Origin of the sequence: Microbacterium testaceum, assembly GCF_006539145.1 — a bacterium.
GTDB classification, from domain to species: domain Bacteria; phylum Actinomycetota; class Actinomycetes; order Actinomycetales; family Microbacteriaceae; genus Microbacterium; species Microbacterium testaceum.
In genome coordinates this window covers 54,338-169,680 of sequence record NZ_BJML01000006.1, presented here as the reverse complement: position 1 = coordinate 169,680, position 115,343 = coordinate 54,338, and the positions used below count along the sequence as shown (strand labels likewise).

The following is a 115,343-nucleotide window of genomic DNA, read 5'->3' as shown; positions in this document are numbered from 1 at the left end:
GCCGGCCAGGCGTCGCCGCGGGCCACGGCATCCCCGGCGCGCGCTCCGAACACCGCTCCTTCGAGAAGCGAATTGGATGCCAGACGGTTCGCCCCGTGCACGCCGGTGCGGGCCGTCTCGCCGACCGCGTACAGTCCGGGCAGCGTGGTGCGTCCGTCGAGGTCGGTGACGATGCCGCCCATGAGGTAGTGCGCCGCCGGGGTCACGGGGATCGGATCGCGGCCCCAATCGAGCCCGCGCTCGTGCACCGCTGCGTCGATCGTGGGAAAGCGCTGGGCGAGTCGTTCGCGGCCGATGGCGGTGGCATCCAGCCGGACGGGGCGACCGCCCTGCGCGGCCATCGCGCGGGCGTTCGCGCGAGCGACGACGTCACGCGGAGCGAGTTCGCCGTCGGGGTGGGAGTCGAAGACGAACCGTCGACCGGCATCGTCGATCAGGACGGCGCCCTCTCCGCGGACGGCCTCCGAGACCAGGAACGGGATGCCGTCGGCCAGCGCAGTGGGGTGGAACTGCACGAACTCCAGGTCGTCGACAGCCGCCCCCGCGCGAAGAGCCGCGGCGACTCCGTCGCCTGTCGCGCCGAGGGGGTTGGTGGTGTGGGCGTAAAGCTGTCCCGCGCCCCCGGTGGCCAGGATCACCGCGTCGGCGTCGAGGCGCTCCCCGCCATCGAGCTCGATGCCGCTGATGCGGCCGTCCATGACCACCACATCGCGGAGGAGGGCGTGCTCGCGCACCTCGATCCCCGCGGCGCGCACGGACGCGCCGAGAGCAGCCTGGATCGCGGCACCTGTCGCGTCGCCTCCGGCGTGCAGCACGCGGGGGACCGCATGAGCGGCCTCGAGGCCCCGGGAGAAGTCGCCATCGGCAGCGCGGTCGAAGACGACTCCGCGTGCCAGGAGTTCGGCGATGCGCTCCGGGCCATCGCCGACCAGGACGTCGACGGCGGCGGGATCGTTCAGTCCCGCGCCGGCGGTGATCGTGTCGGCCGCGTGCGAAGCCACCGTGTCGGCCGCGCTGGTCACGGCGGCGATCCCGCCCTGCGCCCAGCGCGTGTTCGTGTCGGGCAGGGCGCCCTTGGTCACGACCGTGACACGGCATCCGTTCTCGGAAGCGTGCAGCGCCGCCGTGAGACCGGCGATGCCGCTGCCCACCACGACGACGGCGGTCACTTCACCGCGCCGTTCGGCTTCGCGGCGAGCATGCGCTCGAGCGCGACGGTGGCGGGCTCGGCGACATCGGCCGGTACCGTGATGCGGTTGACGACGGTGCCGTCGACGAGCGACTCGAGCACCCACGCGAGGTAACCCGGGTGGATTCGATACATCGTCGAGCACGGGCAGACGACGGGGTCGAGACAGAAGATCTCGTGCTGGGGGTACTGGGCGGCGAGGCGCTGCACGAGGTTGATCTCCGTGCCGATCGCGAAGGTCGTCGGCTCGGTCGCCGCTGCGATCGCCTTGCGGATGATGTCTGTCGAGCCTGCCTCGTCGGCGGCATCGACCACGTCCATCGGGCATTCCGGGTGCACGATCACGCGGACGCCGGGGTGATCGGCGCGAGCCCTGTCGATCTGGTCGACCGTGAAGCGGCGGTGCACCGAGCAGAATCCGTGCCACAGGATCACGCGGCTCTCGACGATCTCGGCGTCGGAGGAGCCGCCGAGGGGTTTCCTCGGGTTCCACATCGGCATCTGCTCGAGGGGCACGCCCATTGCCTTGGCGGTGTTCCGGCCCAGGTGCTGATCGGGGAAGAAGAGCACCCGGCGTCCGCGCGCGAACGCCCACTCGAGCACCGTGCGGGCATTGGACGAGGTGCAGACGATTCCGCCGTGGCGGCCCACGAAACCCTTGATGGCGGCGCTGGAATTCATGTAGGTCACCGGGATCACGGGAACCAGGCCCTCGGCATCCGGGGTCTCGAGATCGCCCAGCACGTCCGCGAGCTGCTCCCAGCACTCTTCGATCTGGTCGATGTCGGCCATGTCGGCCATGGAGCAGCCCGCCGCGAGGTTCGGGAGGATCACGGCCTGCTCGGGGTGCGAGAGCAGGTCGGCGGTCTCGGCCATGAAGTGCACGCCGCAGAACACGATGGCCTCGGCCTCGGGGCGGTCCTTCGCGGCGTTCGCGAGCTGGAAGGAGTCGCCCACGTAGTCGGCGTGGCGCACGACCTCTTCGCGCTGGTAGAAGTGCCCCAGCACCACGACCCGGTCGCCCAGCGTCTCTTTCGCCGCACGGATGCGGGCGTCGAGGTCGTCGTCGGAGGCGTCGCGGTACCGCTGCGGCAACTCGCCCTGGCGCGGGGCGCCGGTGGGGATGACGTCGCCCATCGATGAGCCGGGGCCGTAGCCGGGGCGTGTGTCGAAGTCCCAGGGCCCGACCGCGAGGTCGGTGGTGCAGGTGGCGTCGGTGGAGGCGCCGGCGACGATCGCCTGGATTGCGTGGTCGACGCTGGGGTCGATCGCGGGACGGGGCTGCAGGGTGAGGGGTGTGGCGGACATGGGCGTTCCGATCAGTGACGGGACGGGAGCGGGCCGCGGTCGGCGAGCTCCACATCGCGGTTGTAGCGGTACAGGCGAGCGGGGCGATGGCTTCCGGTGCGGAAGCGCTCGGTCGGGATGAGCGTGTCGGAGGTGTCGACCTGGCGGCGGAAGTTCGCCGGATCCAGGCGCTTGCCCAGGATCGTCTCGTTCACCTCGCGCAGATCGGCGAGGGTGAACTCGTCGGGGAGCAGCCCGTGCGCGATGCGGCTGTAGCCGACCTTGTTGCGCAGGCGCCAGAGCGTGTACTCGACGATGTCGTTGTGGTCGAACGCCAGCGGCGGGAGATCGTTCGCGTCGAACCACTCCACGTTCTCGGGCGCGTCGCCCTCTCGCGCGTGGGCGGCGACCTGCGCGTCGACCTCGTCGGAGCGCAGCAGAGCCCAGTACACGATCGACACCACGCGCGTGGGCGAGCGGTCCACGGCCCCGAAGGCGTAGAGCTGCTCGAGATAGCTGGGGGTGAGGCCCGTCGTCTCGGCGAGGGTGCGGGATGCCGCGGTGTCGAGCTCTTCGGTCGCATCGAGCCAGCCGCCGGGCAGGGCCCACCGTCCATCGAACGGGTCGCGCGTGCGGCGGACCAGGGGGAGCGACAGGACGGGCTCGTCGTGTTCGTCGCGTCGGACGCTGAAGATCACGGTCGACACCGCGACGCGCACGCCGGCATCGCGGGACTCGGGGTGAGGGGTTCTTGTCATGGTGACCATATCTCCGGAACAGATCTTAGTGTCATTCCGACTCGAAGGGCGAATTCCAGACGAGCCCGTCTGGATCGGGGCGGATCGTGCGGTGCGGGGCGTGAAATCACCGCCCCGAACGTCGGACGCGCCTCGAACCGGTGCGCGCCGCGGATGCGCGGCGGCCGGCTCGGCCCGCGCGTCGAAAGGGTTCTCTCAGACGGGCGTCCTAGCCTCGAAGCGAACACAGGAGGTCGGATGCCGATCGTCGACATCGCCCTGATCGCCCTTCTGGCGGTCGCACTCGCCGTGGGTCTGTCCCGGGGCTTTCTCGCCACCGTCGGCTTCTTCGCGGGCCTCGCGCTCGGTGCCGTCGCCGCGTACTGGGCGCTGCCGTTCGTCGGTCAGTGGGTCACCGACCTCGCGTGGCGCGGACCCGCCATGATCGGCGCCGGGATCGCGCTCCTCGTGATCGGCTCGGGTCTCGGCAGTGCCGTGGGCGGCTTCTTCCGTCGTGGTGCCGACCGCATCAAGCTGCGCGTCCCCGAGCGCCTCCTCGGCGGGGTCGTCAACGTCGCGGCCGCCGCCCTCACGATCTCGTTCGTCGCCGGCTCACTCACCCCGGTGGGAGTCCCCGTCGTCTCCGCCGCACTCGGCTCCTCGGCCGTGGTGCGCACGATCGACGACCTCACGCCCGCTCCCGTGCGCGGTGCGCTCGCCGACCTGCGAGGAACGATCTTCGCCGACGGCATCCCTCGTCTGGGCGAGCTCATCCAGATCGGTCCGGTTCCCACGACCCCGAGCATCGCCCTCGACGACCCCGCTCTCACCCAGGCCGCGCAGTCGGTCGCCCGGATCTCGGGCACCGCGTATGCGTGCGGCATCACTTCGAGCGGCTCGGGCTTCGTCGTGGCCGAGAACCGCGTCGTCACCAACGCGCACGTCGTCGCGGGGGTCGATACTCCGCTCGTGGAGCTCCCCGGGCGTCCGGCCCGCGAAGGCCGCGTCGTCTACTTCGACCCGATCGACGACATCGCCGTCATCTCGGTCGATCAATTGGATGCCGCGGCTCTGCCGATCGCGCAGACCCTCGCCGTGGGCGCGCCCGCCGTCGTCCAGGGCTACCCGGGTGGAGGGCCGTTCACCTCGGGGAGCGCGCAGATCCTCTCGGAGGGCACGGTTCCGGTCCCCGACATCTACGACGATTCGCGGGCTCCGCGCGACATCTACGCGCTGGCCGGCATCGTGCGCCCGGGCAACTCGGGCGGTCCGCTGCTGACCACCTCGGGTCAGGTCGCGGGTATCGTGTTCGCCCGCTCCGACACCGACGACGACGTCGGCTATGCGATGACCCCGACTGAGCTGGAACCGGTGATGGCGCAGATGGGCTCGTTGTCGGCGCCCGTGGCGTCCGGGAACTGCACGCGCGGCTGAGCCGCCTCCGCGCCTCGGGCGGTGGGGAGGCCAATGCGCCGCCCGCTTCGGCGAGCGCTCTCTGCCCCGCCGGCGACGAGGGCCGTCGGCCGTGGGGCGGGTGAAATTTCCCTCTGGCGCCCCGTGTCGCTGCGTCATCTGTCTATGCTCCTGCGCATGGGGGACATCTCGATATCCGTCGATGAGGTGCGGCGGGTGGCGGCGAAGATGGTCGATGTCGTGCCCGGTGAGCCCGATGTCTGGGGCTTCTCCGTCGCCGACCAGCCCGACCTGAACCTCGCCCTGGCGGAGTTCGTCGGGTGCATGAACGACTGCACCGCCGAACGTCGCCGCGGTGTCCAGGCGCTCGCGGCGGGGCTACGCGAGGTCGCGGACATGTTCGAGAGCCTGGACGCCAGCGCCCAGGCCGACGTTCGAGCGCTGGGCGCCGTCGAGGGGTGGGTCATCGAGTGACTGCCGAACTCGGTGATACGCGAGACCCATCCGCCCTCATCCCCGGCGATGTCGCCGCTCTGTATCGGGCGATCTCCGCGTGGCGGGTGCGTGAGCAGAACGCCGACGAGGTCGGGGCAGCGCTCCGGACGATGCAGGCGGTCGCGGACTGGACCGGCGAAGCGGCCGACGCCTACGGGACGCGTGTCGGGGCTGTGGCGTCCGGCTGGTCCGCCATGGCGGCCGCCTTCCGGCGCGGTGGATCGGCACTCGAAGACGTCGCCGCCGCGATCGACGCTGCACGGGCAAGGGCCGGAGACGCCGTCGACCTGTGGGACCGAGCCGACGCGCTCGACGCTGCGGCTTTCCAAGAGCCACCCGCCACGCCCACCGGTTGGCTCGGGCCGGACCGACGAGCGTTCCTGGGCTCCGGACCGCGAGCAGAGGCCAGGGTGGTCCTCGCGGATGCGCGTGCGGCACTCCGCGATGCCGCGCAAAGGGCGGCTGCCGTGCTTCGCGCCGCCATCGCCGTGCCCGGCCTGGGCGCCGACGAGTGGGCGGCTCTCCTGACGGGTTGTGCGAATCCCGGCCAGGTGCTCGACGCTCTCGCCGGCGCGGACGCCGGGAGTCTGGCCGCTCTTCTGCGGGCCCGCCCGAACCTCGCCGGGATTCTCGCCCGGGCAGAGCCGGCGGCCGTCGCACCGTGGTGGGCGCACCTGGACGCGGCGCAGAAAAACGCGCTCATCCACGCCGCCCCGGCGATCATCGGCAGCCTCGGGGGAGTCGCCTACGCCGCTCGCGACGAGGCGAACCGCATCTGGCTCGAGGACCAGCTCGCAGACGCGCGCGCAGCGCTGGCCGAGGCGGAGAAGCCACCGACATACGGCGAGATCGTCGGGGGACAGGCCGCCGCCGAGGCGTATGCCGAGCGGCTCGATCGTGCGCGTTCTCGGGTGGAGGGTCTTGAGAACATCCAGTCGTCGCTGACGCCACCTGCCGGCGGCGCCCCTCGGCACCTCATCACTCTCACGGGGGACTCGCCCCCTCTCGCCGCGATATCCATCGGCGATCTCGACACCGCGGACAACATCACGTACGCGGTGCCCGGCATGGGAACCACGACCGAGGGGATGGGGAACTGGACGCGCGCCTCCCAAAACCTCGCCGATCTCCAGGACCAGATGGATCCGGGGAGAGCACACGCAGTGGTGGCGTGGGTGGGATATCAGACGCCTCCCGTGCCCATCATCGAGGGCGGTTTCGACGTCATGGGCACCGCTTTCGCAGAGAGAGGCGCGGACAACCTCGCCCGTGACCTCTCTGCCCTCGAGGTTCTGCATCCGGGGGCGCAAGTGAACGTGGTAGCCCACTCCTACGGGACGACCACTTCATCTATCGCGCTGACCCGTGACGACGTGCATGTGGACTCGTACGTCACTCTGGGTTCAGCCGGGCTCCCGCCAGAGATCGACTCGGCGACCGACCTGCACGCGGAGGCTGTCTTCTCGGGGCAGGCGCAAGATGTGTGGGCCGTCGACCCCGCGGGCGGCGACCAGTGGGCGTGGACGGGACGTCTATCCCCACTGCACCCTGTGGACCCGGTGAGCCCTGGTTTCGGCTCTCATGATTTCAGTGTTGCGGGAGGCGCAGGCCTCGAACCGGTAACGGATCACGGCGTGCTCACATCGAGCGGGAACGGTTACCTTGATACGCGCACCGAGTCGCTGAGAAACGTGGTGCTCGCGACGACGGGACAAGGCGACGGGGTTTCGCCATACGTTGCGCCCGGCCCAACGCCCCTCCAGAAAGCACTCATCGAAGGATTGACACATGGCAGAGGGTTATAGCTCGCGCGCGCAGCGAGTATCGCTAGCGCTCCTGCTGTCGAGTGTGCTGCTCGTTGTCTCGGCATGCGGCACGTCAAAGGAGGCGGAGATGAGTCCAGACGAAGCGCGAAACGCACTCGTCAGCACGATAGAGGCCAGTGCGGCCCAGCTCGATGTCGCGGGGTGGTCTCGGAGCCACGCGCCAGAGGTTGGAGACTGCGGGGCGCGGGCCGGGATGCGAGCGAACTACTCGTTCACATACGGTGCTCCGGCCCCTGAGGGCCATCACGAAGCAGATGCACGGGCGGTGGCCGACTACTGGCGGTCTTTAGGTATGGACGTGCGTCTCGTGGAAAGTCCCGCATACGTGGTTTACGGAAGCGGCGGACCCGTCGAGGGGCTTACCTTCTCCACAGGACCTGGCAACTACTTCATAGCCGGCGAATCGCTTTGCGCATCCGGCGATGCCGATGAGCTCCGCAAGCAGGACAACGGCTGAACATCGCACGTCCCGCGCCCGAGCTCCGCTAGGCTGACCCCACAAGTCCACACCGGCCCCATGATCGATGCGGGAGAGCTCCGGCGAACGCAGCCGGACACCGAAGGAGCAAGCCTCCCCGCCAATCTCTCAGGTACGCGTACCGCGTCGATCGGGCCACTCTGGAAAGAGACCCGGATGCACCGTCCCGGGTCCGCCGACGGTGAAAGCCCGCGCTCGATTCGACCGCACGGGTGAAACTCTCAGGTCCATGACAGAGGGGGAGTTCTCCAGGCGTCGTCCGACGTCTGTCCGTCATCGCGAACGGCAGAACTCATGACCGAAACCCCCGCTCCACCGCGCACGTCGCCGCTGAACGATCGACACGAGGCCCTCGGCGCCTCGTTCACCGACTTCGGCGGCTGGAACATGCCCGTGCGCTACACCTCCGACCTCGCCGAGCACCACGCGGTGCGCACGGCCGCGGGGCTGTTCGACATCTCGCACATGGCGGAGTTCCGCGTCGAGGGTGAGGCCGCGCCCGCGTTCCTCGACTACGTGCTCGCCGGGCGACTGTCGACCATGAAGATCGGTAAGGCGAAGTACTCGCTGGTGCTCGCCGAGAGCGGCGGCATCGTCGACGACGTCATCGTCTACCGCACGGGGGAGCAGAGCTTCCTCGTCATCTCCAATGCCGGTAATCGGGATGCCGTGGCCTCGGCCTTCGATCTGGCGCGGCGCACGTTCCCCGAGGCGCCGCTCGTCGACGACGTCACCGACGACTACGCCCTCATCGCTCTTCAGGGGCCCGAGGCGCGCGGCATCCTGAGCTCCACCCCGGGGGTGCAGATCACCGGCACCGCTCTCGACGAGCTCGGCTACTACGCCTGGACCGAGGGGACGTTCGAGGGCGCACCGCTGTTCGTCGCCCGCACCGGCTACACCGGCGAAGACGGATACGAACTCATGATCCCCACCGCGCAGGCCGCCGCGCTGTGGGACGCCGCGCTCGCCGCGGGCGCTGCTCACGGTCTCGTGCCGTGTGGCCTCGCTGCGCGTGACACTCTCCGCCTCGAGGCGGGCATGCCGCTGTACGGTCACGAGCTCTCGCGCGACATCGTCCCCGCCCAGGCGGGCCTCGGTCGCGTCGTCGCCGCCGACAAAGAGGCGTTCGTCGGGAAAGACGGGCTGTCCTCGGGCCCCGCCGACGCCCCCGTGCTCGTCGGTCTCGTCTCTGCGGGGCGTCGCGCGGGTCGCGCCGGCTACGCCGTGCTGCACGGGGACGAGACCGTCGGCGAAATCACCAGCGGGGCCCTTAGCCCCACCCTCGGCCACCCCGTCGCGATGGCTTTCGTCGCCCCCGCGGCATCCGAACCCGGAACCGAACTGACTATCGACGTGCGCGGGACCCGCATCCCCGCGACCGTCACCGCCCTTCCCTTCTATCGGAGAAACGCATGACCGACCTCACCGCCCTCAGCTACACGTCCGAGCACGAGTGGATCGCCCTCGACGGCGACATCGCGACGGTCGGCATCACCGACTTCGCCGCCGACAAGCTCGGCGACGTCGTCTTCGTCGAGCTCCCCGGCGCCGACTCCGCGGTCACCGCAGGCGACGTCTGCGGCGAGATCGAGTCGACCAAGTCGGTCGGCGAGCTCTACGCGCCCCTGAGCGGCACCGTCGTCGAGGTGAACGACGCGGTCGTCGACGACCCCTCCCTGGTCAACGCCGAGCCCTTCGACGGAGGCTGGCTCATCAAGATCCGCGTCGACGGCGAGCTCCCCGCCGACCTGCTCGACCGTGCCGCCTACGAGGAGCTCACCGCGTGAGCACTCTTCTTCCTCCGCGCACCGACGCGGGAACGCCCGCGGTGTTCGTCGACCGCCACATCGGCGTCGACGCGGCGGCCCAGGCCCGCATGCTCGAGACCGTCGGCTACGACAGCGTCGAGGCGCTCGTCGAGACCGCCGTGCCGGCATCCATCCACGTCCAGCCCCGTGCGACCAGCTCGATCCCGCCCGCGGCGACCGAGGCCGAGGCGCTCGCAGAGCTCCGCGAGCTCGCCACCGCGAACCGCTCGGCGCGGCCGCTGATCGGCCTCGGCTACTACGACACGTTCACCCCGTCGGTGATCGCGCGGAACGTGCTCGAGAACCCGTCCTGGTACACGGCCTACACGCCGTACCAGCCCGAGATCTCGCAGGGCCGGCTCGAGGCGCTCATCAACTTCCAGACGATGGTCACCGATCTGACGGGCCTCGCCACCGCGAACGCCTCGATGCTCGACGAGTCCACCGCGGTCGTCGAGGGAATGCTCGTGGCCCGTCGCGCCTCGAAGGCGAAGACCGATGTCTTCCTCGTCGACGTCGACGCCCTGCCGCAGACCAAGGCCCTGCTGCACCACCGTGCCGCGGCCGTCGGCATCCGCATCGAAGAGACCGCGTTCGCGGGCGAGCTGCCCGAGGCGTTCGGCGCCTTCGTGCAGTACCCGGGCGCGACAGGACGCGTCTGGGACTTCTCGACCGTCGCCGAGACGGTGCACGCGAAGGGCGGTCTCGTCGTCGCCGCGGCCGACCTGCTCGCGCTCACCCTGCTGCGCTCACCGGGCGCTCTCGGCGCCGATGTCGCGGTCGGCACGACCCAGCGCTTCGGTGTGCCGCTCGGCTTCGGCGGCCCCCACGCCGGTTACATGGCCGTGCGGGCGGGCCTCGAGCGTCAGCTGCCGGGCCGTCTCGTCGGAGTGTCCCAGGATGCCGTCGGCGCCCCCGCCTACCGCCTCTCGCTGCAGACGCGCGAGCAGCACATCCGCCGCGAGAAGGCGACCTCGAACATCTGCACCGCCCAGGTGCTCCTCGCCGTCATGGCCGCGATGTACGCCGTTTACCACGGACCCGACGGCCTCCGAGCGATCGCGACGCGGGTCGCGCAGAAGGCCGATGCCCTGGCATCCGCTCTCCGCTCGTACGACCTGACCCTCGGGAGCGACGCGTTCTTCGACACCGTTCGCGTGCTCGTTCCCGGGCGCGCGCAGGACGTGGTCGACCGCGCCCGCGAGGGGGGATATCAGCTGCTCTGGGTCGACGATGCGACGGTGGGCGTCTCGGTGGATGAGACGACGACGGATGCCGACATCTCGGCCGTGCTGAACGCTTTCGGTCTGGCCGGCGGCGAGCTGCCCGTGGGCGAAGCGCTGCGCGGCGTCGACGGCGCCCTTCACCGTGACGACGAGTACCTCACCCACCCCGTCTTCCACACGCACCACAGCGAGACGGCGATGATGCGCTACCTCAAGTCGCTCGCCGATCGCGACTACGCGCTCGACCGCGGCATGATCCCGCTGGGCTCGTGCACGATGAAGCTCAACGCGGCCACCGAGATGGCGGCGGTGTCGTGGCCGGAGTTCTCGCGCGTGCACCCGTTCGCGCCCGAGGCCGACGTGCACGGCTACCTCGAGATGATCGACCAGCTCGAGCGCTGGCTCGCCGAGGTGACCGGCTACGATGCGGTGTCGCTGCAGCCGAATGCCGGTTCGCAGGGTGAGCTCGCGGGCTTGCTCGCGATCCGCGGCTACCACCTCGCGAACGGCGACACCGAGCGCACGGTGTGCCTCATCCCGTCGTCGGCCCACGGCACGAACGCCGCCTCCGCGATCCTCGCGGGCATGAAGGTCGTCGTCGTCGCCTGCGACGAGGCGGGTAACGTCGACCTCGTCGACCTGCGCGCGAAGATCGCCCAGCACGCGGAGACGCTCTCGGCCCTGATGATCACCTACCCTTCGACGCACGGGGTGTACGAGCACGATGTGCTCGAGATCACGCAGGCTGTGCACGACGCCGGCGGACAGGTGTACGTCGACGGTGCCAACCTCAACGCCCTGCTCGGCTTCGCTCGGTTCGGCGACTTGGGCGGCGACGTGTCGCACCTGAACCTCCACAAGACGTTCGCGATCCCGCACGGCGGCGGCGGACCCGGTGTCGGTCCGGTGGCGGCGAAAGCGCATCTCGCGCCGTACCTGCCCTCGCACCCGTTCTCGCAGCGCGCCGACCACGCCGGGGGGACGTTCGACGGCGGTCCGGTCTCGGCTGCCCCGCACGGCTCGGCCGGAATCCTGCCCATCTCATGGGCGTACGTGCGCATGATGGGCGCCGAGGGGCTCCGCCAGGCCACGGCCGCGGCGGTGCTTTCGGCCAACTACATCGCCACGCGCCTGCGCGAGCACTACCCGGTGCTGTACGCGGGCGAGGGCGGTCTGGTCGCGCACGAGTGCATCCTCGACCTGCGTCCGCTCAGGGAGCAGACGGGTGTCACGGTCGACGACGTGGCCAAGCGCCTCATCGACTACGGCTTCCACGCGCCCACGATGTCGTTCCCGGTCGCCGGCACCCTGATGGTCGAGCCCACCGAGAGCGAGGACCTCGCCGAGCTGGATCGCTTCGTGGATGCCATGATCGCCATCAAGCACGAGGCCCTCGCCGTCGCGGCTGGCGAGTGGCCCGCCGACGACAACCCCCTCGTGAACGCTCCGCACACGGCGGAGACCGTGGTCGTGGGGGAGTGGGACCACCCGTACTCTCGCGAGACCGCCGTGTACCCCGTCCGCTCGCTGATCCGCGGCAAGTACTGGCCTCCCGTGCGCCGCATCGACCAGGCCTACGGCGACCGCAACCTGGTCTGCTCGTGCCCGCCGCCGGAGGCGTTCGCCTGACCCGCGCGCGGCGTCGACTCCCGGCATCCGGGGTTCGGCGCCGCGCTCGTCTCGCTCCTTTCGCGGACCCGTTGATCTCGCGAGACTGCATCCCGCCGACAAGTGCGTTGCAGCGTGACGAAGGTTTGTCAGCGGGATGCAGCCTCGCGGCCCGCGAAACATCGCCCCGGCGGACAGAGCCGGACCGGTGCCCGCAGGAGACCGGGAGATCCTCAGGAGGCGTTTAGTAAAGTGCCCCTGTGCACCACGGGCTGAACGACGTTCCTCGACCGACTCGACGCCGTGGCGGGCCGGGACGCGTGATCGCGCTCCTCGTCGCCGCAGGGCTCGCGCTGGCCGGTTGCTCGGCTGCCGACCCCGCGCCCGAGCCGGCGAAGGAGCAGCGCACGAGTCTGACGGTCGGTGTCGTCGGTTCCCTCACGAGCTTCAACGCGGCCAGCGCTACGGGCGACACGGCCGCCAACCGGGCGGTGTCAGCTCTCCTCGACGAGAAGCTCGGATCGCTGGACGGAAACCTGCAGGTCGTGCCGAACAACGGCCTCGGCCGCATCACGCGCGTCGAAGGCGACCCGCTCACCGTGAGCTACGAGCTGTTCTCAGACCGCGTGTGGTCGGACGGCACTCCGGTGACGCTCGACGATCTCCTGTTCGGGTGGGCCGTCACCTCGCATTTCTTCGACGACGCCACCTACGACGCGAACGGCCAGCTGGTCTCGGGCACGCGCTACTTCGACACCGCGCTGCCCGCGGATCCCAACGCTCGTACGACGCGGCCCCGTCTCGACCGGGCGAACGACACGCTCACGCTCACCTACGACCAGCCGTTCGCCGACTGGAATCGCCAATGGCTGCTCGACCGTCCCGTGCACGTCGTCGCGCAGCGCGCGGGCGTCAGCGTCAAGGACCTGCTCACCGCGATCCTCACCGTGCCCGAGGGCGACCCGCAGGCGCCGGTCGCGCCGAACCCCGTGCTGGCCGCCGCCGCTCAGGCATGGAACACCGGTTTCGACGTCGCACCGGGGACCACCCCCGATCCCGCGGGCGTCGTCTCCTCGGGCCCGTGGACCGTCTCGGAGATCACGGCCGACACCCTCCAGCTCGCTCGACGCGACAGCTACCAGGGCGCGCATTTTCCGGGCCTCGAAGGCCTCACCGTCCGGTTCTTCCCGGATCGAGCCGCGCAGTTGTCGGCTCTCGAAGCGGGGACGGTGGATGTGGCCAACGTCGGCGACCTCGACGTCGCGGAGCAGAAGACGCTGACCGATGCGGGCTTCACCGTCCAGGTAGGGCCGACGTCAGAGACGCTGCAGCTGCGGTTCGCCACGACGACGGCATCCGATCTTCGTCAGGCGACGACTCTGTCGCTCGACCGTTCATCCCTCGTCCAAGACGTGCTCGGGGCCGTCCGTCCCAACGCGCAGCCGCTGCAGTCCTTCCTCTCCTCGCCGGCGACCGGCCAGCTCTACAACGATCTCGTGTCGGGGAACGGCGCTCCTGGGACCGGAGCCGACGTGAACGCCGCCCGCTCCGCCCTGAACGACCGGGCGGCCGTGCTTCGAGTGGCCTACGACACCACCGATCCCACGTCTTCGCTGGTGTTCCCGCGGATCGTGTCGATGGCCGCCAAGGCGGGCATCGCCGTTCGAGCCGCCACGGCGACGGAGATTCCGGATGCCACCCTCTCGTGGGTCGGCGAGGACGAGAGCCTCTATCGTTCGGCCCGCGACCGCATCGCGGAGGGCATCGACGGGGGAGACACCCAGGAGCTCTTCGACGACCTCACCACGCACACCGATCCCGTCGACGTGCTGTCGGAGGCGAAGCTCATCGACCGGTCGCTGTTCGCCGCGTACGCGGGAGTGCCGCTCTTGGAGCGCACGGGCGCCGTGGTCAGCGCAGCGGGCGTCGGGGGAGTGACCTACACCTCCGAGCCCAACGGGCTGCCGCCGGCGTTCTGGACCTGGTCGCCGCCTCAGTCCTGACTCTCAGGAGCTCGGAGACGGCGCGGGGGTGGGAGCGAAGATCCCTGGCCACCACGCTGCCGCGAGGGGGTATCCGACGAAGGCGACGATGTCGATGATCGTGTGTGCGACCACCAGGGGCATCACGCGACCCCATCGCTTGTAGCACCAGCCGAAGACCAGCCCCATCACGACGTTGCCGAGTGCAGAGGGCCATCCCTGGTAGAGGTGGTAGCTACCCCGCAGGAGGGCCGTCGAGACGATGATCCCCGTCCACGACCAGCCGAGACGACGCAGGCGGTCGAAGAGGAACCCGAGGAAGATGACCTCCTCGGTGAGGCCGGCTCGCAGTGCCGCGAGGACGAGCAGCGCGATGACCCACCACGACGAGTCCAGGGGAGCGGGGATGACCGCGATGCTCTGCCCGAGTGCCCGGCCGATCGCGTACACGCCGATCCCGGGGGCGCCGATGAGAACCACCAGCAGCAGCCCGCGCGCGGCGTCGCCGCCGAAGCGTCGGAAATCGAGGCCGATGCGGCGCAGGGCGTTGCTCGTCGGTTCCCAGAGCAGATAGACGGCCAGGGCCACGAGGGCCAGCGAGAAGAAGATGTCGAGGAACTGGTAGATGGCGTCCCACAGCGGCTCGGCGCTGCGTGAGGGGTTCAGCTGCGTCTGCTGCTGCGAGATGGGCGCACGCGTCGCCGCACGCACGAAGGAGACGACCGAGTAGATCGCGGACTGACCGACGCTGACGAGCAGCACGATGGCGATCTCCCACCCGAGCCGGCGTCGCCGGTAGGTCTCCGTGCGCGCGATGGCGGGAGGATACGTCCAGTCTGCGCCGCCGCGTGACCGGGCCGGCTTGTCAGATTGCTCCATGGAGAGCCTCTCGAGTAAATGCTGTGTAACGTTTTTCAGAGGAGTTTGGGGCACCTGGGTAAACGTGCCTAGTGTGTTCTCATCCTGCCCGACGGATCTTTCCCGCGCCTTGTGCTGCGCGAAAGCCCTGCATGGGCGACGATCATCCCTTCCCTGGAGGAACTGTGAAGCGCAACAAGATTGCCCTCTCCGGCCTCGCCCTGCTGGGAGCTGTCGGGCTTATGCTCGCCGGCTGCTCGGGCGGCGGAGACAACGGCGGCGGCTCGTCATCGGGCGGCGACGCCACGGCGATCATTCGGACGAACGGCTCCGAGCCGCAGAACCCGCTGATCCCCACCAACACCAACGAGGTCGGTGGAGGAAAGATCCTCGACTCGATCTTCGCGGGTCTGGTCTACTACGACGGAACCGGCGCCCCGGTCAACGACATGGCCGAGTCCATCGTCACCAACGACCCCCAGAACCTCACGGTCACCCTGAAGAAGGGCCAGAAGTTCACGGACGGCACCGAGGTCAAGGCCGACAACTTCATCAAGGCGTGGAACTACGGCGCCCAGCTCTCGAACAACCAGGTCAGCAGCTCGTTCTTCGAGGACATCGTGGGCTTCAGCTACGACGCTGACTCCGAGCTCACCGGTCTCCAGAAGGTCGACGACTACACCTTCACGATCGCTCTGTCGAAGCCGGCCGCCGACTTCGCGCTGCGCCTGGGCTACTCGGCGTTCTTCCCGCTGCCCGACGTCGCGTTCAACGACATGGCCGCCTTCGGTGAGAACCCCATCGGCAACGGCCCCTACAAGCTCAAGGGCGAGGGTGCCTGGCAGCACAACGTGCAGATCGACCTCGTCAAGAACGACGACTACCAGGGCGGTCGCACGGTTGAGAACGGTGGTCTGTCGATCATCTTCTACGCCACCCAGGATGCCGCGTACGCCGACCTGCTCGGCGGCAACGTCGACGTGATCGACGGGGTTCCCTCGTCGTCGCTGGCCACGTTCCAGTCCGACCTGGGGGACCGCGCGGTCAACCAGCCGGCAGCGATCTTCCAGTCGTTCACGATCCCCGAGCGTCTCGCGCACTTCAGCGGCGAAGAGGGCAAGCTCCGTCGTCAGGCCATCTCGATGGCCATCAACCGCGACGAGATCACCAAGACGATCTTCCAGGGCTCGCGCACCCCGGCCAGCGACTTCACCTCGCCGGTCATCGCGGGCTGGTCGGACTCGCTCTCGGGCGCCGACGTGCTGAAGTTCAACGCGGACAAGGCGAAGCAGCTGTGGGCCCAGGCCGACGCCATCTCGCCCTGGAGCGGCTCGCTCCAGATCGCCTACAACGCCGACGGTGGACACCAGTCCTGGGTCGACGCGGTGACGAACTCGCTGAAGAACACGCTCGGCATCGACTCCTCGGGCGCGCCCTACCCGACGTTCAAGGAACTGCGCTCGGCGGTCACCAACCGCAGCATCGAGACCACGTTCCGTTCGGGCTGGCAGGCCGACTACCCCGGTGCGTACAACTTCCTCGCGCCGCTGTACGCCACGGGCGCCTCGTCGAACGACGGTGACTACTCGAACCCGGAGTTCGACGCGCAGATCACGGCCGGCATCGCCGAGACCGACCTCGAGGCGCAGAACGCCGACTTCGCCAAGGCTCAGGAGATCCTGCTGAAGGACCTCCCGGCCATCCCGCTCTGGTACTCGAACGTCACCGGCGGCTACGCCGAGGGCGTCAACAACGTCCAGTTCGGGTGGAACTCGGTTCCGCTGTACTACGAGATTACGAAGTAACCCTTCCGATCTCACCCGCGAGGCGGTGACGGATTCGTCACCGCCTCGCGGTCTGCCAGCCAGGCCTCATCACGACGTGTGATAAAACGGCACGGGTCCTTTCGCGGTCCATGCCCCCCCTGAAAACGTCGGATGAGGCGTTTCCCACGTTCGAAAAGAGAGCGGATGCTCGGCTACATCCTCAGACGTCTGCTGCAGGTCCTCCCCGTGTTCTTCGGGGCCACCCTGCTGATCTACTTCATGGTCTTCGCCATGCCGGGGGACCCGATCCTCGGTCTCTTCGGCGACAAGACCCCTGCGCCCCAGGTCGTCGAAGCCCTGCGCGCGCAGTACCACCTCGACCAGCCCTTCATCGTCCAGTACTTCCTGTACATCGGCGGGATCTTCCGGGGCGACCTCGGCACCACCTTCTCGGGTCAGTCCGTCAACGAGGTGCTCGCACGCACGCTCCCCGTGACCGGTCGCCTCGCGGTGATGGCCCTGGCCATCGAGCTCGTCCTCGCTGTGGTGGTCGGCACCATCTCGGCCATCCGCAAGGGCAAGCTGTTCGACAACGTCGCGCTCATCGTGGCCCTGTTGTTCGTCGCCCTGCCGATCTTCGTGGCATGCTTCCTCGCTCAGTACTTCCTGGCCATCCAGCTCGGCTGGTTCAAACCCACCGTGGGTGCCCAGAACAACTGGGGCGACCTGTGGTTGCCCGCCATCGTGCTCGGCTTCAGCCTCTTCGCCACGAGCATGCGCCTGATGCGCGGCTCGGTCATCGACACGCTGAACCAGGACTGGGTGCGTACCGCCTACAGCAAGGGCTTGTCGCGTCGCCGCGTCATCCCCGTGCACGTGCTGCGCAACTCTCTCATCCCGGTCATCACGAACTCCGCGACGAACTTCGGGGTGCTCCTCGTCGGCGCCACCGTCACCGAGGGCATCTTCAACATCCCCGGTGTCGGCAACACGCTGTACCAGGCCACCATCCGCGGCGAGGGACCCACGGTCGTTTCGTTCGTGACCGTCTTCGTCATCATCTACGTGCTGGTCAACCTCGTCGTCGACCTCCTGTACGGCCTCCTGGACCCGAGGATCCGCTATGTCAAGTAGTCAGTTCCCGGCGCCGCACTATGTCGCGCCGATCAAGACCGAGACCATCTCGGTCGACGCCGTTCGCGTCGCCGCCCGTAAGAGCAACCTCTGGCTCGACGCGTGGCGCGACCTCCGTCGCCGCCCCACGTTCTGGATCGCGCTGGCCGTCATGGCCGTCGTCATCCTGATGGCCGTGTGGCCGACGCTGTTCACCCAGGTGCCGCCCAACAACGACTGCCAGCTGTCCAACAGCAACGCCGGTCCCGCCTCGGGCCACATCCTGGGCTTCACGTTCCAGGGGTGTGACACCTTCTCCCGCATCGTGTGGGGAGCGCGTACGTCGCTGTCGGTCGGTCTGCTCGCGACCGCGATCGGCACGATCATCGGCCTGATCATGGGTGCGCTGTCGGGCTTCTACGGCGGATGGCTCGACGCGGTCATCTCGCGCGTCGGCGACATCTTCTTCTCGATTCCCTACATCCTCGCGGCCATCGTCGTGATGAGCGTGTTCTCGCAGTACCGCAACGTCGTCACCCTGGCGTTCGCGATCGGCGGGTTCGCGTGGGCGTCGACGGCGCGCGTGGTGCGCGCCGAGGTACTGCGCGTGCGTCAGGCCGACTACGTCGCGGCCTCGCAGGCGCTCGGTCAGACGCGTTTCCGCACGCTGCTGACGCACGTCATCCCGAACGCGATCGCCCCTCTGCTCGTGGTCACCACGATCAGCCTCGCGGCGGCCATCGTCGCGGAGGCGACGCTGTCGTTCCTCGGTGTCGGCCTGGGCGGCGACACCATGTCGTGGGGTAACGACATCAGTCAGGCGCAGCAGTCCTTGCGTATCGCGCCGCTGGCCCTGATCTGGCCGTCTGTCGCCCTGACGGTCACGGTGCTGGCCTTCATCCTGCTGGGCGAGCTCATCCGAGACGCCATCGACCCGAGAGCGAGGGCCCGCCGATGAGCGACGCCACCATGACGCCGCTGCTGTCCGTGCGCGACCTGAAGGTCGCGTTCGAGGGAGAAGGCGGTACGCGCGAGGTCCTGCACGGAGTCAGCCTCGACGTGTATCCCGGTCAGACCGTCGCCATCGTGGGTGAGTCCGGTTCGGGCAAGTCGACGACCGCGTCTGCGGTCATCGGTCTGCTCCCCGGCACCGGACACGTCACCGCCGGCAGCATCACCCTCGACGGGCGCGAGCTGACCGACCTCAGCCAGACGCAGTTCGAGTCGGTACGCGGCAGGGACATCGGCTACGTCCCGCAGGACCCGATGTCGAACCTGAACCCCGTGTGGAGCATCGGCTTCCAGGTCAAGGAGGCGATCCGCGCGAACGGCATCGCCACCGGCCGCAAAGAGGTCGAGCAGCGCGCGATCGAGGTGCTGAAGCAGGCCGGTCTCGCCGACGCCGAGCGTCGACTGCACCAGTACCCGCACCAGTTCTCGGGCGGTATGCGCCAGCGCGCGCTCATCGGTATCGGCCTCGCGGCCGACCCGAAGCTGCTGATCGCCGACGAGCCGACCTCGGCTCTCGACGTCACCGTGCAGCGCGTCATCCTCGACCACATGGCATCCCTCACTCGCGAGCGGGGCACCTCGGTGCTGCTCATCACGCACGACCTGGGGCTCGCCGCGGAGCGCGCCGACACGATCGTCGTGATGAACCAGGGCGAGATCGTCGAGTCGGGTCCCAGCCGCGAGATCCTCGAGAACCCGCAGCACCCGTACACGCAGCGACTGGTGGCGGCCGCCCCCAGCATCGCTTCGCAGCGCATCCAGGCGAAGGTGGAGGACCGCGGCATCCTGCGCGAGTCCGACATCGACGCTCCCGCGACGGTCAAGGTCACCGACCTCGTCAAGGAGTACAAGATCCGCCAGGGCGGGTTCCGCAGCGAGCAGTTCCGCGCCGTCGACGGGGTCTCGTTCGAGATCCCGCGTGGCAAGACGCTCGCCCTCGTCGGCGAGTCGGGCTCCGGCAAGTCGACGATCGCGAAGATGGTGCTCAAACTCGAGGAACCCACCTCGGGCTCGATCGAGGTCGACGGCGTCAACACCGGCAAGCTGAACGCGAAGGACACCTTCAACCTCCGCCGCCGCATGCAGCCGGTCTTCCAGGATCCGTACGGCTCGCTCGACCCGCTCCGCAGCATCGGCAACCTGATCGCGGAGCCGCTCAACATCCACAAGGTGGGTGACGGTGCCTCGCGCCGCGCCCGTGTGGAAGAGCTGCTCGAGCAGGTCGCTTTGCCGCAGGAGCTGGCATCCCGCTATCCGAACGAGCTGTCCGGCGGACAGCGTCAGCGCGTCGCCATCGCGCGTGCGCTCGCGCTCAAGCCCGACATCCTCGTGCTCGACGAGGCCGTCTCGGCTCTCGACGTGCTCGTGCAGGCGCAGATCCTCCAGCTGCTGGCGGAGCTGCAGTCCGAGCTGGGGCTGACGTACCTGTTCATCACGCACGACCTCGCCGTCGTCCGCGTCGCCGCCGACCTGGTGTGCGTCATGGAGCGCGGCAAACTCGTGGAGCAGGGCACGGTCGACGAGATCTTCGCCCAGCCGTCGCAGGAGTACACGCAGCGCCTGCTCGACGCCATTCCCGGCGCCTCGCTCTCACTGGGCGGCGCGTGACACGCGACGAGCGCTTTCGGGGCGCGGAGCACCCACGGGTGTTCCGCGCCCCGTCGTCGATCGTGGGCCTGATCGTCGGCGCGGTGCTCGCGGTCGTGCTCTTGGGGGATGCCGCGCTCCGCGCCGGCGTCGGCGAGATGCTCCTGCTGGCGCCGTGGGTGCTGTTGGCGCTGTGGGCCGTCTACGCCCTGCTCTTCGCCCCTCACGTGCGCATCGATGCCGATGGCATCCGCATCCACAATCCGCTGCGCGTCGTCGACGTCGCCTGGGCGCGTGTCGCCGATATCGACATGCGCTGGCAGCTCGAGATCCGTACCGACGAGCCGCGCGTCGTGAAGGCGTTCGGCGGCCCCGTCGCGGGGCGTCCCGGCCGACCGCCGCTGCGTCGCGACGACTCACGGGGTCGTCGCGAGCCTCCCGCGATCCGTGATCTGCAGCTCATTCAGGAGGCGTGGGAGACCGCGCGCCGCACTGCCTCGAAGAGCGGTGTCGTGCGCCGCTCGTGGGACATTCCCTCGGTCATTTCCCTGCTGGTTCTGATCTGCTGGGTTATCATCGCTTTGTTCATCTCAGGCGGTCTCGGCTGAGCGCGATGCTGCGCTCGATGGAGACCGTGGTGACAAAGCGCCATGTAAGAGCTTTGTTACGGTCGTGAAAAGTGTGTTCCCCCGGCACGCGTTTCATGGGAAGCCGACGTAGGGTCGCTGAAGATCCTTAGCCAGGCAAACGAATAGGCGGGGATCTCGAAGGCGAGAGGACCACCCATGATGCTGACCCCCGATGTGTTCCGGACGGGCTCGCGCACCTCATGACGCTGTACGTTCTACGACGGTTCGTGAACTACGCCGTTCTGAGCCTGCTGGCGACGTGCCTGGCGTACGTGCTCGGTAGCGCTCTGCTGCGACCCCAGGACCGCTTCTACGGTATGAACCCGCGTCCCCCTCAGGAGTCGATCGTCGCGAGCCTGGATGCTCTCGGCGCCAACCCCGACGTGCCGATCCTCGTGCGGTTGTGGAACTGGCTCGTGAACCTGTTCACGAAGTTCTCGCTCGGCAACACGATCGGCGGCCAGGATGTCATGACCGAGATCGCGACGCGCGCCGGAACCAGCCTTCGTCTTCTGCTGATCGGATCGCTGATCGGTGCCGTCGTTGGTGTCCTCATCGGGGTGTGGGGAGCGGTGCGCCAGTACCGTGCCACCGATCAGGTGACGACCTATGCCTCGTACCTCGTCTTCGCGACGCCGACCTTCGTCATCGGCGTTCTCCTGATGATCGGTGCGACCAACCTCAACAACGCCGCGGGCACTCAGCTCATCCGCTTCACGGGGGAGTACACCGCGGGGGTCGAGGGGTTCTGGCCGATGGTCGCCGACCGCGCGGTGCACCTGTTGCTGCCGACCCTCGCGCTGGTGCTCATCAGCGCCGCGTCGTACTCGCGGTACCAGCGCAGCATGATGCTCGACGTGCTTGGGGCCGACTACATCCGCACGGCCCGCGCGAAGGGATTGCCGCGCACCCAGGCGCTCTTCCGCCACGGGGTGCGCATCGCGCTCATCCCGATGTCCACCTTCTTCGCCTACAGCTTCGGCACCCTGATCGCCGGTTCCACCATGCTCGAGATCGTCTTCTCGTGGCGAGGCATGGGGCAGTTCCAGCTCAACGCCGTCACCCAGCAGGACATCAACGCCGTGGCGGGTTCGACCCTGTTCGTCGCCGTGCTGGTGCTGCTGTCGTCGACTCTGTCCGAGGTGCTCTACGCCGCACTCGACCCGAGAGTGAGGAGCTGACATGACCATGCAGGAAGAGGCCCTCGACGGATCGCTCGTCGCCACCAGCCCTGTCACCCGCGACCGCAAGCCGCTCTCGCGCGGAGCGCTCGTCCGCTCGCGCCTGCGCAAGATGCCGCGCTTCTGGGTGGGGGCGAGCATCCTCGTCTTCATCGTGCTCTGGGCCTTCGTCGGCCCGCTGCTGTACCCCTACGACGCGACCCAGCGCGATTTCCTCAACGTCGGTCTCGGGCCCACCCAACTGCACTGGTTCGGCACCAACGGCATCGGTCAGGACATCTACGCCCAAACCCTCGTGGGTCTGCAGAAGTCGCTCATCATCGGCGCCCTCGCCGGTATCGGCGCCACGCTGATCGCGGCGGCCGTGGGTTCGCTCGCCGGCTACCTCGGCGGCAAGATCGACGCGGTCATCGGGTGGCTCATCCACCTTCTGCTCGTCATCCCGTCGTTCTTCATCCTCGTGCTGCTGAGCCCGCTGACACGCGGCCTGTCGTGGCTGGCGCTGACGTTCTTCCTCGCGGTGTTCAGCTGGATGATCCTCGCCCAGGTCGTGCGCAACCAGACGCGGTCGCTGCGCAACCGCGATTTCGTCCGCGCGGCGCGCTACATGGGCATGCCGACCCGGCAGATCCTGGGCCGCCACATCATTCCCAACATCGCGTCGCTGCTCATCATCGACGCAACCCTCGGCATCGTCTCGGCCATCATGGCCGAGACCTCGCTCAGCTACTTCGGCTTCGGCGTCCAGGCGCCCGACGTCTCGCTCGGCACACTGCTCGCGTCGGGCACGTCGGCCGCGGTGACCCGCCCGTGGCTGTTCGTGTACCCCGCCGGCGTGCTGATCGTGCTGCTCCTGGCCATCAGCCTCATCGGCGACGCCCTGCGCGACGCCATCGACCCCACCTCGGGAGCGAACCGTGACTGACACCCGATCCGCCACCATGCTGTCCTCGACCGGCCGCTCGCCGCTGCTGTCGGTCCGCGACCTCAGCGTCACTTTCCCGCAGCGTGACGGCGCTCCGGTCCGTGCGGTCCGCGGCATCTCGTACGACGTGCACGAGGGCGAGTTCCTCGGAATCGTGGGGGAGTCCGGCTCCGGGAAGAGCGTGTCGTCGCTCGCCGTGATGGGGCTGCTGCCCTCGAACGCGCAGGTCGAGGGCGACATCCTCTACGATGGGCGCTCCCTGCTCGGGATGAACGACGGGCAGCTGTCGAAGATCCGCGGCGCCGAGCTGGCGATGGTCTTCCAGGACCCCCTGTCGGCACTGACCCCGGTCTACACGGTCGGCGACCAGATCTCCGAGGGACTCCGTCTGCACGATCGCGCTCTGAGCGCCCAGGCGGCGCAGGCCCGCAGCGTCGAGCTGCTCAAGCTCGTCGGCATCCCGGATGCCGAGCGTCGGGCCCGCGCGTACCCCCACGAGTTCTCGGGCGGTATGCGTCAACGCGCGATGATCGCCATGGCGATCGCGAACGACCCGCGCGTGATCATCGCCGACGAGCCGACGACGGCTCTCGACGTCACCATTCAGGCGCAGATCCTCGAGGTGCTGCAGAAGGCCCGGGAGGTGACGGGCGCCGCCGTGGTGCTCATCACGCACGACCTGGGCGTCGTCGCCGGTCACGCCGACCGTGTCGCGGTCATGTACGCCGGCAAGCTCGTCGAGCGAGGGACGGTCGACGAGATCTTCCACGATCCGCACATGCCGTACACGGTGGGCCTGCTGCGCTCGGTGCCGAACATGCAGACCGCGGGTTCGCACAGACTGGTCCCGCTCGAGGGGCGCCCGCCGTCCCTCGCCGCCCTCCCGAAGGGGTGCCCGTTCGCCGCGCGCTGCCCGATCGCGATCGACGCGTGCCACGACATCGAGCCCGTCCTGGAGGTCCACGGGACGGTGCCCGACCATGTCGCGGCGTGCATCCGCTCCGGTGAGATCGCCTCCGGCGCCCTTGCGCGGCCCGATATCTTCCCGCGACCCGAGGCGCTGGGTGAGATCCCGCCGCTGCGCCCCGACGTGACCCCCGCCGTCGAGGTCACCGACCTCGTAAAGCATTTCCCGCTCATGAAGGGCTCGGTCTTCCCTCGTCGCGTCGGCACGGTCCGCGCCGTCGACGGCATCTCGTTCTCGATCCAACCGGGTCGCACGATGGGCCTGGTGGGGGAGTCCGGCTGCGGCAAGACCACGACGATCCTCGAGATCATGGAGATGGTCGCCCCGCAGAGCGGCAGCATCCGCATCAACGGCACCGACGTGGCCACGGTGAGCCGCAAGGACAAGGCCGTGCTGCGCAAGGGCATCCAGATCGTGTTCCAGGACCCGATGGGCGCGATCGACCCGCGCCTGCCGGTGGGCGAGGTGATCACCGAGCCCCTGCTGGTCCAGGGCGTGCCGCGTGCGGAGCGCGACCGCAAGATGCGCGAGCTGCTCGATCTCGTCGGGCTGGACCCGAACATGTCGGACCGGTACCCGCACGAGTTCTCGGGCGGGCAGCGTCAGCGCATCGGCATCGCGCGGGCTCTGGCGACCGACCCCGCGGTCGTCGTCCTCGACGAGCCGGTCTCGGCGCTCGACGTGTCGATCCAGGCCGGTGTGATCAACCTGCTCGAAGACCTGAAGGAGCGACTCGGGCTCTCGTTCCTGTTCGTCGCGCACGACCTCGCGGTGGTGCGTCAGATCGCGGACGACGTCTCGGTCATGTACCTCGGACGCATCGTCGAACAGGGCCCCGTCGACGAGGTGTTCGACGACCCACGGCATCCGTACACCAAGGCCCTCATCTCGGCGGCTCCCATCCCGGATCCGCGCATCGAGCGTGCGCGTACGCGCATCCTGCTCGACGGCGACCTTCCGAGTCCCACGCAGGAGATCTCGGGATGCCGTTTCCGCACGCGGTGCCCGCTCTACCGCCTGCTGCCCGACGCCGACCGGCGCCGGTGCGACAACGACGACCCGGGCTTGCGCACCCAGGCGCACTCCCAGGTGGCGTGCCACTACGCCGAACGGTCCGACCTCGTCCTCGAGACGGTGTCGGCCGGCTCCCCCCGAACGTCCCCGACCGACGGCACCATGTCGCCGGGGGCCCTCCCCGATCACCAACGAGAGGATTGATCACATGAGAATGCGTAAAGCGAAGGCCCTCAGCGCTCTCGCGCTGCTGAGCGCCGCCGCCCTGGCGATCGCCGGGTGCGCGCCGGGCAACACCGCCGCTCCGTCGGCGAACCCCGAGGATCAGAACTCGCTGCCGTCGACCGCGTGGGTGCGCGCCGACGCCTCCGACGTCAAGGACGGCGGCACGCTGACTCTCGCGGTCGACTCCATGCCCGTGAACTGGAACAACTTCCAGATCGATGGCAACGAGGCCAACACGAACAACATCGTCGCCGCGATGCAGGGTGGGCCCATCCGCATCGGCGAGGACGGCAAGCCGATCGTCGATCAGAACTACGCCTCCTCCGTCGAGCTGACCAGTTCGGACCCCCAGAAGGTCGAGATCAAGCTCAACCCGGATGCCAAGTGGGAAGACGGCACGCCCATCACGGTGGCCGACTACCAGGCGACCTGGAAGGCCAACAACGGCAGCAACCCCGCGTACGTGGTCATCTCGACCACCGGGTGGGACCAGATCTCGTCCGTCGAGCAGGGCACCGACCAGTTCGACGTCGTCATCACCTTCTCGTCGGTGTTCGCCGACTGGCAGAGCCTGTTCGGCCAGGTGCTGCCCGCGAGCGTCGCCAACGACCCGAACACCTTCAACACCGGGTACCTCACCAAGGCGCTCCCGTCCTCGGGCCCCTTCAAGCTCGCGAGCTTCGACTCGACGGCCGGTGTCGCGACGCTCGAGCCGAACCCCAACTGGTGGGGCGCCAAGCCCAAGCTCGACTCGGTCGTCTTCCGCGCCGTGAGCCAGGCCCAGCAGGGCACCTCGTTCAGCAACGGTGAGATCGACGCGCTGAACATCAGCTCCAACGCCGATCTCTACCAGACGGCCCAGAACGTCCCGGGTGCCGAGATCCAGGCGTCCAACGGTCTGACCTGGACGCACATCACCATGCGCGCCTCGAGCGGACCGCTCGCCGACGTCAACGTCCGCAAGGCCGTGGCATCCATCGTCAACCGCGGTCAGATCGCGAACAACGCGAACTCGCCGGTCGGCGTTCCCGCCATCACGCAGGGCAGCTACATCTTCATGCCCGGCCAGGACGGGTACACCGACGACTCCCTGCCCTACGACGTCGATGCGGGCACCAAGTACCTCGAGGCCGCCGGCTACACGAAGGACGGCGACTCCTGGACCAAGGACGGCACCGCGCTCTCGTTCAAGGTGACGGTCCCGGCCGACACGACGACGAACATCCAGCGCGCCGAGCAGATCCAGGCGGACCTCGCCGAGGTCGGCATCCCGGTCGAGCTCGTCTCGGTTCCCGTCGGCAGCTACTTCTCGGACTACATCATCAAGGGTGACTTCGAGATGGTGACGTTCTCGTGGCAGGGCACCGCGTACCCGATCTCGTCGAGCCGTTCGCTGTTCACGCCCGTCGACTCGGCGCAGAACTACACCGGCATCGCCGACCCGCGCCTGGACGCCCTGTGGGCCAAGGCCAACTCGGAGCTCGACCCCGACGCGCGCCTGCAGACCGCACAGGAGATCGACAAGGTGCTCTGGGAGTCCGTGCCGATCATCCCGATCGCGCCGCTGCCGAACGTCTACGCCGTCAAGCAGGGTCTCGTGAACTGGGGCGCCACCCAGTTCGAGACCATCGACTGGACGATCGTGGGCTTCGCCAACTCCTGATCCGGTGACGAAGAGGGGCGGGATCCTGCGGGATCCCGCCCCTTTTTCCTGGCGCGTCGCTTCCTGAACGTCTTCTGCCCGGGAGTGTCGCAGGCGCCCGGTAGACTAGGCAGGCCCGATTCCGGGCATCACCCCGAATTTTCCTGGAGACCCTCCATGGCGCACGCCCTTCGTCCTGACCTCCGTAACGTCGCGATCGTCGCGCACGTCGACCACGGCAAGACGACTCTCGTCGACGCCATGCTCCGCCAGACCGGCTCGTTCGGCGACCACGCGCACGTCGAAGAGCGTGCGATGGACTCGAATGATCTCGAGCGCGAAAAGGGCATCACGATCCTCGCCAAGAACACGGCGATCACGTACAACGGCATCCACTCCGACGTGCCGGTGACGATCAACGTCATCGACACCCCCGGTCACGCCGACTTCGGCGGAGAGGTCGAGCGCGGTCTGTCCATGGTCGACGGCGTGGTGCTGCTCGTCGACGCGTCCGAGGGCCCGCTGCCCCAGACGCGCTTCGTGCTGCGCAAGGCTCTCGAGGCGAAGCTGCCCGTCATCCTGCTGGTCAACAAGACCGACCGCCCCGATGCGCGCATCGCCGAGGTCGAGGAGGAGGCGCATGACCTGCTGCTGGGCCTCGCGTCGGACCTCGTCGACGACGTGCCCGATCTCGACGTCGACGCCCTGCTCGACGTCCCCGTCGTCTACGCCTCGGGCCGCGCGGGTGCCGCATCGCTCAACCGCCCCGACAACGGTTCGCTGCCCGACAACGACGACCTCGAGCCGCTGTTCGCGGCGATCCTCGAGCACGTTCCGGCTCCGTCCTACGACGACGAGGCGCCCCTACAGGCCTGGGTCACGAACCTCGACTCCTCGCCCTTCCTCGGCCGCCTCGCGCTGCTGCGCGTCTTCAACGGCACGCTCAAGAAGGGCCAGACCGTGGCCTGGGTGCGCGCCGACGGCACCACCAGCAACGCCCGTGTCACCGAGCTGCTCAAGACCCGTGCCCTCGAGCGCTACCCCGCCGAAGATGCCGGCCCCGGAGACATCGTCGCCATCGCCGGTTTCCCCGACATCACCATCGGCGAGACGATCGCCGACCCCGAAGACGTGCGTCCGCTCAAGGCGATCACCGTCGACGACCCGGCCATCTCGATGACCATCGGCACCAACACCTCGCCCCTCATGGGCAAGGTCAAGGGACACAAGCTCACCGCGCGCATGGTCAAGGATCGCCTCGACCGCGAGCTCATCGGTAACGTCTCGCTCAAGGTCGTCGACATCGGACGCCCCGACGCGTGGGAGGTCCAGGGGCGCGGCGAGCTCGCGCTGGCCATCCTCGTCGAGAACATGCGTCGCGAGGGCTTCGAGCTCACCGTGGGCAAGCCCCAGGTGGTCACCAAGCGCGGCGAAGACGGCAAGCTCAAGGAGCCCTTCGAGCACCTGACGATCGACGCCCCCGAAGAGCACCTCGGCGCGATCACCCAGCTGATGGCGGCCCGCAAGGGACGCATGGACAACATGACGAACCACGGCACCGGCTGGGTGCGCATGGAGTTCGTCGTGCCCTCGCGCGGTCTCATCGGCTTCCGCAGCGAGTTCCTCACCATCACGCGCGGTACCGGAATCGCCAACGCGATCTCGCACGGCTACGACGACTGGGCCGGCTCGATCACGACCCGTCAGAACGGCTCGATCGTCGCCGACCGCATGGGTGTCGTGACTCCGTTCGCGATGATCGCCCTGCAGGAGCGCATGAGCTTCTTCGTGCAGCCCACGGAAGAGGTCTACGAGGGCATGGTGATCGGCGAGAACTCCCGTGCGGACGACATGGACGTCAACATCACCAAGGAGAAGAAGCTGACGAACATGCGTTCGTCGACCTCCGACTCCTTCGAGTCGATGACGCCCCCGCGCCTGCTCACGCTGGAGGAGTCGCTTGAGTTCGCGCGCGACGACGAATGCGTCGAGGTCACGCCCGAGAAGGTGCGCATCCGCAAGGTCGTGCTCGACGCGACCGAGCGCGGCCGCGCGGCCTCGCGCATGAAGCGTCAGGATGCCAACGCCTGAGCGTTCGCGTCCCGGAACGGCCCCGCCTGCCTTGCGCTGAGGGGGGCCGTTCGCTGTTTCCTCCCCGTTGAGTGTCCGCAACCCCCGGACGTCTCGGAGATCATCCCGGGTGTCGTGGACACTCGACCTTCTGGTGATGAACGACCTCGATCGCGTGTGCGCCAACTCCCGGACCGTCACCTGCGCCCGGGCTGCGGGTCGTCAGCGCGACTCGATGACGCACACGGCGCTCATGCCGGGTGTCAGCGCCTCGAAGATGTGCGGGGAGTCGCCGGCGTACGAGAGGTAATCGCCGGGGGACAACTCGTACGGCGCGTCGGCGGGGCCGACGAGTCCGCGACCCGACACCAGCACGACGTGTTCGACCGTTCCCCGGGGGTGGGGATCGGATCGACGAGGCTGTCCGGGCTCGGCCGAGAGCAGGTAGATGTCGCGGCGTGCATGCGGAGGGCTCGCCGACAAGAGGACGGCGACGTACTCGGATGCCGACGACGCCACCGCCGTGCTCGCCTCTCCCGCGCGGATCAGCGTGGGGGAGTGCGCGTCCTCATCGACGAAGTCCGCGAAGGTGATCTCGAGCGCGGACGCCAGAGCCCACAGCGTTTCGACGCTCGGGTTTCCTCCGCCGTTCTCGAGCTGGGACACGGTCGCCTTGGCGACCTTCGCGCGACGCGCGAGCTCGGACACACTCAGATCCCGTCTCTCCCGCTCGCGTCGGAGGTTCGCGGCGATGCGGTCGCTCAGATCGCTCATGTGTTCATTATCGTCGCCGATCGTTCGACTTGACGAACGTGGCACTGTCGTTCACGATGATGTTCATGCGTTCGCTGTACCGAACACCCGAGGGTGTGGCCACCCGTCAGGGACTCGCTGTCGCCCTGGCCACCAGTGCCTACGGCATCTCTTTCGGGGCGCTGTCGGTGGCATCCGGTCTCGATATCTGGCAGACCTGCGTGCTGAGCCTGCTGATGTTCACGGGGGGATCGCAGTTCGCCTTCGTCGGCGTCATCGCTGCCGGGGGTTCGGCTGCGGCCCCCGCGGCGATCGCGTCGTCGGCGCTGCTGGGGGTGCGCAACGCCGCGTACGCGATGCGCATGGCACCGGTCGTGGCGGGTGGGTTGTGGCGGAAGGCCTCGGCCACGCAGTTCACGATCGACGAATCCGTCGCGGTCGGCCTGGCGCAGGCCGAACCCCGCGCACGCCAGGTCGGCTTCTGGGTGACGGGGGTGGCGATCTGGCTCGGCTGGAACCTGTCGACCCTCCTCGGTGCGCTCCTCGGCGATGTGCTCGGCGACCCGCGCGCGTACGGTCTCGACGCCGCGGCCGCGGCGGCGTTCCTCGCCCTCCTCTGGCCGCGCCTGCGCGGGCGGCAGCCGCCGGCTGTGGCGGCGGGCGCGGCGATCGTCGCGGCGCTGCTCACACCGTGGCTCATGCCCGGTATCCCGGTGATCGCCGCGGCCGGAGTCGCGATCGCGGTCGGCCTGTTCGACCCGCGGCCCGCGACGACGTCGACGGACGAGGGGCGGATGCCATGACCCTGTGGACCGCCGTGCTCGCGGCATCCGTTCTCTGCGTCGCGCTCAAGGCGACCGGATACCTGCTTCCGGCGCACTGGCTCGATGCTCCTCGCCCGGCGCGCATCGCGGACCTCCTCACCGTCGCTCTTCTCGCGGCGCTCGTGATGGTGCAGACCCTCGGAGCAGGCTCCGCGGTCGTCGTAGACGCGCGGCTTCCTGCCGTAGGAGTCGCCGCCCTGTTGCTGTGGGCACGTGCGCCCTTCCTCGTCGTGGTGGCCGCCGCGGCAGGCACCGCCGCGCTGCTGCGGCTCTGGGGGTGGGCGGTGTGAAGCGCTCAGGCTCCGCGCATAGCCGTCCCGCCTAGACTCGGGCGGTGACTTCTACGATTCTTCGCGTCGTCGGCTGGGTGGTGGCTCTGCTCGTCGGGGCTTTCTACGGAGCAGCCGGCACGGTCGCTCAGGCCTTCCTCGTCGGCCCGGTGCCGGTCGGTCTGATCCTCGCGACGATCGGCAGTGCCGCGCTGCTCATCGCGCTGCGCACCCTCACCGGCGACCGCATCAACGCTCTCGCCGGAGGACTCGGTATCACCGCCGCGACCTACGTCTTCTCGCAGGTGGGCCCGGGCGGCTCCGCGATCGTGGCGGCGCCCACCGCGGGCACCGAGTGGATCCCGCTGGTATGGACGGTCGTCGGGCCTGCGCTGATGGTGCTCGTCGCTTTCTGGCCCGACTTCTCGAAGCTGCAGGCCCCCGCGCGTCCGGCTGAATCCTAAGCCCGCGGGCCCGTCGGCGGAGTCGGTCGCTCCGGCGCGATTAGACTGAGCGGGTGACTTACGTGATCGCCCTCCCGTGTGTCGATGTCAAAGACCGCGCCTGCATCGATGAGTGTCCCGTCGATTGCATCTACGAGGGTGAACGATCGCTCTACATCCACCCCGACGAGTGCGTCGACTGCGGTGCGTGCGAGCCGGTATGCCCCGTCGAAGCCATCTACTACGAGGACGACCTCCCCGAAGAGTGGTCCGACTACTACAAGGCCAACGTCGAGTTCTTCGACGACATCGGCTCTCCCGGCGGGGCGGCCAAGGTGGGCGTGATCGCGAAGGACCACCCCGTCATCACCGCGCTGCCCCCGCAGAGCCACTGACCCGTGGGCGTCGCCGACCTCGCCGACTACCCGTGGGACGCCGTCGCCCCGTACGCGGAGCGCGCGCGGCGACACCCCGACGGCATCGTCGACCTGTCGATCGGTTCGCCCGTCGATCCGACTCCCGCCGTCATCGCCGAGGCCCTCGCCGACGCGACCGACGCGCACGCCTATCCGCAGACCGCCGGCACGCCGGCCCTGCGCGAAGCCATTGCCGCGTGGTACGAGCGTCGTCGGCGTGTCCCGGGCCTGAGCGCGGTCAACGTCCTGCCGACCGTCGGCTCGAAGGAGCTGGTCGCTCTGCTGCCGCTGCTGCTGGGGCTCGGCCCGGGCGATGCCGTGGTCCATCCCCGCGCCGCCTACCCCACCTACGAGGTGGGCGCGCGCCTGGTGGGCGCCGAGGCCGTGGCATCCGACGACCCCTCAGAGTGGCCCGCGCACACGCGCCTGGTGTGGATCAACTCGCCGGGCAACCCCGACGGTCGCGTCCTGTCGGCCGATGAGCTTCGGGGTGCCGTGACCCGAGCGCGCGAGATCGGTGCGGTCCTCGCCTCCGACGAGTGCTACGCCGAGCTGGGCTGGGATGCCCCGTGGGACGCGCAGCCCGTGCCGAGCGTTCTCGACCCGACCGTGGTCGACGGGGATCTCACCGACGTGCTCTCGGTGTACTCGCTGAGCAAGCAGTCGAACCTCGCCGGGTACCGCGCAGCGTTCCTCGCCGGCGACCCTGTGCTCGTCTCGCGGCTGCTGACCGGGCGCAAGCACCTCGGCCTCCTGCCTCCCGCTCCCGTGCAGCGCGCGATGACGGTGGCCCTCGGCGACGACGCGCACGTGGTCGAGCAGCGCGAGCGCTACGCCCGCCGCCGCGCCGTGCTGAAACCCGCGGTGGAGGCGGCCGGCTTCACGATCGACCGCAGCGAGGGTGGACTCTACCTCTGGGCGACCGAGGGGCGCGACGCGTGGGAGAGCGTGGGTCGGCTGTCGGAGCTCGGCATCCTGGTGGGGCCGGGGCACTTCTACGGCACCCACTTCCCGCATCACGTGCGTTTCTCGCTCACCGCGACCGACGAGCGCATCGCCGCGGCCGGGGAGCGTCTGCGCGCCTGACCAGGAGGTTCCCTCCATTCGATGGGGGCGACCTTTAGCGGTGTCATCTGTACGTCGGAGTGGCTACTAGGCTGTAAAGGCAGGTCGTTCGGGGTCATCCTCCGCGCGCCCCGCCGACCCGGATGCCATACCCGTGGCATCCAACGGTCGACAAGATCGCGGGTGCCGCAACCCCCGCGTTCGACCACACGGGCGACCAGGAATCGCAAGGAGGCGCGGTGAGCGACGCGGGCACGCATCAGGAGAAGGCCACTCTCACGGTAGGGGGCACCACCGCCGAATTCCCGGTCCTGCGAGGCACCGACGGTGTTCCGAGCATCGACATCGCGTCGCTGACGAAGCAGACCGGTCACACCACGCTCGACTACGGTTTCGTCAACACGGCGTCGACGAAGTCCGACATCACGTACATCGACGGTGACCAGGGCATCCTCCGCTACCGCGGCTACCCGATCGAGCAGTTGGCGAAGAACAGCACCTACCTTGAGGTCGCGTGGCTGCTCATCTACGGCGAGCTGCCCTCGGCATCCGAGCTGGCCTCGTTCGACGAGCGCATCCGCCGTCACACGCTGCTGCACGAAGACCTCAAGAGCCTCTTCTCGGCTCTTCCCCCGACGGCTCACCCCATGTCGGTGCTGTCGGCGGCGACGGCCGCACTCTCGACCTACTACGAGTCCGAGTCCGACCCGCACAACCCCGAGCACGTCGAGCTCAACACGGTGCGCATGCTCGCGAAGCTCCCCGTGATCGCGGCCTACGCGCACAAGAAGAGCATCGGGCAGGCCTTCCTGTACCCCGACAACTCGCTCGGCTTCGTCGACAACTTCCTCAAGCTGAACTTCGGCGTGCACAGCGAGCCCTTCGAGGCCAACCCCGTCATGACGAAGGCCCTCGACCTGCTGCTCATGCTGCACGAGGATCACGAGCAGAACGCCTCGACCTCGACCGTTCGCCTCGTCGGCTCCACCGGCGCCAACCAGTTCGCGTCCATTTCCGCCGGCATCCAGGCCCTGTCAGGCCCCCTGCACGGTGGAGCGAACGAGGCCGTGCTGCAGATGCTCGCGCGCATCCGCGACTCCGGCGAGAGCGTCGAGCGCTTCGTCGAGCGGGTGAAGAACAAGGAGCAGGGCGTCAAGCTCATGGGCTTCGGGCACCGCGTTTACAAGAACTACGACCCGCGCGCCAAACTCGTGAAGGAGTCGGCCGACGAGGTGCTCGAGGCCCTCGGCGTCAGCGACCCGCTGCTCGACCTCGCCAAGGAGCTCGAGCAGATCGCCCTCGAGGACGACTACTTCAAGGAGCGTCGCCTCTACCCGAACGTCGACTTCTACACCGGGGTGATCTACAAGGCGATGGGCTTCCCCACGCGCATGTTCACGGTGCTGTTCGCGATCGGTCGCCTGCCCGGTTGGCTCGCGCAATGGCGCGAGGCGATCACCGACCCGCAGACCAAGATCGGTCGCCCTCAGCAGCTGTACACGGGTGCCGCCGAGCGCAACTACCCCGGGGTCTGACCCCGACCCGAAGCGCCCCGTCCCTCTCGCCAGGGGCGGGGCGCTTCGTCGTGCGCGCTGACCGGTGATCGGTGCGGTGAGGCGCGTGCGCGCCGTGCCCCGCAGCGGGTGCGGGGGCACGCATAAACGCGATTCGCGCGTAAAAACGCGAGGAGATCGCGTTTATGCGCGCGAACGGCGTTTATGCGTGAGGGGGGCGGATGCCGGGTGCCCAGGCCGCCGCCGAGGACGCCAACCAGTAGGGTCGGGGCATGCCGCGCCTGTTCGTCCGCCGCCCCTCGCCCCAGCTCGCCGACGGCGAGCTCACCCACCTCGATCGCGTGCCGGTCGACCCCGAGCTCGCGCTCGAGCAGTGGCACGGATATGTCGACGTCTTCCGCTCGCGCGGGTGGGAGATCGTCGAGATCGTTCCGGCCGACGACCAGCCCGACGGCGTGTTCGTCGAGGACGCCGTGGTGATCTTCGGCGAGCTCGCCGTGCTGTGCCGGGCGGGGGCGCCCTCGCGCCGCGGCGAGATCGAGAGCGTGCGGGCCGGGGTGCGGGCATCCGGAATCGAAAGCGTGGAGATCGTCGAGCCCGGGACTCTCGACGGGGGCGACGTCTTGAAGGTCGGCCGCACCGTGTATGTCGGGGCGTCGTCGCGGACGAACGCAGCGGGTATCGGCCAGCTGCGCGAGGTGCTCGCCTCCCGTGGGTGGGAGGTGCGCGAGATCCCGGTCACGAAATTCCTGCACCTCAAGTCGGGCGTGACGGCGCTACCCGACGGCACGGTCGTCGGGTTCGAGCCGCTGGTGGACGATCCTTCGCTGTTCCCCGTGTTCGCGGGCGTTCCGGAAGAGCACGGTACGGCCGTGGTGGTGCTCGACGAGAGCACGGTGCTGATGTCGTCCGATGCCCCGGCGACGGCCGAAGAGCATCGGTTCCGCGGCCTCGACGTCGTCACCGTGGATGTGAGCGAGTTCGAGAAGCTCGAGGGCTGCGTCACCTGCCTGTCGGTACGGGTGCGCGACTGAGCCGCAGCCCGACGAGGCCGAGGGCGGCTCAGGCGTGCAGCGCCTCGTTCAGCGTCACGCCCACCCCGGAGCGGGCCGACGCCTCGACGGCGCCGGTGAGGGAGTTGCGGCGGAACAGGATGCCGTCGCGACCCGACAGTTCGCCGGCCTTGACCGTCTCGTCGCCGACGCGGACCTTCGTGCCGGCCGTCACGTAGAGGCCCGCCTCGACGACGCAGTCGTCACCGAGCGAGATGCCGATGCCCGCGTTCGCGCCGAGGAGGGTACGCGCGCCGATCGAGACACGGTGGGTTCCTCCGCCCGAGAGGGTACCCATGATCGAGGCTCCGCCGCCGATGTCGGTGCCGTCGCCGATGACGACGCCCTGTGAGACGCGGCCCTCGATCATCGACGAACCGAGCGTGCCGGCGTTGAAGTTGACGAAGCCCTCGTGCATCACGGTCGTACCGGGGGAGAGGTGCGCGCCCAGGCGCACGCGCGAGGCATCGGCGATGCGCACGCCCGCGGGGAGCACGTAGTCGGTGAGGCGCGGGAACTTGTCGAGGCCCTGCAGCTCGATGCCGTGACGCTTCAGCTGCGGCAGCAGTCGAGCCGCGTCGTCGGGGTGCACGGGACCGGCGTTGGTCCAGGCGACGTTGGGGAGGTGGCCGAAGATCCCGTCGAGGTTGATCTCGTTCGGGCGCACGAGCAGGTGGGACAGCGCGTGCAGACGCAGGTAGGCGTCCGCGGTCGAGGCGGGGGGCTCGTCGGCGTCGATCGTGAGCGCCACCGTCTCGACGACGACACCGCGTCGCTCATCGGGGCCCGCGGAGGATTCGAGCGCCGCCTTCTCGGCATCCAGGTCTGTCGAATCGCCCAGGACAGGGTTCGGGAACCAGGCGTCGAGCACCGTGCCCCCGGTGGTCCGCGTCGAGAGGCCGGCAGCACTGATGCGTCGTTCGTTGCTCACCGTCCCAGGGTACTGGGGCACTGCCTGTGGGAAGATCGGGGCATGCCCGCGCTCGACCTCACCCAGTCCTCGGCCGCCCTCACCCGGGCCGTTTGCGACATCCCCAGCGTCTCGGGAGACGAGACCCCTCTCGCGGATGCCATCGAGGCCGCCGTCTCCGCGTACGCCCACCTCGAGATCATTCGCGATGGCGACACGATCGTCGCCCGGACCAACCTCGGTCGCGACCGTCGCGTCGTGATCGCCGGGCACATCGACACCGTGCCGATCAACGGCAACCTCCCGGTGGAGGACCGCTCTGTCGACGGCGTCGACGTGATCTGGGGGCGCGGGACGGTCGACATGAAAGCCGGTGTCGCGGTGCAGCTCAAGCTCGCCGCCGAGCTCACCGAGCCCCCGGTCGACATCACGTGGATGTGGTACGACCACGAAGAGGTCGACTCCGCCCTGAACGGCCTCGGCAGGCTGTCGCGCAACCGCCCGGATCTGTTCGAGGGCGACTTCGCCATCCTGGGCGAGCCCAGCAACGGCGAGGTCGAGGGCGGCTGCAACGGAACGCTCCGTGCGATCGTTCGCACCGAAGGTGTCCGCGCCCACAGCGCGCGATCGTGGATCGGTGAAAACGCGATCCACAAGGCGGCCCCGATCCTCGCGCGCCTGGCAGAGTACCGCGCCCGCGAGATCGAGGTCGAGGGACTGGTCTACCGCGAGGGGCTCAACGCCGTGAGCATCTCGGGCGGCGTCGCGGGCAACGTCATCCCCGACGCCTGCGCCGTCGAGGTCAACTACCGCTTCGCTCCGAGCCGTGACGCCGCAGCCGCGACCCGTGTCGTCACCGACGTGTTCACCGGTTTCGACGTCGAGATCGTCGACGTGGCAGAGGGCGCTCGCCCCGGCCTCGACGCGGCTCTCGCGAAGGAGTTCGTGGATGCCGTGGGCGCCACGCCGAAACCCAAGTACGGCTGGACCGATGTCGCGCGGTTCTCAGCCCTCGGCATCCCGGCCGTCAACTACGGCCCCGGTGACCCGCACCTCGCGCACCACGACGAGGAGCGCGTGCCGCTCGCGCAGATCGACGCCGTCGAGCGCGGCTTGCGTGCCTGGCTGAGCGGGTCGTGACCACCGCGGCCACGACGCGCACGCGGGTCGGATGGGCGGATCGCCTGCCCGTGGCGGCACGTATCGCCATCGTCTACGCCGCGGCGCGCGTGGTCACGACGGGCTTCTTCCTTCTCGCGTCGGCGCTGTCGGGCCCGGGCTCGCGCTACGGAATCGCTCCCTCGCTCGAAAAGCTCGCCCTGGGGTGGGATGCGCAGTGGTACTGGTTCGCCGCCGTCTCGGGGTACCCGGTGGACCTGCCGATCGCCGCCGGCGGTCACGTCGCCGAGAACGCCTGGGCGTTCATGCCTCTGTATTCGTATCTCTCGGCCGGACTGGGCTTCCTGCTCGGGTCGTGGGGCGCGGGGGCCGTCGCGATCTCGCTGGCCGCGGGCTACGGCGCCTGTCTCGTGCTGCACTCCCTGCTGCGCGAGCGCATCGGCGCGTCGGCCGCGATGTGGGCCGTGATCTTCTTCGCGTGCGGGCCGCTGGCCGCCCTGTTCCAGGTGGGCTACGCCGAGGCGCTGTTCCTCTTCTTCCTCTTCCTCGCCCTCCGGTGCGTCCAGCGGCGTCAGTGGGCCTGGCTGTACCTCCTCGTGCCGGCGATGGGATTCACGCGTCCCGGCATCCTGGCCTTCGCCCTGTTCCTCGGGCTCTATGGCATCCATCGACTCTTCCGTCGACGCGCGGATCCGCTGCCGACACGCGACATCGCGCACCTCGTGGCGCTCGGCGGGCTCTCGGTCGTCGTCGGATTCGCGTGGCAGGCGATCGCGGGGTTCGTCACCGGCGACCCGGGCGCGTACCTGGCCACGGAACTGGCCTGGCGACGCAACTGGCTCGGGGACTCGAACGGCGGGTTCGTCCCCTTCGACGGGTTCGTGCAGGCCGCCGGGTTCTGGTTCACCCGCTGGGGGCTGGGCGCCGTGACCGGGTACGTGTTCCTCGCGCTGCTCGTGTTGGCCGTGGCCGCTCTGTTGCTGTTCTCGCCGCAGGTGAAGCGCCTCGGCATCGAAGTACGGCTGTGGTCGGCGAGTTACCTGGTCTACCTGCTGCTGGTGTTCTTCCCGCAGTCGAGTATCTTCCGGCTGCTGGTGCCGATCTCGCCGCTCTGGGGGGCTCTGGCGGTGCCCCGGTCCCGCGGGTGGAGGCTCGCGGTGCTCGCTGTGGCGCTGCTCGGACAGTGGTGGTGGATCTACAACATGTACGCCCTCGCGAACGCGTACTGGCAGATTCCCTGAGGCCCGTCGACCCTTGCTGCCCGCTCGGTACGACTCGCCACGCGGGATACCGGTAAACTTCTCAGGCAGACCAACGACGAAAAGGGGGCCGCGATGGCAGCCATGAAGCCGCGTACCGGCGACGGACCGATGGAGGCCGTGAAGGAGGGCCGGTTGATCATCGTGCGCGTGCCGCTCGAGGGCGGCGGGCGACTCGTCGTCTCGGTGAACGACGCCGAGGCGAAGGAACTCTACGACGTGCTCGGTGGTGTCGTCACCGCGTGACGCCCATCGACGCAGAGAAGGCCGGTCCCCGCGGGGGCCGGCCTTCTTCGTGCACTGGGGGAGGCTCAGTCCTCGGGCGGCCGTGTGGTGAGCTGCAGCAGACCCTCGCCGGTGGTCGACAGCGCGCCGATGACAGCGGGGGAGGACTGCACCTCCTGGATGAGAGAGCGGTAGGCCGTGGTCACCGGGTCACGGCGAACCGGGTCGGCCGCACCGTGCGCGAGCACTCGCGGGATGAGGACCGTGCCACCGGCGCGCACCAGGCGCAGGCCGTGCTCGACGTACTCGATGACGCCCTCGGGATCGGCGTCGATGAAGACGATGTCGTACGAGGCCTCGTTCATGCGCGGGAGGACATCCGCTGCCCGACCGGTGATGAACCGGGCCCGTGCGGCGGGTACCCGGGCGTCGATGAATGCGGACCGGGCGGCTCCGAGGTGCTCGGGCTCGCTGTCGATCGTCGTGATGGTCGCGCGAGGGGAGCCGTGCAGCAGCCAGAGTCCCGAGACCCCGCCGCCGGTGCCGACCTCGACGATGTTGAGAGCGCGGGATGCCGCCGAGATCACGGCCGCCTGCGCTCCGACCGCGGGGCTGATCGGCGCCGCTCCGAGCTCGAGCGCGTGCGCCCGGGCGCGAGCGATGTGCTCGGGCTCGACCGTCGACTCCTGCACGAACCGTTCGTTCGCCTCATGACCGCTCACGTGGACCTCCTCAGATCAGGCTAGACGGCGGATGGTCGCTCACCCCCTAGGCGAGGCCGGTAATCTGGACGCATGTTCTTCGGCCTCACGATCGAGAAGCTGATGCTGATCGGCGTGATTGCGGCGGTCCTCGTCGGCCCCGAGCGCCTCCCGCGCTATGCGGAAGCGTTGGCCAAGTTCACCAAGCGCGCGAAAGAGACGCTGCAGGGTGCCCGCACGCGCATGCGCGACGAGATGGGCCCCGAGTTCGACGACGTCGACTGGAAGAAGCTCGACCCGCGGCAGTACGATCCGCGCCGCATCATTCGAGAGGCACTGCTCGACGACACCCCGACGGCGACCATGCGCGCCGCGGGCGCCGCAGCCCTCGCGGCGCGCGAGAAGCCGGCATCCGCTCCCTTCGTGGCGGGTGAGCGGCCGCCGTTCGACGACGAGGCGACCTGACGCGGATTCGGCGGCCGACCCGGGCAGTCATCTCTGAATCGGGTGCAGGCTCCTCCGCCTGTCGAAGGGCGGGGTCTGCGGGGTGGCTTCGACAGGCTCGTCCGCCTGGGGCGGCGTCAGACCACGGCGTGTCACGAGAACAGGGGATGTCACCGGAACAGGCCGATTCGGCGCGAATCGCCCTGTTCTCGCGGCGGCGCCCTGTTCTCGTGACGGGAGCGGCTCGGGTCAGACGCCGAGTCGCAGCGGCTTGCCTGCCAGGCCACGCGGACGAACGGCCAGGGCCGATGCCGCCGCGTCGATCGCGCGCGCGGCCGGGTCGTCGGGGTGCGACAGCACCACCGGGCGCCCATCGTCTCCGCCGGCACGCAGGGCGGGACTGAGCGGCACGGATGCCAGCAGCGGCACGTCTGCATCGGCGCTCGAGAGAGCGCGGGCCACCTCGGCGCCGCCGCCGGCACCGAACAGATCGAGCACCGTGCCGTCGGGGAGTGTCATCGCGGCCATGTTCTCGATCACCCCGATGGGGCGCTGGCCGGTCTGACGAGCGACCAGGCCGGAGCGCACGGCCACCTCGGCGGCCGCGGCCTGCGGGGTCGTCACGACCAGCACGTCGGCGTGGGGGAGAAGCTGGCCCACCGAGATGGCCACGTCTCCGGTACCCGGTGGCATGTCGAGCAGCAGGACGTCGAGATCGCCGAAGAACACGTCAGTGAGGAACTGCTGCACGGTGCGGTGCAGCATCGGTCCGCGCCACGCGACAGCGCCCGCCGCATCTTCTCCGGGCCGGCGCAGGAACATGCCGATCGAGATGACCTTCACCCCGTACGCCACCGGCGGCAGGATCAGGTCGTCGAGCTTGGTGGGGGCGGGCGGCAGGCCGTCGGCGTCGACGAGCCCGAGCAGCCCGGGGATCGAGAAGCCGTGCACGTCGGCGTCGATCAGCCCGACACGCAGCCCCTTCGCCGCGAGGGCCACGGCGAGGTTCGCGGTGACGGTGGACTTGCCCACGCCGCCCTTGCCGCTGGTGACGGCGATCACGCGCGTCAGCGAATCCGGCCCGAACGGCATCTCGCGCTTCGCGCGTCCGCCGCGCAGCTTCGCGGTGAGCGCCTTCCGTTCGTCGGGCGACATCACGCCGACCCGTATCTCCACCGCCTCGATGCCCGCGACCGAGGCCGCGGCATCCCGGACGTCTCTCTCGATGCGATCCGCGGCGGGGCAGCCGACGATCGTCAGGGCGATGCCGACCTCGGCGGTCGTGCCCGAGACGTCGATGTCGCGCACCATGTCGAGCTCGCCCAGCGGACGCCGCAGTTCCGGATCGGTGACGGCGGCGACCGCTGCGCGAACGCTCTCGGTGAGGGCGTCGCTCACGAGGCGGGCCGAGGAGCGTCGTCGTGCTCGTCGAGGCGCTCGAGGGCGGCCTTGAGCTCGGCCCGCAGCGTGTCCTTCGTGATGACCTCGTCGGTCAGGTCACGCACCGCCATGCGCAGCGCCACGATCTCACGGGCGAGGTACTCGGTGTCGGCGAGGTTGCGCTCGGCGCGCTGCCGGTCCTGCTCGATCTGCACGCGGTCGCGGTCGTCCTGCCGGTTCTGCGCCAGCAGGATCAGCGGGGCGGCATACGAGGCCTGCAGCGAGAGCACGAGTGTCAGCGCGGTGAAGCCGATCGCTGCGGAGTCGAAACGCAACTCGTCGGGCGCGATCGAGTTCCAGCCCATCCACACCACGCAGAACAGCGTCAACGACAGCAGGAAGGTGGGCGTCCCCATCGCGCGGGCGACCCACTCGGTGAACCGTCCGAAGCGGTCACGCGAGGGCTGCGGAGCGCGGGGGGCCAGGACGCCGGTGCGGCCGCGCGGGGCGTCGAGAGCGGGCTTGCGGTTGGTGCGTGCCATCAGCGCCTCCTCGGGGTCTGCGGGGTGATCTGGGGGATGCTCGAGGTCGCGGTGGACCTCGTGGTCGTCCGGGGTCTCGGATCGTCGCTGTCGTGCGTGCGCCAGTCGTCGGGCAGCAGGTAGTCGAGCACGTCGTCGACGCTCACGCAGCCGACGAGGCGGTGCGCCTGATCGACCACGGGGAGCGACACGAGGTTGTAGCTCGCGAGCAGGCGCGCGACTTCGGCCGCGGTGGCGTCGGCGGTGACCGGCTCCAGCGTGTCGTCGATGATCGCCCCCAGGCGCTCGTGCGGCGGGTACCGCAGCATGCGCTGGAAGTGCACCGTCCCGAGCAGCCGCCCGGTGGGCGTCTCGTACGGGGGCAGGGTGATGAAGACGGATGCCGCGAGGGCGGGGTGCAGCTCGTGCCGGCGGATGAGGGCCAGGGCCTCGGCCACCGTCGCGTCGGCCGAGAGCACGATGGGCTCCGGCGTCATGAGACCACCGGCGGTGTCGGGGCCGTACTGCAGGAGGGCGCGGACGTCGTCGGCCTCCTCCGGTTCCATCAGGTCGAGCAGCTGCTCGGAGCGCGACTCCGGAAGCTGACCGAGGAGGTCGGCCGCGTCGTCGGGCTCCATGGCATCCAGGATGTCGGCGGCGCGCTCATCGCCCAGCTGTTCGAGGATGTGAACCTGCTCGTCTTCGGGCATCTCTTCGAGGGCGTCGGCCAGTCGGTCGTCGCTGAGTTCCTCGGCGACCTCGATGAGTCGCTCCTCGGGAAGGTCGAGCAGCGTGTTGGCGAGGTCGGCCGGCTTGAGCTCGGAGTAGGTCGCGACCAGCTGCTCGGCGGACTGCGCCTCGCCGGGCGTCTGGTTTTCGCGCACCTCGCCCCAGGCCGCGAAGGTCGTCGCGCCCTTGGCGAAGGGCGACGCGCTCGTGCGCGGGCGTCGGAGGAACAGCTGCCCCACGTCCCATTCGCCGAGCCGGTTGCGCTCGATCGCGACGTCTTCGATCACGGCAGTGCCGGAACCGTCGACCAGGCTGACGCGGCGGCCGAGCATCTCGGCCATCACACGCACTTCGCCACCACGTTGCTGGAAACGGCGCACGTTGATGAGGCCGGTCGTGATGACCTGACCGGCCTGTATGGAGGTGACGCGTCCGATGGACACGAACACATGTCGTCGTCCGGGAATCTCGACGACGAGCCCCACGACGCGCGGTGCGGCGGAGGCGCGGTAGATCACCACGACGTCGCGCACCTTACCCAGACGGTCTCCCGCCGGGTCGAACACCGTGCAGCCCGCCAAGCGGGCGACGAATACCCTTTGCGTGCTCACTGGACCAGCGTAGTCCGCGCCTCCTATGCAACGCCGGTGGAACGGTCAGGCGCGCATGACAGGATGGTGAAATGAGTATGTTCGCGCAGCGTCCGGGTGCCGGTCGCGACGAGGTCGGCGAAAAGATCGCCTCGTTCCCGACCTACGAGCAGGCGCAGAAAGCCGTGTCCTCGTTGATCGCCGGAGAAGTGCCTGCGCGCGACATCGCGATCGTGGGCTCGGGTCTGCGATCGATCGAACGCATCACCGGCAGGCTCGGGTACGCCACGGCGGCCCGCTCGGGGGCGCTGAACGGCCTCATGCTGGGACTGTTGTTCGCCTTCATCTTCGTGCTCGGGATGCCGACCGTGCAGATCTCCGCCTTCATCGGTGTCTTGCTGGTCGGTATGGCGCTGGGCATGATCCTCAGCATCGGCACCTATTCGATCGTGCGTCGCCGCCGCGACTTCGCCTCGGTCATGCAGGTCGCCGCCGACCACTACGACGTGTGCGTCGCGGCCCCGAGCGTCCACAAGGCCCGCGGGATCGTCGGGCCCTCGGCCGTCGGCGGAGGCGCCGTCGTCTCGCGTCCGGTGGCATCTGACACTGCTCCTCCGCAGTACGGAGAGCGCGTCGCTCCGGGCACCGCTGCGCCGGTCGCTCCGCCGCGTCCGCCCGCCCCGACCCAGGCTCCCTCCCCGCGCGACGACGAGCCGCCGCGGTACGGCGAGCGGATCGCGCCCCCGTCCGAGCGCACCGCTGGGGACCGGGAAAACGCAGAGCGCCCCGACGACGCTCGAGACGGCTCCGACGAGCACCCCGCCCCGACCGAGCGGTGAGCGCCGAGGCCGTCCGCATCGCCGTCGCGCTGCCGACGGGCGGCACCGAGATATCGGGGCTGTGGTCCGCGGCCCTTGACTCTTCGGCGACCGTCGCTCTGGCGCACGGCGCGGGTGCCGGCATGGAGCATCCGTTCCTGGCCGGTCTGACCGATGCGCTCGTCGCCGAGGGCATCTCCGTCCTGCGCTTCGTCTTCCCGTATGTCGAGGCGGGCCGGCGCATGCCCGGTCCCGCGACGCACGCCGTCGCCACCTGGGCGGGCGTGCAGGCCTGGCTCGCCTCGGCCGCCCCCGGCCGCTACGTCGCCGCGGGCAAGTCGTACGGCGGGCGCATGGCATCCGTCGCCACCTCCGAGGGTGTGATCGCTCCCGCCCGGCTGGTCTACCTCGGCTACCCCCTGCACCCGCCCGGGCGGCCCGACAAACCGCGCCGCGAGCACCTGTCGGCGATCTCGGTGCCGCAGCTGTTCGTCGAGGGCGAGAACGACCCGTTCATCGATCCGCGGGACCAGTTCGACGAGGTGATCGCGTCATGTCGCAACGCCCAGGTGCACTGGATCGCGGGCGGCAACCACTCTTTCGAGGTGAAAGGCGCCCGCCGCCCCGCCGATGAGATCGGCGCCGGTCTGGCGCTCGTCGTCGCGGACTTCGCGCGCGGGGCCTGATCGGCGCAGCCCGGCGGATGCCCCCGCCGTCCGGTCGAAACCATTCATCGGTCGGTGCGCGTCGCGCGTGAATCCCGCCCCGCTCGGGACAGACGAGGACCTCGCTTCTGCGGCGGCCGTCCGCTTGCGCGACCGGTCACGTGTGGGCGGGCACGGCACGGGGGCTCAGCGCCCGGCTGCATACCCCTGCGCGCCCCGCGGATTCGCGGCGGCCCACAGCAGTCCCTCGGCGTCTCGGCCGACCGCGCTCACTCGGCCCAACGCCCAGTCACCGGCCCGGCGTACGCGGTGCCCGCGCCGCTCGAGCTCGGCGATCAGATCGTCGCCCAAACGGTCTTCGACCACCGCACCCGCCGGTGACCACGTGCGCGGCCAGAACGAGTCGACGAGCGCCGTCGTGTGCAAGGTCGGGGCGTCGATCGCCTGCTGCGGGGAGTAGCCGCCGACGAGCATCCGTACAAGCACCGGCAGTTGCCACTGGTCCTGCTGATCGCCGCCGGGGGAGCCGATCGCGATGACTTCGTCGCCGCGGGTCAGCAGCGTCGGGGTGAGCGTGGTCCGCGGACGACGACCGGGGACGAGGGATGCCGGGTGCCCCGGCTCCAGCCGCACCATCTGCAGTCGCGTGCCCAGGCAGAACCCGAGCTCGGGAATCGTGGGGGAGGACTGCAGCCAACCGCCGGACGGGGTGGCCGAGATCGCATTGCCCCACCGGTCGATCACATCGAGGTGGCACGTGTCGCCGCGGGTCTGGCCCGAGCGATCGACCGTCGGCTCGCCGGTCGAGCCCGAGGCCACCGCGTGCGTCGTCCGCAGAGCCGGCAGGACCGGTTCGCGACCATCGGGGGAGCCGGGGCGCAGATCGAGCGACGCGTCGGCACCGAGGAGCGCGCGTCGGGCCGCGATGTACTCGTCGGTCAACAGGGCCTCGACCGAAACGGCGTCGTCGGTGTCGCCGAACCACGCGTCGCGGTCGGCATAGGCGAGCTTCTGCGCCTCGAGCAACAGGTGGGCGCCGTCCGCCGACCCGGGGTCGACGTCGTCGGCGTCCTCGATCAGTCGAAGCGTCTGCAGCAGCGCCGGGCCCTGCGACCACGCTCCCGCCTTGAAAACGTCCCACCCGCGGAACGACACCGACACGGCGGGCTCGAACGTCGCCCGCCACGACGCCAGGTCTTCGGCATCGAGGATGCCGGGATGATCGCGACCGTCGGCGTGCCGGTGCGGCTCCCGGAGGAAAGTCGCCGCCCGGGGGAGCACCTCGGTCATCCAGTGCTCGCGCGCGGCGTCGATGCGCGACTCCCGATCGATGGCGCCGATCCCCGCGGCCGTGAGCGAGTCGAGCACGTCGGCCCAGGCCGGATTGCGGACCACCGTGTCGGGTGCGGGCGGCTCGCCGGTCGGCATCCATCGGTCTTTCGACGAGGACCAGTGCGCGCGGAACAGGTCGGCGACCCGGCCGATCGTGGCGGCGGCTCCCGCGACCAGCGGATGGCCGTCTCGCGCGTAGCGCGTCGCGAAGGCGAGGACGTCGCCGAGCTCCCACGTCCCGTGATCGCGCAGCAGCAGCAGCCACGCGTCGACACCCCCGGGCACCGTCGCAGCGAGGCCGCCGGCGCCCGGGACGAGGTCGAGCCCGCGTCCGTGGAAATGCTCCAGGGTGGCCGCGGCGGGTGCCGGCCCCTGACCCATTAGAACGGACGGCTCGGACGCACCGGCCGGGCGCACGAGCGCGACGAGATCGCCCCCGGGGCCGTTCAGGTGCGGCTCGACGACGTGCAGCACGAAGCCCGCCGCGCACGCGGCGTCGAACGCGTTGCCGCCGCGTTCGAGCACCGCCTGTGCGGTGGCCGTCGCCGTCCAGTGGGTCGACGCCGACATCCCGAAGGTGCCGCGCAGCGTCGGCCGGGTGGTGAAGGATGCCGGCGGCGTGAACGTCATCGCGACAGCCGGGCGATCCACTCCTCGACCTCGTCCGCCGTGCGGGGGATACCCGCCGACAGGTTGACCGGGCCATCGGCCGTCATGACGATGTCGTCCTCGATGCGCGCGCCGATACCGCGGTACTCCTCGGGAACGGTGAGGTCGTCGATCTGGAAGTACAGACCCGGCTCGATCGTGAACACCATGCCCGGCTCGAGCAGACCGTCGTAGTACATGTCGCGGCGGGCCTGAGCGCAGTCGTGGACGTCGATGCCGAGGTGGTGGCTCGTGCCGTGCACCATGTAGCGGCGGTGCTGACCGCCCTTGTCGGCGTCCAGTGCTTCTTCGGCCGTCACGGGGAGAAGACCCCACTCGGCGACCCGCGCGGCGATGACCTCCATCGCGGCTTCGTGCAGACGACGGAAGGGGACGCCGACCTTCGCGGCGGCGAACGAGGCGTCGGCGGCCTCGCGGACCGTCTCGTAGATACGGCGCTGGATGTCGGTGAACGTCCCCGAGACCGGCAGCGTACGGGTGATATCGGCGGTGTAGAGGCTGTCGACCTCGACGCCGGCGTCGACGAGGATCAGGTCGCCGGGCGTGACGGCGCCGTCGTTGCGCGTCCAGTGCAGGTAGCAGGCGTGCGGCCCCGAGGCGGCGATGGTGTCGTAGCCGACGCTGTTGCCGTCGGAGCGCGCGCGCTGGTGGAACACGCCCTCGACCACGCGCTCCCCGCGCGGGTGCTCGATGATGCGGGGGAGCTCGGCGACGATGTCGTCGAACCCGCGGCCGGTGACCTCGACGGCCAGCGCCAGCTCGGCGAGCTCGTACTCGTCCTTGATCAGACGCAGCTCGGAGACGAAACGCGTGACCTCGTCGTCCACGTCGACCGTGAGGTCGTGGTCACCGGGCTGGAAGTCCGAGAGGTGTGCGGTGGCGAGATCCAGGTCGGCGGCGACGCCGTCGAGGGCGGGGCGGGGGCCGATCCAGAATTCGCCGACCGTGGCGTCCGAGTAGAACTCCGCCGTCGTGCGATCGGCCCGTTCGCGGAAGTACAGCACGGCCTCGTGACCCTCGTCGCGCGGCTCGAAGACGAGCACGGCGTCGGGTTCGGCGTCGCGCCCCCAACCGGTGAGGTGCGCGAAGGCGGAATGCGAGCGGAAGGGATAGTCGGTGTCGTTGCTGCGCTGCTTCAGACCACCGGCGGGCACGACGACGCGCCGACCGGGGAACGCCTCCGACACGCGGGCGCGGCGACGCGCGGCCCAGGCGGCCTGCTCGCGCGGCTGGGGGAGCTCGGCGGGGTGCTCGGCCCAGCCGGTCGAGATCGTTTCGAGGAAGCCGCGGGGGAACGGGGCCTTCCGATTGCTGGGGGCGTCGAGTTCGACCGCGTCGGACTGCGGCTCCGCAGTCGGCGAGTCGGCAATCTGGCGGTCGGCGGTCGTCGCGGTCGTGTCGCTGGTGGAGGGGGCGTCCATCGTTCCAGTCTCGCACCGTCGGGCGCCGCGCGCACGACGGTCGGTTCGGCACAAGGCCGCAGGCGGTGGGTGGGTGGACCGGGCGCGGGGGAATGGCGCGGCGTCGTCCCTGTCGGCGCGCCGGGGTGCAGGCATCCGGTCGACGATCCGGAGCGCGGCACGCGACCGTCGGCTGTCGGCCGGAGAAGCGGCATCCAGTCGGGCTTCGGGAGCGCTGCAGGTGCGCCCGGTCAGCCGCCCGTGCGTTCGAGCTGCACGACGATCGGGCGGTGATCGCTGCCCGAGCCGTCGAGGGTGCGCATGACGACAGACGCCGAGACCGTCCAGTCGGGGGTCGCCATGACGTGGTCGATCGGCGCGCCCAGGAGCGCGGGAGCGTTCGTGGGCCAGGTGCCTACGCCGCCGTTGCCGCTTTCGGATGCCGCGTCGTGGCAGCGCCCCAGCGTGCCGCCGTCGACCCCCATCCCGGTCATGTGATCAAGGGTCGCATTGAAGTCGCCCGCGAGGATCACGTTGTCTGTCGCGCACTGGTCGGCCAGCCACTGCAGGTCGCTGCGCCACTGCGTCATGTACTCCTCGCGTGGGGCGACCGCGTGGGCGGCGACGATGATCGGGCCGTCGCCCGACACGGGCATGGCCACGGCGCTCGGGACGGTCGAGGTGTTGCTCGAGCCGTCGAGCGAAGACTGGATGACGGAGTATTCGCCCAGTTCGGGCTTGATGAGCACGGTGGTCGAGGTGGCATCCCACCCGGTGATGCCGTACTCGCCGTACTCCGCGTGATGCGCCCACATCGGCTGGCCCATGTCGCGCATGAGCTCGGCGACCTCGGCACCCGTCTCGATCGTGGTCTCGGGGAGGGTCACGACGTCGGCCTGCATTCCCACCGCGAATTGCGCGATCGACTCGGCCGAGGTGGCCGAACCCGCGGTGTTCCACGTCATGATGCGCAGGCTCGACGCCGTCTTCGCGGGCAGATCCTCGGAGCCCAGGCCGCGCTGCGCGAGCAGCGAGACGTTGGCTCCGCCGGCGAGACCGAACACGATCGCGAGGACGAAGGCGAGGGCACGGATCGGACGGATCAGCGCGAAGAGCAGCATGAGCAGGGCCGCGGCCACGAAGGCGGCCGCCAGCGGCGCGCGGAACGAGATGATCTGCGCCAGGGGGAACGTGCGCTCGATGCCGAACGCCGAAGGCCACGTGAGCACCGCGGCACCCGCCGCGAAGGCGAGCGCGACCAGGAGACCGACCAGACGACGCACGCACCCGACGATAGGGGAGACGTCTGAGAGATCCACGGATGCCGCATGGGCGCCGCCTCTGCGAATGCGGGACGATACGCTCGACGGGTGCAGCGTGAACGGCGATTCGAGGGTCCGAGCGACCTGCACCTGCACTCCTCGCACTCCGACGGTACGGAGCCCCCCGCGCAGGTCATGGCGGCAGCCCACCGCCACGGGCTGCACACCGCGGCCCTGACCGACCACGACACCACGTCGGGTTGGGCTGAGGCCGCCGAGGCCGCGACGTCTCTCGGGATGACGTTCGTCCCCGGAATGGAACTGTCGGCCCGGCATCGGTGGCGCAGCGTCCATCTGCTGGCCTACCTCGTCGACCCCGACGACACAGATCTCCGGTCGATGACCGACCGCATCCGCTCCTCGCGGCTCGACCGGGCGCAGATCATGGCCGAGCGAATCTCCCACGACTACGACATCGCCTGGGACGACATCGTGGCCCAGACCACCGACGGCGCGACCGTGGGGCGTCCGCACATCGCCGACGCCCTCGTCGCGCGCGGCATCGTCGCCGATCGGACCGAGGCCTTCGCCGGCATCCTGCACCCCTCCGGCGACTACTACGTGGCGCTGTACGCGCCCGACCCCGTGACGGCGGTCGAACTCGTCGTGGCGGCGGGCGGCGTGCCGATCATCGCCCACCCTGCGGGACGATCTCTGCTTCCCGACAGTGTGCTGCACGCGATGCTCGACGCGGGCCTTGCGGGCTTCGAACTCGCTCACCGCGAGAACCTCCCCGAGCCCACGGCTCTGCTCGCCGATCTCGCCACCGACCGCGACCTGATCGTCACCGGCTCGAGCGACTATCACGGCCTCGGAAAACCGAACATCCCGGGCGAGAACACGACGGCCGACGACATGGTGGAGCGCATCTTCACCCGCGGACGCGGGACGTCGCCGGTCTTCCCGTAGGTGGCTGCCCCGCGGAGTGTGGGATGCCCGGGCGCGGATGGGTGCGCGCCGCGTGGGGATGCCCGGGCGTCGCGTGGGGCGAGGCCGGCGTCGTGTGGCGCGGACGGGCGCGCGTTGCGCGGCGCGGGCGCGCGTTGGGCGGCGCGGGCTGCGGATGTGGTGCGAGCAGGTGCCGGGGGCGGCGCGGGCGGGCGGGGCGTGGTGGGCCACGCATAAACGCTGTTGGCGCCGATAAACGCGAGGAGCGCGTGTTTATGCGCGTGGATCGCGTTTATGCGAGGGTGCGGAGACTGCGCGGCGGCACCGCGCACGTGGCTGTGCCGGACCGCACCGAGTGAACGACGCCGGGTGATGCCGGATGCCGCCATCTTCGCGAACGGCGCCGACCCCCGTGCGGGGATCGGCGCCGTCTCCGCCGAAGGCGCGTCAGGCGACGGGGGCCGTCGGCGTTCCCGAGCTTCCGCTGCCGCGACGACGACGGCGGCGACGGGGCGCCGCATTGCCGTCGTGGTGCTCCTTGCCGGCGCCGTCGTGCGTGCCGGCGCCACCCTCTTCGCGCGGGGCGGCGTCACCGGCGGGGGCAGCGCCCTCAGCCGACGACGATCCGCCGCGGCGGCGGCGACGCGGACCGCGGGTGCCCTCGGCATACTGGCCCTCGCTCTTCTTCTCAGCGCGAGGCGCGACGGCCTTGGGAGCCGTCACCAGGCGACCCTTCGTACCCTCGGGGATGTTCAGGTCGGTGTAGAGGTGCGGGCTCGACGAGTAGGTTTCGGTGGGTTCGGGCTGCCCGAAATCGAGGGCGCGGTTGATGAGCGCCCATTTGTGCAGGTCGTCCCAATCGACGAAGGTCACCGCGATGCCGGTCTTGCCGGCGCGGCCGGTGCGTCCCGCGCGGTGCAGGTAAGTCTTCTCGTCGTCGGGGATCGTGTGGTTGATCACGTGGGTGACGTCGTTGACGTCGATGCCGCGGGCGGCGACGTCGGTGGCGATCAGCACGTCCTTCTTGCCGGCCTTGAACGCGGCCATCGAGCGCTCTCGCGCCTCCTGGCTCATGTCGCCGTGGACGGCGGCGGCGTTGAAGCCGCGGTCGCCGAGCTCGTCGACGAGCTTCTGGGCGGCGCGCTTGGTGCGGGTGAAGATGACGGCCTTCTCGCGACCCTCCGACTGGAGGATGCGGGCGATGACCTCGTCCTTGTCGAGCGAGTGCGCGCGGTAGACGAGGTGCTTGATGTTCGCCTGCGTGAGGCCCTCGTCGGGGTCGTTGGCGCGCATGTGGATGGGGTTCGACATGAAGCGGCGGGCCAGCGCGACGATCGGGCCGGGCATGGTCGCCGAGAAGAGCTGTGTGTGACGCACCGGCGGGACCTTCGAGAAGATCTTCTCGATGTCGGCGAGGAAGCCGAGGTCGAGCATCTTGTCGGCCTCGTCGAGCACGACCTCGGTCGCGTTCGACAGGTCGAGCAGGCGCTGATTGGCGAGGTCGATGAGGCGACCGGGGGTTCCGACGACGATCTGCGCGCCGGCCTTGAGCTGGTCGATCTGGCCCTCGTACGCCTTGCCGCCGTAGATGGCGACGACGCTGGTGGGGCGGTTCGAGGTCAGCATGTCCATGTCTTCGTAGACCTGCACAGCGAGCTCGCGGGTGGGGACCACGATGAGGGCCTTCACGCCGGGCTCGGGGTTGGGGCCGAGACGCTGGACGACGGGGATGCCGAAGCCGAAGGTCTTTCCGGTACCCGTCTTGGCCTGGCCGATGATGTCCTGGCCGGGGAGGCCGAGGGGGATCGTCTGCTCCTGGATGGGGAAGGCGTCGATGATGCCCTTCGTCGCGAGGGCATCGACGATGTCCTGGTCGACGCCGAGATCGGCGAAAGTCGTCATGGTGCGTGCCTGTTCCGGCGGCGAGAGACCGCCTGGGGGAGTCGTATCCACGCCTCACTCGTCCACAGGCGCGGGGTCCCGATCCATCGCCGGGACTCGTCCACTCTACCCGGCGTGTTTCCGAAGCCCCCGACGCCTAGGCTGTCGTACGTGTTCGAGTGGTTCCGTCGCCGACAGCGCCCGGTGGGTCGTACGCTCCAGTTGCGCTCGCGCGGAGACCTCGGTGAGGCCATGCGCGTCGATTTCGCCGAGCTCGCCCCCGACGTCGAGACGTTCCTCGGTCAAGCCGCGTACCTGCAGCTCGGGTTCTTCGAGACGCTCAGCGAGCTGATCGCCCTGACACCCGAGCTCGCCGAGAAGGAGTCGCTCTCGCGCGCGGCGGGAGCGGCATTGATCAAGCACCAGGAGCTCGTCGCCCTGATCCGCGAGCGCGGGGCCGACCCGACGCAGCTCATGCTGCCGTTCCGCGAGTCGCTCGACGCCTTCCGCCGCAACACGCACGGCGTGCGCCCGCAGGAGACGATGCTCACCGTGCACATCACGGCGGGACTCCTTGACGACTTCTACCTCGCGCTCTCGTCGAGCTATGGCGACACCGGTCGCCGGGTGGCGCGCATCCTGCAGGCCGACGACGACCGTCAGGCGATCGTCGACATCCTCGGGGCCACGATCGAGAGCGACGAGGAGTGGCGCTGGCTGCTCGCTCTCTGGGGCCGCCGTCTCGTCGGCGACACCCTGCTCGTCGCGCGTGCGGCACTGCGCCACGGCCACCTCGATCGCGCCGACGAGGCCAAGGTCGAGCCGGTCTTCAGCGAACTGATGGGCGCTCACTCCAGGCGCATGGATGCCATGGGGCTCGCCGCGTAGCGAGCGTCATGGTCGCGCGGGTGATCGAGTCCCGTCGAGGAGAGCTCGCGAACCTGCGGGCGAGATCGCGGACGTCGGGTGACGGCATCCGACGATCTGTCGAGATCGATCAGACGCCCAGGCGCACCCGGTCGGCTTCGTCGCGCGCCAGACGTGACCGGGTGAGCAGTGACGCGAGGGCGAAGGTCGTGACGGCCGGGGCGAGGACGGCGACTATCCACAGGATCGGCGAGTCCGCTCCGAGACCGACCCAGGTGAGCGCGGTCCAGACGACGGCGGCCGCGGCCGCCCCCGCCAGAGGGGCGAGCGCGACACCGCGGAGGTGACGGTGCGGCAGCGCGAAATGCGCAACCAGGCCGATGACCGCGCCGATGACGAGTCCGAGCAGAATCTGCACGGGTCGGCCGTGTCAGGCGACGAAGCCGACGCGACGCGACTCTTCGGTGCCGAGTTCGACGAACGCGAGGTTGGCGGTCGGGACGAGGTAGGAGTTGCCTTTCACATCGGTGAACGAGACATGGCTGGCGGCGTTGTCGAGCGCAGCGGCGACAGCCGACTTGACGGCGTCCGAGCTCTCGTTCGTCTCGAAGTTCAGCTCGCGGCCGGTGTTGGTGATTCCGATGCGGATCTCCACGATGCGTCCTTTCCCCGCGGGCCGCGGTCGGCCCGGCGCGTGATTCGACTCTAGGGCAGGCTTCCGACACCGCAGTCCGCGGGAGGGGCCGCTTCGCGGACGGCGAACGCGTGGCGCATCGACGACCCGACCGGGTGCCGTCGCGGCGTCGCACCCGGCGATGTCGGAGGTCGCGATTAGCGTGGAGACATGCAGATCCCGGATGCCGTCGCCCTCGACGCATCTCCCTCCCGGGGAGGTGTCCTCGACGCCGAGCAGCGCGTCGTCGTCGACTGGCCCGCGACCGCGAGCGGTGTGGTAGTGGGGGCTCCGGGGTCGGGCAAGACGACCACTCTGCTCGCTCGAGTGCGGCAGCTGGTGGCATCCGGAGTCGATCCCGACGAGGTCCTGGTGCTCACTCCCACGCGGCCCGCGGCGACGGCTCTGCGCGATCCGCTCGCCCTCGCGGTCGAGCGGGCGACCTCGGGCGCTCTCGCGCGGTCGGTGGCCTCGTTCGCGTTCCAGATCGTCCGTGGCGCCGAGGTGCGGCGCGGATTCGAGCCTCCGCAGCTGCTCACCGGGGGCGACGAAGACCAGATCATCCGCGATCTGCTCGAGGGCGATGCCCTCGATGAGCTCGAGGGTGCGTCGCGCTGGCCCGCGTGGCTCGGGCCCGCCGTTCGCGCGACCCGCGGTTTCCGCGGCGACCTCCGGGCCTTCCTCGCGGAGTGCACCGACCTGGGCATCGCCTCCGACGACCTGATCGCGCTGGCGCAGAGGTTCGACCTGCCGGTCTGGGCGTCGGTCGCCTCGTTCGCCGACGAGTACCGCACCGTGCGCTCCGCGATGCGCGGCACGCACCGCGACGCGGCCGACCTCGCTCGAGAGGCCGTCGTCGTCCTCGATGACGCCCTGGTGGATCGCGGGCTTCTCGGGCGGTTCGCGACGCTGCGCTGCATCCTCGTCGACGACGCCCAGGAGCTCACCGCGGGCGGCATCGATCTGCTGCGCGCGTGTCGTGCGCTCGGTATCGGGGTGGTCGCGTTCGGTGATCCCGACGTGGGGTCGGGGGCGTTCCGAGGGGCGACGCCCGAGAATTTCGCCCGTCTCGCTCGCGAGCTCGGCACCACCGCCGCGCTCGGTGAGCCCCATCGCGGCACGCCGGAGCAGGTCGATCTCGTGCGCCGCGTGGTGACGAAAATCGGTGCGGCCGGGGTGGTCGCGCATCGCCGCGCTCCCTCGGGTGCCGCGCCTCAGGGCTCGGTGCGCACCTACCTGCTGCGGTCGCCCGCGGAAGAGGCCGACGCCATCGCGCGCCTGCTGCGCGAGCGACACGTTCTCGAGGGCGTGCCGTGGGGTTCGTGCGCCGTGATCGCGCACGACTCGAGGCAGGTCGCCACGCTCGAGGCCGAACTCGCTGCGCGAGAGGTGCCCGCGCGCGCGAGCGGCCCCGGCCTCGCCCTGGGCATGCAGCGCCCGGTCCGCGATCTCGTGGGGCTGGTCGAACTCGGTATGAAGGATCCCGCGGAGTGGATCGCCGACGAGGTGGTCGACGCTCTGCTCGGCACCTTCGGCGGGCTCGACCCGATCGAGCTGCGACGCCTGCGCACCGCGCTCCGGCACGAGGAGGTCGGCGCCGGCGGTACCCGCACGGCGACAGAACTCCTCGTGTCGGGGGTGCGCTTCCCGCTCGAACTCGAGGCCGTCGACACCCGTGAGGCCCGCCGCGCCGCTCGGCTGGGCGAGACCCTCGCCGCACTCCGCGCGCAGACGCGGGCGCACGCCACCCCGCACGAACTGCTCTGGACCGCGTGGGAGCGCAGCGGGTTATCGCGACCCTGGCGCGAGGCGGTGCGCGGACACGGCCCGATCGCCGAGCAGGCCGATCGCGACCTCGACGCGGTCGTCGCACTGTTCCACGCAGCGAAGCGGTTCACCGAGCGCGAGCCCGACGGTGAGGCCTCGGTCTTCCTGCGCGCCGTGCTCGACAGCGATGTCGCCGAAGACCGCATCGAGCAGCCCGCGGTGGTCGACACCGTCCGGGTGCTGACCCCCGCGGCCGCGGCCGGCACGGCGTTCGACACCGTCGTCATCGCCGGGGTGCAGGACGGCGTCTGGCCCAACACCCGCCTGCGCGGCGGGCTGCTCGAGACCTGGCGGCTCGCAGACGCGATGCAGAACCCCGATCTTCCCGCCGCGGGCATGCTCGATCGCCGCCGTGCGGCGATGCACGACGAGCTGCGGCTGTTCGTCCGCGCCCTCAGCCGGGCCGGCGCGCTGCTGGTGGTCACCGCGGTCGACGACGACGACACCGGTCCCAGTGTGCTGTTCGAGATGCTCCCGACGCCCGAGCCGGCGGCATCCATCCCCGAACATCCTCTGTCGCTCCGCGGTCTCGTGGCGCGGCATCGCCGCTCGCTCACGATCCCACGCGTCAGCCCTGCCGAGCGTGCGCACGCGGCGGGGCAGCTCGCTCTTCTCGCGGCGGCGGGCGTCGCGGGAGCCGCTCCCGAGCAGTGGTACGGCGTAGCGGCTCCCACCTCGTCGGCGCCGCTGCGGGATCTCTCGCGCGAAGACGTCCGCGTCTCGCCGTCGCGTCTGCATGCGCTCGAAGAGTGCGAACTGGACTGGGTCATCGCCGACCTCGGCGGCGACAGAGGCGGGACGACGGCGGGCATCGGCACGATCATCCACGCGGCGCTCGAGACGTCGGCATCGTCGTCCGAAGACGATCTGTGGGCCGTCGTCGACGAACGCTGGGGTGAGCTGGCGTTCGACGCCGTCTGGCGCGAGCGGGCCGAACGTACGCGAGCGCGCGAACTCGTCCGCCGGCTGGCCTCGTATCTCCGTCGTTTCGACGACGCGGGGGGACGCTTGATCGGTGCCGAGCGACACTTCGAGGTGCCGATCCCGATCCCGGATGCCGGCGAGCACGGCGCCGTGCTGAGCGGCGACATCGACCGCGTCGAGGTGACGCCCTCGGGCGAGGTCGTGATCGTCGACCTCAAGACGGGCAAGAGCGAACCGCAGACGGATGCCAAGGTCGCCGACAACCCGCAGCTCGCCGCGTACCAGCTCGCATTCTCGTCGGGGGCCATCGAGCAGGTCGCGGGGATGCCGTCGGGCGGCGCGAAGCTCCTCGTGCTCCGGCCCACGGCGGCGAAGAAGGACTACGCCGAACCGACGCAGAAGCCTTTCGACGACGCGCAGCGCGGGCAGTTCGTCGAGCGCGTGCAGCGGGCGGTCGAGGTGATGCGCGGCACGAGCTTCGCGGCGCCGTACGAGGTGCATTGCCGCGACGAGTTCTCGTACGGACTGTGCCGCATCCACACGGTGTCGGCGGTGAGCGCATCGTGAGCGCGGTCCTGTCGGCGGCGACGATCGCCGCCGCTCTCGGGCAGTTTCCGCCCACGGTCGAGCAGACCGCCGTGATCGAGGCGCCCCTGGCGCCTGCCCTCGTCGTCGCCGGCGCGGGCAGCGGCAAGACCGAGACCATGGCGGGTCGCGTCGTCTGGCTCGTCGCGAACGGACTGGTCCGACGCGACGAGGTGCTCGGGCTCACGTTCACGCGCAAAGCCGCGGGTGAGCTGGCCGAGCGGATCCAGCGCCGACTGCAGCGCCTGTCGGAGTTCGAGACGCGCGGGTTGGTGAGCGCTCTCCCGGCTCTGCACGAAGCCGGGCGCCTTGCGGTGTTCGCCGAGCTGGCGCAGCTCGAGGGAGCGCGCGCAGACGCCGCGCGCCGCGAGGTTCTCGACGCCCTCGCCGCCGAGGTCGGCAGCGTCGACGACGATCTCGATGACGGCGACCAGCTGCTGCATCGGCCCACCGTGTCGACGTACAACAGCTTCGCCGATGCGATCGTGCGCGAGCACGGTCTGCGCATCGGTCGCGACTCCGAGGCCGCCGTGCTCTCTGAATCGGCGGCCTGGCTGCTCATGCGCCGCGTGGTGTTCGCCTCCGACGACCCGCGACTCGAGGAACGGCAGGAGTCGCCTCGTACGATCATCGATGCGGCCCTGCGCATCGCGCGCGACGGGGTCGACAACCTCGTCGATCTCGACGAGCTGGCGGCGTTCCCCGACGAGTTCGGCCGCATCGTCGATCGTCCGTCGACCTCGGCGCGCGTCACCGTCTACAAAGAGGTCGCTGAGGCCGCGTCGCGCGTGTCGGCGCTCTCCCTGCTCGCTCGCCTCGCCGCCGACTACGACCGTGAGAAAGCGCGCCTGGGCGTGATGGACTTCGCGGATCAGGTGGCCGGTGCCCTGCGCATCGCGCAGGAGCATCCCGCGGTCGTCGAAGAACTTCGGGGGCGCTACCGCGTCGTGCTGCTCGACGAGTACCAGGACACCTCGGTCGTCCAGACCGACCTGTTGGCCACGCTCTTCGGGGGTACCGGTGTCATGGCCGTCGGCGACCCGCACCAGGCGATCTACGCGTGGCGCGGCGCCAGCGCGGGAAACCTGGGCGGCTTCCCCGCGGCCTTCGCCGGCGACGGCGGATGCCGGCGCTTCGCGCTTCTCACCAGCTGGCGCAACAGCGCCCGGGTGCTCGACGCAGCCAATGCCGTGCTGGCGCCCCTCGCTCGTCGTGCGGCCGTGGCCGTCGAAGAGCTGCGCGCGCGTCCCGGGGCTCCGGACGGCGTCGTCGAGATCGCCTTCGAGAACGACCTCGATGCCGAGGCCGACCGCATCGCGTCATGGTTCGTCGGCGTCCGCGCGGCCCGCGCCGCAGAGGGACGCGCGACGACCGGCGCCGTGCTCTTCCGCAGCAAGAAGCACATGGTGCGTTTCGGCGATGCCCTCGGACGGCGAGGCATCCCGCATCGCATCCTCGGGCTCGGCGGTCTGCTGACGACCCCCGAAGTCGTCGACGTGGTGTCGGTGCTGCGGGTTCTCAGCGACCCCGAGGCGGGGTCGGCGCTGATCCGGCTGTTGTCCGGCCCGCGGTGGGCCGTGGGGCTCGCCGATCTGCGCGCCCTCGCGCAGCTCGCGCGGCGATTGGCCACTCACGACGTCGGCCTGCGGCCGCTGGCCCCCGAGGTCGTGGACCGCCTGCGCTCGACACCGGGCGCCGATCGCGCGTCACTGGTCGACGCTCTCGATTTCGTCACCCGCCAGACCGACGGACACGGGTGGCTCACCGACATCACCCCCGAGGGGCGCGCTCGTCTCCGCGAAGCCGGGGCGGTCTTCGCCGCGCTCCGCCGGAGTGTCGGGGCTCCGATCCCGGAGCTCATCCGACTGATCGAGGCCGAGCTGCGTCTCGACATCGAACTCGCCGCGAACGAAGCCCGCGGTCCCGCCCGCATCGCTTCGGCGCAGTTGCGTGCTTTCGTCGACGAGATCCGCGGGTTCCTGGCGGCCGACGAATCGGGCTCCGTCACCAGTCTGTTGGCGTGGCTCGATCATGCCGAACGGGCCGACGAGTTCGCCCCGCGCACCGAGCCGCCGGAAGACGACGTCGTGCAACTGCTCACCATCCACGGCTCGAAGGGCTTGGAGTGGGATGCCGTGGCCGTCGTGCGACTCGTGACCGACGAGCTGCCGTCGCTGCCGCGTGACACGAAGGGGTGGTTGGGTTTCGGCATCCTCCCCGCGGAGTTCCGAGGCGATTCCGCGTGGCTCCCGGTGCTCGGGTGGCGTGGGGCCGAGACGCAGCAGGATCTCAAGGCGGCGATCGATGCGTTCGTCGTCGACAACCGGGCTCGGCAGCTCGATGAGGACCGGCGTCTCGCCTACGTGGCGTTCACGCGGGCGCGGGACCATCTCATGCTCTCGGGGTCGAGCTGGTCGGGCACGAAGCGCCCTCGTCGGCCCAGTGTGTTCCTGGACGAGGCCGCCGAGGCGCTCGGCATCGAGCTGACCGTCGACGAGGCGGGGGAGGACCCGTACGACGGTGAGCGGCGCCTGCTGCACTGGCCGCTCGACCCGCTCGGGGCGAGACGCACCGCGATCTCAGCAGCCGTCAGCGCCGTCACCGCTGCGCGCGCGGGTACTCCAGCCCATGCCGACGACGATCTCGAGCTCCTGCTCGCGGAGCGCTCGGACCGGCTTCGGCCCGTGCACACGCCCGCCCCGACACGGATCCCGGCGTCGCGGTTCAAAGACTTCGTCGCCGACTACGGCCGCGCGGTCGAAGACCTCCATCGGCCTCTGCCAGAGCGGCCGTACCGGCAGACCCGCCTCGGAACGCTCTTCCACGCGTGGGTCGAGCAGCGCTCCGGGCTGGTCGGCGCGGGTGTCGGGCTCGACGACGACGGCCTATGGGACGACGACGAGGCGGGAGCTTCCGCATCCGACGCGGCCGAACTGCAGCGGCTGCGGGAGTGCTTCGAACGCTCGGAATGGGCGGGGCTGCAACCCCTCGAGGTCGAGACCGAGATCGATTTCGTCACGACGCGCCTCGACGGTCGTGCGCACGTCGTCATCTGCAAGCTGGATGCCGTGTACCGCCGCGGCGAGAGGTACGAGATCGTCGACTGGAAGACGGGTCGCCCGCCCACCAGCGAGCCCGAGCGTCGCTCACGCATGCTGCAGCTCGAGCTCTATCGCGAGGCGTATCACGCGAAGCACGGCATCGACCTCGACCAGATCGACGTCGCCCTCTTCTACGTCGGCGACGAATTGGTGCTGCGGAGCTGACGGCTCGGCCTCTCACCGGCTCGGCGGCTCGCGGCGGTTAGCGCGCGACGTCGACGAAACGGAAGTGAGCGCGGTACTCGTTCGGGCTGTCGGTCGGGTCGACTTTGACGGTGGAGAACGCCACGCCGTGCAGAGTGAACCGCCCCTGATCGAGTTCGTCGAAGCCCTCCGCTTCGAAGACCGGCCCTTCCTTGATGTCGTTCCGGTGGGAAGCGTCCGGCCAGGTTCGTCGGACATCGAGATCGACGAAGTCCACGTGGCAATCACCGATCAGCGTCGGTCGGACGAGCCGCTTCCGCCACCACGGGCCGTCCACCTCGTACGCGTGGAAGGGGCGCACGGACAGGTAGCCGACGAGCTCGCGTGGACGCTCCGGCAGGCGGAGCTTGTACAGGCCCGCCTCGACACCCGCGGGCAGGGGCGGGGGAGCCTCTTTGGATGGCCGGAACAGCATGTGCACAGGCTATCGCGTGTGGTCCGTCGAGCTCCGGCCTCGCACGCCCCGCCTCGCGCCGCACGCCGGTGAGCGGCGCACCGGTGCCCGGGCCGGCTCTTCACCGCGGAGGGGGCGGGATGAGGGGTTCGGGGTAGCGGGCCGCGCCGGCAAAGGCGGATGCCGCGACGAACCCGAGGGAGCGGCGACGGCGAAGCCGTGATGCTCGTCAGGACCCGTCGCCGGAGACACCCCAGCGACGCAGCGCGGCGCGGCTCGCGCGAGCGGCGTCCTCTTCGTCGTCGATAGGCGCGGCGGGATCGGAGTCGCCCGGGGTGTCGGATCCCGTCGCGTCGTCACCCGAGGAGCCTTCTTCGCGCACGGCCGTCCCGGAAGGGTCAGCCGACACGGCAGAGCGGGACCACAGCGAGGTCGCGTCGGTGTCGCCGCTCAACGCGGGACCCTGGCCACGATCCTTCTGGGCCTCGGGAGTCGTGCCGGACCACCCGTCGAGGTCGAGGGGCTCGGTCTCGCCCGGCTCCACGCTGTCGGGTACGGGCAGTCGGTCGACGTGGATCGCGCCGCTGTCGGCATCCGATTCCTTCGCGTTCGCGAGGGCTTCAGCCAGTGCCTCGGCAGCCATGACGCGGTCGCGCTCCGCGGACAGGTACAACGACAGCGCTTCGGGATCGTAGGCGTCGGTCTGCATCGAGGTGTCGACGGCGGCCGGGGCCGAGACCGGGGGGACGCTTTCGACGAGGGCCATCGCGTCGTCGATGTCGCTACGCGAGTCCGGCACGATGTGGTCCCCGCGCACTCCGTCGGCCAGGGCATCGAGCAGGGCGACGGCATCGGCGACGACGTCGGTCTCGCCGGCGTCGTGACCGTGCACGAGCCAGCGGGCGAACTCGAGCTCCGCGTAGAGCCGGGCGCGCTCGCGCAGCAGTGGATCGGGGGAGCGATCGCCGGCGGCGGCGTATCCGGCGTGGACGTCGTCGGCGGCGAGGGGGGCGGATGCCAGCCAGCGCAGGTCGACGGCAGGGTCGCCGACGCTCAGGCCGGCCCAGTCCAGGATGCCGACCACGTGAGGGATCTCGTCGGCGTCGTCGGCGAGCAGGATCGACGAACTCGTCGCACCGCCCAGGACGACCGCCGATTCGAAGCGCCACAGCTCGTCGACGTCGAGGGCGCGGCGCCAGCGCAGCATGAGGTCGTCGCTGACGCGGCCGGTGGCGTCCGCGCGGTCGAGAAGTCGTTTGACGTCGTCGCGAACCTGATCGGGCGAGCGCACCGGCAGTCCGTCGGTCCGGACGATCGACACGGGAAGGGCGTGCACAGCGGCCAGTGCGCCGCCGATCGCCGGGGCGTACCCGGGACCTTTGGGCAGGTGGGCCGGGTCGATGCGGTATCCCTCGATGCGGTCGACGATGAGCACACGCTGCGCCCCGGAACCGCTCTCGCCGATCACCTCCGGCACGGCGAAAGGGAGGAGCGCTCGAACGCCCGCCGTCAGCGCGTGCAGCGCGCGGGACTCCGCGGCGAGGTCGGGAGCACCCTCTTCGCCGGCGGGCATGCGGATGACGACCTCGCGTCCGTCGGCGGTGCGGGCCAGCGCGGCGTCGAAGCGCCCGGCGGCGTTCTCGGTCAGGGCGCTGACGTTCGAGAAGGCTGCGCCGGGCAGGGCCGTTGTCGCCGACGCGGCTAAAATGAGGGGCGAGCGTGCCATGCCCCCAGGGTAGGTCGGGCCTTCCTCCACCGGCTCGCGCCACGCCCTTCACCGAGCAGGTCGGGCCGCCGACCGCCACCCGCACCACCGTCAGAGAGGTGTTCGATGCCGCGTTCCGCGTCTTCGCCATCCGAGGTCCCGTTGACCGTCGACCGCGCGGGCGGTGAACGCGGCGACGAGACATTGCTCGAGCGCGTCTTGTCGGAGCCCCGCACCGTGGTCCTCGCCATCCGTCGAGATGTCGCACCCCTCAGAGACGGCCGCCTCGTCCTCGTTTCTCGCGCGCGGATCGCCGACGACCACGTCCAGGAGTGGGCGTTCCTCGGTCGCACCCCCGAGCACACCGCGGTCGTCCTCGCGGCCCTCGCCGACGACGCCCCCGACGACCTCGTCCCGGATGCCGACGGGGTGCCGCTTCGCGCGGCCGGAGGCGATCTGCCCGACGGCGAAGCCGAACTGCTCACCACCGCCGTCGCCTTGGCGGGGTGGTTGCGCGATGCCGCTTTCTGTCCCGCGTGCGGCTCGGCGACGGAGGTGCGCCATGCCGGTTGGTCGCGCCACTGCCCCGTCTGCGGGCGGCAGCACTTCCCGCGCACCGACCCTGCGGTGATCGTGCTCGTGACCTCCGCAACGAGCGATGACCGAATCCTGCTCGGCGCCAACGCCGCGTGGGGCGGCGACCGATACTCGTGTTTCGCCGGGTTCGCCGAGGCCGGGGAGTCGCTCGAAGATGCCGTCGCTCGCGAGGTCGGCGAAGAAGCCGGGGTGCGTCTGCGCGACATCGCGTATCGCGGCTCGCAGGCGTGGCCGTATCCGCGGTCTCTCATGCTGGGTTTCCGCGCGGCGGTCGTCGACGACCACGAGGCGCAGGCCGACGGTGAGGAGATCGTCGAGGTGCGCTGGTTCAACCGCGACGAGATCGGCGCCGCTCTCCGCGGCGAGGGCTCAGCGATGCTTCCGGGCCCGGCATCCATCGCCCGTCGTCTGATCGACGACTGGTACCGGGGTGTCGCGTGACCGCGCCCCTCGAGGGACTCGACGAGCACCAGCTGGAGGCCGCGCGCGCCCTCCGCGGTCCCGTCTGCGTGCTCGCGGGTGCGGGTACGGGCAAGACGCGTGTGATCACACGTCGCATCGCGCACGGCGTCGACACGGGCGCCTATTCGCCGCAGCGCGTGATGGCGGTGACATTCACCGCCAAGGCCGCGGGGGAGATGCGCGGACGTCTGCGCGCCCTCGGCGTCGCGGGGGTCTCCGCCCGCACCTTCCACGCCGCCGCTCTCGCGCAGGTCAACTTCTTCTGGCCGACGCTCGCCGGTGACCAAGCCCCGTCGATCATCGACAACAAGGTGCGCATGCTCGCCCACGCGGCCGACGGCGTGGGGCTCGCCCCCGACACGGCGACCCTGCGCGACGTGGCGTCGGCGATCGAGTGGCGCAAGGTGACGCTCCGTTCGATCGAGCAATACGCGGCGGATCGCCCCGAGGGTGTCGGTCGTCTGAGCGTCGACCAGGTCGTCGCCCTGCAGCGCGCGTACGAGAAGCTCAAGGACGAGCGTCGGCAGATGGACTTCGAAGACGTCCTGCTGACCTGCGCCGGCATGATCGAGGCCGAGCCGCGGGTCGCCGCGGCCGTGCGCGAGCAGTACCGGCATTTCACCGTCGACGAATACCAGGACGTCTCGCCTCTCCAGAACCGCCTGCTCGAGCTCTGGCTGGGCGATCGCCGCGACCTGTGCGTGGTCGGCGACGCGAGCCAGACGGTCTACTCGTTCACCGGCGCCGACGCGCGCTACCTGCTCGACTTCGAGCGCACGCACGAGGACGCGCGCGTCGTTCGTCTGGAGCGCAACTACCGCTCCACGGCTCCCGTCCTCGCTGTCGCCAACGATCTCATGCGCGGCCGAGCCGGGGCGCTCGAACTCGTGGCGGCGAGCGATGACGACACGCCGATACCGACCGTGCGCGCTTTCGACGACGACGAAGAAGAGGCTGCCGCGGTCGCCCGCTCGATCCGCGACGCGCTTTCGCGCGGCGTCGATCCTCACGACATCGCGGTGCTCTATCGCTCGCATGCGCAGTCGGCTGGTCTGATCTCGGCGCTCGCCTCGGTCGGAGTCGCAGCGTCCGTCTTGGGGGGCCGCAAGTTCTTCGATCTCCCCGAGGTGCGACAGGCGCTCATGGCGCTTCGCGCGGCGTCGGTGGCGCCGCTCGAGACCGGGTTCCTTCCGACCGTCCGCGACGTGCTCCGCAGTGTCGGGCTCACCGACGACCCTCCCGAGGCGGGCGGTGCGCTGCGCGAAGCGTGGGAAGCGCGAGCCGCCATCCTGCGCTTGGCGGAAGAAGCGCCCGCGGGCACCGACCTGCGCGCCTTCACCGACGACCTGCAGGCACGCGCGCGCGATCAGCACGAGCCGACGACGCGCACGGTGACGCTCGCGACGCTGCACGCGGCGAAGGGGCTGGAGTGGGATCACGTGTACCTCGTGGGATTCAGCGAAGGGCTGCTGCCGATCTCGTACGCGAAGACGTTCGAGGCGGTCGACGAAGAGCGTCGCCTGGCATACGTGGGCGTCACGCGGGCCGCGCGAACCCTGTCGGTGAGCTGGGCGCGGGGTCGAGGACGGATGGAGCGGTCTCCATCGCGCTTTCTTCGAGAGATCGGCAGCGGCAGTCTGCGCTCGGCCGATGCAGCGCCCAGGCCCGCCGGAACGAGTCGGCGCGCAGGCGCAGCGATCGCGTCGTCTGGCCGATCGGAGCGCTGAGCAGAAACCGCGCCGCGCGTCCGGCCTCGGCCGCCAGCGCCACGTCGACCTCGGGGCGCGGTCGGCCCACCAGCTGCGCGGCGACCGTCGCCCAGTCCGGGTCGTCGCGCCGCTGATCCGCGTCGAGGCACGCGAGGCACGCCGTCCGTCCCGGCACGACCACCGGTCCGATCCGGGCGCTCGACCCGTCGAGCACGAGCGGGGCGTGTGTCACGTCATCGCGGACGAGCGGCGCTGCCCGTCGCGGATCGACGCGGTGCGCGGCCAGCAGGACCACTCGCGTGCCCGGGGCGACGCTCTCGGTGGCCGCCCCCGCCCAGGGAAGGACCCGGGTGCGCGGAGGCAATGCCGCCAGCACGGCGCGAGCCGCGCGCGGGGGCAGGTCGTCGTCGACTTGAAGAGCGAGGGGCGGATGCCGGGCCCTGCGCGCCAACGCCGGGGCCACTGCCGCGAGCAGTTCGTCGGCCTCCCCGTCCTCGGCCCCGTGCACACGGGCGAGGCCCCGGACCGCGGTGGGGTTCGTGCCCTCCGCGAGCGCGGCGACGACAACGTCGACCCGTGAACCGGTGAAGGGCGAGACGGCCACCGCGGGGGCGCCGAACTGCACGCTCCCGTCGGGACGCCAGAGTGGGGGAGCGGCAGAGTCGAGACGGATCATCGCCCGATCATCGCGTCGCGCAAGATCGCAGGGGCCGCTGTCCCCAGGGCGAAAACAGAGAAACGCCCGTGGGGAGGAGCCTCATCCTCCCCGCGGGCGTCACCACGACACGGGCGTCACTCCACACAGGCCTGACCACACGACGAGCCGCAGTCCGCCGAAAGGCTCACACCGGCCGCTGATCTCCCGGCGCCGCTGCGTCATCGTCGCCGTCGCGCGGCCCATCCGTCCGACCGCGCGAGCCGCCATCCGAGCCGTCATCCGGGGCTCCGGCATCCGGGCTCGCGCTCTCCGCACCACCGTCGCGCCGCCCGCCGTCGGCCTCCTCGGCCAGCAGCTGCGCGAGGGCGTCGTCCATCGCATCCGACGGTGCCGCTTCTCCGCGCGAGGCGGCGGTCAGCCGGGCGATCAGCGCCGCGGGATCGTCGATGTCCTCCGACGACGGCATGAGGTCGGGGTAGTCCCAGAGGCCGTCGCGACCGTCGACGCCCACGGCGTCGGTGACCGCGCGCCACATCGCGGCGGCCTCGCGCATGCGTCGGGGACGCAGCTCGAGGCCCACGAGCGAGCCGAGCGCCTGCTCGGCGGGGCCGCCGACGGCGCGGCGGCGGCGGACCGCCTCGGCGATGCGCGCGGCCGAGGGGAGGCGCGAGGTGGCGTCCTCGGTCACCACGTCGACCCAGCCCTCGATCGTCGCGAGCAGGTTCTCGAGGCGCGTCAGCGCCGCGGTCTGCTCCTCGGAGCGCTCGGGCAGCAGGGCGCCGCTCTCGAGCGCGCCGCGCAGTTCTTCGGGCTGCGAAGGGTCGAAGCGCGAGGCGAGGTCTTCGAGGGCGTCGGTGTCGACGCGGATGCCGTGCGCGAAGTCGCGCACCTGCGAGATGACGTGCAGGCGCAGCCATCGCGCGTGGCGGAACAGGCGGGCGTGCGCCAGCTCGCGCGTGGCCAGGTACAGGGCCAGCTGATCGTCGGGGATCTCGAGGTCGCGACCGAAGTCGGCGAAGTTCTGCGGCAGGATCGCCGCGTCGCCGTCGGGCATGACCGGGATGCCGACATCCCCGCCACCCACGACTTCGGTGGACAGTCGACCGACGACCTGGCCGAGCTGGGTGGCGAAGAGCGAACCGCCGACGGTGCGCATCAGGCGACCGGCTCCGGCGATCATGTCCTGCATGTCGTCGGGGGCCTGCTGGCCGAGGGCCGCGGTCAGTGCGTCGGCGATGCTCGTGGCGACGGGTTCGGCGAGCTCCTGCCAGATGGGGAGGGTCGCGCTCACCCAGGCACCGCGGGTGACGGCACGCGGAGGGCGCGGCAGGTCGCTGATCGACGTCGCCTCGCCCAACCACAGAGCCGCGAGGGTGAAGGCCTGGTCGAGGTCGGTGCGCTGACCGGTGGTCACGCCGAGACCGTCCTGGTTGGCGATGTGCAGGGCCTGGCGCTCGGCCAGGCTCCAGTCCACGCCCTCCTGGGTGCCGGCGAAGGCGCCCTGCAGCTGGTTCATGACGGCCTGCAGCATCGCGGGGTCGATCTGCATGCCCGACAGTCGTGAGAGCTGCTCGGGGTCGATGCCACTGACATCTCCCGACATGAGACGGCGCATGAGTTCCTGGAACTCGTCCTCGGGGCTCCGGTCGCCGCCGGGGTTGTCGTCTGCCACGTGAGCCGCCTTTCAGCCAGGTCTGGGGGAACGGGTTCTACGCTAGTCGCACGCTTCCCCGCATCAGTCGGCTCGGCATCGCGCCGCTTACGCCGCGCGCGAACGACCCGGCAAAGGATTGAGACCGTGACCCTGTTCGATGAGAACGTCTCCGTCGTGCCCGCCCCGCGCCAGCGGTGGCGGCGCGGCACCGTCGTAGGTGTCTGGTCCCTCACGGTCGCGGTGATCGTGCTGTTCGTCATGACGTTCCTGCCCTCGGCCTACGTCATCCAGCAGCCGGGCCCGGTGTACAACACGCTCGGCACCACGGCCTCCGCAGACGGCCAGCAGGTCCCGCTCATCTCGGTCCCCGAGGGTGACGAGAAGGACTCCACGAGCACCGGTCAGCTCGACCTGCTCACCGTGCAGGTCAGCGGTAACCGCGAGCACACCCCCTCGTGGATCGAGCTCGCCTCGGCCTGGTTCGACCGCTCTCGGGCGGTCGTGCCGATCGACCGCATCTTCCCCGCGGGGCAGAGCACCGAGCAGCGCAACACCGAGAACGCCGCCCTCATGACCGACTCGCAGCTCGAGGCGAGTGCGGCTGCCCTCCGAGAGCTCGGTTACGACGTTCCTCAGCAGATCGCGGTCGGCACGATCGACGATTCCGGAGCCGCGAAAGACAAGCTGCAGCAGAACGACGTCCTCACCTCGGTCGACGGGACCGCCGTCTCGAGCATCGACGACGTTCGCGCCGCGGTGCAGAAGGCCGCCGGTCAGGCGGTCACCGTCGGTTACGAGCGCGACGGCACGGCATCCACGGTCCAGATCACTCCCCGGCAGACCGAGGTGGACGGCCAGGCGCAGTACCTGCTGGGCGTGGGGCTGATGATGACGTTCGACCTCCCCGTCGATGTGAAGATCCAGCTCAACGATGTCGGCGGTCCCAGTGCCGGCATGATGTTCGCGCTCGGGATCATCGACAAGATGTCGCCCGGCGACCTCACCGGGGGTCAGCACATCGCCGGCACCGGCACGATCGACGCCGACGGAAACGTGGGCCCGATCGGCGGCATCCGTCAGAAGCTCTACGGAGCGCGAGATGCCGGGGCCACCTGGTTCCTCGCCCCCGAGGCGAACTGCAACGAGGTCGTGGGACACGTTCCCGACGGCATCCGGGTGTTCTCGACCTCCACGCTGAAGCAGTCGCTCACCGTGCTCGAGACCATCCGCGACGGGGGCGATCTCGACGCCCTGCCGACGTGTACTTCGTGATCGTCCTTTCACGGCGAACCCCCGGCAGGGCGCGCCTAGGATGGACGGGTGACCACGACCTCGGCGCCGAATCAGGCCACGCCCGCTAACCGCTCTCGACGGATCATCTCGATCACTCTGGCGGTGATCGCGGCGCTCGTCGTGGCGTTCTTCGTCTTCGCGAACCTGTACTCCGACTGGCTGTGGTTCGACCAGCTGGGCTTCACCACCGTGCTGACCACCCAGTGGATCGGCCGCAGCGTGATGTTCGTGGTGGGCTTCCTCGCGATGGCGGTGCCCGTGTGGGGCGTCATCCAGCTCGCTTACCGGCTTCGTCCGGTGTACGCGCGTCTGAGCTCGCAGCTCGACCGCTACCAGGAGGTCGTCGAGCCGCTGCGGCGCCTCGCGATGTGGGGCATTCCGATCTTCTTCGGCTTCTTCGCCGGCTTCGCGGCCTCCGCCCAGTGGGAGACCACGTGGCTGTGGTTCAACGGCGTCTCCACCTCCACCACCGACCCGCAGTTCGGTCTCGACACCGGTTTCTACCTGTTCGGGATGCCGTTCTACGCGGCCGCCCTCGGGTTCGCGTCCGCGGTGGTGCTGGTGTGCCTCCTGCTCACCGGTGTGGTCTCGTACCTCTACGGCTCGGTGCGGGTGGGGCAGCGAGAGCTGCGCATCTCGAAGGCCGCGCGCATCCAGCTCGCGATCCTCGCCGGTCTCTACCTGCTCCTGCAGGGTGCGAGCCTGTGGCTCGACCGCTTCCGGACGCTCGTCGAGCCGTCGGAGCGCATCACCGGCCCCGGCTACGTCGGCACCAACGCCGTCATCCCCGGCCAGACGATCCTCGCGATCGCGGCCGTCATCGTCGCGCTCGCGTTCTTCGTCACCGCGTTCCTCGGCCGCTGGCGCTACCCGCTGATCGGTACCGCGCTGCTCGTCGTCTCGGCGATCGTCGTCGGAGCGGCCATCCCGTGGGCCGTGACCACTTTCCAGGTGCGCCCGAACGAACTCGCCCTCGAGAGCCAGTACTACCAGCGCAACCTCGACGGGACGAAGGCCGCCTACGGCCTCGACAACATCGAGAAAGAGAACTTCCAGGCGACGACGACCGCGCAGGCGGGTCAGCTGCGCAACGATGCCGAGTCCACCGCGCAGCTGCGCATCATGGACCCCGCGATCATCGGGCCGACCGTGCGTCAGCTCGAGCAGTACCGCGCCTACTACCAGTTCAAAACCCCCCTCGACGTCGACCGCTACACGATCAACGGCCAGACGCAAGACACGGTGGTGTCGCTGCGCGAGCTCAACATCGGTCAGCTCGGCGACGCGGCCTCGTGGCAGAACACGACTCTCGTCTACACCCACGGCTACGGCATGGTCGCCGCCGCCGGTAACGAGCGCACCGCCGACGGCGACCCGGTCTTCCTCGAGCAGGCGATCCCGGGCACGGGCTTCCTCACCGATCTGAAGTACGAGCCGCGCGTGTACTTCGGCGAGAGCTCGCCGCAGTACTCGATCGTCGGCGCGCCCGAGAGCACCGATCCGATCGAGCTCGACTACCCGCTGGGTGCGGACGGCGGCACCGAGACCCGCACGACCTTCACCGGCAACGGCGGACCGAGCGTCGGCAACGTGTTCAATCGCCTCATCTACGCGCTGAAGTTCCAGTCCGAGCAGATCCTGTTCTCCGACAGCGTCAACGCCGACTCGCAGATCCTCTATGACCGCAACCCCAAAGACCGCGTGCAGAAGGTCGCACCGTACCTGACGCTCGACAGCGACCCGTACCCCACGGTCGTCGACGGACGCATCAAGTGGGTCATCGACGGCTACACGACGAGCGCGAACTACCCGTACTCGTCCGGCGTCTCGCTCTCGCGCGCGATCGCCGACTCGAACAACCCGGCCCCGACCTACGCGCTGGATGACATCAACTACATCCGCAACTCGGTCAAGGCCACGGTCGACGCCTACGACGGCTCGGTGACGCTCTACGCGTGGGACGACCAGGACCCGCTGCTCCAGGCGTGGCAGAACATCTACCCGTCGACGGTCAAGCCGTGGTCCGAGATGTCGGCCGACCTGATGAGCCACGTGCGCTACCCGACCGACCTGATGAAGGTTCAGCGCTCGATGCTTGGCGTCTACCACGTCGACGATGCGACGTCGTTCTACCGTCAGGACAACCGGTGGACCACGCCGAACGACCCGCAGGACCCGGCGACCTTCCAGCCGCCCTACTACCTGACGATGAAGATGCCGAGTCAGCAAGACCCGACGTACTCGATGTTCACGAGCTTCATCCCGGCATCTCAGGGCGGTCAGGCCAGAAACGTTCTGACGGGCTATCTCGCCGTCGACTCCGACGCGGGTGGTCAGCAAGGCGTCAAACGCGACGACTACGGCAAGCTCCGCATGCTCGTGATTGACGCGTCGACCACGGTTCCCGGCCCCGGCCAGGTGCAGAACACCTTCGACTCCGATACGAACGTGTCGTCGCAGATCAACATCTTGAAACAGGGGCAGTCGCAGGTGCTCAACGGCAACCTGCTGACCCTCCCGGTGGGTGGCGGTCTGCTGTACGTGCAGCCCGTGTACGTGCAGTCGTCGGGTGACACCAAGCTCCCGCAGCTCCGACGTGTGCTTGTGGCCTTCGGCAACAAGATCGCGTTCGAGAACACGCTGAGTGAAGCGCTCGACACCCTGTTCGGCGGTGATTCCGGAGCCAATACCGGAGACGAGACCGTCACCCCGACCGATCAGAACAGCGGCACGGGCGGATCGTCGGGCACCCCGGCGCCGACCGGCGACTACGCCGCGGCGCTGCAGGAGGCACGCGATGCGTTGACCGCGCGACAGGCGGCCCTCACGAGCGGTGACCTCGCCGGGTTCGCCACGCAGGACGCCCGTCTTACCGCGGCCGTCCAACGCCTGCTCGACCTCGAGTCGCAGGGCCAGGGCGGTACGGCGACCACCTCGCCGACCCCCGCCCCCTCGGCCACGCCCGCCGGCTGACCGACCCCTCGACGCCCGCGTCCCGCATCTTCGCGGGGCGCGGGCGTCGTCGTTTCGCGCAGGCCCCGCGCATTGCGCGGGCGTCCCGCAGTCGTCGCTCGGTTGAGTGTCCAAAACACGCCGTATGCCTCGCCCCGCACGCGGCGTGTCTTGGACACTCATCGCCGGGGTGCCGGCATCCGGTCCCGCGCCGTGCCCGCGACCGTGCCGTCGCGCACCCCGCGTGATCGCTGTTGAGTGTCCAAAACACCCGGACTGTTTCAGATTTCGTCCGGGTGTTTTGGACACTCAACGGGGGGAACACCGGATGCCGGCGCTCGCCCGCCGTGCGAATCCCGCCGCCCGGGAGTCCTCCGGGTACCGCCTCGGTTACTGTCCAGGACACGCCGCATGCCTCGCCCCGCACCCGGCGTGTCTTGGACACTCAACGCCGGGGTGCCGGCATCCCGCCCGCACCGTGCACCGTGCACCGTGCCGCCGCGCACCCCGCGTGATCGCTGCTGAGTGTCCAAAACACCCGGACGGTTTCGAAATTCGTCCGGGTGTTTTGGACACTCAACGGGGGAAAACCGGATGCCGGCGCCCGCCCGCCGTGCGGACCGCACCGCCCTCGCGCACACCACACCGCCCCGCCGCCCCGCCGCCCGCGCCCGCCCCCGCGCCCGCGCCCCCGCTCACGCGCCCCGCGCCCCCGCGCCCCCGCGCCCCCGCGCCCCCGCTCACGCGGTCAGGAACCACCACCAGATCAGCAGCATCGTCGTGCCGAAGCCGGCGATCTGATTCAGCCACAGGAAGCGGTTCCAACCGGCGGTTGCGCGGTCGCTGTCGGCGTCCGTGACGTTGCGGTACGGCCAGCAGACGACGAGATACGGCACCACCAGTACGGCGGCCAGCGGTCCGGGCCACGCGGTGAACAGCATGGCCACCCCGGCGAGGGCGTACGCGACGAGGGCGAAGCGCACGGTCCAACGGGCCCCGCGGGCGGTCGCGATCGACGAGATGTCGGCGGCACGGTCGGCCTCGACGTCCTGCACGGCACCGAAAGCGTGCGAGGCGACGCCCCACAGCGCGAAGGCCACCAGCACGAACACGAGCTGCGGCGTCCACACCGCCCCGGCCAGTACGAGCCCGTACACGGCGGGTGAGAAGAAGTGGATGCTGCTCGTCATCGAGTCGGCGAACGGCCGCTCCTTGAGTCGCAGCGGCGGCGCCGAGTAGAACACGACGAAGAACAGGCTCAGCGCCAGCACGAGCCACGACAGCGGCGACCCGATCACCACGAGGTACACGACGAACGGCAGGCAGGTCAGCGCCGAGGCCCACAGCGTGATCGTGTGCATCCGCTTGTCGAGCACGGCGCCGTGCGTGCCGCCCTTGCGAGGGTTCCGCAGGTCGGATTCGTAGTCGAACACGTCGTTCACGCCGTACATCGCGAGGTTGTAGGGAACGAGGAAGAACAGGATGCCGATGATCAGCGGCACATCGATCGTCCGCGTGGTCAGCAGGTAGGCGGCAGCGAAGGGGAAGGCGGTGTTGATCCAACTGACCGGTCGCGACGACACGAAGAGCTCCCGCAGCACGCGGCCGGGGGTGAGGGCGGCGGGGGCGGTCATGCGGTGTCCTTCGAGGGCAGGGGAGCGAAGAGGGTGAGCAGCGCCGGCACGAGGAACGCCGCGCACAGGGGGTAGGCGAAGTCTTCGATGGGGGCGAGCCCGAGTTTCAGGCCGCTGAGGTGCTCTTGAGGATACGAGAACAGGTCGACGGCGATCATGAGGTTGTCGAACACGAGCGTCAGGCCGACCAACACGAGTGCGGTGAGAGCGGAGGATGCCATCCGCTGACGGAACCGCGGCCTCCGGAGCGTCGCGAGGGTGACGAGGAGGGTGACGACGACGAACGGCAGCACGATGAGCGGGTAGGTCACGCGGACCGCCTCTCGACCGCCGGGGCGTCGGTGCGGCGAGCCCGGGCGGCGGCGCGCCGCTCGAACACGGCGAACATCACGACGGCGAGGTAGCTCAGGAACAGCAGGAAGAAGAGCTCTTCGAGCGGCAGGTGCGGGGCGAGCATCACGCCGACGAACAGCGGGCTCTCGCCCTTCACGAACACGCCCGTGGCGATGCCGACGAGGTCCCACGCGAGGAAGAACACCGTCCCGCCCAGAACCGCCATCGTGGTGCGGAGAGGAGCGACCCGCAGCGCGAGCGAGTACTTCCCGTCGATCAGCATCATGCCGATCAGCGAGAAGAGGATCGCGCCCAGGTAGATCCCCGGCACCTCAGACCGCCGCGCGCGCGGGTTCCGCCAGGGGCCCGGCGGTGGTGTCGCCCGTCAGGCGCTTGACCACGAGCTCGGCCGAGATGAGGCACATGGGCAGGCCGATACCCGGCAGCACCGAGGTGCCGGCGTAGTAGAGGTTGTCGACCTTGCGCGAGCGGTTCTTGGGGCGGAAGATCGCGCTCTGGTTGAGCGTGTGCGCAAGTCCCAGCGAGTTGCCGTGCCAGGCGTGCAGGTCTTCTTTGAAGTCCTCGGGCGCGATGGTCTTGCGCACGACGATCCGCTCGGCCAGATCCGGGATGCCGGTCCACTCGCCGATCTGCGCGATGACGCGATCCGCGGCCTTCTCGATCCGCTCGTCGCCGGCGCCCGAGACGCCTCCGCGGCCGCTGTCGGGGTCGGCGGGCACGGGGACGAGGACGAACAGGTTCTCGTGTCCCTCGGGCGCGACGGAGTCGTCTGAGGCGCTGGGGCGGCAGATGTAGATCGACGCGGGGTCGGGGATCTTCTTGTTCTCGCCGAAGATCGCGTCGAAGTTGGTGTGCCAGTCGTCGGTGAACAGCAGCGTGTGGTGGGTGAGCTGCGGCAGCTCGCCCTTCACACCGAGCAGAAGCAGCAGGGCACCGGGGCTGGGCACCTTGTCCTTCCACCACTTCTCGGGGTACTGGCGGTCCTTCTCTTCGAGCAGCTCGTTCTCGGTGTGGTGCAGGTCGGCGCCCGAGACCACGGCATCCGCTGCGAAGATCCGGCCGTCGGCGAGTCGCACGCCGCGCGCGGTGCCCGACTCGGTGATGATCGCCTCGACGGGTGCCGAGGTCTCGATCGTGACGCCGCGCTCGCGCGCGAGCTTCTCGATCGCGGTGATGATCTCGGTCATTCCGCCCTTGGGGTAGAGCACGCCGTCGCCCAGGTCGAGGTGGCTCATCAGGTGGTACAGGCTGGGCACCTCGAAAGGCGATCCGCCGAGGAACACCGCGGGGTAGGCGAGGATCTGCTGCAGGCGGGTGTTCTTGAAGTCGGTGGTGACGCGCTTCCACAGCGTGCGGGTGAGCAGGGGGATGAGCGTGGGCAGGCGTTTCACGAGCGCGGGGTCGCGGAGGCCCTTGGTCGACGAGTACGGGTCGTAGAGGAACTTCGACGTCGACAGCTCGTAGGCGTCTTTCGCGGAGTCGAGGTAGGCGTCGATGTTGTCGCCCGAGCCGGGCTCGTGCTTCTCGAACAGCGCGCGAACGGCCTCGCGACCCGACACGATGTCGATCGGCTCGCCCTTTCCGGGAGGGCCGTAGACGCGGTACGCGGGGTCGAGACGCACGAGGTCGAGCTGTTCGGCGGCGCTCGTGCCGAGCAGGCGGAAGAAGTGATCGAACACCTCGGGCATGAGGTACCAGCTGGGGCCGGTGTCGAAGCGGAAGCCGTCTTTCTCCCACGATCCCGCGCGCCCACCGAGGGCGTCACGCGCTTCGAAGAGGTGGACGTCGTGTCCGCGGTCGGCCAGCAGGGCTGCGGTACCAAGGCCGGCGATCCCGCCTCCGACGACGACGATGCGCTGGGCGCTCATGAGCGTGAACCTTTCGGGGGGCGGCCCAGAAGGGCGCGGGCGGCGAGGGTGGCTTTGACACCGTCGGGAACGCGGACGCGCGGAGCGCCGGCGGGGGAGGAGCGGAGACGGCGCGAGAGCTCCGCGAACAGGTCGTGCGCCGTGGTGACGGCGGCGCGGCAGTCGGGCGGCAGGTGGGGGATGACGGATGCCGCGGCGGCGAGGTCGGCGTCGATGCGGTCGAGAACGGCCACTCGGCGTTCGTCGTCGGCCGCGCCGTCGAGGTAGTCGCGGCCGAGGCGGTCGGCGTCGTCGGCGAGGTCGCGCAGGAAGTTCACGTCTTGGAACGCCGCGCCCAGGCGCCGTGCGCCGTCGACGAGGTCGGCGGCGGGTCGGGCGGGCGCCGACATCCCGGCGTTGAGGAACACCTGCAGGCACATGAGCCCGACGACCTCGGCCGAGCCGTAGACATAGGCGTCGTGCGAGAGGTCGTCGTGCTCGGCGGTGTCGAGGTCGGTGCGCATCGACGCGAAGAACGGGGCGATGAGTTCGTCGGTGATGCCGCACTCGCGCGCCGTCCGGGCGAAGGCGTGGACGACGAGGTTGGCGCTGAAGCCGGTAGCGATGGCATCCCGAACCTCGTTCTCGAGGCCGTCGAGCACCGCGCGTTCCCGCTCGGGACTGAGCCCCGCGTCGTGGGCGGGTCCGTCGACGATCTCGTCGGCCACCCGCACGAGGGCGTAGATATTGCGCACGTGCGGGCGCGGGCGGGGCCCGAGCAGGCGCGCGGCGATACCGAACGAAGTGGAGTAGCGGTTGATCACCGCGGCGGCGGCGTCATCCGCGGTCTGGGAGTACAGCTCGAGGCCCGTGGGCGCATGACTCACGGAATGCGCTCCTGCACGGCTTTCACGAGGTCGCGCAGCATCTCCTGGCACGCGGCCGGCACCGTCGAGGAGTCGACGATGATGAGGGCCTCTTCGAGCGTGTCGAGGATGAGGCATTCGAGTTCGGCGCGGGCGCCCGACTCGGAGAGGGCCTCTTGGGCGGCGCGCACGGCGATCGGACCGGTGTGGGCCTGGGCGAGCGCTTCGCTGACCTCGGGCCACTTCGGTGTCTTGCGGGCGAGCGAGATGAGGTGCGTCTTCTTCGCCTCGCGCAGGTCGCAGCCCTCTTCTTTGCCCGACACCGCCGACGAACCGAAGGCGCCGATGAGGTCGTCCACCAGCTGGTAGGCGAGTCCGAGGCGCTGGCCGAATCGCTCGAGCGCGTAGATCGAGGGGCTCGGGGCTCCGGCGATGAGGGCTCCGGCCTGCAGCGGTGCCGAGAACGAGTACGCGGCGGTCTTGTCGCGCGTGGTGCGCAGCACCGCCTCGGAGTCGATCTCGCCCGACGAGACGGCGTGCTCGACGTCCGAGAGCTCGCCCATCGCCGAGATGAGCACGGCGTCGTCGAGCATTTCGAGCAGCGGCTGGCGCATGCGGTCGGGGAGCTGCGCGAGGGCGATCATGCGTCCGGCCTCGTGCAGCAGCAGGTCACCGGCGAGGATCGCGGCAGCGTCTCCGAGCAGGGCCGAGCCGTCGGCATCCGCCCCCTTCAGGAGCCCCCGCTGGCGGAACTCTCCGCCGATGTTGGGCACGCCGCGGCGTTCGGTGTCGTGGTCGATCACGTCGTCGTGGATGACGAACGCCGTGTGCAGCAGTTCGAAGGCCGCGGCGACCTGGTACACGCCGATGCGGTGTTCGTCGTCGCCGTAGAGCGTCTCGAATGCCGAGACGACGAGCAGGGGACGGAAGCGTTTTCCGCCTTCGGTCGCCCGACGGATGGCGGATGCCAGGTACCGGGCGCCGTCGCCCAGGGTGGTGGCGCGCCGCTGAAGGCGCGAGAGCGCCCCGTCGATCTCGCGGTCGATGCCCTGACGGGCGACGGGGGTGGATTCGAGACTGATCATGAGGCGCGCCTCACTGTGTGAGGGGTCTGGAAGAGGTGCAGCTGCTGCGCCTGCAGGACGAGCCAGGGGCTGAACGCCCACGGCGTCGACTCGAGAGATGCGGCGAGCTCGAGCGGGTCGACCCAGCGGTACTCGGCGACCTCGTCGGGGTTGGGCTCGGGGTCGACGTCGGCGCGGGCGATGTACACGGGGCAGATCTCGTGTTCGACGATGCCGCTGGCGTCGACGGCGCGGTAGCGGAAGTTCGGCAGGGCCAGCTCGAGGTCGCGGATGACCAGGCCGACCTCGTGCTCGGCGCGGCGGTGCACCGCCGAGAGCGAGGCTTCGGAGGGGCCGGGGTGGCCGCAGAACGAGTTGGTCCAGACGCCGGGCCACGTCTTCTTGTGCAGGGCGCGACGCGTGACGAGCACTTCGCCCGCCGAGTTGACCACGTGGCACGAGAATGCCAGGTGCAGAGGTGTCTCTGTGTCGTGCACGGTAGCCTTGGGCGCCGTGCCGATCTCGTTGCCGAAGTCGTCCAGGAGGACGACATATTCGGTCTCGCTCATCGTGCCTCCCGTTTGCTAGTTTAGCTAGCGATGTAGGCTTGACTATACCGACGCCGAAAGGGGGTGTCCACCGTGACGAAAGCCGTGTCGGCCTCTGGTACAAGGCCCGCCGTGACCCACACTTTACGCGCCGTCCAGACCCTCAGCGACGCCCTCGACCGCATGCACTCGGGCATGAAGGGCGAGATGGACATGAATGCCAGCGACCTCGCGACGCTGCGCATGCTCACCATCCGCGAGCACCGCGGTCAGATGGTCAGCCCGCACGACGTGGCGACCCACCTGCGCATCTCGACCGCGTCGACCACCAAGCTCATCGACCGCCTCGTCGCCTCTGGCCATCTCGAGCGTCTGCCGCACCCCTCGGACGGGCGGGCCCGCGTGGTCGTGCTGACCGACAAGTCCCGCCGCGAGTTCTTCCAGCACTTCGGCGTGCACCTGGGCGCCATGCGCGATGTCGCCGAGCGCTTCGACGACGGCGAGCTCGACACCATCGTGGCGTTCATGGACTCGCTCACGGAGTCCATCACCACCGAAGACTGACCGGCGAAGCCGTAAGGCCCCCGGGGTGTCACCCCCGGGCGACCCGCATACCCACGTCGTCGAACGCGTCCCGCTGACGCCCGCCCCGCCGCGCGGTCGCCCGCACCTGCGCCGGGGCGTCCGACCACCCGCCGCCGCGGAACACGCGCGCGTCGCTCTCGCCGTCGGGGTCGTACAGGTCGGCGCACCATTCCCACACGTTGCCGAGAGTGTCGAAGAGTCCGTGGAGGTTCGGCATCCGTCCTCCGACTTCCGCCGGGGCGGTCAGGCCGTCGGCGGCCGTCCAGGCCACCTCGCGGACCGGTCCGTAGGCCGATGACGTCGAGCCCGCGCGGCACGCGTACTCCCACTCGTCTTCGGTGGGCAGGCGGAAGCCGTCCGAGTCGGGGTCGCCCGTGACGACCTCTCCGTCGAACGAGTAGACGGGGTCGAGGCCTTCCCATTCGCTCAGCGCGTTGCACAGGCGGATCGCGCGCAGCCAACTCAGTTGCGTCGCGGGGCGTCGCGGATGGCGGGACGGGATGCCGAGCAGCTCCGCTATCTGTTCTTCGGTGATGGCGTAGACGCCGATCTCGAAGCTGTCGACGACGATCTCGCGTCGTTCCGCGCCCCGCAGGTCTCCGCGCAGTACGCGGCCGGCGGGGATGCGCGCCATCTCGACGTCGGTCACGCGAGTTCCACCATCCAGAGGTCGCTGTCGCCGGTGATGAACAGGCGCTTCTCGTCGGCGTCGAAGGTGCAGTTGCTGACGACGTGCGGGGTCGGGATGACGCCCAGGCGCGCGCCGGTCTCGTCGACGATGACGACGCCCGCTTCGCTCGAAATCCAGAGCCAGTCGCGGCTGTCGACGACGAATCCGTCGGGGATGCCGGCATCCACCGTCGCGAAGGTGCGCGGGGCGCCGATGGTCTCGCCGTCCCAGCTGCACGCGACGACGCGGGGGAGCCGCTCGGCGTTGGACTCGGCGACGTAGAGGGTGCTCTCGTCGCGGCTGAAGGCCAGTCCGTTGGGCTGGTCGAGGTCGATCATGCGCTGAAGCCCGTCGCCGTCGCGCCAGCGGTAGACGCTCTGGTGGGGGAGTGCGGGGTCGGCGGGGTAGCCCTCGCGCGGATCCGAGATGCCGTACGTGGGGTCGGTGAACCAGATCCAGCCGTCGGATGCCACGACCAGGTCGTTCGGGGAGTTCAGCGGCTCGCCCTCGAAGGCGTCGACGAGAAGTTCGGTGCCGTTCTCGTCGGTGCGGCTGATGCCGCGGCGCCCGTGTTCGGCCTGGACGAGGCGGCCGCCAGCATCCATTGCGTTTCCGTTGGCGAAGTTCGAGCGGTCGCGCACCGTGACGATCGAGCCGTCTTCACGCCACGCCAGCGTCCGCCGGCCGATCACGTCGCTGAACACGAGGGAGCGCTCTTCGGGCCACCAGACCGGTCCCTCGGCCCAGGTGGCGTCGGCGTAGAGCGACAGCAGGCGCGAGGTGGGAGGCAGGACGGCGCTCAGGCGTTCGTCCCACACACGGGGAGGGGCGACGTCGACCGCCTCGGGGGAGCGGGCGCTCTGCAGGATCTGACCGTCGAGGGGTATGCGGGGCATGTCCCCAGTCAAACGTGCGGAAGCCGCCGGGTGAGGCGGGTTGACGCGCTCAGCCGAACGGGTGGGCGGTGGGCGCGGCCGGCGACGCGGCGAACTGGATGAGCACCTGCAGGCAGGGCTCGTCGCCGACGGTGCCCGAGAGGTGTCCGGCCTTGCCGTCGACCTCGGTGGTGTCGGTGTCCTGCCCGAAGTGGATGTCGCCGGGTCCCATCTCGACACGCGAGCCGTCTTGCGTCTCGAGGAACCAGCGTCCCCGCAGCGGGATCACCCACTGCGGATGAGGGGAGGGATGCCACTGCCCCACCCACCCGACCGGCAGCGCCGCGAAGAGCACGGCCGACACCTCGCCGGGGAACGGCCGCATCCACTGCGGGTCGGCTCCGCCGCCGACGCTCTGCATCCCGAATCCCCGTAGGACGGATTCGTCGAGCCGGCTCTTGCCATCGAGTCCCGTCCACATGTGGATGAACGGCAGCGTCGGCGGGGTGTCGGCGTCACGCCCGTCGTTGTCGAGGGGAGCGGAAGTGGTCGTGTCCATGGCTCGAGTCAACCGCGCCGAGCCCTCGGGAGCGCAGGGTTGACGGAGGGGGAGGGATGCCACGTGCCGGTGCCGGCGCAGGCGCTTAGGAACGAAGAAGGGGCGCCGCCGACCGAAGTCGACGGCGCCCCTTCAGGAACGCGTGGTGCGTCAGGCCTTGCCCTCGGCGCGGTTGCGACGAACCGTGGTGGCCACGGCGATCGTGCCACCGGCGAGCGCGAGAGCGCCGCCACCGACCCACAGACCGAGCATCGAGTTGGCGTCGAAGCCGGTCGCGGGGAGGCCGGTGGAGCCGCCAGCGTTGTTGCTCGAGCCGCCAGCGGTGCCGCCCGCGGGCGTGGCCGAGAGCGTGTAGGTGCCACGGGCGTCAGCGGGGAGCGTGACAACCGCGGTCGCGTTGCCGGAGGCGTCGGCGACCTTCGTGATCGACTTGGAGCTGACGGGCAGGTTCGCCGTGGCGAGGCCGGCCTGGTTGGCGTTGTAGCCGACGAGGACGAAGTTCACGGTGGCGCCGGGAGCCACGTTGAACGTGACCGGGCCGTTGTTGGTGATCGTCACGGTCTGCGTGCCGGGAGCGGTGGGGACGTACGCCTGAGCCACGGCGGGAGCTGCGAAGAGCAGCGCGCCGGCGAGGGCCGCGGTGACGCCAGCCTTCTTGAGGTTGAGCTTCATGAGTGCCTGCTTTCGAATCCGGGCTACCGGGAGGTGGTGGTCCGCGTCCGTGCTATCCCGATGGAGCTGCAAGGGGAAGGACAACAATGAAGCGGTGGGTGGTGCTAGACCCTTTCTGAGTATTGCCTAGGTTTTCCCTGGATTGCAAATTGTCGAGGTTTCGACTACGTAAATTTACGCTGACGCGCAGTCGGAGGCGCATTTACGCAGTCGCATTATTCACTGCAGGGTTGCGATTCCGGTTGCTTCGCAGGTTGCTTTGACCGTCGGGTCGATTCCCGCGTCGGCCGTCGGGGTCACGAATGCCTCCGCTTTTGACGCCGTCGTCGTTGCGCGCACGTTCACGGTCAGGTCGGCCGACGCCTGGGGAAGAAGTTGGAACCCGAAGGTCAGCACCTGGTGTCCCTCGAACGTCCCGGTCGAGGGACCTGTCCCCGTCGCGGTCTCGGCCGACACGAGTTCGAACCCCTCGGGCAGGTAGACGTTGTTCACGACCGTCGCCGTTCCCGGCGCCGTACCGAATGCGCCGTTGGCAGTGACGTAACGCGGAAGCGACGTCTCGGCGTCGGTGGGCGCGGTATTGGTGAGCCTCATCCGCAGGGTTAATTGACGCGGGCCGTTCCCCCCGTCGGGGGCGCACTGGTCCCACGCCAGACTCACGTCAGGCTTGACGTAGTAGCTCATCTTCGAACCGCCGCCGTCGTTGAGATACACCCCGAACCGGGCCGTGTCGCCGTCCGTTTGCGGCAACTCACCGGCAACCGACGACCCCTCCAGAATGGCTTGTTCGTCGGGATCGGCACTCCACATGAGAACGCGTCGCTGGTCGGCCGCAGTCGCGAGATTTGTCAGCAAGCTCACCGTCGACCCGCGTCCCTCGAGGAAGGCGTTGAAAACAGCTCCGGTCGAGGCGGCGAAGAATGCATCCTGCGCTGACGGATCGGGGTATCGCTGGTAGACGTCGCTGAGCAGCGTCTTGACGGCGTTCTCGGCAGACAGCGTCGAGCCGTCGGGCAGCGCTACCGGTCCGGTTGCGCGCAGAAGGTAGGACAGCACGACCGGATCCAGGGCGATGACGCCGTCCACGGACACACCCGTTCGCTGCTCGTACATTTCTCGGGCGAGCGGGCCATCGAAGGTGAAATCGGGAACCTGCGTGAGGTTTTGGAAGAAGCGTGCTGGTCTGGTCTCGTAGATGTTCTGCACGTCTGCGGGTAAGTCGACGACCGGATTCTTGATGCCGCTCGACAGCGAGGTGCCGGATTCGGTGTTTGCGAGGCTGATCGCGCCCTGGTTGGTCTTGAGGAGGATTGCCGTGCCGGCGATGCCGCCCAGGGATCTCCACTCGGCGTTGTTCTGGACGAGGACCAGATAATTGCGTTCACCGTTCTGGCCCAGAACGTCGGGAAGCAGACGAGTCGCGCGCGACAGAGCGTCGAGACTGGTAGCGGCTTGCTCGAAAACCGTGGATGACTTGTCGACTGCGCGCTCCAAGACTCCTATAAGAGGCGTCCGGTTTACGGCGTCCACCCCATCAGCGGCCGCGGTGGCGGCCACCGCAGCTGATTGAGCGGGCTGCGCAAGGGCGGACAGGCCGGTCGTGTCGATACGACCGTTAACTGGCTTCAACGCATCGAAGGACGTGTCTTGAGCAGCTGTCACCAAGGGCAAGAGAGCGTTGCCCAAGAGGGCATCTCCGGCCGCGGCCACAGTTCCAAATGCGTGCAGTTGGGGACCGATCCACGGTGAGCCCTCGGCGAACTTCCACACCGGGTCCGAAGTGAGGTCGTGCGCGGCTGCGGCGTCGGTTGCCAGTCGGGCGACGGTTGCGCCCGCCGCCCCCGGGTCGGATGCGAGCGCCGCAGAGGCCCCGCTGAGGCCCGCTTCGATTCGCGACAGGTGCTGATAGGCCATCCACCCACGCACGCCAATCCAGGCCGCGGCGATGACGAGGAGGACGAGAAACGCGCCGACGACCCAGGCCGCAACGCGACCAGCCTTGAGCATGGCCGGTGGGAGCAGGGATGAGCTCACGCTGATGCCTTCCGTCCTTGCGCTCGCAACTGAGCCCGACTGCGTCCGATTTAGCTGGCCACGTATGGTCGTGGCCGGCTTAGGCTTCGCGCTGAGCTTCCCGTGAGGTGCGTCTTGGGGAGAAGCCGAGTTCGTCCAGCGACACCTCAGCAGCGACTGGTGCGTCTTCAGCGCTCTTTGCTTTTTTGCGCGCGAATCGAGTCGTCTTGACCGGCACTTCTCGGTACCCGTATCCGTAGCCGTAGCCCGAGTAGTACGAGTCGGGCCCGCGGGTCGGCACCATCGACATGATGAACCCGGCGAGCTTCGCTCCCACGGTATTGAGTGCCTCGGTTGCTCCGGTCAGCTGGTGCTTCGTGGTTTTTCCCGCCGCCACCACCATGAGCGCCCCGCTGGTTGCGCGGGCAAGAATTGCAGCGTCGGTGACCGGCAGTAGCGGGGGAGCGTCGCACAGTACGACGTCGAAGTCTCGTTCAAGCATCTCGAGGAGGACCGTCATCTGCTGAGAGCCCAGCAGTTCGCTCGGGTTGGGCGGGATCTTTCCAGCGGGCAATACGTAGAGGCTGCGGCCACCCCAAGGAAGCATGACCTCGTTGACTTTGGTGCGGCCGATGAGAACGTCGGTCAGCCCAGCTCCGCCCTCGATGCTTAGGTACTCGGCGACCTTAGGCTTGCGCAGGTCGGTGTCGAGAAGGGCTACGCGTTTGCCCGCGTCGGCGAGTGCAATAGCGAGGTTGATGGTGGTAGTCGATTTGCCTTCACTTGGTATCGAGCTGGTTACAACGAAGCTGGAGCGCCCGCCCATGTCCAGAAACTGAAGGTTTGTGCGCAAGGCACGAAAAGACTCCGCACGTGGACTCAGCGGATCAGCGTGCACAATTAGCGGTCGTTCCTTGGCTTTGGTGTCGTACGCGATGGCACCGATGGCGGGCGCGTGAGTCACCTGCTCCGCGTCGCGGGGAGTTCTTACCCGATTGTCTAGCGCAGTTCGGAGAACCGAAGCGCCGACGCCAACCACCAGGCCGGCCAGTACACCGAGAGCGAGATTGAGCGCTACCTTCGGCGACGTAGGGCTCGTGGCGGGCTGGGCATCAGTAACGCGAGAAAGTCGGACGGGGCTCGCTCCGCCATCAACAGCGGGCTCGAGCGCGGGCACCACAGTCGACAAGCTCGCAGCGACCGCGTTGGCAATGTCCGAGGCGGTGATCGGGTCTGAGTCTGTGACGGCGATCGTGATCAGAGTCGAGTTCAGTGCTGCCGATGCCTTGACGTCTTCGGCAAGCCTGTCTGCCGTAGTCCGAAGGCCCAAGTCGCTGATGACTGGATCGAGAACAGCCGGAGTCCCAACCAGTCCAACGTAAGTATTGATCCTCGCCTGGGTGAAGCTCGAGCCCTGCTGCAACTCTGCGGTGGTGCCACCGCCCTGGGTTGACACGAACACAGTGCTGGATGACTCATATGCAGGCACACGAGTCAACGTGAAAACAGTGGCCGCAGCGAGTCCCACGGTCGTGAGCGCCACGATCATGAGCCAATTCTTCCGAAGCAAACGGATGTAGTCGCTGAGCTCCATGGTGCCTCTCGGGACGGCGCCGCCACGCAGGGTGCGGCACTGGGGGAATCATGGTCAGTCTGTCACACAGATTGTTTCGCGCTGTTTTCTGCGTGATTCAAACCTTGAACAAGGCAACCACGCCGACGTGCATAATGTGAGAGTAACCGCAGCAGATGATGTGGACTACGCCCACCGGTCGCTAGCGAGGTGGACAAGACGCTGAACCGTGGGCAGTGCTTCTGATATCTGGCCCGCGGATAGGGCGTAGGTCCGTGCGGATCGACGGTAGGGGTCCACTACATCGTCGTCTTCTGGCAGCACGGGCGAAACGACTCCACGTCGGCTCGCGGCGAATGCCAGCATCGCAGACAGTTTTCCCTCAGGCGTCGACTGACCCACCCCCGGACGGGATCCGTCACGCAGTTGATCGTCACTGACGCCTCCGAGAAGGCGACTCAGTTCCCTCAACGTGAAAGTTCGTCGAACGAGCGAGGGATCCATCTCTACGATCTCTCGTCTGTGCTCCCGTGTCATCGCTAGTGCGAGGTTGGCGGCCCGAAGGTGCTCGGGCGTCAACAATTGCGCGCGATGGCTTGCGACTCGTTCGGGAATGCACCCTCGCGACACAGCGATCCCGGCAGTCTCGGGCGTCATAGAGGCCCCGTCCCGAGCTCGAGTACCTGCACTCGTCACGCTCACATCGAATCCGGCTAAGCGGTCGATGAGAAGTTGTTCTGCCAAGGGGGACCGACATACGTTTCCCGTGCAGACGGCCAAAATCCCGAGCAATGCACTCCTCCGACGTGCCGTTGTACGGCGGGCGTAGTTCGACGGGAGTAGGTTGAACCCCGTGCGAGACGAGCCTAGCCAACCGAGCGGCGCGAACGAGGCGGCTTCTGTCGTGGAGTTTGGCGCTGGCCCGGTGGGTACCGTGCCACTGGCTTCGCAGACGCGAGGGCGTCGGCGTCGGCGCACCGACTGGCGAATCGGCGGGCGTGCCATAGACAGATGGGACTACCGCGTCCTTGTTGGAGCGTTGTTCGGCGCAGGGGCCGGGACTCTTGTGAGCGTCGCGCTCGCTCATGACCCAAGATCGATCTTAGGCGCGTTATCCCTTCCAGCGCTTTGGGTTGGGCTACTCGCATCGGTGGCTTACGCGATCGTCCGGGGGCGTCCCGCGGGCCTATTTCGGCTCAAACCAATCGACGTGATTTGGGGAGCGGGACTTGGGCTGGGGATGCGCCTCCTTCAGGGTGCCATGAGCGACGCAAATGACGCACCGTTCCCTGTAACGGACGCAACCGCGATGGATTCAACGGGTATTGGGCTGGCCGCTGGGGTGGCTGGGCCCATGGTTGAAGAGCTTTATTTCCGCGCAGTCCTACTCGTCATCATCTTTCAAATGCTGCGCAAAAGCTTGGGAATGACTGCGGCGGGCGCGACGGCGCTACTTGCGTCGTCCGGCTCATTCGTCATTCTGCACGCTGTCTTCGGCTCGCTCCTGTTGGCCGACGCGTTACAGCTCTTTTTGGTGGGCGCGGCGTGCTCTCTGCTCGTGCTGCTGACGGGCCGCGTCTGGGGTGCAGTCATTCTGCATGTCGTCTACAACATTGTTCTTATTGTCATCATGGCCGTGGGTGCCGCCGGCGCTTAGCTCGAGAACGTTGCTGTCGCAGCGGAGCCGCCATGAACTGTCAGTCGACAGGGCGGCCTGCGCTGGACCAGCCGTGGGTCAAGGCAGCGGCCAGTGGCGTCCACCCACATTCTTGAAGAAGGCTACGAGCCCAGGCGGGCCGCGAGTCGACTGCCTGCTCCTAAGATGTTCAGCATGGGAGCACCTGAGACACTCTGGCGAACGTCTATACGTCTTCATAGTCGCGGTTGGCGGCGGAGTGCAAAAGTCCTAAAATCATTGAACTTTCTGCTTTTCCACAACTCTCTGCCCCCTGAATGTCGGATCGGCGAGGGTGTTCGCTTGTGGCACCACGGCTTGGGCATCGTTATTCATCCCAATGTCACCATCGGGGCTCGAACACAAATAGGCCATGGAGTCACTATTGCGGGCACTGGCCATGCACGCACGATAATCGGAAATGATGTAACCATCGCAGCGGGCGCGATTCTGCTCAATCGCCACGGGGAGCCGATCACGGTTGGTGATGGTGCGGTGGTAGGGGCCGGGTCTGTTGTGCGTGAGGACGTTGCCCCAGGCGCGGTGGTCGCTGGCGTGCCCGCTAAGCCTGTACGTCGCGATAGCGAAAAATAGACGCCGACTTTGTGATCAATCTTCCGTTGCAGCAGCCGCTGCCCGCGAGCTGCACGAGAGAGAACCGGTGACCGTTGGCACCGCGCGGTCAAGAGATTTGCAACGCCACGGACGCGAAGAGCACGACCGCGGTGCTCGGAACTGCAATGGCGATTGCGAGGATCCAACGTCGCAAAAGAAACCCAAGCGCTATCGCAGGCAATAAATCCATGGCAACATAGGCAAGGATCAATATCTCGAGAGAGAGAAGTCCTGTGCCGAAAAGCACGCCGACTACCGTCGCGGTTGCGAGGTTCAGGATGGAGACAATGGCCGCGGCTCTTGGCTCGATGCTTCTCACCGCAAGCCGTTTGAAAGTACTATTTGTTATAGCGCACGCGAACCAGGCGCACACGACAGCAGCTTGTACTGCGAGTTGAGTTCCCGTCCATGCTCCGAATAGAGCAAGAAGGAGACCTGTACCGAGCATAGAAAACGCGGTCCATTTTACCAGGGTGAGCGCAGGTCTGTCGGAGGTGGTTCCAGAGTGGACCAACCTTGGAATGACGGCGTTCGTGACCACCATGTTCAGGCCTGAGACAAACCGACCGATCAGACCAAGTACTGATAGCGCGGCCGGCGCTAATGCTACCGACGTCGTTTGTAGAACGAGCAGGCTGCCGTATCCAATGATCGACTGCGCGAGATACCAATCTACTCGCGTCTGTGCTGGTCGTGACGTCTGGGGCTCGGCGAACACGCGTGTGAGCAGCCCGCGATCACGGCACAAAATGAACGAAATGGTTGCGACCATGCCAACGATCTGTGCTATCAGCATGGCGCTCAGCCTGTCGGCCTGGGGGGCTTCGAGCAACGCAAGAAGCGCGCCACAAGACAGCACATTTGAGCATAGCGTTACGGCGGAGGCCCACGAAGTGTCCCCCTCCACCGACAACCGCAGTGCAAAGGTCCAGCCCGCCGATAGCAGGACACCGAGAAATGCAAAGAGAGCCAGTTGTACAACAAACTGGTCATGTGGTCGTGACAAGTTCGAAAATATGAAACCAGCTGCAGCTACGCCGGCGACAGCCAGAATCGGAGCGGCCGCGATTGCAATCATCAGTTTGCGACGTACGCCACTTACAGAACTCAGCCACGTGGGATAAACGAAGCCCGACAAGATGATCTGCGTCGGGAGCTGCGCCCATGTAATTAGGTAGAAGTACGCATCCGACTCGCTAGAGGGTGTGCCATTCACCAGTAATAGCAGCTGCAACAGCCCCAGACCTTGTGTTGCCGCGGCTAGCAGTGAGCTTCGACCGGCCGCGAAAATTCGCCTCAACCTCTGAGCCAGTCGTCCGCGGCAACTCGCATATGGCGATGGGGCAGTTGATCGGTGATCGACTTAGGGGAACGATCGCTATCAAGTGCGCTTCGAAGCTTGTCAGCAATTTCCGCCTTTGAGGCCCCACGTCTCACGACAAAGTGCCCGTGCTCTGACAGCCAGGACGCGACGCCAGTCTCCTCCGAAGCAACCACAAGACACCCGTGCGACAAGCCCTCAACAATGGGGAGGCCTACTTGTTCCCGCCAGCAATCCTGGGGCTGGGAAAGAAGGGAGACTACTTTGTGCGACCTGAGAGCTTCGTGAACGGCTGCTCGCGGCGGGTCTATAACGAGGGAAACGTCAGCACGGGAAGCGGCCCAGGCACTCACTTCCGGCTCGAGTGGACCCTTCCCGATTATCGTCAGATACGCGCCCTCGTAGCGCAGATCGTCCCACGCGGCCATCAATTCAGAGATTCCCTTGCGCCTCTCCAGCGACGAGACGAAAAGGACGGACGGGCGTCTGTAATCGTCTACATTCCCGCAATCACACACTGATGGCAACTGCTCGATGACAGCCGTATCGACGTGTCGATCAAGATGCGTGTCGTACTCGGCGTAAGCCTGGCGAGCCCCCTGTGTTCCAAACGCCACGCGGTCATACCTTCTGATAAGACGCCGCATCACCCACTTCGATATGAATCGTGGCACGTGCTTACGGGACAAGAGGCACGCGCTGACGTCCGCGTTATCTATCGCGTAGCAGACAATTTCGGTCCTACTTCGACGAATGAATGCGCCGAGTCGCGCGCTTGCTATGTAAATTACGAGACTTGGCCAGACTTTCACCATGGTCGGCTCGTTGAGCTCAATAACGTCCCAGTGCCCTCTGAACAGTAATCTAGCAGTCGCGAGTCGGCTGAGACGTCGATGGGCCACAGATTGGGCCAGTACCTCGTCAAAGCTGTAATTTTCAGTGCGGTAGACCAGCGTGGAAGGCTGCATGCCGCGAAGCATCTCGAAATGCGCTGTACGCGCTTCGTCCCAAACTTTAACGTTTCTCAACTGCGTCGTCCAGCGCTTTCTTGAGTTGAATAGAGAAATGCCTCATTGAAACTGCATCGGCCGACGCCGCAATCTGATCCTTTGTGATCCCTCGTCCTTTGAGTATTAGTGAGAGTTCGTCTTTAGACGCGTAGAACTTCACGGCGTTGGTTGTGTAGGGGAGCGACGTTGGCGAGTTTGACAATACGGCTGTGCCGACTGCCAGTGCGTCAGCTGCTTCTGTCAATCCTGACAGTCGCGAAATATCACTTACCGGAATTACGGACCATCGCGATCGACGGATATAGGCAAGAATTTCTGAATAGTTCAGGTTCGTGTCACTTGTCACAACGCACTTGCCGCGTGTGTAGTGAAATATTTTGCTACCTGAGATAATAACGCCAGTCAGCCCAGCGGCGCCAGCGACGGCGTGAAGATCTACGTAATCTCGATTCGACTTTCCGGCCGCAACGAAATCGAAGTCTTTTGCGTCTCCGTCAGCGTTCGTGTAGACGGGGGAATCTAGAGAGGGGCCGAAGGTTAGCATTCGTGTAGGTGTGTGCGGCAATTTACGGTGAGCCAATTTCGTCGCCGCAGGGCTGAGGGTAAATACGCCAGACGCAGCACGCAGCAACTTCCACGTCCAGCGCAAGCGGGGACCGTTATGAATCACAACGAATATAGGCGTCTTGATCAACCGGAGGGCGCGCAGTAACAGTAGTCCCGTGGCAGTCTGTTGATCCGCAGCGTAGATGGCGTCGATCTGCCGTATTCTGCGCAACACAAACGCGGACTGGATCGGATCTCCAATGAGTGGGAGAAGCTTCCGCGCCAGATTCTTTAGCCGCGGCCGCGACGCGGTGACGCTCGACAAACTCGAGTGCGCATACAGCCATTCGAAGTCTGTCCTCAGTTCCCACATTCCCCAAACATGCTGAGCCGGGTATTCGCCCAGAGCTATCCGGTTTGCGGCGTCGTAAATTGGGTAGTTGTTTAGGAGCGCAATCTTCGCTTTCACTGTTCTCTAAGCGCCTCTCGTATGCCGGTCAAGGTGCCCGCTAGATAGGACCCCAGCAACTGCAGTTTTGGGCGCTCTCGTCGTAGAATGCGAGCAACCGTCCTCGTCGCTACCCAAGGGGTCAGCGTCACTCTTGAAAGGCGACTAGCTTCGAGCTCTGCGAGCAGTCTATTTCGACCTTGGTAATAGTAGAACAGGGGTGAGCGAGTCTGCATCTTCGTCTTGCTTGTGCTGCCTTCGTCATGGAAGACGATGCTGTTCGTGTCAACCCACAGGGATAAGCCACTTGTAATCGCGCGATGCGACAATTCCGCGTCTTCGTAGTACATGAATAGGTCTTCGCGGAGTGGGAGAACCGCTTTGCGGGCACGAGGAGAGAGAAGCAACGCGCAGCCCGAAACGAAACTGGTTCGCTGAAGACCGGAAGCCACAGTTGGTGATTGCCCGTAGGAGAAGTGCGACACTTCCCCAGTGTGAGCACTTACGCGACCACCGTCGAACCAGACGGAATGTGTGTGAGCATCTAGAATTCGCGGACTGACTACATGTGCTTCTGCGTGTTCTGCGTTAGCGACAAGCCGGCTCATAGACCCGGTGGCAAAATATGCATCCGGGTTCACGATCAACATCGTTGAGTCGGGTCCTAATTCTTCATTTGCGGCATTTATCCCGGCGGCAAATCCCAAGTTCTTCTGCGCGAGGAGCAAAGCACCCGCCGGAAGAACTGCTTCGATTTGTTCTCTCGCGCGGTCACTGTGAAAGTTGTCGACAACGATCAATCGGTGTGGGTGATCGAGCGAGTGGATACTCTTATTTATAAGTTCTGCGCTGTCGTAGTTGACATAGACCACGCCTACCTCGTGGGTCACGCTTTTCTCCCGACGGCGAGTGCAAGTGTTTGGGGAAGAACGCTGAGGATGTACGTAGGCAGGCACTCCAAAAGGTACCTGCGCGCCAGGCGCTTGGGGTTGCTAAGAAGTCTCCACGCCCATTCGACTCGGACTGCTCGAGCGAATGCGGGTGCGCGCCGTTGAATCCCCACAAGCATGTCAACGGCACCCCCCACAGACACGATGGATCCGCGAAAGCCATTGGAGACCAAATCTGCCGCGAAGATATCGCCAAAGGGTGGTGTCACTGCGACGATGCAAATTTGAATCCGTCGGTCGTTCAGTTCGCCTGCTACGCGCCTAACGTCCCAATCGGTCTTCTTGCCTTGGAGGCTGTAACAGGCCGTCTCGCCAACCATGTTTCGAAAGGCCTCGGCCGCGTAGTCGCTTCCACCTATCAGTGCCACTCGATGGGATTTTAGCGCGCCGGACTGCGTCACCGATTGCAGCCAGTCTGATCCAGTTACCCGGGATGTGGGGATGCCCCCCGCTCGCATGAGACTCACAATTGGCCACCCATCGGCCGTCGTGTAATCGGCGGTCTCCATCGCGCGTCGGAACGCCTTGTGGCGACCAGCCAGCGCGACGTGGTGCAGATTCACCGTCTGCACTCGCCATGGCTCTCCCAAGCGAAGGCTTTCGAGAGCCTCCCACGAGGAGACGTGCCGACGACTCAGAATCTTGAATAGATCCATTACTCGGTACCGTCCTCCGTTGCAATGACCCGGTGCCAAAACTTGCTTGGTGTCAAAGAGCCTCGTGTCAGATCTGGAACTACATTCACGCGCTCGTTGTCAGCATCGCGGCCATAAAAGTCCCTGATCTGTAGAGCGAGTGAATTCGAATCCTCGAGGTCCGACGCCGCGTCGTCAGGACTGACACCGATTGCTGTGAGGAGGGCCGGAGGGGCTATAACATTAACGCCCTGCTCCCACGCCTCGAGGATCTTCACGGAGATTCCACTACTCGCTTCTCCGCGAGGTACGACGACAAGGTCTATCTGGTTATAAAACTCTTCCACCGATTCGATAGCGCCTAGACAGATCGTGCCTGGCTGCTTCAGGTTTTCGGTGCCTTTGCCGGCTATCAACAACGCAGGGCTATTGTCGGGCATCAATTCGCGCAGCCGAGGCATTACCTCGTTCTGGAGCCTCGCTAAGGCGGAGGCGTTCGGTGGCCAGGCCGCCTTCCCGATAAAGCCAATCCGTCGAAGTGGCTTAGCGTGCCGCCGTTCAGTGTTAACGGGGGCCAAGTTCAAGTGCGTCGATTTGATCTGCAACTTTGATAGGAGGTCACCATCTTTGACTGACAGTGTCGTTAAAGCCGCAGCGCGTCGGAGCGTTCGGATCTCCGCGCGTCTTGTTCTGTCGCTGTTCGAAAGTACTCGGAAAAGGAAAGGGTCATATATCTCTGACAGACGGTAATCGACGTTGTGCGCAATGTGATGGTCGACTCGAAGCCCGGCGTCAGTCGCGAGCAGGAGCGCTGGCCACTGGCTTGTGACAATGGTTTGTCCAGTCCAGGCGTTGCCCATTTGCCGCGCTCGCTTGCGCCAGTTGGGTGATTGGCGAAACTTGGCGATGATGTAAGGCTCCCGAAGTGCGATCATTCGGGCAAGTGTCCGAGCCTTGGCGACTACGTTGGCTCGCAGCTCCAGGTCAATAGAGGTTGAGCTCTCCGGGTCGTTAACGAGGAACTCTTCGACTCGCGCAGAAGTTGCCGCTGCGGCACGACGGATCCTCGTGTCGACCCATGCGGCTCCGCCGAGCGCCGCGCGGTCCATTGCGTAGACGGTTACGTAGAGGACGTTGGCAAACTGGGGTGTCATTGAATTGCTCAATCAAGTGGCTTTTTGACCCGGCGTTGGTTTTGCACAAGACCCTACGCTGTGCTCTCCGGACGACCTGGCGTTGTTGCGTCTCTTCGGGACTGTGGGCGTCAGCCGATTGCGCCATTTGCACGTCAGGGGCACGCATCCGGTGGCTTTTGGAGTCCGCTCAGTTCCTGAGGCGAACGCTATCAGTGCCTCAACCCGGTGCAGATCACATCGGCGTGAACATGACGTTTCGATCCAGCGCTACGGCTTAGTGGCGTTTGAACCGAGCGGTGCTGGCGACGGATTCCCGGGATGCAATAGCGTCGTTGCTCGCCTCACGGGCCTCGCATTCCGGGCCGGTGGCCGGTGGTGGCAGAAGAGCGCGGCGCCGCAATCTGCCGCCGAGTCCGTGCCGTCGAGGGGTCCGGTATCGTGCCGGCGCGCCGCGCGGTACTTGATATGAACGAAGGCCCCGGATCTCGCGATCCGGGGCCTTCTTTTTGTTGCGGGGGCAGGATTTGAACCTACGACCTCTGGGTTATGAGCCCAGCGAGCTACCGAGCTGCTCCACCCCGCGGCACAAGAGAAAACATTACCCACAGATGAACGAAGTCGCAAATCCTGGCACGTCGCCCGGGAGTGTCGCGGGAGAATAGCCCGGTGAGCAGCAATATCGACGATCTCGACGACGGACGTCCCGAAACGCCCGCCCAGCGTGCTGACCGCAACTGGAACGAGATTCTGCAGGAACTTCGGGTGCTGCAGACCGGTACGCAGATCCTTACCGGCTTGTTGTTGGCGCTGGCGTTCCAAGCGTCCTTCGCCGAGCTCGACCCGGCCCAGCGAGTGTTCTACCTCGTGCTGATCTGTCTCGCGGCGCTCAGCGCTGTTGTGGCCCTGGCGCCGGTGGCGCTTCATCGAGCGGTGTTCCACCTGCAGGTCAAGCCGGCGCTCGTGCGGGTCGGGCACAACGCCCTCCGGGGAGCGCTCGCGTTGGTGTCCCTGCTGCTGGTCGGCGTCGTGGCATTCGTGTTCGACGTGGTCGTGGGATTCGGCGGGGCTGTGGCGTCCGGGGTCGTGCTCGGGGTGATCATCCTCGTACTGTGGATCGTGGTGCCGGTGTACGTCCGGCGCCGGGGGAGGCAGAGCGCGCGATGAGTCACTACACCGTCGGTATCGCCGTCGCGCAGTTCGCCCCGTCGGCATCTCGCGAGGGCAATCTGGCCGACATCTCCGAGGCCGCTCGCGCGGCCGCCTCTCGAGGTGCGCGGGTCGTCGTGTTCCCCGAGTACTCGAGCTACTTCGTCGACCCCTTCGACTCCTCGCTCGCCGGGAACGCCGAAGACCTCGACGGCCCCTTCGTGCAGGCCCTCGTCGCCCTGGCCTCCGAGCTCGACATCGTTGTGGTCGCGGGACTGGTCGAGCGCGCCGACGACGGTCGTCGCGTGCGCAACGCTGTCGTGGCGGTGGGCGCTGATGGCATCCTGGCCGTGTATCGAAAGCTCCACCTGTACGACGCTTTCGGTCAGCGTGAGTCCGACTGGGTCGAGCCGGGCGAGATCGTGCCTCCCCAGACGTTCGAGGTCGACGGGCTGCGATTCGGTCTGATGACCTGTTACGACCTCCGGTTTCCCGAGGTTGCCCGCACCCTCGCTGACGCGGCCGTCGATGTCGCGCTGGTGCCGGCCGAGTGGGTGCGCGGTCCGCTCAAGGAGCATCACTGGAAGACGCTGCTCACCGCTCGCGCGATCGAGAACGCGTTCTTCGTGGCCGCCGCCGATCACCCGCCGCCCCTCGGCGTCGGGCACTCGATGATCGTTGACCCGCAGGGCGTGACGCTCGCTCAGGTGGGGACGGCGACCGACGTGACCGTGGCGCACGTCGACTCGGCGGCGATCGCGCGCGTGCGTCGCGTGAACCCGGCGTTAGAGCTGCGGCGATACCGGGTCACGCCGCGCTGAGTTGGGCGCGCGAGGTTTTGCAGCACGGCGTCACGATCGATGCCGTGGGGAGTGAGAAGTTCGGCTCGGTACTGCCGATCACCGCGTTCGCGTCCAGGCTCACCCCTGGCGCAGACATCACCGTCGCGCTGCGAGCCGCGATCGCTGCCGTCCGCGTGTCCACCGTCTGCGGCGGGCAGGCAGGGGCAACCATCTGGGTGCCCCTGGGCGCTTGGAAGGTCAGCAGCACGATCTTGGTGGACGTGCCCGTTTCCATTTGCGGCTCGCTCGAAACAGTGCGGACGGGGACACTCTCGCGGAAGCGTCCGAAATCGAGGCCATTGAGATTCACTGGCGTGCATGAGAGGCCGGCCCTGTTCGTCATCCCACGTGGGACGACGAACCGGGCCCGGATATGCTCGCGTTGTGCGAGTCCAAAGCCTGAAAAACGCGACGCTTCTGGCGGTTGCCGGCCTGTTGGTCGTTGGCTTCATCGCAATCGCAGCCGCTAATCCTGTGGTTGGGATGGGCATGCTTGCAGCGACGGTCTACATTGCGTGGGCGATAAAGCACCCCACATCCGCCGGGGCCGCGTGGATATTCGCGGTCGCAGTTGTTCCGCAGTGGTGGAGTTTTTCGATCCCCGGCATCGGGAGCGTGGGTTTCACTACGGCAGTAGGCGTCGCCCTCGCGCTAGCGCTACTTGTAGGTGGTGCTGGACGAGGGGCGGCCGATAGGTACGTCGCGATCTTCGCGGTGCTTGTCCTCGCGGCTGTGGGCCTTGCGCTGCTCGCGACGGACCTGCAGTCATTCATCGTTCGAGACTTCCTCCTGGTCTGGATCGTCCCCGCCTTCGTAGGCGTCCGTCTCGCGCCGACTTTCCGGACGACGTTGCCGGTCGTCGGGGCGATCATCGGCGTATGGAGCGTTCTCGAGCTTGCAACAGGCTTGCACGTCTTCGAAACCTTCGGCCAGGTCTCCACCTGGCAGACCATCCAGTACAGAGGTGCGTTCGCGCGCAGCGAGGCGGCGTTCGGAACGCCCATCGCGTTAGGGGCGTTCCTCGCTCTCGCGTTGCCGTTCGTGACGTACTTACGACGGGGTAGGGCGCTGGCGACCATTCTCATCGTCGCGGGCGTGCTCGCCACGATCAGCCGTAGCCCTCTCATCGCGGTACTCGTCGTCGGTGTTCTCCTTGTCTATCGTCTCGCCACCATTCGTGTCGTTGTTGCCGCGGCGCTAGCGGCGGTTGTCCTGGGCGTGCTCGCGGGGCCACTGTTCGGGTCGGACGACGCGGGGGCTGACACTGCCGGGTCCAATTTCTATCGCGAGAATGCGATCAACGCTGTGATCGGAACGCTGCGGCCTATTGGTTTGGCGGACGGTGCCTACGTCGACCCGAGAAGCGGGAGCCTTCTTTTCACTGGTTTCAACAGCATCGACAGCGCCGTGCTTCTCACCGGTCTAGTCATCGGGTGGCTGCCGCTGATCTTGGCCGCGCTAGCGATTATTCCGGTCGTGGTGACGGCTCTGCGGCGGAAGGCGTCGCCGGAGGAAATCGCTTTCCTCGCGCAGCTCACGATGGTGGCATCGCTAGCGTTCATAACGGGCTGGCAGATCATGTTCTTCGCCCTCGTCGGCGTGGTTATGTCGCAACGAGCGGATCGTCGCGCGCGCGTCACCTCGACGGCATGAGTAAATCACAGGGCTTTCACGTCGAGGAAACGTGCCGCTGTCATGATGGCCGTATGATGAGCGCCAGTAAGAGTCGCATCGAAGGCCTCGACCTACTCCGCGGCATAGCCATCGCCCTCGTTCTCATCAGGCACGCATGGCCGGAAGCGATCGGCACAGCCGGCATCGTTGGCGTCGTATCGTTCTTCGCTCTATCCGGATATCTCATCACCGGGCTGCTCATGCGTGACATTCGACAAAATGGCCGCGTACGGTACGGGCGGTTCTACCGCAACCGCGCGCTCCGTCTCGTCCCGCCGCTCGTACTGGCGCTTGCGTTCTTCGCCGCATACACCTTGATCGTGAATCCGCTCGACGATCGCGGCGATGTCGCCCGCAGTGTCATTGTGGGCCTCACCTACACCATGAACATCCCGTTTGACCACGGCAGTCCCGCGCTTAGCCATCTCTGGACACTGGCGACGGAAGAGCAGTTCTACATCGTCTGGCCTCTGCTGCTCGCTCTAGGCGTCAGGTGGCGAAAGCTTCGGTGGCTCGTCATAGGCGCCGCGGTTGCGTCTCTCGTGGTGTGCGGTGCGACCATCGTCCTCGCGGCACCCTCGGTCGGGAAGGTCTACACGCTCCCCACTTCATGGGCCATCGCCATGATCATCGGCGCAGCGGCAAAGCTCGGCGAAGCTCGCATCGAGCGCTCGCTGACCCCCTTGCGTCGAACATGGGCCGGAGCTCTGGGCTTGGCCGGGCTTCTAGGATTGAGCCTGTTGCCGGAGGCGAAGGGGTCGCCCGCGACTTACCTGATCCTTGCCCCGGCAATCGCGATCCTCACGGTAGCACTCATCATGCAGCTCAAGACCTGGGGCGTTCTGCCGAGCGCGTGGCTGCGCCCGATGCTCGCCCTCGGGACCATTTCCTACGCGGCCTACCTCTGGAACTACCCGATTGTCATGTGGCTCGGTGAGCGTCCGTTTGAGCCCGCCCGCGCAGTGCTATCCATCGTGCTCACGATTGTGGCCGCGACGGTCAGCTGGTGGGCGGTCGAAGTGCCCGCCCAGAAATGGAAAGAGCGCCTCGACAAACGCGCGCGCTTGACAGGGGAGCTAGCTACGGAGTCCGCTCCTGTCGCCCGACAGCATCATTCGTGAGCAAAGAGCGCCAACATTTTGTAGGTTCCCGCAGGTGGCGGGCGGATCCGCTCAAGCCCGTGGATCCGCGTCCCCGATACCTCGGATACCCCGCCCTATTCCAACGTCATCCCCGCCAACCGCCCCGCCGCATCCTGCAGCACCTCCACCCGCTTGCACGCCGCGAATCGCACCAGCGTGGCGTAGTCGCTGCGGTGCTCCGGCGTGACGAACGCCGTAAGCGGAATCCCGACCACCCCGGCGCGGGCGGGCAGCTCGCGGCAGAACGCGTCTGCATCGGTGGCGCCGAGTGGGGAGGCATCCACCACCGTGAAATACGAGCCCGCGGGGGAGGACACGTCGAACCCCGCCGCGCGGAGCCCCGTGCCCAGCAGGGCGGCCTTGGCGGCCATCTCCGACGCGACCGAGGCGAAGAAGGCGTCGGGCAGGCGCAGGCCGACGGCGATCGCCGGTTGGAAGGGTGAGCCGCCCACGTAGGTCAGGTATTGCTTGACCGCGAGCACGGCCGACACGAGGTCGGCGGGGCCGGTGACCCAGCCGGTCTTCCATCCGGTCAGCGAGAACGTCTTGCCGCCCGACGAGATCGACAGCGTCCGCTCGTCCGCCCCGGGAAGGGTCGCGATCGGCACGTGCGGCCCGTCGAACACCAGGTGCTCGTAGACCTCGTCGGTGACGATGATCGCGTCGTGCCGGTGGGCGAGGCGCACGACCTCGTGGAGCACCTCGCGAGAGAACACCGTGCCCGTCGGGTTGTGCGGGTCGTTCACGAGGATCACGCGCGTGCGGTCGGTGACGGCGGATGCCAGGCGCTCGAGGTCGGGCTGGAAGTCGGGCCACCGCAGGGGCACCGGCACGAGCGTGGCGCCCGAGAGGGCCACGCAGGCCGCGTACGAGTCGTAGTAGGGCTCGAACACCACGACCTCGTCGTCGGGGGAGTCCACCAGGGCGAGCAGGGTCGCGGCGAGCGCTTCGGTCGCCCCGACCGTGATGAGCACCTCGCGCTGCGGGTCGAGCTCGATCCCGTAGAAGCGCTGCTGGTGCTCGGCGACGGCGGCCAACAGGTCGGGAAAGCCGCGCCCCGGCGCGTACTGGTTGATGCCCGACGAGATGGCCGCGCGGGCGGCATCCAGAACCGCTTCGGGCCCGTCCTCGTCGGGAAAACCCTGCCCCAGGTTCAGAGCCCCGGTCGCGGTGGCGAGGGCGCTCATCTCGGCGAAGATGGTGGGAACCGACGAGCCGTCGGGCGCGAGCAGACCCGCGCCGCGAGCGGTGCGCTGCCAAGCGCCGGGGATGTGTCGCATGCATCCAGGATGCCGCACCCCCGCGCAACGCAAGCGGGAATGCCACGCGGGTCTCTCCTGCTAGACCCATAGAGACGGCCCACGCCCGTCATAGGTGGTCCACAGGATCGGTGGTCATCGTAGAAGCACCTGGAACAAGGAGCATCCCATGAGCGACAACACGGACAACCGCCCCGCGGGCGACCACAACAGCCACCTCGACAACTCCGCCGCGAACGGCGCCGTTCCCGCGTCGCCGCAGCCCGAGTCCACCACCCCCGCGGTGCCGCGCTACGACGTGCCGCCGGTGCCCACGCGTTCGCCGGCCTCGGCCGCCGCGGCCTGGCCGCCGCCCGCGGCGGGTGCCGCGCCCCACGCCGGAGCCGCGCCCCAGCAGCCCGGTTACGCCTCGGCCCCCTCGGGCGCCACCTCGCCGACCGGCCAGGCCTTCGGCCCCGCCGCGACCGACGCGCACCCCACGCTCGCGATGCCGTCCTCGGCATCCACCGCTCCCCGCAAGAAGGGTTCCGCGCCTCGGATCGCCGCCCTGCTGGTCGCGGCTGCCCTCGTCGGCGGTGGTGCGGGCCTCGGCGGCACCTACGCCGGCCTCACCCTCTGGGGCGGGTCGAACTCGTCCGTCGCCTCGGGACCGCAGGCCATCACGGTCAACAACCCCGACAGCGTGAACAACACCTCCGCGGTCGCCGCGAAGGTCGTCCCCAGCGTCGTGACCATCAGCGCCACGGCCGGGCAGTCGGGCGGCACCGGTTCGGGCGTCATCCTCAGCCAGGACGGCTACGTGCTCACCAACACGCACGTGGTCACCCTCGACGGCCAGAGCGGCAGCGCGAAGATCTCGGTCACCACCTCCGACGGCAAGGTCTACGCGGCCAAGGTCGTCGGGACCGACCCCACCTACGACCTCGCGGTCATCAAGCTCGACAACGCCTCGGGCCTGACCCCGATCGAGTGGGCCGACTCGTCGAAGCTCAACGTCGGCGACAACACCATCGCCGTCGGCGCCCCGCTCGACCTGCCGAACACGGTCACCACGGGTATCGTCAGCGCGCTGAACCGTTCGATCCAGGTCGCGTCCTCGGCCGCCCCGAGCGACGGATCCGACCAGCAGCAGCAGGAGCCCGGCCAGGAGAGCCCGTTCCGCTTCGACTTCGGTCAGGGTCAGCAGCAGCAGTCGACCAACCAGACCATCAAGATCGCGGTCATCCAGACCGACGCCGCCATCAACCCCGGCAACTCCGGTGGCGCCCTCGTCGACAACCAGGGCAAGCTGATCGGCATCAACGTCGCCATTGCGAGCGCCGGCGGATCCTCGTCGGGCGGACAGTCGGGCAACATCGGTGTCGGCTTCTCGATCCCCTCCGACATCGCCAAGCGCGTCTCGCAGGAGATCATCGACAACGGCTCCGCCTCGCACGGTCTGCTGGGCGCTTCGGTTCAGGATGCCGCCTCCATCCAGGGAGCGACCACGACCGGTGCCTACATCGCCGACGTCTCGAGCGGCGGCGCCGCACAGGCCGCAGGGCTCCAGAAGGGGGACGTGATCACCAAGTTCAACGGCATCCCGATCACGAACTCCATCGACCTGACCGCTCAGGTGCGCGCTCTCGCCGCCGGCAGCAAGGCCGAGGTCACCTACAACCGCGGAAGCCAGGAGAAGACGGCCGAGGTCACCCTGGGCTCCATGCCCACGAGCTGACCCGCTGACCAGAACGAAGAACGCCACCCCGCCCGATCAGGCGGGGTGGCGTTCTTCGTCGTGACGGGTCTCGTCAGCTCAGGGGCGCGAGTCGCCCGATCGCCGCGAGGGGGATGCCCACCCAGTCCGGACGGTTGCGCGTCTCGTAGATGGCCTCGTAGACGGCCTTGTCGAGCTCGAAGGCCTTCAGCAGCGGGTCGTCGTCGGTGCGGGGACGGCCGGTCGTGTCGGCGTACCCGTCGAGGAAGGCCTGCTGCGCCGCGATGACCCACGCGCGCACGGCAGCGCCGTCGTCATCGGCGACAGCACCCGAGACGTAGTCGAACGAGCGCAGCATGCCGGCGACATCGCGCACGGCGACATCGGGCTGCAGCCGCTCGGTGATCGGGCGGAGCGGCTCACCCTCGAAGTCGAGCAGCACCCAGCCGTTCGAGGGGGTGTCGAGCACCTGGCCGAGGTGCAGATCGCCGTGAACCCGCTGCAGGTCCGGCCACGGCGTCTCGAGAGCACGTTCGTAGACCCGGTGAATCTGCTCCGCGTACGGCGCCAGCTGGGGGACCTCCATGAGCGCGATGGCGAGGCGGCGCTCCCACGCGTTGTTCACCGACGATCGGTCGGCGGCGCTCGGCGCGAGCGTCGAGAAGCGCTCGGCCAGAGCCACGTGCATACCGGCGACGCTCGCTCCGAGCGCGTAAGCGCGCTGCGAGAAGTCCTCGCCGGCCGCGGCGGCGTCGAGGGCGACCCGCCAGGCGTCTTCGACGCCCTCGAAGAACTCCTGCGCGAAGGCGAGCGAACCGCTCACCGGAACACCCTCGAGCGTCATCCAGACTCCGCGCACCTCGCCGATGGCGCCGGGCACGAAAGCGGCCCCGCCGGCCGCCAAGGCGGACTGGAGCTCGACGTCGGGATTGATTCCCGGGTTCACCTGTCGGAACAGTTTGCAGATGACGGGGACACCCGCCTCGTCGTCGTCGGGACGGTAGATGATCGAGGTGTTCGACTGCTCACCGCTCAGCACGCGAGCGGTGATCCGCGAGGCCAGCGGACGCCGGTCGGCCGCCCCGAGGGGAATGCCACGGAACCCGTCCTCGTCCGTTCCGGCTTCGCCGCCCGCCGTGACCAGCGTGTACAGCGCATCGGTGAAGGCGGGGTCTGTCGTGGCATCCGTCCACACTCGTCCCTCATCGGCCGGACCGATCAGACTCCCCGGGGGGACCGAGCCCTCCGCCCTGCGCGCAACGGGCACCTGATAGACGATCGCCGGCTGCACGGCGTCGTCGCGAACCAACAGCAGGCGCGCATCGGCGTCATCGATCGGCCAGTCGGCCACCGGAGTCAGCAGCGGATCGCGGCCCTTCGTTCCGTACCAGCGCTGACGCGGCATCCAGACAGCGAGAAGTTCGAGGAGGTCGCCCATGCGGTGAGGCTAACGCGCCGACGCGTCATCGGCGCAGGTCTTGCGCACGCACCCGTGTCGATGAGAGAAGAGAAGACTCAGGATGCCGCCGCCTCGTCGTCACCGCTCGCCTCGAGCTCCGACGCGTCCGTGCGGCGTGTGCGACGGGGGAGGGCCTTTCGAGCGGCCGAGCCGGTGCGGCGCCCCGCTCCCACGAGGGCCCCGCCTGCGCGGCGCACCCCGGCGAACGCGGTGCGCTCGAGACGCTCCGCACCCGGCTGGGGCTCGAGATCGGCGGGCAGCGCGCGCGGGGGAGCGCCGAAGGCACGGCGGGCGTTGACGAGCACGCGGCGGCCCAGCAGGTGGTTGCCCGCCCCACCCACCACGGCGCCGACGCCGAAGGGGAGGGCTTTGCCGATCCACGAGGCGCCGCCGCGCGTGGCGAACTGGCGCACGAACGTCGTCTTGAGGCGGTCGACGAGAGGACCGATCATCGCGCGCGGCAGCGTCTTCGTCACCATCTCACCCCAGTAGGTGGAGCGGGACACTCCGCGGCCAGCGGCCTGAGACGCCAGTTGCGAGACGAGGTCGATGCCTTCTTTACCCAGCATGAGGGCCAGGACCAGCGCGCGACCGCGGTCGGGGTCTTCGACGACGACGCCGTGCACCTCGGCGACCGACTGGGCGTAGAGCGCGGTCGCCTCGAGGAAGCCGACCGTCTCGACGCCGCTCAGGGCCAGTGTGACGCCCGTGCCGATCCCGGGCACGACGGCGGTGGCGCCCACGGCGGCTCCGCCGGTGGTGACGGCCGCGAGATAGCGGCGCTCGAGGATCTTCAGGATGTCGTCGACGGTGGCATCCGGATGCCGCAGACGAATGCTGCGCAGGTGCGCGAGCACGACGGGGCGCTGGACCGACAGCACACGATCGAGCATGCGGATGGTGCGCGGGTGCTCCTCCGAGCCCACCGGCGGGAGGCCGCCCTTCCAGGGGGCATCGTCGGGCAGGGTGTGGATGCGGTGCACCTTCTCAGCCATGCCTCCATCCTCACCCGTTCGGCGAGCCGGGCGGGGGTGCTTGACGGCAGGGCGCGGACGCCGACTCCCGGGCGCGGGGTTGCGCGAGGCACCGGAGCGGTCTCCCGAGGTCGCAGAAGCGCCGTGCGTCGGCGCCTCACGCGAGGGGGCGAGCGTGCGGCGTGCGGATGCGTGCCCGGGGTGCCGGAGAGGACGGCCGTCGTTCGGATGAGATGTCTCGCGCGGGTCTACCGTCCCCCTGTTGTCTGTGAGTGTGTGCGGCGCGCGACCAGGCGTCGGTCGGTGTCGGAGGGGGTTGGTAGTTTGGTGTGATGACAGCGTCGCTGCCGGTGCCCCCCGAAAAGTCCTCCGCAGATACCGAGGGCGCGTCGGCGAGCGCCGAAGCCTCGGCGTCGCCTCCGCCCACGCCCCGCACGCCGCGGGCGACCACGCCCCGCGCACCGCGCCGACCGACCGCGGCGACCGCGAGCGGCGCAGAGGAAGTCGACTCTGCCGAGGCGCCGAAGCCGGCTCCCAAGCCGCGCGCTCCGCGAACGACCGCCGCCCGCGCTGCCTCGGGCTCGGGGACGACAGCCCGCACGCCCGCGGCGAAGAAGCCCGCTGCGCCGAAGAAACCGGCCGCGCCCCGCGCCACGGCGGCATCCAAGGCTGCGGGGTCGACGGCTGCGAAGCCGGCGGCCGCGAAGCCCGCTGCGCCCAAGAAACCCGCGACTCCCCGGAAGCCCGCGGCTCCACGCCAGACGGCGGCCGCGAAGGCGGCGGCGGCGAAGGCCGAGGCGGCGAAGGCCGAGACGCCGGCCGCCGAGACGTCGCAGGCTGCGGCCATCGCGGGTGCGCCGAGCGCCGGCATCCCGCCTCTGCTGCCCGACGACATCGTCGTGCCGCCGCGCCCGCCTCTGCCCGTGGCGGACGGGTCGGAAGAGGGCGGTCACGAAAAGACCGCGGATGAGCCTCCGGTCGCTGCGGACGGCGTCGACGCGCGGGGTGACCTCGAGCCCGAGACGCCCGCTGCTCCGTCTGGGGCGGATGCCACGTCGGGCGAGGCCTCCGCCGAGGAGCTGCCCGCGTCCGCGGCTTCTGCTGTGCAGGCCGTGGGCGATCCGACTCCCGCCGACGTCGCGGTCGAGCAACCGCCGACCCGCACAGCAGAGGAGCCGGAGCAGGACGAGTCGTCGACTTTGCTCGCCGTGTCGCCCCCGGTCGAGATCGTCACCGAGACGCCTCTCGAGCATGACGTTCCCGCTGGCACCGGCCCCGCCGACCCCTCGCCCTCCGTCATCGACGGCGAGAGCGAGACCGAAGACCCGACTCCCGCTGACGTGCGCGTCGACGAGATCGCACCCGACTCCGCGGAGTCCGAGTCCGTCGATGCTCCTGCGTCGCCCGACATGCCCGAGACCGCCGTTTTCGAGGCGACTCCGGCCGCCGAGAACGAAGAGACCCCCGTGGTCGACGCGGCCACGGCCGATCTCGCGCCCCCCATCGAGCCGGAGGAGTCCGCCACCCCGGTCGACGGCGCGCTCGTGCCCGCCGTGGTCGGGGCGGAAGCCGCCGCCGACGTGCACACGGCATCCGACGACGAAACCGCCGTCCCGGCGTTGGTCCTGCGCACGATCACGAAGAGCTTCGGCGAGCTGCGCGCCGTCGATGCGATCGACCTCACCGTGCCCGCGGGCGCGTTCTACGGGCTCGTCGGCCCGAACGGCGCCGGCAAGACCACGACCCTGTCGATCATCGCGGGGCTCCTGCGTCCCGATCGCGGCACCGTGACGATCAACGGCGTCGACGCGGCCACGCGTGCGCGCGAAGCCAAGAAGCTCATCGGCGTGCTGCCCGACCGGCTGCGCACCTTCGACCGGCTCACCGGCCGTCAGCTGTTGTCGTACTACGGGGCGCTGCGCGGACTCCCGGCGGCGCTCGTCGAGAGCCGCACCGCCGACCTCGCCCGGGCCTTCGACCTCGTCGAGGCGCTGTCGCGACCGGTCTCGGACTACTCGGCCGGTATGACCAAGAAGGTCATGCTCGCGGGCGCCATGATCCACTCCCCGCGTCTGCTCGTGCTCGACGAGCCGTTCGAGGCCGTCGACCCCGTGTCGAGCGGCGTGATCCTCGACATCCTGAGCACCTACGTCGAGCACGGGGGCACCGTCATCCTCTCGAGCCACGGCATGGAACTCGTCGAGCGCGTCTGCTCCCGCGTGGCCGTCATCGTGTCGGGGCAGGTGCTCGCCGAGGGCACCGTCGACGAGGTGCGCGGCGAAGGAACGCTCGAAGAGCGCTTCCGGGAGCTGTCCGGTGGGCTCGGCGACGTGGAGGGCCTCGAGTGGTTGCACACGTTCTCCGCCTGAGACTCGCGATGATGCTCGGCGCCCTCCGGGGCGACCGGCGCGAAGTCCTCCGGCGCGCCATCGGCATCGTCATCCTGATCGCCGCCACTGTCGTAGCTGCCCGCAGCGCGGCCGGTCTCGCGGATGCCAGCCCCCTCACCACGGCCGTCGTCACCGTTCTCGCGGGATCGGCGGTGACCCTCGGCTTCGCGGTCGGTCCTCCCGTGACCGCCTCGATCGACCCCCTCGACCCGCGACGTTTCGCCGTCGTCGGTCCCGAGCCCCGGCCCCTGGCCGCAGCGCTGCTCCTCGCCGGATTCCTCAGCGTGCCGGTGCTGGTGGTTCTCGTTCTCGGGGTCAGCCTGGCCATCGCGTGGGGCGCGCACGGCGCCTCGGCCTGGGCGAGCGTGGCATCCGTCGTCCTGGGCCTCGCCACCTGCGTGCTGTTCGCTCGCGTGAGCATGGCGCTCGGCGCCCTCGTGCAGCGGCCGCGACAGTCGCGTGAACTCGTCGGCGTGTACCTGATCGCGGTGCTCGTCGTCGTCGTGCCGGTGGGTGTCTTCCTCGGTTCGCTCGAGTGGCGGGGTGTCGTGCCCTCGCAGCTCGCCTCGGCCGCCGAGGTGCTCGCGTGGACGCCGATCGGCGCCGCATGGGGCATCGCCCTGGCTCCCTCGGCCGGAGCGGCCGTCGGCAGCTTCGTCGTGGCGCTGGCCACCGTTGTCCTGCTGGCGCTCGCCTGGTTCGTGCTCGTCGACGTCCTGCTGACCACCACCCGCCGACCGGTCGCCGTGCGCGAGCGGGGAGGCCTCGGGTGGTTCGCCATCCTTCCCGGCACGCCCGGGGGAGCGGTCGCCGCCCGCAGCCTCTCGTACTGGCTGCGCGACCGCCGTTACCTCGTCAACGTCATCATCGTGCCGATCGCCGCCGTCGTCTCGACGGTGCCGCTGCTCGTCGCGGGCGTCCCGTTCGAGCTCGCCGTGCTGCTGCCGGTGCCGATCATGGCGTTGTTCTTCGGGTGGCTGCCGCACAACGACCTCGCCTACGACTCCACCGCCCTCTGGATGCACATCGCCAGCGGCATGCGCGGCGCTCCCGACCGCATCGGGCGTCTCGTGCCCGTGCTGCTCATCGGCATCCCGATCCTCGCCGTCACGCTGCCGCTCGCCGTCGTGGCCCACGGGCGCTGGGCGATCTTCCCCGCCATGGTCGGCGTGTGCGCGGCACTGTTCCTCGCCGGTCTGGGCCTGTCGAGCATCTCGTCGGTCGTGGCGCCGTACGCGGTCTCGCGGCCGGGCGACAGCCCCTTCCAACAGCCGCAGCGCACGGGCTCTGGCGGCGTCGTGGCCCAGGGCCTCGTGATGGTCGGCGCGATCGCCGCGGCGTCGCCCGCCGCGTGGCTGACCTGGCAGGCGATCAACGGCGAGACCGTCGACACGATTATCGCCCTGTGGGTCGGCGTCGGTGCGGGAGCGATCGTGCTCGTGGCCGGTGTCGCCATCGGCGCGGCGCTGTTCGAGCGCCGCGGAACGCGCCTCATGGAGTTCGCAGAAGCGACCTGACCTCGGTCCCGGCCGACCGTTCGGGGCTGACCGCGGCTACACTGGCTCTCCATGAGCACGCCTCTCGACAGTCCCGACAGCGGGGGTCTCGCGACCCTGGATCGTGAGCTCGAAGAGCTCATCCGCGAAGAGAACATCGAGCCCGGTGACCACGAGCGTTTCTCGCATTACGTGAAGAAGGACAAGATCCTCGAGTCCGCCCTCAGCGGCAAGCCGGTTCGGGCCCTGTGCGGCAAGAAATGGACGCCCGGGCGCGACCCCGAGAAGTTCCCGGTCTGCCCGCAGTGCAAAGAGATCTACGAGTCCCTCATCAACTGAGGTTCCTGGCTCCCACGTGAGGGGCCGAGAGAAGTCACGCCGGCTTGCGCTCGGCGACGTCTGTCGGCCCCTCGCGTGTCCGTGCGACGGACGACGCCGCGCGCGGGCCAGCCGTGCGTCGCTAGACCGCCTCGCGATATTCCGTCGGCAGCGCGGGGTCGGCCTTGCTCAACGCGAGCGCGCGAACGGGGAGCTCCTCGCGGACGCGCGAATGGTGCGCCCGAGCAGCCTGCACGCCGGCTGAGCCGAGAGCGCCGGCATCCGCCTCTCCGTTCTGCATGAGCATCGCCTGCAGGGCGCGGGCGTCGGGGTGCTCCGCCGCCGTCGAGAGCTCCTCGAACCCATCGCTGACGACGACGAGCTCCGAGGTCGCCGTGCCCGAGTCCAGCGTGCGGAAGGCGGCCTTGCGCCCGCCGTGGGAGGCCTTCTGTGCGGATGCCTTGGCCACGCCCACCCACGAACCGTCGGCGGCCTCGCGCGCCACGAGCTTGAAGACGAGCCCCGCGGTCGGCACGCCCGACCCGGTCGCGACCGAGGTGCCCACGCCGTACGAGTCGACGGGGGAGGCCGCCAGAGCCGCGAGCGCGTACTCGTCGAGGTCGCTCGTGACGGTGATGCGCGTGTTCGTCGCGTCCAGCTCGTCGAGGAGCGCGCGTACCTCGCCCGCGACGATCGGCAGGTCACCCGAGTCGATGCGCACCCCGCCCAGATCGGTGCCGGCGACGCGGACGGCCGTCTTCACGCCCTCGGTGATGTCGTAGGTGTCGATGAGCAGGGTCGTTCCCGCGCCGAGCGCGTCGACCTGAGAGCGGAACGCGTCCTCCTCGCTGTCGTGCAGCAGCGTCCACGCGTGAGCAGCCGTGCCCATGGTCGGCACGCCCCAGCGACGGCCGGCCTCGAGATTGCTGGTCGCCGAGAAGCCGGCGATGTACGCCGCGCGAGCGGCTGCGACAGCGGCCTCCTCGCTCGCGCGACGCGAACCCATCTCGGCGAGCGGCCGGTCACCCGCGGCCACGCTCATGCGGGCGGCCGCGGTGGCGACGGCGGAGTCGTAGTTCAGGATGCTGAGCGCGAGCGTCTCGAGCAGCACGGCCTCGGCGAATGTCCCCTCGATCGTGAGCAGGGGAGAGCCGGGGAAGTAGACCTCGCCCTCGCGGTAGCCCGTCACCGAGCCCGTGAACCGGTAATCGGCCAGGAAGTCGAGGGTCGTGGCATCCACCACCCGGTTGTCGCGAAGGTAACGCAGCTCGTCGTCGCCGAATCGGAAGTCCCGGATCGCTTCGAGCAGACGCCCCGTCCCCGCGACCACGCCGAACCGGCGCCCACCCGACAGGCGTCGGCCGAACACCTCGAACACGCAACGGCGCGAGGCCGTGCCGTCGCGGAGCGCCGCGTCGAGCATCGTGAGTTCGTAACGGTCGGTGTGCAGGGCGGTGCTGCGGCTCATGGCGCCAGCATATTGCGGCCCCGTGGCCGTGCCCGCGCGGACCCCCGCGCTTGACAGTCGCCGCCCGGCGTACCGAACTCCTGAACTTTCGGGGCGGATGCGAGCCATGGATGCCGTGGCACCGCGAACCGTCGGATTTCCTCAGGAGTTTCGCACGCCCCGCGCCCGCGGCCACCCGCGTCCCGGGCCACCCGCGCGCCGCACCCGCGTCCCCGGCCACCCTCGCGCCGCCGGCCACCCTCGCGCCACCCCCGCGCCGCGTCGTGCGAAACTCCTGACTTTTCGACCGTGAGACGGCCGAACGGCAGCACATGGCGGCTCTTCGCCTCGTTTCTCAGGAGTTCGGTACCACGCGACGCCGCAGACCAGCCCGTCCCACCCCCTCCCGGTAGGCTGGAGCCCTATGAACGACGCGCCGATCGGGATCTTCGACTCAGGGGTCGGCGGACTCACCGTCGCCCGGGCCGTCTCTCAGCAGCTGCCGCGCGAGTCCATCCTCTACATCGGCGACACCGCCCGCTCGCCCTACGGCCCCAAACCCATCGCCGACGTCCGCAAATACGCGCTCGAGGTGCTCGACACCCTCGTCGAACAGGGCGTGAAGATGCTCGTGATCGCGTGCAACACCGCCTCGGCCGCGATGCTCCGCGACGCGCGCGAGCGCTACGACGTCCCGGTGGTCGAGGTCATCGGCCCCGCCGTCCGCACCGCCATGTCGACCACCCGCAACGGCCGCATCGGTGTGATCGGCACCGTCGGCACGATCGGTTCGCGCGCCTACCAGGACATGCTCGAAGTCAACGAGCGCCTGACGGTGTTCGCCGAGGCGTGCCCGCGCTTCGTCGAGTTCGTCGAGGCCGGCGTCACCGACTCACCCGACGTGCTCGCCACGGCCGAACGGTACCTCGCGCCGCTCCGTCACGCCGGCGTCGACACTCTCGTGCTCGGCTGCACGCACTACCCGTTCCTCGAGGGCGCCATCAGTTACGTGATGGGCTCCGAGGTGAGCCTGGTCTCGAGCGACAGCGAGACCGCGAAAGACGTGTACCGCCAGCTCGTGTCGCGTGACCTTCTCGCGACTCCGGATGCCGTGCCCACCGCCCGCTACGAGGCCACCGGCTCATCCGCCGACGATTTCCTGCGCCTGGCTCACCGTCTCATGGGCCGCGAGGTGCGGGAGGTGCAGCTCGTGCAGACCGGCGCCATCGACCTGCCGCGCTGAGTCGCGGCATCCATTCCCGTTCCTCTGGAGGACCCATGACCCGCAAAGACGGTCGCACCAACGACCAGCTCCGTCCCGTCACCATCGAGCGCGGCTGGTCGGCTCACGCCGAGGGCTCGGCCCTCGTCACGTTCGGCGGCACCAAGGTGCTGTGCACCGCGTCGTTCACGAACGGTGTTCCGCGCTGGCTGACCGGCAAGGGCAAGGGCTGGGTCACGGCGGAGTACGCGATGCTCCCGCGCGCCACGAACAGCCGCAACGACCGCGAGTCGATCAAGGGCAAGGTCGGCGGGCGCACCCACGAGATCTCGCGCCTGATCGGTCGTGCGCTTCGCGCCGTCGTCGACACCAAAGCGCTCGGCGAGAACACGATCGTGATCGACTGCGACGTGCTGCAGGCCGACGGGGGCACGCGCACCGCCGCGATCACGGGTGCGTACGTGGCCTTGGCGGATGCCATCGCCTGGGGGCGCGAGAAGAAGTTCATCGGTCAGCGGGCCGAGGTGCTGCGCGACTCGGTCGCCGCGGTCTCGGTGGGCATCATCGACGGTGAGCCCATGCTCGACCTGGCCTACGTCGAGGACGTGCGGGCCGAGACCGACATGAACGTCGTCGTCACCGGCCGTGGCCTGTTCGTCGAGGTGCAGGGCACCGCCGAGGGCGCGCCGTTCGACAAGCGCGAGCTCGATCAGCTGCTCGAGCTGGGTGTGAACGGCTGCGCCGAGCTGCGCGGCATCCAGACCTCGGTGCTCGAGGGCTGACGTGTCTCGCATCGTTCTGGCCACGCACAACGCGCACAAGGTCGAGGAGTTCCAGGCGATCGTCGCCGAGGTGCGTCCCGACCTTGAGGTGGTCGGCTACGACGGTCCGGAGCCGATCGAAGACGGCGTCACCTTCGCCGCGAACGCACTGATCAAGGCGCGAGCGGCGGCGGCGCACACGGGTCTGCCGGCGCTGGCCGACGACTCCGGCGTGGCCGTCGACGTGTTGGGCGGATCGCCGGGGGTCTTCTCGGCGTACTGGGCCGGGCACAAGAAGGACGCCACGGCGAATCTCGAGCTGCTGCTCGATCAGCTCTCCGATGTGGCCGACCCGCACCGTACGGCACAGTTCGTGTCGGTGATCGCGCTCGTGCATCCGGATGGCACCGAGCAGACGGTCGAGGGCCGCTGGCCCGGCCGGCTGGCGACCGCGCCGGCGGGCCCCGGTGGATTCGGCTACGACCCGATCTTCGTCCCCGACGGTCAGCCGGCTGGACAGGAGCGGACGGTCGGCGAGTGGACGGCGGCGGAGAAGAACGCCGCGTCGCACCGGGCGCGGGCGTTCCGGGAGCTGGCGCCGCTGCTTCGGGGGCTCTGAGAACGAGACCGACACCGGTTCTCATTCCCGACTGCGCCGAACCCCCGCAGCGGAGCCTATGACCGCTCTAGCCTGGAGCTATGCACGATCACGCGCCCTCCGGCGGCATCCGGGATGCCGGCAACAGGCGCCTGCTCGCGACGGCCCTGGCGCTGACCGCCACGGTGATGGTGGTGCAGATCGTCGGAGCCATCCTCACGGGCTCGCTCGCGCTCCTCGCCGACGCCGCGCACATGTTCACCGACGCCGCGGCGCTGGTGGTCGCACTCATCGCCACCGCGATCGCCGCACGGCCCGCCGATGATCGGCGCACCTTCGGGTACCAGCGCGCAGAGGTGCTCGGCGCTCTCGCGAACGGCGTGATCCTGATCGTGCTGTGCGCGTGGGTCGGTGTCGAAGCGGTGCAGCGCCTGCTCACCCCGGCCGAGGCGGAGGTGCAGGGCGGGCTGATGCTCGTCGTCGCCACCGTCGGCATGATCGCCAACGCCGTGTCGATGTTCCTGCTGTCACGCGCGCAGAAGCGCAGCATCAACGTGCGTGGCGCGTACCTCGAGGTGCTGGGAGATCTCATCGGATCGGTCGCGGTGATCGTCGCGGCCCTCGTCATCGTGACGACGGGGTTCACGCAGGCGGATGCCATCGCCTCTCTGCTGATCGCGATACTCATCGTTCCGCGGGCCATCGGCCTGCTGCGCGAGGTCGTCGTGGTGCTGACGGAGTCGGCCCCGGTCGGGGTGCACGTGGCCGAGATCCGGGAACATCTGCGCGAGGCCGACGGGGTGGTCGACGTGCATGACGTGCACGTGTGGCAGCTCACTCGCGGCGCCCCGGTCTTCAGCGCCCACGTGATCGTCGACGATGCCGCGCTCGCCGACGGCCGTGCCGCCGCGATCCTCGGCTCGCTCCAGACGTGCCTCGCCGATCATTTCGATGTCGCACACTCGACGTTCCAACTCGAGCCCGCGGGGCACGTGGAGCACGATTCGCGTCACGCGTGAGCGCGGTCGGATAGCCTTCGGGCACAGGCACCCGCATCCCCGGAAGGTTCCGTATGTTCTCCTCTCTCGTGATCGACCATTGGCTGCCGGGCTCGGCGAGCTCCCTCTCGGACGACGAGGCGGTCGTCGTCGTCGATCCGAAACTGCCCGAGAATCGGTCTGTGTCGATCCTGCGCACCGGTGAGGGCGCGGTCATCGTGTCGGTGAGCCCGGAGCGGGCGGCGCAGGTCGGTGTCTCCGACGGGGAAAGGCTCTCGGCGGACGACGTCCTGCAGCGTATCGACGCGGCGGGAATCTCCCTGAACGACCCCGACCACCTCTTCTACCTTCCGATGGAGGAGCACGCGAACGTCACCGCTCCCGAGCCGGAGTCGAGCACGCGTCGACTGACGGCCGACGACACGGACGCCTTCGCCGCTCTCGCCGCAGCAGCACCCGAAGACGACCTCGACGAGGCTTTCGTCGAGCTCGACCACTGGCTGGTGTTCGGCACGTTCGTCGACGGCACGCTGGCGGCGGCGGCGAGCATGTATCCCTGGACGGGCACGCGACTCGCCGACCTCGGCGTCATCACGTTGCCGGAATTCCGTGGGCGCGGACTGGCGCGAGCGACGGTGCTGGCGATGGCTGCCGACGCGCTGGAGCGCGGGTACGAACCCCAGTACCGGTGCCAGCTCGACAACGCGCCGTCGGTGGCTCTCGCGCTGGCATCCGGATTCCGCCGTTTCGGCGAATGGATCGTCGTCGACGACTGAACGGTCCAGGTCTCACGAGGATCAGTTCTCGTGCACGACCTCGGCGGGCGACTTGTCCGGACGGAGCCCGCGCCACCGCGCCTGTCGGAGGATCCCGCCGGGGGTGAACTCCGCGAACTCGACCTCCGCCACGAGGGTGGGCTGCACCCACAGGGCGTCGCGCGCATCGGCGGCCGGCACACCGATGAACGGGTTCGTGTCGGCGTGCAGCGGCTCGAGCACCTCGGTCAGCCGGGCCAGGGTCCGCTCGCCGAATCCCGAGCCCACCCGGCCCGCGTACTGCAGCCCGCGCTCCGTGGGTATCCCCACCAGCAGGGAGCCGATCGAGCCCTCGCGGTTGCCCTTGCCCGGTCGGATCCCGCCGATCACGACCTCCTGCGTCCGCGAATGCTTCACCTTGAGCCATTGCTCCGATCGCACGCCACGACGATAGATCGAGCCCGGGTCTTTCACCACGATCCCTTCGAGGCCGAAACGACCGCTCGTCGAGACCGCGGCATCCACGTCGTCGAACACGGGAGGAACGACGACCGGGCCGCCGGCTTCCTCGGCCAGCGTCTCGAGCATCCCGCGCCGTTCGAACAGGGGGAGCGATGCCACATCGCGCCCTCCCACGGACAGCACATCGAACAGGTACAGGTGAACGGGGGTGCGCTCGGCCTCGTGAGCGATCTCGCGCGGCTTCGCGAGGTTCATCCGCTTCTGCAGGAGAGGGAAGCTCGGTCGACCCTGCTCGTCGAGGGCGACGATCTCGCCGTCGAACACCGCGGGGGTGCGCCCGAGCCCCAGGTGGACGCTCGTGAGCTCGGGGTAGGCCGCGGTCAGATCGACGCCGTTGCGGGAGCGCAACTGCAATCGTTCTCCATCCCAGATCCCCATACCCCGGATGCCATCCCACTTCATCTCCACCCAGGGTGTGCCGCCCCAGCGTTCGGCGGCGGCGCGGGCCATACCGGCGGTCGCGGAACGGGCGAGCATCGGCGTGAGTTCGGCGGCGGTCGGCGGGGCAGCGGGGGCCGAGGAGATCGCGACCTCGGGGCTGGTGGAACGGTGATCCCGGGGCACGACGGGCGCTCCGTCGCTCTGCGGGCGGCCATCGGCATCCGTCTTCATCCGGTGCAGCAACCACTGCGACTTCTCGCCCCGCCCCTCGGTGCGGATGAGCGCGAGCCGCACGCGACCGAGGGGGCCGTCGCCGCGGCCCTCGAGGGTCGCGATCACCTCGTCGTCGCGCCACTTCTCGAGTTCGTAGGTGCCGGTGTCCCAGACGGTCATGGTGCCCGCGCCGTACTCTCCGCGGGGGATCTCTCCGGCGAAATCGAGGTACGGCAGGGGGTGATCCTCGGTCATGACGGCGAGACTGTTCTTCGCGGTGGTCGAGGGCACGCCCTTCGGCACGGCCCAGCTGACGAGCACGCCGTCGCGTTCGAGCCGGAGGTCCCAGTGCAGACGTGAGGCGTGGTGCTCTTGGATGACGAAGCGGGCAAGTCCCTCGCGAGCGGGAGTGCCATGCGGATTCTCGGGCACGGGCTCGGGAGTCTTCCCGGCGGTGCGCTTGGCGAGGTACGCGCGCAGCGGTCCGTGCGTCGCGTCGACGGGAGCCAGCGGGTCGTCGGGACGCTCGAGAACCTCGGTGAACAACAGGTGGCGGAGGTGCGGGTCGTCGAGTTCTGCCCAGGTGCGCGGGGCGGCGACGTAGGGGTGAGGGCGGCCGC

The 115,343-nt window shown here is 68.7% G+C and carries 99 protein-coding genes, 1 tRNA gene and 2 riboswitches (2 of these 102 running past the window's edge); of the genes, 53 read left to right on the top strand and 47 right to left on the bottom strand.

Translation table 11 applies throughout. The features are described from left to right. The 3 genes in view from nadB to MTE01_RS10520 are tightly spaced (at most 11 nt apart) and all read right to left on the bottom strand, a layout consistent with a single transcriptional unit that may run on beyond the window. On the bottom strand, positions 1 to 1,169 hold the 5' portion of the coding sequence (nadB, locus tag MTE01_RS10530; protein WP_141377371.1) for an L-aspartate oxidase. Its footprint begins 325 nt before the window's first position; 1,169 of the gene's 1,494 nt are visible here — the first part of the coding sequence; it begins with the start codon at positions 1,167 to 1,169; its stop codon lies off the left edge, out of view. Beyond that, the gene (gene nadA, locus MTE01_RS10525; protein ID WP_141377369.1) at positions 1,166 to 2,497 is read right to left on the bottom strand and encodes a quinolinate synthase NadA; all 1,332 of its coding nucleotides are present in this window, start codon (positions 2,495 to 2,497) and stop codon (positions 1,166 to 1,168) included. The genes nadB and nadA overlap by 4 nt, the downstream gene beginning before the upstream one ends. Before the next feature lie 11 nt (positions 2,498 to 2,508). Next, positions 2,509 to 3,234: an NUDIX hydrolase gene (locus MTE01_RS10520; RefSeq protein WP_170210681.1), complete on the bottom strand. Its 726-nt coding sequence runs from the start codon at positions 3,232 to 3,234 to the stop codon at positions 2,509 to 2,511. A 237-nt stretch (positions 3,235 to 3,471) separates the two neighbouring features. Between MTE01_RS10520 and MTE01_RS10515 the strand changes: the two genes are divergently transcribed. The 7 genes from MTE01_RS10515 to MTE01_RS10485 all read left to right on the top strand — a co-directional run bounded on the left by MTE01_RS10515 (position 3,472) and on the right by MTE01_RS10485 (position 14,073). After that, entirely contained in the window at positions 3,472 to 4,647 is a 1,176-nt protein-coding gene (locus tag MTE01_RS10515) for a MarP family serine protease (RefSeq protein WP_103210920.1), read from the top strand. A gap of 156 nt (positions 4,648 to 4,803) precedes the next feature. Next, a complete protein-coding gene (locus MTE01_RS10510; RefSeq protein WP_141377367.1) occupies positions 4,804 to 5,100 on the top strand; it encodes a hypothetical protein in 297 nt (98 codons plus the stop codon). Further along, positions 5,097 to 6,926 (top strand): alpha/beta fold hydrolase, encoded by a 1,830-nt coding sequence (locus MTE01_RS10505; protein ID WP_141377365.1) that lies wholly within the window; start codon positions 5,097 to 5,099, stop codon positions 6,924 to 6,926. The genes MTE01_RS10510 and MTE01_RS10505 overlap by 4 nt, the downstream gene beginning before the upstream one ends. Before the next feature lie 538 nt (positions 6,927 to 7,464). Continuing rightward, positions 7,465 to 7,559: riboswitch (glycine riboswitch) on the top strand. Next, positions 7,560 to 7,671, top strand: a riboswitch (glycine riboswitch). A gap of 48 nt (positions 7,672 to 7,719) precedes the next feature. Next, on the top strand, positions 7,720 to 8,844 hold the full coding sequence (gene gcvT, locus MTE01_RS10500) for a glycine cleavage system aminomethyltransferase GcvT (RefSeq protein ID WP_116240024.1): 1,125 nt from the start codon (positions 7,720 to 7,722) through the stop codon (positions 8,842 to 8,844). After that, positions 8,841 to 9,215 carry a glycine cleavage system protein GcvH gene (gcvH, locus tag MTE01_RS10495; protein ID WP_116240023.1) on the top strand — a complete coding sequence of 125 codons (375 nt, stop codon included), beginning with the start codon at positions 8,841 to 8,843 and terminating at the stop codon, positions 9,213 to 9,215. Before gcvT ends, gcvH begins: the two co-directional genes overlap by 4 nt. 89 nt (positions 9,216 to 9,304) lie before the next feature. Further along, positions 9,305 to 12,091, top strand: coding sequence for an aminomethyl-transferring glycine dehydrogenase (gene gcvP, locus MTE01_RS10490; protein WP_246078237.1), 2,787 nt, complete (start codon positions 9,305 to 9,307; stop codon positions 12,089 to 12,091). 299 nt (positions 12,092 to 12,390) lie between these two features. Next, positions 12,391 to 14,073, top strand: coding sequence for an ABC transporter substrate-binding protein (locus tag MTE01_RS10485; protein ID WP_170210680.1), 1,683 nt, complete (start codon positions 12,391 to 12,393; stop codon positions 14,071 to 14,073). A 3-nt stretch (positions 14,074 to 14,076) separates the two neighbouring features. Here the strand turns inward: MTE01_RS10485 and MTE01_RS10480 are convergent, their stop codons facing one another. Then, complete coding sequence (locus tag MTE01_RS10480; protein ID WP_246078224.1) at positions 14,077 to 14,931, bottom strand: CPBP family intramembrane glutamic endopeptidase; 855 nt, start codon at positions 14,929 to 14,931, stop codon at positions 14,077 to 14,079. Positions 14,932 to 15,095: 164 nt separating this feature from the next. On the opposite strand from MTE01_RS10480, the gene MTE01_RS10475 reads away from it, so the two are divergent. From MTE01_RS10475 to typA, 10 genes are all read left to right on the top strand, one after another. Further along, entirely contained in the window at positions 15,096 to 16,715 is a 1,620-nt protein-coding gene (locus MTE01_RS10475; protein ID WP_218026351.1) for a peptide ABC transporter substrate-binding protein, read from the top strand. A 165-nt stretch (positions 16,716 to 16,880) separates the two neighbouring features. Then, complete coding sequence (locus MTE01_RS10470; RefSeq protein WP_103210912.1) at positions 16,881 to 17,810, top strand: ABC transporter permease; 930 nt, start codon at positions 16,881 to 16,883, stop codon at positions 17,808 to 17,810. Further along, positions 17,800 to 18,747, top strand: a complete 948-nt coding sequence (locus MTE01_RS10465) for an ABC transporter permease (RefSeq protein ID WP_103210911.1) — start codon at positions 17,800 to 17,802, stop codon at positions 18,745 to 18,747. Before MTE01_RS10470 ends, MTE01_RS10465 begins: the two co-directional genes overlap by 11 nt. Beyond that, positions 18,744 to 20,408, top strand: a complete 1,665-nt coding sequence (locus MTE01_RS10460) for an ABC transporter ATP-binding protein (protein WP_103210910.1) — start codon at positions 18,744 to 18,746, stop codon at positions 20,406 to 20,408. Before MTE01_RS10465 ends, MTE01_RS10460 begins: the two co-directional genes overlap by 4 nt. Positions 20,409 to 20,446: 38 nt before the next feature. After that, positions 20,447 to 20,995, top strand: coding sequence for a PH domain-containing protein (locus MTE01_RS10455; RefSeq protein ID WP_246078222.1), 549 nt, complete (start codon positions 20,447 to 20,449; stop codon positions 20,993 to 20,995). A gap of 221 nt (positions 20,996 to 21,216) precedes the next feature. Then, positions 21,217 to 22,197, top strand: coding sequence for an ABC transporter permease (locus MTE01_RS10450; protein ID WP_103210908.1), 981 nt, complete (start codon positions 21,217 to 21,219; stop codon positions 22,195 to 22,197). Position 22,198: 1 nt separating this feature from the next. Beyond that, positions 22,199 to 23,122, top strand: a complete 924-nt coding sequence (locus MTE01_RS10445; protein ID WP_103210907.1) for an ABC transporter permease — start codon at positions 22,199 to 22,201, stop codon at positions 23,120 to 23,122. Positions 23,123 to 23,138: 16 nt separating this feature from the next. Then, entirely contained in the window at positions 23,139 to 25,307 is a 2,169-nt protein-coding gene (locus MTE01_RS10440; RefSeq protein WP_141377450.1) for an ABC transporter ATP-binding protein, read from the top strand. Between the two features lie 4 nt (positions 25,308 to 25,311). Further along, positions 25,312 to 26,991 (top strand): ABC transporter family substrate-binding protein, encoded by a 1,680-nt coding sequence (locus MTE01_RS10435; protein ID WP_218026350.1) that lies wholly within the window; start codon positions 25,312 to 25,314, stop codon positions 26,989 to 26,991. A gap of 156 nt (positions 26,992 to 27,147) precedes the next feature. Further along, positions 27,148 to 29,061: a translational GTPase TypA gene (typA, locus tag MTE01_RS10430; protein WP_103210904.1), complete on the top strand. Its 1,914-nt coding sequence runs from the start codon at positions 27,148 to 27,150 to the stop codon at positions 29,059 to 29,061. A gap of 201 nt (positions 29,062 to 29,262) precedes the next feature. Here the strand turns inward: typA and MTE01_RS10425 are convergent, their stop codons facing one another. Further along, the gene (locus MTE01_RS10425) at positions 29,263 to 29,814 is read right to left on the bottom strand and encodes a helix-turn-helix domain-containing protein (RefSeq protein WP_103210903.1); all 552 of its coding nucleotides are present in this window, start codon (positions 29,812 to 29,814) and stop codon (positions 29,263 to 29,265) included. A gap of 65 nt (positions 29,815 to 29,879) precedes the next feature. On the opposite strand from MTE01_RS10425, the gene MTE01_RS10420 reads away from it, so the two are divergent. The 7 genes from MTE01_RS10420 (at position 29,880) to ddaH (ending at position 35,358) form a co-directional block, all read left to right on the top strand. Further along, entirely contained in the window at positions 29,880 to 30,596 is a 717-nt protein-coding gene (locus MTE01_RS10420; protein WP_141377446.1) for an AzlC family ABC transporter permease, read from the top strand. Further along, positions 30,593 to 30,907 carry an AzlD domain-containing protein gene (locus tag MTE01_RS10415; protein WP_141377359.1) on the top strand — a complete coding sequence of 105 codons (315 nt, stop codon included), beginning with the start codon at positions 30,593 to 30,595 and terminating at the stop codon, positions 30,905 to 30,907. The genes MTE01_RS10420 and MTE01_RS10415 overlap by 4 nt, the downstream gene beginning before the upstream one ends. Before the next feature lie 44 nt (positions 30,908 to 30,951). Beyond that, positions 30,952 to 31,350 carry a DUF6113 family protein gene (locus MTE01_RS10410; RefSeq protein WP_103210901.1) on the top strand — a complete coding sequence of 133 codons (399 nt, stop codon included), beginning with the start codon at positions 30,952 to 30,954 and terminating at the stop codon, positions 31,348 to 31,350. Between the two features lie 53 nt (positions 31,351 to 31,403). Further along, the gene (gene fdxA / locus MTE01_RS10405; RefSeq protein WP_013586172.1) at positions 31,404 to 31,724 is read left to right on the top strand and encodes a ferredoxin; all 321 of its coding nucleotides are present in this window, start codon (positions 31,404 to 31,406) and stop codon (positions 31,722 to 31,724) included. Positions 31,725 to 31,727: 3 nt separating this feature from the next. Beyond that, positions 31,728 to 32,831, top strand: a complete 1,104-nt coding sequence (gene dapC / locus MTE01_RS10400) for a succinyldiaminopimelate transaminase (RefSeq protein WP_141377357.1) — start codon at positions 31,728 to 31,730, stop codon at positions 32,829 to 32,831. A 218-nt stretch (positions 32,832 to 33,049) separates the two neighbouring features. Further along, positions 33,050 to 34,345, top strand: coding sequence for a citrate synthase (locus MTE01_RS10395; protein WP_103210899.1), 1,296 nt, complete (start codon positions 33,050 to 33,052; stop codon positions 34,343 to 34,345). Positions 34,346 to 34,596: 251 nt separating this feature from the next. Next, positions 34,597 to 35,358, top strand: coding sequence for a dimethylargininase (ddaH, locus tag MTE01_RS10390; RefSeq protein WP_141377355.1), 762 nt, complete (start codon positions 34,597 to 34,599; stop codon positions 35,356 to 35,358). Positions 35,359 to 35,386: 28 nt separating this feature from the next. On the opposite strand, the gene dapD is transcribed toward ddaH, so the two are convergent. After that, the gene (gene dapD / locus MTE01_RS10385) at positions 35,387 to 36,307 is read right to left on the bottom strand and encodes a 2,3,4,5-tetrahydropyridine-2,6-dicarboxylate N-succinyltransferase (RefSeq protein ID WP_116240012.1); all 921 of its coding nucleotides are present in this window, start codon (positions 36,305 to 36,307) and stop codon (positions 35,387 to 35,389) included. A gap of 42 nt (positions 36,308 to 36,349) precedes the next feature. On the opposite strand from dapD, the gene dapE reads away from it, so the two are divergent. The 3 genes from dapE to MTE01_RS10370 all read left to right on the top strand — a co-directional run bounded on the left by dapE (position 36,350) and on the right by MTE01_RS10370 (position 38,910). Further along, positions 36,350 to 37,426, top strand: coding sequence for a succinyl-diaminopimelate desuccinylase (dapE, locus tag MTE01_RS10380; protein WP_103210896.1), 1,077 nt, complete (start codon positions 36,350 to 36,352; stop codon positions 37,424 to 37,426). Then, positions 37,423 to 38,646 (top strand): putative hexosyltransferase, encoded by a 1,224-nt coding sequence (locus MTE01_RS10375; RefSeq protein ID WP_141377353.1) that lies wholly within the window; start codon positions 37,423 to 37,425, stop codon positions 38,644 to 38,646. The genes dapE and MTE01_RS10375 overlap by 4 nt, the downstream gene beginning before the upstream one ends. A 93-nt stretch (positions 38,647 to 38,739) precedes the next feature. Beyond that, the gene (locus MTE01_RS10370) at positions 38,740 to 38,910 is read left to right on the top strand and encodes a DUF3117 domain-containing protein (RefSeq protein ID WP_074615842.1); all 171 of its coding nucleotides are present in this window, start codon (positions 38,740 to 38,742) and stop codon (positions 38,908 to 38,910) included. A gap of 65 nt (positions 38,911 to 38,975) precedes the next feature. Here MTE01_RS10370 and MTE01_RS10365 read toward each other — a convergent pair whose 3' ends face one another. Continuing rightward, complete coding sequence (locus tag MTE01_RS10365; RefSeq protein WP_103210894.1) at positions 38,976 to 39,611, bottom strand: O-methyltransferase; 636 nt, start codon at positions 39,609 to 39,611, stop codon at positions 38,976 to 38,978. 72 nt (positions 39,612 to 39,683) lie between these two features. Between MTE01_RS10365 and MTE01_RS10360 the strand changes: the two genes are divergently transcribed. Next, the gene (locus tag MTE01_RS10360) at positions 39,684 to 40,055 is read left to right on the top strand and encodes a twin-arginine translocase TatA/TatE family subunit (protein WP_103210893.1); all 372 of its coding nucleotides are present in this window, start codon (positions 39,684 to 39,686) and stop codon (positions 40,053 to 40,055) included. 228 nt (positions 40,056 to 40,283) lie between these two features. Here MTE01_RS10360 and MTE01_RS10355 read toward each other — a convergent pair whose 3' ends face one another. From MTE01_RS10355 to MTE01_RS10345, 3 genes are read right to left on the bottom strand one after another with little or no spacing between them, the layout of a single operon-like run. Then, the gene (locus MTE01_RS10355; RefSeq protein WP_141377350.1) at positions 40,284 to 41,432 is read right to left on the bottom strand and encodes an Mrp/NBP35 family ATP-binding protein; all 1,149 of its coding nucleotides are present in this window, start codon (positions 41,430 to 41,432) and stop codon (positions 40,284 to 40,286) included. After that, on the bottom strand, positions 41,429 to 41,956 hold the full coding sequence (locus MTE01_RS10350) for a DUF1003 domain-containing protein (protein WP_103210891.1): 528 nt from the start codon (positions 41,954 to 41,956) through the stop codon (positions 41,429 to 41,431). Before MTE01_RS10350 ends, MTE01_RS10355 begins: the two co-directional genes overlap by 4 nt. After that, the gene (locus tag MTE01_RS10345; RefSeq protein WP_103210890.1) at positions 41,956 to 43,275 is read right to left on the bottom strand and encodes a magnesium transporter MgtE N-terminal domain-containing protein; all 1,320 of its coding nucleotides are present in this window, start codon (positions 43,273 to 43,275) and stop codon (positions 41,956 to 41,958) included. Before MTE01_RS10345 ends, MTE01_RS10350 begins: the two co-directional genes overlap by 1 nt. Before the next feature lie 71 nt (positions 43,276 to 43,346). On the opposite strand from MTE01_RS10345, the gene MTE01_RS10340 reads away from it, so the two are divergent. Then, entirely contained in the window at positions 43,347 to 44,093 is a 747-nt protein-coding gene (locus MTE01_RS10340) for a YflT domain-containing protein (protein ID WP_141377348.1), read from the top strand. Further along, entirely contained in the window at positions 44,090 to 44,758 is a 669-nt protein-coding gene (locus tag MTE01_RS10335; RefSeq protein ID WP_246078219.1) for an alpha/beta hydrolase family protein, read from the top strand. Before MTE01_RS10340 ends, MTE01_RS10335 begins: the two co-directional genes overlap by 4 nt. A 165-nt stretch (positions 44,759 to 44,923) precedes the next feature. Here MTE01_RS10335 and MTE01_RS10330 read toward each other — a convergent pair whose 3' ends face one another. The 3 genes from MTE01_RS10330 to MTE01_RS10320 form a co-directional block, all read right to left on the bottom strand. Further along, positions 44,924 to 46,699 (bottom strand): gamma-glutamyltransferase family protein, encoded by a 1,776-nt coding sequence (locus MTE01_RS10330; RefSeq protein ID WP_141377346.1) that lies wholly within the window; start codon positions 46,697 to 46,699, stop codon positions 44,924 to 44,926. Then, a complete protein-coding gene (locus MTE01_RS10325) occupies positions 46,696 to 48,159 on the bottom strand; it encodes an aminopeptidase P family protein (protein WP_141377344.1) in 1,464 nt (487 codons plus the stop codon). The genes MTE01_RS10330 and MTE01_RS10325 overlap by 4 nt, the downstream gene beginning before the upstream one ends. 230 nt (positions 48,160 to 48,389) lie before the next feature. Continuing rightward, positions 48,390 to 49,421, bottom strand: coding sequence for an endonuclease/exonuclease/phosphatase family protein (locus tag MTE01_RS10320; RefSeq protein WP_103210887.1), 1,032 nt, complete (start codon positions 49,419 to 49,421; stop codon positions 48,390 to 48,392). Between the two features lie 87 nt (positions 49,422 to 49,508). On the opposite strand from MTE01_RS10320, the gene MTE01_RS10315 reads away from it, so the two are divergent. Further along, positions 49,509 to 50,369: a PHP domain-containing protein gene (locus MTE01_RS10315; RefSeq protein WP_246078216.1), complete on the top strand. Its 861-nt coding sequence runs from the start codon at positions 49,509 to 49,511 to the stop codon at positions 50,367 to 50,369. A 426-nt stretch (positions 50,370 to 50,795) separates the two neighbouring features. Here MTE01_RS10315 and MTE01_RS10310 read toward each other — a convergent pair whose 3' ends face one another. Continuing rightward, entirely contained in the window at positions 50,796 to 52,250 is a 1,455-nt protein-coding gene (locus MTE01_RS10310; RefSeq protein WP_141377340.1) for a DEAD/DEAH box helicase, read from the bottom strand. A 150-nt stretch (positions 52,251 to 52,400) separates the two neighbouring features. Here MTE01_RS10310 and MTE01_RS10305 point away from each other — a divergent pair, with 150 nt between their 5' ends. After that, positions 52,401 to 53,117 carry a ferritin-like fold-containing protein gene (locus tag MTE01_RS10305; RefSeq protein ID WP_116240006.1) on the top strand — a complete coding sequence of 239 codons (717 nt, stop codon included), beginning with the start codon at positions 52,401 to 52,403 and terminating at the stop codon, positions 53,115 to 53,117. A 109-nt stretch (positions 53,118 to 53,226) separates the two neighbouring features. Here MTE01_RS10305 and MTE01_RS10300 read toward each other — a convergent pair whose 3' ends face one another. Together MTE01_RS10300 and MTE01_RS10295 are read right to left on the bottom strand one after the other, a co-directional pair. Then, positions 53,227 to 53,514: a hypothetical protein gene (locus tag MTE01_RS10300; protein WP_103210883.1), complete on the bottom strand. Its 288-nt coding sequence runs from the start codon at positions 53,512 to 53,514 to the stop codon at positions 53,227 to 53,229. 12 nt (positions 53,515 to 53,526) lie between these two features. Next, positions 53,527 to 53,751, bottom strand: a complete 225-nt coding sequence (locus tag MTE01_RS10295) for a DUF3107 domain-containing protein (RefSeq protein WP_103210882.1) — start codon at positions 53,749 to 53,751, stop codon at positions 53,527 to 53,529. A 189-nt stretch (positions 53,752 to 53,940) separates the two neighbouring features. On the opposite strand from MTE01_RS10295, the gene MTE01_RS10290 reads away from it, so the two are divergent. Both MTE01_RS10290 and MTE01_RS10285 read left to right on the top strand, forming a co-directional pair. Then, positions 53,941 to 57,087, top strand: a complete 3,147-nt coding sequence (locus MTE01_RS10290) for an ATP-dependent helicase (protein WP_141377338.1) — start codon at positions 53,941 to 53,943, stop codon at positions 57,085 to 57,087. Further along, positions 57,081 to 60,371 (top strand): ATP-dependent helicase, encoded by a 3,291-nt coding sequence (locus MTE01_RS10285; RefSeq protein ID WP_141377442.1) that lies wholly within the window; start codon positions 57,081 to 57,083, stop codon positions 60,369 to 60,371. Before MTE01_RS10290 ends, MTE01_RS10285 begins: the two co-directional genes overlap by 7 nt. 37 nt (positions 60,372 to 60,408) lie before the next feature. On the opposite strand, the gene MTE01_RS10280 is transcribed toward MTE01_RS10285, so the two are convergent. Next, on the bottom strand, positions 60,409 to 60,825 hold the full coding sequence (locus MTE01_RS10280) for a hypothetical protein (RefSeq protein WP_141377336.1): 417 nt from the start codon (positions 60,823 to 60,825) through the stop codon (positions 60,409 to 60,411). 208 nt (positions 60,826 to 61,033) lie between these two features. Then, the gene (locus tag MTE01_RS10275) at positions 61,034 to 62,530 is read right to left on the bottom strand and encodes a phosphotransferase (RefSeq protein WP_141377334.1); all 1,497 of its coding nucleotides are present in this window, start codon (positions 62,528 to 62,530) and stop codon (positions 61,034 to 61,036) included. A gap of 105 nt (positions 62,531 to 62,635) precedes the next feature. On the opposite strand from MTE01_RS10275, the gene nudC reads away from it, so the two are divergent. Both nudC and MTE01_RS10265 read left to right on the top strand, forming a co-directional pair. Next, positions 62,636 to 63,547, top strand: a complete 912-nt coding sequence (gene nudC, locus MTE01_RS10270) for an NAD(+) diphosphatase (RefSeq protein ID WP_141377332.1) — start codon at positions 62,636 to 62,638, stop codon at positions 63,545 to 63,547. Continuing rightward, a complete protein-coding gene (locus MTE01_RS10265; protein WP_141377330.1) occupies positions 63,544 to 65,295 on the top strand; it encodes an ATP-dependent helicase in 1,752 nt (583 codons plus the stop codon). Before nudC ends, MTE01_RS10265 begins: the two co-directional genes overlap by 4 nt. A gap of 824 nt (positions 65,296 to 66,119) precedes the next feature. Here the strand turns inward: MTE01_RS10265 and MTE01_RS10260 are convergent. Next, positions 66,120 to 67,607: a zinc-dependent metalloprotease gene (locus tag MTE01_RS10260; protein ID WP_371861611.1), complete on the bottom strand. Its 1,488-nt coding sequence runs from the start codon at positions 67,605 to 67,607 to the stop codon at positions 66,120 to 66,122. Positions 67,608 to 67,733: 126 nt separating this feature from the next. On the opposite strand from MTE01_RS10260, the gene MTE01_RS10255 reads away from it, so the two are divergent. Both MTE01_RS10255 and MTE01_RS10250 read left to right on the top strand, forming a co-directional pair. Further along, positions 67,734 to 68,861, top strand: a complete 1,128-nt coding sequence (locus MTE01_RS10255) for a YlbL family protein (RefSeq protein WP_141377328.1) — start codon at positions 67,734 to 67,736, stop codon at positions 68,859 to 68,861. A 48-nt stretch (positions 68,862 to 68,909) separates the two neighbouring features. Further along, positions 68,910 to 71,855, top strand: coding sequence for a UPF0182 family membrane protein (locus MTE01_RS10250; RefSeq protein WP_103210875.1), 2,946 nt, complete (start codon positions 68,910 to 68,912; stop codon positions 71,853 to 71,855). Positions 71,856 to 72,574: 719 nt separating this feature from the next. On the opposite strand, the gene MTE01_RS10245 is transcribed toward MTE01_RS10250, so the two are convergent. Genes MTE01_RS10245 through idi form a run of 7 tightly spaced genes read right to left on the bottom strand, consistent with a single transcriptional unit; the run spans position 72,575 to position 78,168 of the window. After that, positions 72,575 to 73,468 (bottom strand): prenyltransferase, encoded by an 894-nt coding sequence (locus MTE01_RS10245; protein WP_141377326.1) that lies wholly within the window; start codon positions 73,466 to 73,468, stop codon positions 72,575 to 72,577. After that, positions 73,465 to 73,779 carry a lycopene cyclase domain-containing protein gene (locus MTE01_RS10240; RefSeq protein WP_141377324.1) on the bottom strand — a complete coding sequence of 105 codons (315 nt, stop codon included), beginning with the start codon at positions 73,777 to 73,779 and terminating at the stop codon, positions 73,465 to 73,467. Before MTE01_RS10240 ends, MTE01_RS10245 begins: the two co-directional genes overlap by 4 nt. Continuing rightward, on the bottom strand, positions 73,776 to 74,132 hold the full coding sequence (locus MTE01_RS10235) for a lycopene cyclase domain-containing protein (protein WP_141377322.1): 357 nt from the start codon (positions 74,130 to 74,132) through the stop codon (positions 73,776 to 73,778). Before MTE01_RS10235 ends, MTE01_RS10240 begins: the two co-directional genes overlap by 4 nt. Before the next feature lies 1 nt (position 74,133). Continuing rightward, positions 74,134 to 75,690, bottom strand: a complete 1,557-nt coding sequence (gene crtI / locus MTE01_RS10230) for a phytoene desaturase family protein (RefSeq protein WP_141377320.1) — start codon at positions 75,688 to 75,690, stop codon at positions 74,134 to 74,136. After that, the gene (locus MTE01_RS10225; protein WP_141377318.1) at positions 75,687 to 76,556 is read right to left on the bottom strand and encodes a phytoene/squalene synthase family protein; all 870 of its coding nucleotides are present in this window, start codon (positions 76,554 to 76,556) and stop codon (positions 75,687 to 75,689) included. Before MTE01_RS10225 ends, crtI begins: the two co-directional genes overlap by 4 nt. Next, the gene (locus tag MTE01_RS10220; RefSeq protein WP_141377316.1) at positions 76,553 to 77,620 is read right to left on the bottom strand and encodes a polyprenyl synthetase family protein; all 1,068 of its coding nucleotides are present in this window, start codon (positions 77,618 to 77,620) and stop codon (positions 76,553 to 76,555) included. The genes MTE01_RS10225 and MTE01_RS10220 overlap by 4 nt, the downstream gene beginning before the upstream one ends. After that, a complete protein-coding gene (idi, locus tag MTE01_RS10215) occupies positions 77,617 to 78,168 on the bottom strand; it encodes an isopentenyl-diphosphate Delta-isomerase (RefSeq protein WP_141377314.1) in 552 nt (183 codons plus the stop codon). Before idi ends, MTE01_RS10220 begins: the two co-directional genes overlap by 4 nt. Positions 78,169 to 78,279: 111 nt before the next feature. Between idi and MTE01_RS10210 the strand changes: the two genes are divergently transcribed. Next, a complete protein-coding gene (locus MTE01_RS10210) occupies positions 78,280 to 78,711 on the top strand; it encodes a MarR family winged helix-turn-helix transcriptional regulator (RefSeq protein WP_307723127.1) in 432 nt (143 codons plus the stop codon). A gap of 28 nt (positions 78,712 to 78,739) precedes the next feature. On the opposite strand, the gene MTE01_RS10205 is transcribed toward MTE01_RS10210, so the two are convergent. The 7 genes from MTE01_RS10205 to MTE01_RS10175 form a co-directional block, all read right to left on the bottom strand. Beyond that, entirely contained in the window at positions 78,740 to 79,381 is a 642-nt protein-coding gene (locus tag MTE01_RS10205) for a formylglycine-generating enzyme family protein (RefSeq protein WP_174799680.1), read from the bottom strand. Continuing rightward, positions 79,378 to 80,298, bottom strand: a complete 921-nt coding sequence (locus MTE01_RS10200; protein WP_141377312.1) for an SMP-30/gluconolactonase/LRE family protein — start codon at positions 80,296 to 80,298, stop codon at positions 79,378 to 79,380. Before MTE01_RS10200 ends, MTE01_RS10205 begins: the two co-directional genes overlap by 4 nt. Positions 80,299 to 80,347: 49 nt before the next feature. Next, a complete protein-coding gene (locus tag MTE01_RS10195; protein WP_141377310.1) occupies positions 80,348 to 80,836 on the bottom strand; it encodes a cupin domain-containing protein in 489 nt (162 codons plus the stop codon). Between the two features lie 150 nt (positions 80,837 to 80,986). Then, positions 80,987 to 81,508: an LPXTG cell wall anchor domain-containing protein gene (locus MTE01_RS10190; protein ID WP_141377308.1), complete on the bottom strand. Its 522-nt coding sequence runs from the start codon at positions 81,506 to 81,508 to the stop codon at positions 80,987 to 80,989. Between the two features lie 219 nt (positions 81,509 to 81,727). Next, the gene (locus tag MTE01_RS10185; RefSeq protein ID WP_246078214.1) at positions 81,728 to 83,542 is read right to left on the bottom strand and encodes a DUF4012 domain-containing protein; all 1,815 of its coding nucleotides are present in this window, start codon (positions 83,540 to 83,542) and stop codon (positions 81,728 to 81,730) included. A 79-nt stretch (positions 83,543 to 83,621) separates the two neighbouring features. After that, positions 83,622 to 85,115, bottom strand: coding sequence for a tyrosine-protein kinase domain-containing protein (locus MTE01_RS10180; RefSeq protein ID WP_141377306.1), 1,494 nt, complete (start codon positions 85,113 to 85,115; stop codon positions 83,622 to 83,624). A 165-nt stretch (positions 85,116 to 85,280) separates the two neighbouring features. Then, positions 85,281 to 86,099: an arsenate reductase/protein-tyrosine-phosphatase family protein gene (locus tag MTE01_RS10175; RefSeq protein ID WP_170210679.1), complete on the bottom strand. Its 819-nt coding sequence runs from the start codon at positions 86,097 to 86,099 to the stop codon at positions 85,281 to 85,283. A 256-nt stretch (positions 86,100 to 86,355) separates the two neighbouring features. Here MTE01_RS10175 and MTE01_RS17360 point away from each other — a divergent pair, with 256 nt between their 5' ends. Further along, the gene (locus MTE01_RS17360) at positions 86,356 to 86,751 is read left to right on the top strand and encodes a CPBP family glutamic-type intramembrane protease (protein WP_246078212.1); all 396 of its coding nucleotides are present in this window, start codon (positions 86,356 to 86,358) and stop codon (positions 86,749 to 86,751) included. 255 nt (positions 86,752 to 87,006) lie between these two features. Here the strand turns inward: MTE01_RS17360 and MTE01_RS17355 are convergent, their stop codons facing one another. From MTE01_RS17355 to MTE01_RS10130, 8 genes are all read right to left on the bottom strand, one after another. Beyond that, positions 87,007 to 87,234, bottom strand: coding sequence for a hypothetical protein (locus tag MTE01_RS17355; RefSeq protein ID WP_246078241.1), 228 nt, complete (start codon positions 87,232 to 87,234; stop codon positions 87,007 to 87,009). 217 nt (positions 87,235 to 87,451) lie between these two features. Next, the gene (locus tag MTE01_RS10160) at positions 87,452 to 88,462 is read right to left on the bottom strand and encodes a hypothetical protein (RefSeq protein ID WP_141377300.1); all 1,011 of its coding nucleotides are present in this window, start codon (positions 88,460 to 88,462) and stop codon (positions 87,452 to 87,454) included. A 218-nt stretch (positions 88,463 to 88,680) separates the two neighbouring features. Beyond that, positions 88,681 to 89,352, bottom strand: a complete 672-nt coding sequence (locus MTE01_RS17505; RefSeq protein WP_371861617.1) for a glycosyltransferase — start codon at positions 89,350 to 89,352, stop codon at positions 88,681 to 88,683. A 367-nt stretch (positions 89,353 to 89,719) separates the two neighbouring features. Next, a complete protein-coding gene (locus MTE01_RS10150; RefSeq protein ID WP_141377296.1) occupies positions 89,720 to 90,730 on the bottom strand; it encodes a hypothetical protein in 1,011 nt (336 codons plus the stop codon). After that, positions 90,727 to 91,599 carry a glycosyltransferase family 2 protein gene (locus tag MTE01_RS10145; protein WP_170210676.1) on the bottom strand — a complete coding sequence of 291 codons (873 nt, stop codon included), beginning with the start codon at positions 91,597 to 91,599 and terminating at the stop codon, positions 90,727 to 90,729. The genes MTE01_RS10150 and MTE01_RS10145 overlap by 4 nt, the downstream gene beginning before the upstream one ends. After that, positions 91,596 to 92,315 (bottom strand): WecB/TagA/CpsF family glycosyltransferase, encoded by a 720-nt coding sequence (locus tag MTE01_RS17500; protein WP_141377292.1) that lies wholly within the window; start codon positions 92,313 to 92,315, stop codon positions 91,596 to 91,598. Before MTE01_RS17500 ends, MTE01_RS10145 begins: the two co-directional genes overlap by 4 nt. Next, on the bottom strand, positions 92,315 to 93,448 hold the full coding sequence (locus MTE01_RS10135; protein WP_141377290.1) for a glycosyltransferase: 1,134 nt from the start codon (positions 93,446 to 93,448) through the stop codon (positions 92,315 to 92,317). The genes MTE01_RS17500 and MTE01_RS10135 overlap by 1 nt, the downstream gene beginning before the upstream one ends. A gap of 491 nt (positions 93,449 to 93,939) precedes the next feature. Continuing rightward, a tRNA-Met gene (locus MTE01_RS10130) sits at positions 93,940 to 94,013 on the bottom strand. Positions 94,014 to 94,096: 83 nt separating this feature from the next. Between MTE01_RS10130 and MTE01_RS10125 the strand changes: the two genes are divergently transcribed. Both MTE01_RS10125 and MTE01_RS10120 read left to right on the top strand, forming a co-directional pair. Further along, complete coding sequence (locus tag MTE01_RS10125) at positions 94,097 to 94,594, top strand: DUF6328 family protein (RefSeq protein WP_141377288.1); 498 nt, start codon at positions 94,097 to 94,099, stop codon at positions 94,592 to 94,594. Next, positions 94,591 to 95,397, top strand: coding sequence for a carbon-nitrogen hydrolase family protein (locus MTE01_RS10120; protein ID WP_141377286.1), 807 nt, complete (start codon positions 94,591 to 94,593; stop codon positions 95,395 to 95,397). Before MTE01_RS10125 ends, MTE01_RS10120 begins: the two co-directional genes overlap by 4 nt. Here MTE01_RS10120 and MTE01_RS10115 read toward each other — a convergent pair. Next, positions 95,384 to 95,728: a hypothetical protein gene (locus tag MTE01_RS10115; protein WP_141377284.1), complete on the bottom strand. Its 345-nt coding sequence runs from the start codon at positions 95,726 to 95,728 to the stop codon at positions 95,384 to 95,386. The genes MTE01_RS10120 and MTE01_RS10115 overlap by 14 nt on opposite strands. 74 nt (positions 95,729 to 95,802) lie before the next feature. Between MTE01_RS10115 and MTE01_RS10110 the strand changes: the two genes are divergently transcribed. After that, positions 95,803 to 97,071 carry a hypothetical protein gene (locus MTE01_RS10110; protein ID WP_141377282.1) on the top strand — a complete coding sequence of 423 codons (1,269 nt, stop codon included), beginning with the start codon at positions 95,803 to 95,805 and terminating at the stop codon, positions 97,069 to 97,071. A 56-nt stretch (positions 97,072 to 97,127) separates the two neighbouring features. Then, a complete protein-coding gene (locus MTE01_RS10105) occupies positions 97,128 to 98,213 on the top strand; it encodes an acyltransferase family protein (protein WP_170210675.1) in 1,086 nt (361 codons plus the stop codon). Positions 98,214 to 98,308: 95 nt separating this feature from the next. Here the strand turns inward: MTE01_RS10105 and MTE01_RS10100 are convergent, their stop codons facing one another. After that, a complete protein-coding gene (locus MTE01_RS10100; protein WP_141377278.1) occupies positions 98,309 to 99,514 on the bottom strand; it encodes an aminotransferase class I/II-fold pyridoxal phosphate-dependent enzyme in 1,206 nt (401 codons plus the stop codon). Between the two features lie 148 nt (positions 99,515 to 99,662). Here MTE01_RS10100 and MTE01_RS10095 point away from each other — a divergent pair, with 148 nt between their 5' ends. Then, on the top strand, positions 99,663 to 101,210 hold the full coding sequence (locus MTE01_RS10095; RefSeq protein WP_141377276.1) for a S1C family serine protease: 1,548 nt from the start codon (positions 99,663 to 99,665) through the stop codon (positions 101,208 to 101,210). A 73-nt stretch (positions 101,211 to 101,283) separates the two neighbouring features. Here the strand turns inward: MTE01_RS10095 and MTE01_RS10090 are convergent, their stop codons facing one another. Together MTE01_RS10090 and MTE01_RS10085 are read right to left on the bottom strand one after the other, a co-directional pair. Further along, positions 101,284 to 102,627, bottom strand: coding sequence for a maltokinase N-terminal cap-like domain-containing protein (locus MTE01_RS10090; RefSeq protein ID WP_141377274.1), 1,344 nt, complete (start codon positions 102,625 to 102,627; stop codon positions 101,284 to 101,286). Positions 102,628 to 102,704: 77 nt separating this feature from the next. Next, on the bottom strand, positions 102,705 to 103,643 hold the full coding sequence (locus MTE01_RS10085) for a hypothetical protein (RefSeq protein WP_103208722.1): 939 nt from the start codon (positions 103,641 to 103,643) through the stop codon (positions 102,705 to 102,707). Between the two features lie 329 nt (positions 103,644 to 103,972). Between MTE01_RS10085 and MTE01_RS17440 the strand changes: the two genes are divergently transcribed. Genes MTE01_RS17440 through MTE01_RS10070 form a run of 3 tightly spaced genes read left to right on the top strand, consistent with a single transcriptional unit; the run spans position 103,973 to position 107,847 of the window. Next, positions 103,973 to 105,991 carry an ABC transporter ATP-binding protein gene (locus MTE01_RS17440; protein WP_281285408.1) on the top strand — a complete coding sequence of 673 codons (2,019 nt, stop codon included), beginning with the start codon at positions 103,973 to 103,975 and terminating at the stop codon, positions 105,989 to 105,991. A gap of 11 nt (positions 105,992 to 106,002) precedes the next feature. After that, on the top strand, positions 106,003 to 107,529 hold the full coding sequence (locus tag MTE01_RS10075) for a hypothetical protein (protein ID WP_246078197.1): 1,527 nt from the start codon (positions 106,003 to 106,005) through the stop codon (positions 107,527 to 107,529). 51 nt (positions 107,530 to 107,580) lie between these two features. After that, positions 107,581 to 107,847: a DUF3039 domain-containing protein gene (locus MTE01_RS10070; protein WP_056230575.1), complete on the top strand. Its 267-nt coding sequence runs from the start codon at positions 107,581 to 107,583 to the stop codon at positions 107,845 to 107,847. A gap of 121 nt (positions 107,848 to 107,968) precedes the next feature. Here MTE01_RS10070 and MTE01_RS10065 read toward each other — a convergent pair whose 3' ends face one another. Beyond that, a complete protein-coding gene (locus MTE01_RS10065; protein WP_141377272.1) occupies positions 107,969 to 109,294 on the bottom strand; it encodes a nicotinate phosphoribosyltransferase in 1,326 nt (441 codons plus the stop codon). Positions 109,295 to 109,697: 403 nt separating this feature from the next. Between MTE01_RS10065 and murI the strand changes: the two genes are divergently transcribed. The 5 genes from murI to MTE01_RS10035 all read left to right on the top strand — a co-directional run bounded on the left by murI (position 109,698) and on the right by MTE01_RS10035 (position 113,628). Then, positions 109,698 to 110,516, top strand: coding sequence for a glutamate racemase (murI, locus tag MTE01_RS10055; RefSeq protein WP_103208730.1), 819 nt, complete (start codon positions 109,698 to 109,700; stop codon positions 110,514 to 110,516). A 35-nt stretch (positions 110,517 to 110,551) separates the two neighbouring features. After that, on the top strand, positions 110,552 to 111,277 hold the full coding sequence (rph, locus tag MTE01_RS10050) for a ribonuclease PH (protein WP_056230582.1): 726 nt from the start codon (positions 110,552 to 110,554) through the stop codon (positions 111,275 to 111,277). Between the two features lies 1 nt (position 111,278). After that, entirely contained in the window at positions 111,279 to 111,875 is a 597-nt protein-coding gene (gene rdgB, locus MTE01_RS10045; protein ID WP_103208733.1) for an RdgB/HAM1 family non-canonical purine NTP pyrophosphatase, read from the top strand. A gap of 80 nt (positions 111,876 to 111,955) precedes the next feature. Next, positions 111,956 to 112,873 carry a cation diffusion facilitator family transporter gene (locus MTE01_RS10040; RefSeq protein WP_141377270.1) on the top strand — a complete coding sequence of 306 codons (918 nt, stop codon included), beginning with the start codon at positions 111,956 to 111,958 and terminating at the stop codon, positions 112,871 to 112,873. A 53-nt stretch (positions 112,874 to 112,926) separates the two neighbouring features. Next, a complete protein-coding gene (locus MTE01_RS10035) occupies positions 112,927 to 113,628 on the top strand; it encodes a GNAT family N-acetyltransferase (protein ID WP_141377267.1) in 702 nt (233 codons plus the stop codon). Between the two features lie 21 nt (positions 113,629 to 113,649). On the opposite strand, the gene MTE01_RS10030 is transcribed toward MTE01_RS10035, so the two are convergent. Next, positions 113,650 to 115,343: the 3' portion of an ATP-dependent DNA ligase gene (locus MTE01_RS10030; protein WP_141377265.1), read on the bottom strand. 742 nt of this gene lie beyond the right edge of the window; 1,694 of the gene's 2,436 nt are visible here — the last part of the coding sequence; its start codon lies beyond the right edge, outside the window — the gene reads right to left on this strand; it ends in the stop codon at positions 113,650 to 113,652.

What these genes read in the sequence shown, in the direction of transcription:
- nadA (WP_141377369.1), bottom strand. Translation starts at nt 2,497, where the DNA reads ATGTCCGCCACACCCCTCACCCTGCAGCCCCGTCCCGCGATCGACCCC.
- MTE01_RS10520 (WP_170210681.1), bottom strand. Translation starts at nt 3,234, where the DNA reads ATGACAAGAACCCCTCACCCCGAGTCCCGCGATGCCGGCGTGCGCGTC.
- MTE01_RS10515 (WP_103210920.1), top strand. Translation starts at nt 3,472, where the DNA reads ATGCCGATCGTCGACATCGCCCTGATCGCCCTTCTGGCGGTCGCACTC.
- MTE01_RS10510 (WP_141377367.1), top strand. Translation starts at nt 4,804, where the DNA reads ATGGGGGACATCTCGATATCCGTCGATGAGGTGCGGCGGGTGGCGGCG.
- gcvT (WP_116240024.1), top strand. Translation starts at nt 7,720, where the DNA reads ATGACCGAAACCCCCGCTCCACCGCGCACGTCGCCGCTGAACGATCGA.
- gcvH (WP_116240023.1), top strand. Translation starts at nt 8,841, where the DNA reads ATGACCGACCTCACCGCCCTCAGCTACACGTCCGAGCACGAGTGGATC.
- gcvP (WP_246078237.1), top strand. Translation starts at nt 9,305, where the DNA reads ATGCTCGAGACCGTCGGCTACGACAGCGTCGAGGCGCTCGTCGAGACC.
- MTE01_RS10480 (WP_246078224.1), bottom strand. Translation starts at nt 14,931, where the DNA reads ATGGAGCAATCTGACAAGCCGGCCCGGTCACGCGGCGGCGCAGACTGG.
- MTE01_RS10470 (WP_103210912.1), top strand. Translation starts at nt 16,881, where the DNA reads ATGCTCGGCTACATCCTCAGACGTCTGCTGCAGGTCCTCCCCGTGTTC.
- MTE01_RS10465 (WP_103210911.1), top strand. Translation starts at nt 17,800, where the DNA reads ATGTCAAGTAGTCAGTTCCCGGCGCCGCACTATGTCGCGCCGATCAAG.
- MTE01_RS10460 (WP_103210910.1), top strand. Translation starts at nt 18,744, where the DNA reads ATGAGCGACGCCACCATGACGCCGCTGCTGTCCGTGCGCGACCTGAAG.
- MTE01_RS10450 (WP_103210908.1), top strand. Translation starts at nt 21,217, where the DNA reads ATGACGCTGTACGTTCTACGACGGTTCGTGAACTACGCCGTTCTGAGC.
- MTE01_RS10445 (WP_103210907.1), top strand. Translation starts at nt 22,199, where the DNA reads ATGACCATGCAGGAAGAGGCCCTCGACGGATCGCTCGTCGCCACCAGC.
- MTE01_RS10440 (WP_141377450.1), top strand. Translation starts at nt 23,139, where the DNA reads ATGCTGTCCTCGACCGGCCGCTCGCCGCTGCTGTCGGTCCGCGACCTC.
- MTE01_RS10435 (WP_218026350.1), top strand. Translation starts at nt 25,312, where the DNA reads ATGAGAATGCGTAAAGCGAAGGCCCTCAGCGCTCTCGCGCTGCTGAGC.
- typA (WP_103210904.1), top strand. Translation starts at nt 27,148, where the DNA reads ATGGCGCACGCCCTTCGTCCTGACCTCCGTAACGTCGCGATCGTCGCG.
- MTE01_RS10425 (WP_103210903.1), bottom strand. Translation starts at nt 29,814, where the DNA reads ATGAGCGATCTGAGCGACCGCATCGCCGCGAACCTCCGACGCGAGCGG.
- MTE01_RS10420 (WP_141377446.1), top strand. Translation starts at nt 29,880, where the DNA reads ATGCGTTCGCTGTACCGAACACCCGAGGGTGTGGCCACCCGTCAGGGA.
- MTE01_RS10415 (WP_141377359.1), top strand. Translation starts at nt 30,593, where the DNA reads ATGACCCTGTGGACCGCCGTGCTCGCGGCATCCGTTCTCTGCGTCGCG.
- ddaH (WP_141377355.1), top strand. Translation starts at nt 34,597, where the DNA reads ATGCCGCGCCTGTTCGTCCGCCGCCCCTCGCCCCAGCTCGCCGACGGC.
- dapE (WP_103210896.1), top strand. Translation starts at nt 36,350, where the DNA reads ATGCCCGCGCTCGACCTCACCCAGTCCTCGGCCGCCCTCACCCGGGCC.
- MTE01_RS10370 (WP_074615842.1), top strand. Translation starts at nt 38,740, where the DNA reads ATGGCAGCCATGAAGCCGCGTACCGGCGACGGACCGATGGAGGCCGTG.
- MTE01_RS10360 (WP_103210893.1), top strand. Translation starts at nt 39,684, where the DNA reads ATGTTCTTCGGCCTCACGATCGAGAAGCTGATGCTGATCGGCGTGATT.
- MTE01_RS10350 (WP_103210891.1), bottom strand. Translation starts at nt 41,956, where the DNA reads ATGGCACGCACCAACCGCAAGCCCGCTCTCGACGCCCCGCGCGGCCGC.
- MTE01_RS10340 (WP_141377348.1), top strand. Translation starts at nt 43,347, where the DNA reads ATGAGTATGTTCGCGCAGCGTCCGGGTGCCGGTCGCGACGAGGTCGGC.
- MTE01_RS10330 (WP_141377346.1), bottom strand. Translation starts at nt 46,699, where the DNA reads ATGACGTTCACGCCGCCGGCATCCTTCACCACCCGGCCGACGCTGCGC.
- MTE01_RS10325 (WP_141377344.1), bottom strand. Translation starts at nt 48,159, where the DNA reads ATGGACGCCCCCTCCACCAGCGACACGACCGCGACGACCGCCGACCGC.
- MTE01_RS10310 (WP_141377340.1), bottom strand. Translation starts at nt 52,250, where the DNA reads ATGACGACTTTCGCCGATCTCGGCGTCGACCAGGACATCGTCGATGCC.
- MTE01_RS10290 (WP_141377338.1), top strand. Translation starts at nt 53,941, where the DNA reads ATGCAGATCCCGGATGCCGTCGCCCTCGACGCATCTCCCTCCCGGGGA.
- MTE01_RS10280 (WP_141377336.1), bottom strand. Translation starts at nt 60,825, where the DNA reads ATGCTGTTCCGGCCATCCAAAGAGGCTCCCCCGCCCCTGCCCGCGGGT.
- MTE01_RS10275 (WP_141377334.1), bottom strand. Translation starts at nt 62,530, where the DNA reads ATGGCACGCTCGCCCCTCATTTTAGCCGCGTCGGCGACAACGGCCCTG.
- nudC (WP_141377332.1), top strand. Translation starts at nt 62,636, where the DNA reads ATGCCGCGTTCCGCGTCTTCGCCATCCGAGGTCCCGTTGACCGTCGAC.
- MTE01_RS10245 (WP_141377326.1), bottom strand. Translation starts at nt 73,468, where the DNA reads ATGACCGCCCCCGCCGCCCTCACCCCCGGCCGCGTGCTGCGGGAGCTC.
- crtI (WP_141377320.1), bottom strand. Translation starts at nt 75,690, where the DNA reads ATGAGCGCCCAGCGCATCGTCGTCGTCGGAGGCGGGATCGCCGGCCTT.
- MTE01_RS10220 (WP_141377316.1), bottom strand. Translation starts at nt 77,620, where the DNA reads ATGATCAGTCTCGAATCCACCCCCGTCGCCCGTCAGGGCATCGACCGC.
- idi (WP_141377314.1), bottom strand. Translation starts at nt 78,168, where the DNA reads ATGAGCGAGACCGAATATGTCGTCCTCCTGGACGACTTCGGCAACGAG.
- MTE01_RS10200 (WP_141377312.1), bottom strand. Translation starts at nt 80,298, where the DNA reads ATGCCCCGCATACCCCTCGACGGTCAGATCCTGCAGAGCGCCCGCTCC.
- MTE01_RS10195 (WP_141377310.1), bottom strand. Translation starts at nt 80,836, where the DNA reads ATGGACACGACCACTTCCGCTCCCCTCGACAACGACGGGCGTGACGCC.
- MTE01_RS10190 (WP_141377308.1), bottom strand. Translation starts at nt 81,508, where the DNA reads ATGAAGCTCAACCTCAAGAAGGCTGGCGTCACCGCGGCCCTCGCCGGC.
- MTE01_RS10180 (WP_141377306.1), bottom strand. Translation starts at nt 85,115, where the DNA reads ATGGAGCTCAGCGACTACATCCGTTTGCTTCGGAAGAATTGGCTCATG.
- MTE01_RS10175 (WP_170210679.1), bottom strand. Translation starts at nt 86,099, where the DNA reads ATGGCACGCCCGCCGATTCGCCAGTCGGTGCGCCGACGCCGACGCCCT.
- MTE01_RS17360 (WP_246078212.1), top strand. Translation starts at nt 86,356, where the DNA reads ATGAGCGACGCAAATGACGCACCGTTCCCTGTAACGGACGCAACCGCG.
- MTE01_RS10160 (WP_141377300.1), bottom strand. Translation starts at nt 88,462, where the DNA reads ATGATTGCAATCGCGGCCGCTCCGATTCTGGCTGTCGCCGGCGTAGCT.
- MTE01_RS17505 (WP_371861617.1), bottom strand. Translation starts at nt 89,352, where the DNA reads ATGCGGCGTCTTATCAGAAGGTATGACCGCGTGGCGTTTGGAACACAG.
- MTE01_RS17500 (WP_141377292.1), bottom strand. Translation starts at nt 92,315, where the DNA reads ATGGATCTATTCAAGATTCTGAGTCGTCGGCACGTCTCCTCGTGGGAG.
- MTE01_RS10135 (WP_141377290.1), bottom strand. Translation starts at nt 93,448, where the DNA reads ATGACACCCCAGTTTGCCAACGTCCTCTACGTAACCGTCTACGCAATG.
- MTE01_RS10120 (WP_141377286.1), top strand. Translation starts at nt 94,591, where the DNA reads ATGAGTCACTACACCGTCGGTATCGCCGTCGCGCAGTTCGCCCCGTCG.
- MTE01_RS10105 (WP_170210675.1), top strand. Translation starts at nt 97,128, where the DNA reads ATGAGCGCCAGTAAGAGTCGCATCGAAGGCCTCGACCTACTCCGCGGC.
- MTE01_RS10100 (WP_141377278.1), bottom strand. Translation starts at nt 99,514, where the DNA reads ATGCGACACATCCCCGGCGCTTGGCAGCGCACCGCTCGCGGCGCGGGT.
- MTE01_RS10095 (WP_141377276.1), top strand. Translation starts at nt 99,663, where the DNA reads ATGAGCGACAACACGGACAACCGCCCCGCGGGCGACCACAACAGCCAC.
- MTE01_RS10090 (WP_141377274.1), bottom strand. Translation starts at nt 102,627, where the DNA reads ATGGGCGACCTCCTCGAACTTCTCGCTGTCTGGATGCCGCGTCAGCGC.
- MTE01_RS10085 (WP_103208722.1), bottom strand. Translation starts at nt 103,643, where the DNA reads ATGGCTGAGAAGGTGCACCGCATCCACACCCTGCCCGACGATGCCCCC.
- MTE01_RS10075 (WP_246078197.1), top strand. Translation starts at nt 106,003, where the DNA reads ATGCTCGGCGCCCTCCGGGGCGACCGGCGCGAAGTCCTCCGGCGCGCC.
- MTE01_RS10070 (WP_056230575.1), top strand. Translation starts at nt 107,581, where the DNA reads ATGAGCACGCCTCTCGACAGTCCCGACAGCGGGGGTCTCGCGACCCTG.
- MTE01_RS10065 (WP_141377272.1), bottom strand. Translation starts at nt 109,294, where the DNA reads ATGAGCCGCAGCACCGCCCTGCACACCGACCGTTACGAACTCACGATG.
- murI (WP_103208730.1), top strand. Translation starts at nt 109,698, where the DNA reads ATGAACGACGCGCCGATCGGGATCTTCGACTCAGGGGTCGGCGGACTC.
- rph (WP_056230582.1), top strand. Translation starts at nt 110,552, where the DNA reads ATGACCCGCAAAGACGGTCGCACCAACGACCAGCTCCGTCCCGTCACC.
- MTE01_RS10040 (WP_141377270.1), top strand. Translation starts at nt 111,956, where the DNA reads ATGCACGATCACGCGCCCTCCGGCGGCATCCGGGATGCCGGCAACAGG.
- MTE01_RS10035 (WP_141377267.1), top strand. Translation starts at nt 112,927, where the DNA reads ATGTTCTCCTCTCTCGTGATCGACCATTGGCTGCCGGGCTCGGCGAGC.